The following is an 85,554-nucleotide window of genomic DNA, read 5'->3' as shown; positions in this document are numbered from 1 at the left end:
GCCGCGCCCGCCCTGGCCGCCGGCCGAGACCGCCACCACGCCGCCGGCGTCGTCGCCCGAGGTCTGGATCGCGCCGTCGGCCTGGAGCCGGACGGCACCGCCATCGCCGCCGTTTCCGCCGCGTCCGCCGGCGGCGTTGACCGAGCCGGCCGAGCCGCCGCGCCCCCCCTGACCGCCGCGCGACAGGGCGGCCAGGCCGGAGGCGAAGGTTCCGTCGGTCTGGATCGAACCGTCGAAGTCGATGTCCAGCAGGCCGCCGCGCCCGCCCTGCCCGCCGGCGCGACCGAAGCCGTCGCTGTCATCGGTGGAGCCGACCCCGTCGCTGTCGCCGGCGCCGCCGCCGGCGCCGCCGTCCGCCGTGGCGAAGATCCCGACCGAGCCGAGCCCGCGCGTGACCAGATCGCCGGCCAGGTTGAATACCCCCGAACCGCCATTGCCGCCCGCGCCGCCGACGCCGCCGCGCGCCGCGATGGCCTCCGCCTCGCCGCCGGATCCGCCGTCGCCGCCGTTCAGATCGACGCGAATGGCCGGTCCATAGGCGCCGTCGACGGTGACATCGCCCGAGAACCCGCCGTTGATCGAGCCGCCCGTGCCGCCCGCGCCGCCGCGTCCGCCCACCGCCGACAGCACCGCGTCGTCATAGCCGCCCTCGCCCGCCGCGCCGCCGCGGGCGGTCAGCAGCACGCCGGCCGCGTCCCGGGCGGCGATCGACGAACCCTGCAGATCGATCGCGACCTCGAAGCTGGCGCCGCCGCCGCCATTGCCGCCGGCGCCGCCGTCGTCGGTGTTGGTGAGGGAGGAGTTCGAACCGTCGCCGCCCGTCCCGCCGTCGCCGGCCATGCGAAGGCCGGAGGAGCCGGCGCCGGGGGTGATCGGCCCGTCGACGTCGCGGACCACGATCCGCTCGCCGGTCGCCGCGCCCGTCGACACTCCGCCCGGCAGCGGGCCTGTGTAAACCCGCTCCTGGGCGGCGACAGCCATGGGCGCCGACAGGGCGGCCCCGGCGGCCAGAACGGCGACGACCCGGCCGAGCGTGGCGCGGAACCGACGACCGGCCGCGCGCGCGGCGACATCCGGGCCGGGCACGGCGGTCTGTTCACCGCGGGCGCCGAGGGCGGCGTGCAGGTTGCGCAGCGCGCTCGCCAACGCGGGGGCGTCGGCGCCGTGGCGAATTTCGAGCAGATCGATCAGGCGTTCGACTTCGCAAAGGGCCGCGCGCGCCTCGTCGGGACTCAGGCTCCGGCCGGCGCGAACCGCCGTCGCCAGCGCCTGAACCACCTGTGCGACTCGCTCCATGCGACCCGCCGAAACACCACCGCTGCGCATGACGCCCCCACTCGACTTCGGACCTGTCCGGCCGGAGCCCCTGGTCCGACCGGCAAGCCATAACCTTCGATCTCCGTTGCGCTACTCGGTTCGCGCGACGGGAGCGGACAACCCGTCCCAATTCAACGAGATGTTCCCCAACAGGGCGACTTGACGAACGTTGGCGTCCGGGGAGGATGTCCTCATGATCGGTCTGCGCTTCGACACCGCTGTCTTCCGGCCCGAGGACCGGTACGAGGCCTGGCGCTGCCGGGGCTGGCCCAGTCTCGCGCCGATCATGGACAGTCGCGAACCGGGTCGGTTCTGGGCGGACATCACCACCTACGCCCTGGGTCCGGCGCCGCTGATCCACGCCCGCGACATGACTGGCCTGGCCTATGAGCGGGACGGGCGGCGGGCGCGGCGGGACTATATCGATCACTACGGCATCATGGCCTGCGTCGGCTGTTCGGCCGCCGGCGAGGCCGCCGGGCGGGCGTTCCGGGGCGGCCCGGGCGACCTGATCATCGGCGACTTCGGCCTGCCGCACCGGCAGATATCCAGCAATGGCGAGGCCATAAGCGTCAGTATTCCGCGCGCCGTGGCCGAGAGCGTCATTCCTGATCTGTGGCGCTGGCACGGGATGGTCATCCCGGCGCATCAGGCGCGCGCGGCGTTCGACTGTCTGTGCGCCCCGGCCCTGCGGGCGGGGAGCATCGCCGACGAGGCGGCGCCGCAGCAGTTGCTGCTGTTCCTGCAAGTTCTGAAGCAGACGCTCGACGCCCTGTCGGGGGCGGTAAAGGCCGCACCTCCGCTGGACCTGGCGGCCGACTGGCGGGCCGGTCGTCTGATCGAAAGCCGGTTCACGGATCCCGATTTTTCCCCGGCAGTGGTGGCCCGCGCGGTCGGCGTCTCCCGCTCCAAGCTCTACCGGTTGTTCGAGGGCGGCGACGGCCTGATGGAGCGGATTCGCAACCGCCGGCTGAAGGCCGCCGCCGAGATGCTGGTGCGCGCGCCCGGGCGTTCGATCGAGGCGGTCGCCTTGGCCTGTGGTTTCCGCGAGCCGCGAACCCTGCGCCGGCTGTTCGCCGCCCGCTACGGCGTCTCGCCCGCCGACTACCGGGCGCTTGCGCTCCGGTGCGAGACTGGCCGCCCGACGGGACAGGCCTCGCGCGACTGAAGCCGTGCGGAATTCGGACCCGGCGAAGGTTCGGGGATTGGCGCGGTCAACCGGACTCTTCCGAGCGATGATGCGCCGGCACGATCCCGTGGCGGTTCATCTTGTCATACAGCGTCTTGCGAGGAATCCGCAGGGCGGCGGTGACGCGGCGGATGTCGCCCCGGTGGCGGCTCAGGGCCTCACGGATCAGCTGGGCTTCGTAGTTCTGGACCTGACCGGCCAACCCGATGTCCGGCGACGGCTCCGGTTCCGCCGACGCCAGACCAACCGCGACCTCGCTGGCGTAATTGGCCAGTTCCCGCAGATTGCCGGGCCAGTCGTGCTCCAGCAACCGGCGACGGATGGCGTCGTCGATCAGCGGAATGTCGCGGCCGAGACGGTCGGCGGCCCGGCCAAGGAAGCGGGCGAACAGCATCGGGATGTCCTCGCGCCGCTCGCGCAAGGGCGGGGTTCGCAGACGGACGACGTTGAGGCGGTAGTAGAGGTCCTCGCGCAGGTCGCCGCGGGCCACCGCCTCGACCGGGTCGTCCTTGGTCGCGGCGAGGATGCGCAGGTCGAGGGCATGCGGCTCCATCGCCCCGAGGGGCAGGACCTCGCGCTCCTCCAGCACACGCAGCAACAACAGCTGGGCGGCGCGGGGTGCGAGGTCGATCTCATCGAGGAACAGGGTGCCCTGATGCGACTGTTCGATCTGGCCCTCGCGCCGGTGAAGGGCGCCGGGGAAGGCGCCGGCGGCGTGCCCCATCAGCAGGGGTTCAAGGCCGGTCTCGGGCAGGGCGGCGCAGGAGACGGCGACGAACGGGCGCGGTCGACGGGGGCCGGCGTTGTGGATGGCGCGCGCCACCGCCTCCTTGCCGGCGCCGGTCTCGCCCTCGATCAGCACATCGACGCGGGCGTCGGCCAGTCGCCGGATCGCAGCGCGCAGGGCCTCGACCGAACGGCTGTCGCCGCTGAGCGGGATCGACCACTCGCCCTCCGTCGACAGGGCGGCGAGGCGGCGGTTGTCGAGAACCAGGGCGCGCTTGTCGAGGGCGCGACGCAGGCTCTCGATCAGCCGCTCAGGCGCGAACGGCTTGGCGAGGAAGTCGTAGGCGCCGCGCTTCATGGCGTCGACCGCCTCGGCGATGTCGCCGTGGCCGGTCATCATCACCACCGGCAGGTCGGGGTCGAGGGCGGTCAGCCGTTCGACCAGGGCGCGGCCGTCCATGCCCGGCATGCGCAGGTCGGTCACCACCACCCCCTCGAAGGCGGGGCCCAGCATCTTCAGCGCCGCCTCCGCCGAGGCGAAGGCCGAGACCTCGAGGCCGCCCAGGCCGAGCCGTTCGGTCAGCGCCTCGCGGAAGGCGTCGTCGTCCTCGACCAGCACGATCCGGTTCAGCGTCCTGAAGCTCATTTCGCCCTCATCAGTCGCACGACGAAGGCGGCGCCGCGGGGCGTCGGTTCGAGGGTCAGCTCGCCGCCGAAGCCGGCGACGATGTCGCGGCTGATGACGAGGCCCAGGCCGACGCCGTCGCGCTTGTCGGTGGTGAAGGGGGTGAACAGCCGTTCGCGCACCTCGGGCGCGACCCCGGGGCCGTTGTCGGCGACGCGGATGACGACCCGGCGCCCTTTCGTCCCGACCTCCAGCGAGATCGTCGGGTCGGGCGTGTCGCGCAGGGCCTCGATGGCGTTCTGCAGCAGGTTGAGCACGACCTGCTCCAGCCGGTTTCGCTCGGCCATGACGGCGAGGTCGGGCGGCGCGGGCTGGTGGACGAGCCTGACGCCGGTCTCGCGCATCCGGGCGCCGACCAGCAGCAGCGCGCCCTCGAGGGCGGCCTCGACGCCGACGGCGACGGTCTCCGAGCGGGTCTTGCGCGAGAAGGCCCTGAGCTCGTCGGTGATGGCGCCGACCCGTTCGGTCAGGCCGGCGATGCTGGCCAGCGAGCGTCGGGCGGCGGGGTTGTCTTCGGTCTCCAGATAGAGGGCGGCGGTGTCGGCATGGGTGCGGATGGCGGCGATCGGCTGGTTGATCTCATGCGCCACCCCGGCGGCGATCTGGCCGAGAGTGGCCAGCTTGTTGGCCTGGATCAGGTCGTCCTGCAGGGACTGGCGGCTCTTCTCCGCGCGCTGGCGTTCCTCGATTTCGTGGTTCAGCCGGGCGTTGGCGGCGCGCAGTTCGGTCGTGCGGGCGTCGATGCGCTGCTCCAGCTCGATGCGGGCCGACTTGGCCTCGACGGCGCGGATCGCCGCCCGCTGGCGTCGGCGTAGCAGGACGCCGGTCAGCCCGGCGAGCAGGGCCACGCTGAGCAGGGCCAGCATGCGCGCCGTGGCCACCGCCCGGTCGATGGCCTCGCCGGCCGGGGCGAGCAGATGCACGGTCCAGCCGATGTCCGGCAGGGTGTCCGTGGCGCTGGCGTAGAGGCCGGACGGGATATTGGCCGCGACGCGGACCAGGCCCGATGGGCGCGGCTGCAGCGGCAGGTCGGCGAGCAGGGCCGCGCCGGAGGTCTGCTCGGCCGCGAGCCGCCGGCGTTCGTCGGGAGTGAGCGGCTTGGTGGTGTGAAAACGCCATTCGGGGACGGTGGTGATCAACACCACCCCGTTGTCGTCGGCGACCCAGGTGGGCTCGCCGGACTTGCGCCAATCGGCCTCGAGGGCGTCGAACTCGACCTTGGCGACAATGACGCCGAGCGGTTGACCGGCGGCGTCGTCGACCCGGCGCGACAGATACAGGCCCGGGCGGCCGCTGACCGTGCCGAGGGCGAAGAAAGCGGCCTGACCGGCCCGCATGGCGTCCTCGTGATAGGGGCGGAAGCGATAGTCGGTGCCGACGAAACTGGTCGGCTCGCGCCAGTTGCTGGCCGCGAGGGCGATGCCGTCGGCGTTCAGCACATAGATGGCGGCGGCGCGGACCTCGTCGGCGAGACGCTCGAACTTGGCGTTCAGCCGGTCGACATCGCTCCGCTCGGGACTTTCGAGCAGGGCCAGCAGGTCCGGATCCTGGGCGAGGACGAGGGGCAGGGACCGGTGCCGCTCCAGCTCGCTGCGCAGGACGGCGGCGTGCAGGGCGCCGGCGGTCGAGGCCTGACGCAGGGCCGCGGCCTCGGCGTCGCGGCGGGCCGCCTCGCCGGCCAGAAACACGGCCAGGATCGCCAGCCCCAGCCAGACCGCCGTGAACACCCGCCACTGGCCCGCGTCGCCCACCAGAATCCTGCCCATGCCCGACCATGCGAGTTTTCGCACAGATGTCCATGGCACGTGTGTGGATATCCGCACGGTCCCGTGCTGCGCGGCACGGCACGGAGAAAAATAATCAGATATTTCAGTAGTATTGTCTGTCTGGCGCGCGCCCTTGTGAGCGGCGTCGCGGCATTCTGATACTGGGGCCAGTCGCTGCATCAGACAGCGAAGCGAAGATCGGAGCCAGAGGCTCCTGGGAGGTCGTGTGCTTCAACCCGTCGCCGCCGAAGGTGCGCCCGTCGCGCGTCGGCCGTTTTACCGCAGCCTGTATTTCATGGTCCTGCTCGCCATTCTGGCGGGCGGCGCCGTCGGCCATTTCTGGCCCGAGTTCGGCGCCAGCCTGAAGCCGCTGGGCGACGCCTTCATCAAGCTGGTGAAGATGATCATCGCCCCGGTGATCTTCCTGACCATCGCCACCGGCATCGCCGGCATGCGCGACCTCGGCAAGGTCGGCCGGGTCGCGGCCAAGGCCTTCGGCTATTTCTTCTTCTTCTCGACCCTGGCCCTGATCATCGGCCTGGTGATCGCCAATGTGGTCCAGCCCGGCCGCGGGCTGAACATCGACCCGGCGACGTTGAACGCGGGGGCCGTGGCGCAATACGCCTCGGCCGCGCATGAGACGACCATCGTCGGCTTCTTGACCAGCATCATTCCGACGACGCTCGTCAGCGCCTTCGCCGAGGGCAACATCCTGCAGGTCCTGTTCGTGGCCATCCTGTTCGGGATCGCCATGGCCATCGTCGGCGACGCCGCCGCGCCGGTTCACCGGGCGCTGGATTCGCTGAGCCAGATCATGTTCAAACTGGTCGCCATCCTGATGAAGGCGGCGCCGGTCGGGGCCTTCGGGGCCTTCGCCTTCACGATCGGGGCCTATGGCATCGGCGCCATCGCCAACCTCGCCCTGCTGATCGCCACCTTCTACCTGACCTCGCTGATCTTCGTGCTGGGCATCCTCGGCGCCGTCTGCTGGGCCAACGGCTTCTCCATCTTCCGCCTGATCAGCTATCTGAAGGAAGAGCTGCTGCTGGTGCTCGGCACCTCTTCGTCGGAGGCGGCCCTGCCCAGCCTGATGCAGAAGCTGGAGCGCGCCGGCGCGCCCCGCTCGGTCGTCGGCCTGGTCGTGCCGACCGGGTATTCGTTCAATCTGGACGGCACCAACATCTACATGACCATGGCGGCCCTGTTCATCGCCCAGGCGATGAACATCGACCTCAGCCTGCAGGACCAGATCCTGCTGCTGCTGGTCGCCATGCTCAGCTCCAAGGGCGCCGCCGGCATCACCGGAGCCGGCTTCATCACCCTGGCCGCGACGCTGGCGGTGGTGCCGACCGTGCCGATCGCCGGCATGGCGCTGATCCTCGGCATCGACCGCTTCATGAGCGAGTGCCGGGCGCTGACCAATTTCGTCGGCAACGCCGTGGCCACCCTGGTGGTCGCCCGCTGGGAGGGCGAGCTGGACCGCGAGGCGCTGCACGCAGCCCTCGGTTCGCCGGCCGGCAAGCTGGCCGCGCCGCCGGACCCCGCCGCGGGCCCGGGGGACAAGGACGTCATAACGGCCGACTGAACGGCCGAAAACAAAGAGGGAGGAAAGAGATCATGAGGACCGTTCACCGCATCGCGCTTCTGGGGGGCGCCGGCGCCCTGGCCCTGCTGGCGTCCGCCGGCCTGGCTTCAGCCCAGTCGACGACGCCGCAGACGCCGCCCGCCGACCCGGCGCAGGAGGCCGCCGCGGTCGAGGACATCGTCGTCGTCGGCTCGCAGATCCGCGGCGCCAGCACCACCGCCGCCCTGCCCGTGGTGGTGTTTGACCAGGAACAGATCGACGCCATCGGCGCCGCCTCTGGCGACGACCTGATGCGCTCGATCCCGCAGATGGGCGATGTGCTGTTCGAGGCGTCCAACGGCCCGCAGACCAGCAACTCGGCCCGCGGCGACGTCAATTCGGTCAATCTGCGCTCGCTCGGCGTGGGCAACACCCTGGTGCTGCTGAACGGCCGGCGGCTGGTCCAGCACCCGACCAGCCAAGGCACGTCGGACACCGGCACGGTGCCGGTGCTGAGCTACAATTCCAACGCCATCCCGGTCTCGGGTCTGGAACGGCTGGAGGTGCTGCTGGACGGCGCGGCCGCCATCTACGGCGCCGACGCGGTGGCCGGGGTGGTCAACACCGTGCTGCGGGACGATTTCGACGGCCTGACCATGGAGGCCGAATACGGCGGCGCCGAGGGCACGAGCCTGCGCGAGTTCGAGGCCAATATCTTCGCCGGCAAGGATTTCGATCGCGGCAACCTGTCCCTGTTCGCCAACTACAGCGACCGCACGGCGCTGATGACCGAGGACCAGGACTTCACCTTCAGCGACGACCTGCGGCCCTTCTTCGCCAACCAGCTGGGCTATGAGACCTCGACCGTTCCGGATGGCCGGTCCTCGCACACCCCCTGGGCGCGGCTGAGCACGCCGGGCAGCACGACGGCGCTGCGGCCGCGCTCAAACGGCGTGATCGTCGCGACGGCCGCGGGCGCCTTCCACTACCAGCCGGAAAGCATCGGCTGCGCCGGCGTCGACTTCAACAACGGCGTCTGCCTCGTGCAGGGCAACGGCTCGTACAATGGCGACATCCGCGAGCTGAGGTACGACACCCGACACGGCACCACGGTGCGCTCGGCGCTCGAACGGACCAACGTCTTCCTGACCGGCCACTATGACCTGACCTCGACGATCACGGCCTTCGGCGAGATCGGCTTCTATGGAGCCGAGAGCCGGGCGATCCAGCCGCCGGTGGTCAATCTGAACGACATCTGGATTCCGGCGAGCAACTACTTCAACCCGTTCGGCCCGGTGACCTTCGCGGACGGCTCGGCCAATCCCAACCGCCTGCCGAACCTGACCAATGTGCCGGCCGCCGGCCTGCCGATCCTGCTGGAGAACTATCGCTACGTCGACACCGGCTTCCAGGAGGTGACGGTCAAGAATTTCCAGTCGCGCTTCCTCGGCGGACTGCGCGGCGAGTGGCGCGGCTATGACTGGGAGTCGGCGCTGCTCTATTCGGTCGCCGAGGCCGAGGATATTTCGCCCAACATCAATATGACGGCGCTGCAGCAGCAACTCGGCCTGTCGACGCCGGACGCCTACAATCCGTTCGGCGGTGGCTGCGTCGACACGACCAGCTATGGCGACTGCTCGCCCTCGTCCCAGGCGGCCATCGACGCCATCGTCTTCGAGATGCGCCGCTTCTCGCGCACCACCCTGACCCAGGCCGACTTCAAGATGTCGCGCAACGACCTGTTCCAGCTTCCGGGCGGGCCGGTGGGCGTGGCCTTCGGGGCCGAGTTCCGACGCGAGACCCAGCTCGACGACCGCGACGAGAATGTCGACGGCACTTACACCTTCACCGACGCGGTCAGCGGCCAGACCAATCTGTCCAACGTCTCGGCGGTCAGCCCCAATCCCGACACCCGCGGTCACCGCACCGTCGCCGGGGCCTTCGTCGAGTTCGCGGTTCCGCTGGTCTCGCCGGAAATGAACATCCCGCTGGTCTACAGCCTCGACATGCAGCTGGCCGGGCGGTTCGAGGAGTATTCCGACTTCGGCTCGGTGGCCAAGCCGAAGGTTGCGGTGGCGTGGGACGTGATCGACGGCCTGCGGCTGCGCGGCTCCTATTCGGAAGGCTTCCGCGCCCCCAATCTGGAGCAGGTCAACGCCACCCAGTACGCCCGCCTCGCCGGCGGCACCGACTACTATCGCTGCGAGCCCGCCCTGCGGGCCGGCACGATCGCCTCGATGGCCCAGTGCGGGCAGAGCGCCAGCGCCTCCCTGCTGGTGGCGGGCAACCCCGATCTGGAGCCCGAGGAGAGCACCAACCAGTCCTACGGGGTGGTGTTCCAACCGCGGTTCACGCCCGAGGGCTGGGGCGATTTCACCCTCACCATCGACCGCTGGAAGATCGAGCAGGAGCAGATCGTCGGCCTGCTGGGGGCCCAGGCGGCCTTGGCCCTCGACTATCTGAACCGCATCGAGGGCGGGTCCAATCCGAATGTGGTGCGCGACGCGCCGGACGCCGACGACGTGCTGCTGTTCGACGGCTCCGGCCTGGCGCCGGTCGGCGAGGTGGTCTCGGTCAACGACCGGTTCATCAACCTGCTGCCGCAGACCGCAGAGGGGATGGACTACGGCTTCTCGTGGGCCAAACGCGGCACTGAATGGGGCACCTTCATCTTCCGCGCCAACGCCTCGCAGCTGCTGGAGTTCTCGCGTGAGCCGGGCGACATCATCGACACCCTTTACGCCGCGCGCGAGGCCGGGGTGATCGATCCGCTGACGCCGCTGCCCGACTCCAGCCAGCTCATTGCGCAGAACGGCCGGCCGGAGTGGAAGGTGTCGACCACCTTCATCTGGCGCAGCGGTCCGTGGCGCGCGGGCCTGTCGACCCAGTATGTCAGCGAGGTCGAGCAGACCGGCCTGCTGAGCGACACCGGCCAGCCCTGGGTGGTGGGCAGCCAGATGGTCGCCAATCTGTACGGCCAGTACGAGTTCGAGAACCTCGGCCCGGCCTCCGGCGCGACCCTGCGGATCGGCGTCCGCGACCTGACCGACGAGGGACCGTCGCTGGCCGAGAACGGCTACCTCGGCTCGGTTCAACGGCCCTACGGCCGGTCGTGGTACGTCAATATCGCCAAGTCGTTCTGAGACCACGGCGGCGCGGGTCTTGCGTCCGCGCCGCCGCTTCGAAGGGAAGCCCCATGATCCGTCCGCTCGCCCTGATCGCCGCCCTGCTGCTGACGGGAGCCGATCCTGCGCGGGCGGATGATCCGGCGGCCGGCACCACGCCGGTCCACTGCCCCGAGACGGTGGGCGCGGGCGTCAGCTGCCTGTCCGGCCGCGACGCCAACGGGGCCTGGTACGTCATCGCCATGCCGGCCGACTGGAACCGCCGGCTGATCGTCCACGCCCATGGCGGCCCGCGCATGGGCACCCCGGAGGCGGCCGATCCGCTCGAGGACCTGGACCGGTTCTCTGTCATGGTGCGCCAGGGCTATGCCTGGATCGGCTCGACCTATCGGCGCGGCGGCTATGGCGTGCGCATGGCGGCCGAGGATGCCGACAACAGCCGCGAGATCTTCTGGCGCCGGTTCGGCCGGCCGGAGCGCACGATCCTGCATGGCCAGTCGTGGGGTGGCAATGTCGCGGCCAAGGCCTCCGAACTGTACGCCCTGGATATGGAAGGCGGGCGCAATTACGACGGGGTGCTGATCACCAATGGCGTCGTCTCCGGCGGCACGCGCGCCTATCAATTCCGCGCCGGCCTGAGGGCGGTCTACCAGTTCTACTGCCGCAACCATCCGGGTCCGGACGAGCCGGCCTATCCGGTCTGGCAGGGGCTGCCGGCGGGCGTGGAGATGACCCGGGCCGAGCTGCGCCAGCGGGTCGAGGCCTGCACCGGGATCGACAAGGCGGCCCGCGACCGGACCCCGGCCGAGGCGCGGCGGCTGCAGGACATCCTCGCCGTCACCGGCGTGAAGGAAGAGCAGCTGGTCAGCCACCTGTCGTGGGCGACCTTCCTGTTCCAGGATCTGGTCCAGGTCCGTCTCGGCGGCCGAAATCCGTTCGACAACAGCACCACTGTCTACCGCGGCTCGTCCGACGACGAGGCCCTGAACGCCGGGGTGGAGCGGTTCACGGCCGATCCCGACGCCGTGGCGCAGCTGGCGTATGATTCCGACCTGTCCGGCCTGATCGTGCTGCCGACCCTGACCGTGCACGCCCGGCACGACCCGACCGTCAGCTACCGCTCCGAGGCCATCTACGCCGCGATCGTGCGGGCCGCGGGACGGTCCCATCTGCTGGCGCAGGCGGCGACGGACGAGGACCAGCACAGCAAGCTGGCCGACGGAGGATACCTGACCGGCCTGGCGGCTCTGGAACAATGGATCGGCGATGGACGGCGTCCGGACAGCGCCGGCTTCCAGACGGCATGCCTCGCCCTGGCCCCTCGGGCCGAATGCCGTTTTGAATAGACGGGCCCGACCTGGCGGCGGAGAACCGACGTTCATGGGCGCGAACGCTGACGACGCTGCCAAATGGGTGATGGTCCTGATCAAACTCCCCGGACGGCTTTCGCCGTCCGGGGAGCCGGCCAGGTTCAGGAACGGACCTGGCCGCCCGAAGGTCCGGTCGTCAGAAGACGACCTTGAAGCCTCCGGTGATGGCGTGATCCTCGCCGCCGGTCCCGAGGGTCCCGTCGTAGGCGAGGCCGATCGACATGGCGGGCGACAGGCGCCACCGGGCCTCGACGCGGGCGAATGCCGCGTCATCGGACCGGGCGGCGCCCAGCACCGTGAAGGGCGCGCCGCCGGCGAACGCATGTCGGCCCGCCGGATCGACGTCGCCCCATGCGTGCCGCCAGCCGGCCGAGCCGCCCAGAGACAGCGCTCCCGTCGGATTGGTCTGGAACCGCAGTCCCAGGGTGGAGACGAGGGCGTCGTCGCGGGCCTCTTCGCCCGCGAGCCCGGCCGCGCCCCCGCCCTGTTCGCCGAAGGCCTCGGTGCGGACCTGGATCGCGGTCAGGTTGGCGAACGGCTCGGCATGACCGCCGCTGGCGGCGAAGCGGTAACCCGCCTCGACGAACCCCTGCAGCAGGGAGCCGTCGTAATCCGCCGTGGCCGCGGCCGCGACGCCCGGGAAGGCGATCTCGCGTCGCGTCTCCATGGACGTCTCCGCATAGCCGACGCCGCCGGCCACACGCCAGTCGCCGAAGCGGGCGCCGACATAGGCCAGACCCTCGACCGTCTCCACCGTGCCCTCGCTGTTGCGACGGTCGATGTCGATGTCCGTCTTCGACGTGCTGGCGGCAAAGCCGATCGTGAGGGCGTCGCCCACGGCGTGATCGGCGCCGACCACGAAGCCCTGGAGATCACGATCCATGCGGGCGGCGTTATAGTCGCCGTCGCTCTGACCTGTGCTTCCGTAGACGCGGGCCCATGCCGAAGAGCCTCGGGTCTTTTCCCCAAGCCGGTCGAGCACGGCGTCCCGCGGCATGCGGCTCGCCTCAACGGCGGCGGTCCGCGCCGAGGGATGGATCTCGCCCGATAGCTGGTCGAAGGCGTCGATGGCTGTCGCGTCGTCCGGCAGCAGGATGAGTGCGTCCTTGAGCGCATTCCCGTCGGGCAGGCTGTCCGCGGCTGCGGCGGTCTCCGTCTGGTTGGGGGTGATCGCCGCATCGACAAGATCGCGGAGCTGCGCGAACTCGACGAAGGCGGTCGTCGCCGTATAGCCATCCCGCAGGCCGGCGAAGGCCGTCAGCATCTGGTCCTCGAAGACGAACTCGCCGGTCACGCCGCCGGCGGCCTCGACGACGACGTGCTGACCGTTGAGGACCGGCAACTGGGCCATGTTGACGGTCAGCGCGCTGCCTTCCACGATCTCGACGGCTCCCGTGGTGCGGAAGCGATCCACCATGCCGGCCGCGCCGATGTCGACGGTCAGTTCCGATGCGTCCCCGAAAACGACGTCGGCGGAGGTGTCCAGCGTATCGCCCGCGCCACCGTCCATCATCTGCAGGCGGCCGAAATTCATGAACAACTCCAGCCCCGACCAGTTGGTCGTCTCAGCCCCGCCGGCGGACATGCCCGCCAGAACGACGGCTCCGGCCTGGTTGAAGAAAGAGTCGTCCCCTCCGGCGAAGGTGCTGGTCCCGCCCGCCGTCTGCCAGGCGCCGGTGTTCAGCAGGAGACTGGCGTCCGCGAGCACGGCGACCTCCCCGACGAGCAGATTGTTGTTGTAAATGCCAACGGACTCTCCGACAGCGCTGATCGCCCGATCGGGGGCCAATCCCGAAGCGTTCCTGACGGTCCCTTCGTTGACGATGGTGACTTCCCGGTTTTCCGAGTAGGCCTCGATGCCCTGGACACCGCCTTCGACCACGCCACGCGTCGTGATCTCGACCGGGCCGAGGCCGAAGCTGACGGCCGAGATGCCGCTCAGGCCGCCCGAGGCGTTGTTCGCGTCGATGACGACATTGAAGGTGTCGACGCCGGCCGAAGCCCGGATGGCCGTCTCTTGGCTCCCGACGACTGTTCCCGTGGACGTGATGAAGGTGAAGCCGTCGCCCTCATTCTCGGCGATGATACCGTTGCCCGCGCTGAGCACATCGGCGGCGTTGACAAACACATTGGCGCCATTGGCGCCGATCCCGGCAAGGATGCCGAAATCCGTCCCCGTCACCGGTCCGGCGGCGTTGACATAGACGCCGCCGTCGCCCTGGCTGGTCGCCCATATGCCGCGGTCGCCGCCGGCGACGCCGGTCACGTCGATCTGGATCTCGGTCGTCCCCAGCCCGTTGATGACCATGATGCCGCTGCCGGCCGTGGCGGAAATGTCTCCCGTCGCCGCAATGACGCTGGCGCCGAACCCCTGATTGTCGATGACGATCCCGTCCTGTTCAGCGCGGACATCCACCACCTCGACGATGGCGCCGGTGGATGCAGTCCCGGTCCGGACATTGACGCCGTTCGCGGCCGCGCCGGTGACGAGGCCGTCAGACCGGACTTCGGTCAGGCCGGCGCCAAAGTTCACGGCGCCGACCCCGGTCCCGCCGGTCACGTCGCTCAGCTCAAGCGTCATACCGCCGCTGCCGGCCTGGTTGACCGCCGAGACGCCCACGATCGAACCCGTGACCGGGCCGGTGGCCCCCACGAAGGTTGAGCCCGTCCCGTCGTTGTCGGTGCGGATGCCGATCTCGCCGCCAAGGACGGTGGCCGCCTGGACCGCGATGTCCGTCGTCCCGTCGCCGCCCTCCACCTCGATGCCGGCGAGCTCGCCCGCGGCGACGACGCCCGTGGCGGTCACGGAGACCCCGGCCGACCCCTCATGCGCCACCTGAATGCCGGTGAAGGCGCCGAAGACGTCGACAGCCTCGACGACGACGCCCTGCGATCCGGTTCCGGTGGCGATGTCGATGCCGCGGCCCCCATCGCCGGTCACCGTTCCGGTCAACTGCACCACCGTGTGGCCCGAGCCGAAGTGACTGACCGCAACGCCGGTGATGTCCCCCGCGACGTCGGTGGCCTGGATCGTCAGGTCCGTGGTGGCGACGCCGTCGGTCACCTCGATCCCCGCGAGCGTGCCTGACGCGGGCCCACTGGCGCGAATAAAGGTTTGGCCCGAACCCTCGTTCCGCGCGAGGATTCCCCTCGACGTCGCGTGCGTGCCGCCCTGCACGCCGGCGACGTCGATCAGGATGCCGGTCGTCGAGACGTCGTTGAGCACATAGACGGCGCCGCTGAGGTCGGCGGTGATCTGACCCGTGGCCGTGAGCACGGTCGACCCGACGCCGTGGTTCTCCGCGAAGACGCCGGCGCCTCCAGCCTGAACTTCCGCCACATCGATCACGACCCCGGTCGAGTCCGTACCGGTCCTGACATTAACGCCGTGCATGGTCTGGGTCACGATGCGGCCGCTTGACCGGACGGTGGTGAACCCGTCGCCAAAATTGGAAGCGTCGACCCCGTGTTGCGCGCCGGTGACGTCCCCGACATCCACCAGCAGATCATGGGTGTTCGACTGGTTGCTGACGTAAACCCCGGAGCCGAGGAAACCGACCACCGGCCCCGTCGCAACGATCTGCGTTGAGCCTGTACCGTCATTGCTGGCGACGATGCCCTCGCCTGCGAACACATCGGCGGCGGTAATCGACAGGTCGGTCGCCGTGACCTGGTTGAAGCCCCGGATGCCGAACTGCGTCGCCGCGGCGACCGTCCCGGTGGCGACGATGCTGGTGGCCCCCGACCCAAGATTTTGGACAAGGATGCCGTGGGTCTGGCCGTTCACCTGATTGGCGGAAACGTCGATATCGGTCGTCGTCGGACCGGCCAGAACCGAGATACCGGCTTCCGTCAGGCCGGTGACCGTCCCCGAAAAGACGAAACGGGTGGAACTCGTGCCGTAGTTCTCGATGCGCGCGCCCCATTCCCCGCCGGTGACCTCGCCCACCTCGACGTCAAATGCGCCGGGGGCGGGCCCGCCGATGATGCGCAGGCCGGAGTTCGTGTCCCCTGTGATGGCGCCCTGAGCGACGAACGCCAGCGAGCCGCCGCCGAAATGCTCAATTATGACACCATCGCCCTGGCCGAACACGTCCGCGACCGTGAGACTGAGATTGCCCGAAGTTGTCTCGGCCTGCGCCCTGACGCCTGCACCGCCAGTGTTGATGATCGAGCCGGTCCATACGGCCGTGGCATTACCCCCGCCCTCGTTCTCGAGCAGCAAGCCCGAGCCGCCATTGGGCCCTCCGTGGGCTGTGATCGCACCATCAGAGAAGACGACGAGCGACCCGGCGTCGAGGGCGGAAGGGCCATTGATCTTGAACTGGACGGCCGCGCCCGTCAGCGGGGAGGCGTTCAGGTCGATGTAGGAGAGCTGGCCGGCTCCAACCATGGAAAACGAGACGCCGTTCCCGTTGGCGCTGGTGTCGACGGAGAAACCCGGGACCGTCGTGGCGGTCAGATCGTCGCCGTTGATTATCTGGCTGTTCTGCGTGGCGCCGGAACACTGGTAAACACCCGGACTGGCCAGGATGCAGTCGGCGGCCGCCGGACTCATCAGACCTTCAAGACCGATCAGGCCGGTCGCGAGCGCGAGAACCGACGCCGACCGGCGCAGATGGTGAAGGCGGGTGGCGGAAGCCGGGCCGCTGCTGGCGGGTATGGGGGCCTGAAGGCGCATGGGGTTGGTCCTGTTCCTGATTGGTGGTCACCGGCGGTCCTGCGGGACTCCACCGGTCGGCGGCCTGATAGTCGGCCGCTCGCGAACCCGTGAGATGCATGGGCCGTCGCCGGCCGCGCCCATGGATGCAACCGGGGTTGCATCCAACGCGCGCCTGCACCACGCTCGCCAGGCAGGAGAGTGGGAATGGCGCAAGGTTTTGGAGATCGGCTGAGCTTCGCGCTGAACGCCCTGTCGATGAGCCGGGGGCGACTGGCCGCGGAACTCGGCGTCGACAAGTCGCTGGTCGGGCGCTGGGCGTCTGGAAGCGTCCAGCCCTCGCCCCACAATCTCGAGCGTCTGACCCGCTTCCTCGCCACGAAGGCGCCCGGCCTGACCATGCTGGATTGGGAGCGGGATATGACGCAGTTCAGCGCGCTGTTCGGGATCAACCGCGACGACGGGCGCGCCAGGCAGGCCGGTATCGACCTTCCTGCGGAGACCCTGGAAGCCGTCCGCAACTCCTCGGAGCTTCGGGGCGAAGCGTACGAGGGCTTCTGGCGGGCCACTCACCCGGCGGTGATCGCGCCGGGCCGCTTTTTCCACGAACATGGCGTCATTCGACGCGGGCCTTCAGGCCTGCTCGACTTCGAGGTCGGCGGACCTGACGTTCGTTATCGCGGCACCCTGCTTCCCATCGAGGGACAGGTGTTTGTCATCGCGACCGACACCGTCCGGCACCTGCCGTGCTTCATGATCTTCAATATCGTCACCATGCCGAAGATCATCCTGATGGACGGCATTCTGCTCACGGCTGGAAACGCCATGCGCAATCCGTCCGCCTATCCGATCGTCCTTGAGCGGATCGGAGACCTGTCCGGCGACGTCGCCGTGGACGATGACTTCACCGCCGAGCTTCTGACGCGTCCCCAGTTCGTCCAGGATGAATCCTGTATCTCCGATGCAATGAGGGCTCATCTGATCCGGGACTTCGGTCCGCAGGCCGCCGCCGCCGGTGCGGAGCTGCTTTTGACCGCGACCGCGACGCCGCATCTGGCGCAGGTCATCGCGCAACTGAACTACGGCCTCTCCTGACGAAGTGTTCGTGACCCGACCTCCAGGAGAAGAAAGTCAGACTGCGGACCCCTTCGCGCCAGGATTGGACATCGGCTTCGTGCCGGGAAGGCGACATTGTCGTCAGGCTCTCGCGATCCACCCTCGGTAAGTCAGGGCGGCGTAGAACATCTGTGGATCAACGAAGCCGGCCACGCGCAGCAGATCGGCATCCGCCTCAGGCGACATCATCGGCAGCCGCTCCCCCAACACCCGCGCCCCGCCGTTCGTCGTGTCGAACGAGACACCGTTGGCGTTGCCGAAAGCCTCAAGCCGGTCCAACCAGAGGTTTCGCTCGGGCCCATCCGGCATGCTGTGATGCGCCATCACGAAAGCAGCCCCGGGTTTGAGCCGACGCCGTATGTCCGCAAGCATGGCGGCCCGCTCTTCGGCGCGCACGAAGTGCAGGACCAGCAGACATGAAGCGCCGTCGAAGGGTCCTTCCGGCGCCGAGCTGATATAGCCTTCGTGCCAGTCGACGCGCTCCGCCAAAGCGCCCAGCGTCCGCCGTGCGAGCTTCAGCATTTCGGCGGAGGGATCGACGCCCACGAAGCGCCAGTCGGGCTCGGCCTCTGCAAAGACCTTGAGCTCCAGCCCGCCTCCCGCTCCGACGACCAGGATCCGACCGTCGGCTGACGCCGTCTCGGCCAGCAAGAGCCGCGTCATCTTCTGCAGGTCGGCGAAGCCCGGCACGAGCCGGGGCGGATTGTCTGTGTAGCGGGCGACCGCCGCGGGATCATCGAAGCCGTTCATGCCGCGGCCGCCTCAAGAACCAGGGCCCGGTGGGCGGCGACACCCGCCATGACGCCGGCGGCAGAGGCGAAGGTGGCGTTGTACATCGGCGAGGCCGCGTCGCCGGCCGCGAAGACGCCGGCAAGGCTCGTCTGCTGCGTCTCGTCGACCTGTATGTAAGGCCCCGTCATCCCGTCTGCGAAGGCGCATTCGAGCTGTTCTGCAAGCGGGCTGGCCATGCGTGTCTTGGGCGCGGTGAAGACCGCTCCGGCCGGGACCTCCCGACCGTCAGCCAGCCTCAGGCTGCGCGTCTCTGCCCCCTCCCCGAGGAGTTCGACCACCGGCGTGCGTTCGATCTCCACGCCGCGTTGGGCCAGCTGCGCCGCCTCCTCCGGCGAGGGTTCGAACACCCCTTGGGTATAAAAGGTCGTCGGACCCCAGTCCGGTAAAAGCAACGCCTGGTGCGCGGCCTCCGGGACATTGGCGATCACGGCCAGGTTTCGGTCCCGCACTTCATAGCCATGGCAATAGGGACAGTGCAGGACGCTCACGCCCCAGCGCGGACGCATGGACTCCAGCGGCAGGTGATCGGCCACCCCGGTCGCCAGGATCAACTTGCGCGCCCGCACTACTGCGCCGTCAGACAGGGTCAGCCACGCGCCCTCCTCATCCAGCGCAGCCGTCAGCGCCTCGGCATGGACGAAGTCGACAGTGGGATAGCGAGAGAGCTGGGTCAGCCCCTCCCGCATGATCTCCGCCGGCGCCACGCCGTCCTGACCCAGGAAGCCATGTGAGGCCGCGGCGAAGCGGTTGCGCGGCCGACCGGCGTCGATCAGCAGGAGCCGACGCCGCGCGCGTGCCAGCATAATCGCCGCAGACAGTCCGGCGAAGCTACCGCCGACCACAATGGCGTCATATCGATCCATGCAACACTCTCGCAACTCGTTATGTTACGAGTCATAGACCTCTCGCACCTTTCACGCAACTCTCTTTGTTACGTCCGGTCTTGTGCGCTAGGGTGCGGTCATGCCCACAGACAACCGCCTGTCCCGCATGCTGCATGTCCTGATCCACATGGATCACATCGGCGGACCCGTGACCTCAGACACCATCAGCAGGATGTTGGACACCAATCCGGTCGTGGTCCGCCGGACCATGGCCGGCCTCCGGGCGGCCGGCTATCTGACTTCGGTGAAGGGCCATGGCGGCGGCTGGACCCTGGCCCGACGTCTGGATGAGGTGACCCTGCGCGACATTCATGAAGCCTTGGGCGTCCCGCGCGTGTTCGCCATCGGCCTGGCCGACGATGACCCGCGATGTCTGATCGAGCAGGCCGCAAACCACGCCCTCAAGGATGCGCTCGACGATGCCGAACAGCGCCTGCTGAAACGCTTTGGCGAGGTGACGATCGGAGAGCTTTCCCGACACGTGGCGTCGTCCCGCAAAGCTACTTGACCGGCGCCACCCCGTTGCTGCTCTTTCGCCATCTCGCTTAGGAAACCGGGCCCGGCATCAAAAACCGGCAGTGGTGGTCACACGGCTGCGATGCATGGTCGGGCGGAAGCCAGCGCCATACTTATGGCCGCCTGCGCCAGTCGCGGACCTTCAATTCCTTCCTGAAACAAGACACGCCGGATCCTGGCCGCCGGCGGGATGCTGAGACAGGACTCCTGACGGGGGACATCATCTGTCGGAGCTGGATCCGGCGACCGGGGCCCTCTTGACCGTCAATCCGTGAAGCAGACAGCCTCTGTGCGCCTCAGTCCCGCCACTGCTGCAGTCACCCGAGGGTTCGCCAATCGTTCCGCCATTACAAGCCGGGCGAAACCGCCATCTGCCCGGAACCTACCAGGACCCTGTCACTTCCGGGGCCGGCGCGACGAGAGGCTCGTGTTTCCTGACGATGTAGGTCGCCAGCTCGGCGCCGTTGACGTCTCCCGGGTTGCGCGCCCGGTGCGCCACGCTGGACGGCACGAACAGAACCTCACCGGCTCGAAGCGTGACAGGACTCCGCCCCTCAAGCTGATATTCCAGCGTGCCCTCGAGGACGTAGATGACCTCCTCGCCCGGGTGGCGGTGCCAGTTCGCCGTGGAACCGGGCGCGATGTCGATGCGGGCCTGCACTGTCTCATGACCCGCCACGGACAGATCATGCCGCTGGAGGTCGGTCCGGGTGACGCCGGGTTGCTGCTGGGCCGACGCCACAAGCGGCGCCGAACCGAGGAGGGCGGTTGCGAGGGCGATGCCGAGAATTTCGTACATGGTGGTTCTTTCCAGTCTGGAGCGCTTCGTGCGCCCGGTGGACCGCCGGGGTCTATATGGCGGCTGAACAGGTCGATTTATGGTTCAAAGTCGTGACGACTGGTGACCGCCGGGCGGGGCGCCAGTCGACCCCTGAAGACGTCAGGCTCTGAGGAAGTCCAGGATGTCAGCGGAGAGCTGACTCTTGTGGGTGTCGGTGATGCCGTGCGGCGCCCCGGCGTAGACCTTGAGTTCGGCGTGGGGGACCAGCTTCTTGGCGGCTCGCCCGGCGGCGTCGATCGGCACAATCTGATCGTCGTCGCCGTGCACGATGAGGGTCGGACGATCGAACTTCTTCAGGTCCTCGGTGAAATCGGTCTCAGAGAAGGCCTTGATGGAAGCATAGGTGTTCTTGTGGCCGCCCGTCATGCCCTGCAGCCAGAAGGAGTCGATCATGCCCTGGGACGCGGTCGCGCCGGGGCGGTTGAAGCCAAAGAAGGGGCCGGACGCGATGTCCTGATACAGCTTCGACCTGTCCGCCAGGCTGGCAGCCCGGAGCTCATCGAACGCCGCTATGGGCAGCCCGCCGGGATTTGCGGGGGTCTGCAGCATGATCGGAGTCACGGCGGAGATCAGGCCGAGGCGCGCCACGCGGGACGTGCCATGGCGGCCGACGTAGCGCGCGATCTCTCCGCCGCCGGTGGAGAAACCAAAAAGCGACACGTCGCGCAGATCAAGCGCCTCAATCAGCTGCGCCAGATCATCGGCATAGTGATCCATGTCGTTGCCGTCCCACGGCTGGCTGGAACGGCCGTGCCCACGCCGGTCATGGGTGATCACGCGGAAGCCCTCGGTGGCCAAGGCGAGAGCCTGGCTTTCCCAGCTGTCGGAGCTTAGAGGCCAGCCGTGGCTGAGGATGACGACCGGACCCGTCTTTGGCCCCCAGTCCTTGTAGTAGATCTCGACGTGATCGCGCGTGGTGATGGTTGTCATGGTCTTACTCCTGCGCCACCCCGTGGCGTAAAGTTGAGCCGGGACGTTCGTGTCCGGCGTGGAAGGAAAACGGGCTACTGCGCGACTTCCGGAGCGGTCGCGGCACCCTTCGCAGCCTGTTCGATCACGTCGGCAACGGCCTTGGGCTGCGTCAGGAAGACAACGTGGCTGCCCCGGACCTCGGTCGTGACGGCGCCGATACGGCGCGCCGTGCTTCGCAACAGTTCTGGTGCGATGGCCCCGTCCTCGGTCGCGACGACATACCAGCTGGGTTTCAAACGCCAGGCCGCAGTCGTGACCTTCGCTTCAAGAGCCCGCATCGCGATCGGAACCTGCGAGTCGCGAAGGAAGGCAGCGTCGTCGCCGGCGTCGGCGGCGAACCCGGCGATGAAGGTGTCCGTATTCAGATAGGCGAAGCCATCGGTTTGGACGTCAGGCTGGAAGTTCGGCGGGGGCGGGATTTCGGCGTATTGGTCGAGCGTCGACTGGCCAATTTCCGGAGCAAAGGCGGCGACGTAGACCAGACCGGCCACGCTGGCATCAGAACCCGCCTCCGTGATGACCGAGCCGCCATATGAGTGTCCGACCAAAATCGAGGGGCCGTTCTGGCGGGCCAGCACCCGGCGGGTCGCGGCGACGTCGTCTTCAAAGGAGGTGAGCGGGTTTTGAACAATGCTGACGCGATAGCCGCGCGAGGTCAGCTCGTCGTAGACGCCGCGCCAGCCGGAGCCGTCGGCGAAAGCGCCGTGGACGAGAACGATATTGCGCACCGCCTCGGCGGGCTCGGCGGGGGCCGGCGCGGTCCCGGTCGCCAAGGCGACGGCGGCGGTGACGGCGGAAATGGTCTTGATCATCGCAGAATATCCTGTGTGAGGCGTCGCCGCCGTTTCCATATCGCGATATTTGTTATCGCCATGCCTTTCTGCCGGAGGCCGTTTAGCTTGTCCAGCAAAATAATTATCGCGCGATCTTTTATCGACAGCGGTATGCGGCTACATGGGTTTCAGGAGGCCTGTCGTGACGAAATCCCCATCCCGCCCGTTGGAGAAACAGCTCTGCTTCTCCGTCTACTCGGCCGCCCTGGCGATCGGCCGCGCTTACAAGCCGCTGCTTGACGACCTGCAACTGACCTATCCGCAGTACCTCGTCCTCAGCGTGTTGTGGGAAAATGGCATCAAGCCGGTAGGAGCGATCGCCGATCAGTTGTCTTTGGAGACGAGCACCCTGACGCCTCTTCTGAAAAGGCTCGAGGCCGGGGGTCTGGTGACCCGCACGCGCAATCCGGAAGATGAGCGACAGGTCCTGATCGACCTGACGCCGGTTGGTCGCGACATGGAGGCAAGGTCGAGATGTCTCAACGAGAAGCTTCTCGAGAACTCGGCGATGACCGTTCGGGATATTGAGGCTCTTAACGACGCCGTGCGTGGGCTTACAGAGGCCCTGGGGCGTGACAAAGCGAAGTCCGCCGGGCGCTAACGCAGTCAAGCTCGGGTCTCAGGGCGCTCGCGTTCGAGCGGCTGGAGCTCGACCGATCAGCCCGGTATCGGAGACCGTCGACGTCCAGACCCCGTAGCAGCGGTAAAAAAATCGCTTCCCTCGCCGCCGCAGGCCTCGCCGCCGCTGAATCGGAGGAGATCACCTGCGTCGCCGGCAAGGAGCAAGCCCTGTTGGCGCGCGAAGACATTGTCCGCACCATCGCCCCCGCTCGCGATTCCCGACGCTGACGCTGAGCCGTTCACGACAGCCTTCACCTGGATTCAGGACAGCCTTAACTTGGCTTAACAAGGAGAGTGGCGACCCCGGAGGGACTCGAACCCCCGACCTCTGCTTTAGGAAAGCCTTGCTCTATCCGGCTGAGCTACGGGGCCTCGCAGCGCTGACCTAGCGGCTGACGCCCCGGCGGGGAAGCGGCGAGATGCGTTTTCCGGGGCGCCGCCCGGCCGGTCCCGCCTGGGCCCGCCGCGGCTACGGTTCGTACTTGTGCTTAAGAGCCGTTAAGATACAATATCTTGGGGTGAACAAATCCCGAATCAGGCCGTGTCGGCGATTCGGTCCTGATTCGTTTCGCCCCTGTTCCGCGAAAACAGCCGCCACCGTTCACACCTCGCTGAAAGCGCATGGCGACGCTTGAGGAACCGGGCCGGAAGCGCCACCTTTTCTCCATCATGAGCGACCGCGGCACAGGACAGGCCCCCTCGCGCGTCGTCGCGGTTCTGGGGCCGACCAACACCGGCAAGACCCATCTGGCGGTCGAGCGGATGCTGGGTCACGCCTCGGGCATGATCGGCCTGCCGCTGCGGCTGCTGGCGCGCGAAATCTACGACCGGATCGTCAAGCGGCGCGGGGCGGCGGCGGTGGCCCTGGTCACCGGCGAGGAGAAGATCGTCCCGCCGCGCGCCGTCTATTTCGTCTGCACCGTCGAGGCCATGCCGATGGAGCGGTCGGTCGAATTCCTCGCCGTCGACGAGATCCAGCTGGTCGCCGACCCGGCGCGCGGCCATGTCTTCACCCAGCGGCTGCTGCACGCGCGCGGCCGGTTCGAGACCATGTTCCTCGGCGCCGGGACCATGGCCCCGCTGATCCGGTCGCTGATCCCCGACGTCGAGATCGTCCAGCGCGAGCGGCTGTCGACCCTCAGCTACGCGGGATCGAAGAAGCTGACCCGCCTGCCCGCCCGCAGCGCCATCGTCGCCTTCAGCACCGACCAGGTCTACGCTATCGCCGAACTGATCCGGCGCCAGAGGGGCGGGGCGGCGGTGGTCATGGGCTCGCTCTCGCCCCGCACCCGCAACGCCCAGGTCGAGCTGTTCCAGTCGGGCGAGGTCGATTTTCTGGTCGCCACCGACGCCATCGGCATGGGGCTGAACATGGAGGTCGACCACGTCGCCTTCGCCGGCCTGAGGAAGTTCGACGGGCGGCGGACGCGCTGGCTGCACGCGCACGAGATCGGCCAGATCGCCGGTCGGGCCGGGCGGCACCTGAGGGACGGCACCTTCGGGGTGACCGGCGAGGCGACCGAGCTGGATCAGGATCTGGTCGAACAGGTGGTCGAGCACCGTTTCGACCCGGTCGAGGCGGCGGAGTGGCGCCATGCCCGGCTGGATTTCGACACCCTGCCCGACCTGCTGCGCTCGCTGACGGTGACGCCGGGCGTGCGCGGCCTGAACCTGACCCAACCGGCGCTGGACGAGACGCTGCTGCGCCGGCTGATCAAGGACGAAGGCGTGGCCCGCGTCGGCCGGTCGCGTGGGGCGATCATGCGGCTGTGGGAGGCCTGCCAGCTGCCCGACTTCCAGAAGACGACGCTGGACGAGCATGCGCGGCTGGCGAAGGAGATATTCGAGGCCCTGACCGGCAAACGCGGCCGGCTGACGGCCGACTGGATCGCGCCGCGCTTCGCCGATCTGGATCGCGACGACGGCCAGATCGACCAGCTGTCGGCGCGGCTGAGCGGGGTGCGGACGCTGAGCTATATCGCCAACCGCCCCGACTGGCTGGACCAGGCGCAGGGCTGGCGCGACCGGACGAAGACGCTGGAGGAGCGGCTCAGCGACGTGCTGCACGAGCGGCTGACCGCCCGCTTCGTCGACCGGCGCACCACCGCCCTGATGCGGGCCCTGAATGTGCGCGAGGACGCGGTCGCCGATGTCGACGCCGAAGGCGCGGTGGTGGTCGAGGGCCACGCCGTCGGCCGGCTGAGCGGCGTCGATTTCCAGATCGACAAGGGCGGCAGCGCGCTGGAGGACCGGGCGCTGCGCCACGCGGCGCGACAGGCGGTGACGCCGGAGATCGCCCGGCGGCTGGGCCGGCTGGCGGCGGACGGCGACGAGGCCTTCGCGGTGACGCCGGACGGGGCGGTGCTGTGGCGCGGGGCGCAGGCGGGTCAGGTCGTCGGCGGCGACTGGTTCACACCACGGGTGCGGCTGCTGGGCGAACTGGGCCCCACTGCGGCGCGGGAACGGGCGCAGCGGCGACTGGAAGCCTGGCTGGCGGCCGAGGCCGGGCGGGCGCTGAAGGCGCTGCGGCGGCTGAAAACGGGGATCGAGAGCGGTGCGCTGAAAGGCCTGCCGCGCGGCATCGCCTTCCGGCTGGTGGAGGCGGGCGGGGTGATCGACCGGCGCGAGGTCGAGCGTGATCTCGCCGCCCTGAGCCAGGTCGAGCGCCGCACCCTGAAGACCTTTGGCGTGCGGATGGGCGCGCATTCGGTTTGGTTGCCCGCGCTGCTGAAGGGGCGAGCCGCGGCGGCAGCCCAGGCCTTCGTGGCGGGAGAGCCGTTCCGGCCCGGCGCCGCGGCCCTGACGCCCCTGCCCCCGGTCGCGCCTTCGGCGCGGCTGCTGTCGGCCTTCGGCCTGCGCGCCGTGGGACGGTTCGCCGTCGGGGTGGAGTGGCTGGAATCGCTGGCCGAGCGGCGGGCCCGGAACCGGGGCGTGCTGGTCGAGACCGATCTTGCCGAACTGGGCCTCACCCTCGATCAGGCCAAGGCGCTGGCGGTCGCCCTCAAATCGACCCGGGCGCAGCAGCCGGACCGGGCGACGCAGGCGGTTCGGCCGGTGAAGGACTCGCCGTTCGCGGCCCTGTCGGCCCTGACCGCGCCGGCGCCCGGCCCGGCGCGCCGCAAACGGCCCCGGCGCAGGAAGCCCGCGTGAACGAGGCGGCCTGCCGAATCGATGTCTGGCTGTGGCGGGCGCGGTTCGCGAAGACGCGGACCTTGGCCGCGACCATGGTCGAGCGGGGCGCGGTGCGGCTGACCCACCAGGGCCGGCAGGCGCGGCTGGACAAGCCCAGCCGCTGCGTCCACGTCGGCGACGGTCTGGTCTTCGCCATGGGCGGCCGGGTCATCGATCTGACGGTCACAGCCATGGGCGAGCGGCGCGGACCCCCGGCGGAGGCCCGCGCCCTGTATCAGCTCGTCGATGGCGGCTGAGACTATTCCTGCAGGACGAACTCGCCCTCGATATGCAGTTCGACCTCATCGGAGACGGCCGGGATGGCGAAATTGACGCCGAACTCCGAGCGTTTGATGGTCGCCTCGCCGTCGAAGCCGACCTTGTAGCCGCCGCCCATCGCCGGGCCGGCCTGGTTGAATTCGACCTCCATGGTCACCGGTCGGGTGACGCCGCGCAGGGTCAGGTCGCCGACGACGGTGGCCTCGGTCGGATCCTCGGCGTCGACCGTCACCGAACGCGAGACGAAGGTCGCGGTCGGATGGTTGGCGGTGTCGAAGAAGTCCGGCGTCTGCAGGTGGGCCTTGAGGCCGTCGGAGTTGGGCGCCACGTCGGTCAGCGGGATGGTGGCGGTCAGGGTCGAGGCCGAAGGGTTGGCCGGGTCGAGGTTCAGCGTCGCCTCGACGTTCACGAACTGGCCGTAGTAGGTCGAGAAGCCGAGGTGATCGACCGACCAGGTGATCTTGCCGTGGCTGGAATCCAGCGCATAGGCGCCGGCGCGGACTTCGGACGGGGTCTGGGTCAGGGCGGCCTGGGCGACCACCGCGCCGCCGGCCATCAGGGTGAGGGCGGCCGCGGCGGCGATGACGGTTCTGGACATGAGACGCATGGAGAATTCCTCTGAAAGCGGGGCGATCTGCAATCGCACTTGATACAGATAAGGCGTGGGACGCGGGTAACAACCCCACCGCTTCGATGCGTCACGTCCGCCCACCGAGTTGACAGGCGCGGCCCTGGGGGTCATCTGCGCAGCCCGTCCCCGGAACCGTGATCGCTCCTTCGCTCCATGACCTACATCGTCACCGACGCCTGCGTGAAATGTAAGTTCATGGACTGCGTCGAGGTCTGTCCGGTCGACTGCTTCTATGAGGGCGAGAATTTCCTCGTCATCGCGCCCGACGAGTGCATCGACTGCGGCGTCTGCGAACCGGAATGCCCGGTCGACGCGATCAAGCCGGACACCGAGGACGAGCCCGACGGCAAATGGCTGATGGTCAACGCCGAATACGCCAAGACCTGGCCGAACATCACGGTCAAGGGGACGCCGCCCGCGGACGCCGAAGCGTTCGAGCGCGAGACCGGCAAGTTCGAGAAATACTTCTCGCCCAACCCCGGCAAGGGGTCCTGACCGCATATTGGCCCGCGGGACCGCGCGCCGAGAGCGATCTGGAGAGGATTTACAACCTTCCGTGCGCTGACGCTGTGGACGTTTTGAAATTCCGCAGATTTGTGATAGGTTACTGTCATTGGGTCGGGCGGTCTGCGATTTCTTCGCGCCGCCCGCGTTTGCGACAGAATCCCGCCCATGCAGGCGGGATCGGCCAGAGGTTTGGTGATCCGTTTCCGTTTTGACGACTGACACTGTTCGAACCGACGGCCTCTCCGCCGCCGGACGATGTGCTGTCGTCATTTCGTTTTCGTCCCACCCGATCTCCGCGCCGTGAAAGGAATGACATGACGAACAAGACCGGTCTGGAATTCAAGGTTGGCGACGCGGTCGTCTATCCGGCGCACGGCGTCGGCAAGGTCGCGGCGGTCGAGACCCAGGAAGTCGCGGGCATGTCCCTCGAGGTCTATGTCGTGACCTTCGACCATGAGAAGATGACCCTGCGCGTCCCGACCAAGAAGGCCAAGACCGCCGGCCTGCGTTCGCTGGCCGCCGACGACGTCGTCACCAAGGCCCTGACCACGCTGAAGGGTCGCGCCCGCATCAAGCGCACCATGTGGTCGCGTCGCGCGCAGGAATACGAAGCCAAGATCAACTCGGGCGACCTGATCTCGATCGCCGAGGTTGTTCGCGACCTGCACCGCGCCGACAGCCAGCCGGAACAGTCCTATTCGGAGCGTCAGCTCTATGAATCGGCGCTGGACCGGATGGCCCGCGAGGTCGCCGCCGCCAACCGCATCGACAAGGAGGCGGCCGTCGAGCTGCTCGGCAAGTCGCTGAGCGCCAAGAAGGCCGTCATCGCCGCCGCCGAAGCCGCCGAAGCCGAGGCCGAGGAAGCCGAAGCGGCCTGATTCGCGACGCATCGCTGAATGACGAGAAAGGCCCGGGATCGCTCCCGGGCCTTTTTCAGTTGGCGCCGCCGCCGCCCGTGCCGGAGACGGATTCGAGGTAAACGATGATGTTGGCGACCTCGTTCGCCTCCAGCTCGATCTGCGGCATGGCGGGATGCGCCGTCACCAGTCCCTCCGCCAGGGCCTCCTGCAGGTCGCGCACGGGGTAGGTCCGGCCCATCTCACGGAAGGGCGGGGCCGCCTTCATCGGACTTTCGCCGGTTGACTCGACCGCGTGACAGCCGGCGCACTTCTGCCGGACCAGGTTTCCGCCCAACGACGCCGAGCCGACGGGGGAGGCGTAGGCCGGACCGGGGGGCGGCGCGCCGTTGTCATCCGTCGCACACCCGGCCACCGCGAACGCCAGCAGTCCCGTGACGCATATGGCTGTGATTTTCATATCGGCCTCCTCCGGTAGTGAACGCCGGAGCCGGCCTGCCCGCCATGATCCTGATCAAACGCCTCAGAAATACTCGGCGTTGGCCGGGCATTGGGCCGCGAGGCGGCGGGCGGTGATGCTGGCCGGCAGATAGGGCGTGCCCCGCGCGAGCTGGGCTCCGCCGCGGAAGCTGAAGCTCTCGGACAGATAGGTCCCGTTCAGGCGGATATTGACGCGCCGGCCCTTGCGGTCCTCGCAGACCCCTTCGAACCGGGCGTTGCCATTGCCAACCTGGCGCACCGGATAGGTGCACTGCCAGCGCCGGGTCGAGAGGCCGCCGAAGAAGCGGTTGATCTCACTCGGGCGGACGCATTTGGTTTCGGTGTCGCGCACGCCGACGGCGCTGGTGGTGTATTCCCAATAGCCGGGCAGCACCGTGTCCGCGCTGGCCTGTGCCCTCATCGCGGCGTGAGGGGTGACGGGGGCGGCGAGCAACAGGGCGCCCGCGATGACGGGCGCGGCGGTGGCGACGACGCGGACGAGGGCGGAAGACTTCATGGCGGTCCCGGAGCTGAACATCGGTCTCATGGGTAGGTGAGATATATGGCGCCAATTGAACGGCGGCTGAACGGCGCGGTCGCGCGGCCGAGTCTTGACGGGACGACGACTCCTCCTCTATACGCCCCCCTCTCGCGCGGGATGACCTCCCGCGCGCACCTGTTTCATGCGTCCGCTTCGTATTGCGGACCGCTCCGAAGGATAGTCAGATGTCGCGTCGCTGCGAACTCACCGGTATCGGCCCCATGGTCGGCCACAGCGTGAGCCACTCGAACATCAAGACCAAGCGTCGGTTCCTGCCGTCGCTGAAGACGGTCAAGGTGGCCTCGGAGGCCCTCGGTCAGTCCTTCTCGCTGCGTATCTCGAACGCCGCCCTGCGCACCCTCGACTACAAGGGCGGTCTCGACCCGTTCATCGTCAAGGCCAAGGACGAGCAGCTGTCGATCGCGGCCCAGCGCATCAAGCGCCAGGTCAAGGCCAAGCTGGCCGAGCAAGCCGCCGCCTGATCGGCGACGACAACCAGATCTGAAAAGGCCGGTGGAAACGCCGGCCTTTTTCTTTGCCCGCGATCCCGTTCTCTGGTCACTCTGACCCGGGGACGCGGAAAGGGGCCCTCATCATGACCCGGGACGAGATGTTCGCCTACGCCCTGACCCAGCCCGGGGCCGAGGATTCGACCCTGCACGGGGGTCGCTGCATCCGGGTGCGCGGCCACTGGATCGTCAACGCCAATCAGGATCCCGACGCCCTCGCCCTGGCGCTGGACCACGGCACGGTGGCATTTCTGATGGAGACCGAGCCGGGGACCTATTTCCAGACGCCCCATTTCGAAGGCTGGCCGGCAGTCCTGGTGCGGTTCGCGGCCGCCGATGACGACCCGCTGAAGGAGCAGATCGACAGGGCTTGGGCGCGCCGGGCGACGAAGGCGCAGCGGCGGGCGCGCGGCCTGGAAGGCTAACATTACAGCAAGTTCATTTGTCGGCCCGGCCCCTTCCCCTACCGTTCGCCGACAACGGAAAAAGGGGTGAGGCCATGCGGAAAACCTTCGCGCGAACCATATTGATGACCAGCGTCGTGGCGCTGATGGCCACCGGCGCGGCCGCCCAGGACCGAAACGCGGAGGGGGGACCGGAATCCTCCGCCTTCACCCTCGAAACCGACCAGCAGCGCACCCCCGAGCAGGAAGCCGTGCGGTTCGACAAGGCCGATGTGTCGATCACCGTCCTGCCCGAAGACAAGGCCATCCGCGGCGTGGGCATACTGGACTTCACCGTCCTGGCCCCGATCAACGCCCTGGTGGTCGAGCTTGACGCCCTTTTCGACGTCTCCGACGTGCAGGTCGACGGCCAGGCCATCCCCCGCGATCGATGGAGCAATCCGGAAGGCCGCATGACCATCCAGCTTCCGCGCACCCTGGCCGCGGGCGAGCGGACCTCGCTGCGGATCGCCTACGGCGGCCAACCGCGCACGGCGCGCCGGGCCCCGTGGAACGGCGGCTTCGTCTGGTCCACCGCGCCCGGCGGCGAACCGTGGATCGCGACGGCGGTTCAGCTTGAGGGCTGCGACCTGATCTTCCCCTGCATCGACAACTCGAACGCCGAGCCCGGCCAGGTGGATCTGCATGTCACCGTGCCGTCTGACCTGTCGGCTCCGGGGCCCGGCGTCTCCCAGGGGAAGACCGACAACGGCGACGGCACCACGACCTGGAACTGGAGCATCAAGAACCCCAACATCTATGCGGTGAACATCAACGTCGGCCCCTTCGAGGAGGTCACCGCCGACTACCGCAGCCGGTTCGGCAACGTCATTCCGATGCATTTCTGGCACCTGAAGTCGGACAAGCCCGAGGACGTGCAACGCCTGTTCGCCGAATTCCCGCAGATGCTCGACTTTTTCGAAGCCACCGTCGGACCCTACCCGTTCGGCGACGAGAAGATGGGCGTCGTCGAGACCCCGCACCTGGGCATGGAGCACCAGACGCTGAACGCCTACGGCAACAACTACGAGATCGACGCCCGCGGCTATGACTGGTTGCTGCAGCACGAGTTCGCCCACGAATGGTTCGCCAATCAGCTGACCAACTGGAACGCGGACGACATGTGGCTGCACGAAGGGCTGGGCAGCTATATGCAGCCGCTCTACGCCCGTTGGCTGCGCGGCGAACGCTATATGCACCGTGAACTGGCCGACCAGCGCGACGGGCTGATGAACCGCGCGCCGGTGGTGTCGCGGACGCCGATGACGGTCGACGACGTCTACAACCGGCCGACCGGTCCGGGCGGCGACATCTACGCCAAGGGGTCGGTGATCGCGCACACCCTGCGGATGACCCTCGGCGACAAGGACTTCTTCGAGGCCCTGCGCATCCTCGTCTACGGCCGCCCCGATCCGGCCCCGGGCAATTTCCGCCCCATGATCCGCTCCACCCCCGAGTACAACCGGATCGTCAACGAGGTGACCGGGCGGAACTACGACTGGTTCTTTAACGCCTACCTGTACGAGGCCGCGCTGCCGGTTCTGAAGCAGACCCGCGACGGCGATCGGCTGAACCTCGAGTGGTCGACGCCGGCCGGGGCCTTCCCGATGCCGCTGGAGGTCGAGGTCGACGGACAGGTGCAGGTGGTGGAGATGCGCGACGGCCGCGGCTTCATTGACGCCCGCCCCGGCGCGGTCGTCATCGTCGACCCCGAGAACAAGGTCCTGCGCCAATTGGACGAGGTCGACCGTCTGCATGCTTATCGGCAGGCGCAGAGGGAACAGCGGCAGGCGGCGCAATGAGAGCCCGGCTGAAACGGGCTGGCGCGCCCGCGGTCCTGATGGCCGCGACGGTCGCCCTGGCCGCGGCCGGCGCCCAGGCCCAGGAGGGCGCCGCGCCGGCGCGCGAATCCACGCCCTTCACCCTGGCCTCTGACCAGCCGCGTACGCCGGAACAGCTGGCGGTGACCTTCGACAAGGCCGATCTGTCGATCAAGGTGATCCCCGACGAGAAGGCGATCGACGCCGTGGCCGTGCTCGACTTCACCGCCACCGCCCCGATCCGCCGGCTGGCGGTCGAGCTGGACACCCTGCTGACCATCTCCGAGATCGCCGTGGACGGCGTCGGGGTTCCCACCGACCGCTGGTCCAACCCCGAGGGGCGGCTGACGGTCGAACTGGCCGCGCCCCTCGCCGCCGGCGAGACGGCGCAGTTGCGGATCGCCTACGCCGGCCAGCCGCGGGTGGCCCCGAACTCGCCGTGGGACGGCGGATTCCAGTGGGCCACGGCGCCGTCCGGGGAACCGTGGATCGCCACCGCCGTCCAGGGCGAGGGCTGCGACCTCTTCTGGCCCTGTATCGACCACCCACTGGCCGAGCCGACCCGGGTCGACCTGCATATCACCGTGCCGTCCAACCTGTCCGCGCCGTCGAACGGCCGTTTCCTCGGCAAACAGGATCACGGCGACGGCTGGACCACCTGGAATTGGTCGGCGAGCCAGCCCAACACCTACGCCATCGCTCTCAGCATCGGCCCCTATGCCGAGCGCACGGCGCAGTACCGCAGCCGCTTCGGCAACACCTTCCCGATGACCTTCTGGCATCTGGCGACCGACGATCCGGCCAAGGTCGACGCCCTGTTCGCCCAGTTCGCGCCGATGCTCGACTTCTTCGAGGCGACCGTCGGCCCCTATCCGTTCGCCGACGAGAAGATGGGCGTGGTCGAGACCCCGCACCTGGGCATGGAGCACCAGACGATCAACGCCTATGGCAACGGCTACAAGCTGGACGGCCGCGGCTTCGATTGGCTGCTGCACCACGAGCTTTCGCATGAGTGGTTCGGCAACCAGCTGACCAACCGCAACGCCGACGACATGTGGCTGCATGAGGGTCTGGGCAGCTATATGCAGCCGCTTTACGACCGCTGGCTCAATGGCGAGGCGTGGATGCAGGCCTCGCTGGTCGGTCAGCGGAAGGGTCTGCGCAACCGGTTCCCGGTGGTCTCGGGCACGGAGAAGACCGAGGACGAGGTCTATAACGGCGACATCGGGCCCGGAAACGACATCTATTCCAAGGGCTCCCTGATCGCCCACAGCCTGCGCATGCTGATCGGCGACGAGGCCTTCTTCCGATCGGTCACCCGGCTGGTCTACGGCACGGCGACGCCGCGTCCGGGCGGCTTCCAGCCGCGCTACGGTGCGACCGAGGAATTCCGCGCCATCGCCAGCGAGGAGGCCGGGCGGGACCTGACCTGGTTCTTCCGCGGCTATCTGTACCAAGCCGAATTGCCCGATCTGCGTCAGACCCGTGCGAACGGGGAACTGGTCCTCGAGTGGGTCACCAGCGACGGCGGGGCCTTCCCGATGCCGGTCGAGGTCAAGATCGACGGCCGCCGGGAGACCGTGCCCATGACCGGGAGCCAGGGCCGGCTCGCCGTGCCGGACGGCGCGCATGTTCTGGTCGACCCGGAGAACAAGGTGCTGCGCCGCCTCGATTTCATCGAAACCTGGCGGGCGGCGGCCAGACCCCCTCAGGCTGCCTCGGCCGTCACGGACTGACGCACAAGTTCGCAGCGCCCCTGGGTCGTCAGGAAGGCGATGTCGGCGGCGTCGCGGCCGCAGGCAATGCGCACCAGACCCTCGACCGGGGCGAGGCCAGTCGGATCGACCAGCCACCAGCCGTCCGAGAGCCAGACCTCGAAGATGGCGTGGAAGTCCGGCGGGTTCAGCTGGTGCGCGTAGGCGCTGACGGCGCGGGCCGGAATGCCTGACGCGCGGCACAGTGTGATGCCCATGTGGGTGAAGTCGCGGCACACACCCGCGCGGTCGATGAAGGTGCGGGCAGCCGTGGTCTCGCTGTCCGAGACGCCCGGCTCATAGTCGATCTCGGCCTTGATCCAGTCGAGGATCTTCAGCACCCGATCACCACCAACCGTGCCGCCGAAGGTGCGTTCGGCGAAGCGGCCGAACTGGTCCGACGGGCAGTAGCGGCTGGCGTTGAGGTAGGGCAGGACTTCGGCCGGGAGTTCGTTCCAGTCGTGTTGGATCGTGACCGGCGGCAGCCCCTTGAGCGTACCGTTGTCGACCAGCGCCTCATAGGTCAGCGTGACCTCGCCGGACAGGTGGGCGCGGAGAGTGCGGGCCCCGAACTCCTCGTCCTGGCTCTCGATGAAATCGACCGTGGGCGTCGTTGAGAGACGCTCCTCCAGGATGGCCTGGCCCGGCCAGTGCGCCACCTGAATCTTGTAGATCGCATCGGTAGGGGGATCGAAGCGGTAGACCAGTTCTGCGCGGACACGAATCTTCATGGAGCCGGACTGAACCGACCCCATGAGTTCGTCAACGCTTCAGGCGGAAGGTGAATCAATCGCTTTCGGAGTCGTCGTCCGACACGACGACCACGGCGGCGGCGATGACGCCGGCGATGGCGAGAAGGCCGATCACCGGGATTCCGGCGAACTCGGCTGAACTTTCCGCTTGAGCGCCGACGCGGTCACCCACGCGGGCCGAGGCCGAGCTGGAGGGCGCAGTGGCCGCGGCCTGACCGGCGATCAGCAGCAAACCAGCGGTCACCGCAGTGATTGTTTTCTTCATGGTATCTCTCCTGATTACCTGGGAAATACATCGCGTCAGCCGGTACTTGGTTCCGTATCGCGGCGCTTCAGGGCGTGGGCACAACCGTGCCCGATCGCGGCGGTCAGCCCGACATCAATCAGGGCTCCAGTTCGATGTCCCAATACAGGTAGTCGAGCCAGCTCTGGTGCAGATAGTGCGGCGGGAACCGGCGGCCGAATTCCTGGAGCTGCCAGGCGCTCGGCCGATGCGGCGCGCGGCGCATCGGCATGCCCGCCTGATGCGGCGTGCGCCCGCCCTTCCTGAGGTTGCAGGGGCTACAGGCGGCGACGATATTCTCCCAGGTGGTCCGTCCGCCGTGGCTGCGCGGGATCACGTGATCGAAGGTCAGCTCGGTCGTGGCGCTGCAATACTGGCAGGCGAAACCGTCGCGCAGGAAGACGTTGAAGCGGGTGAAGGCGGGCTGCCGGTCCTGATCGACATAGTTCTTCAGCGCGATGACGCTGGGCAGGACGATCTCCATCGACGGGCTGCGCACGACCTTGTCATAGGTCGAGACCACGTCGACGCGGTCCTGGTACACGGCCTTGACCACTTCCTCCCACGGCCAGATCGACAGCGGATAGTAGGACAGCGGGCGAAAGTCGGCGTTCAGCACCAGCGCGGGCCAGCCGGACGGAGGACGGCTCAGGACCTGCATCAGGCCCTCGCCGTGCAGACGGAGAGGATGGACGCAACCGGACTGAAGACACGTCTCCTTTCCTGACTATGGACGGAATCCTACGCCTGATTCGACGCCTTGGCGATGACGGCGCCGCGACGGTTTGGCGACGTCAGGCGCGCGCCGCTCCACCCGGAAAGGACGGCAGGCTCCAGCCCCAGATGAGGGCGCCGGCCCTTAGCGCGAAGCCGCATGGAGCGGCGATCAGGGCAGCCTCGAGATTGGAGAGGCCGACCGCCTTGAGGGCCACATAGGCCGTGGCGGCCAGGATCGCGGCGGTGATCGTGATCTCCCGCCGCAACAGGATCGACGGCTGGCCCGCCAGCAGATCACGCACCACGCCGCCGAAACAGGCGGTGACGGCGCCCATGACGATGCAGATCAGCGGCGCGGCGCCGAGGGCCTCGGCCTTCGCCGCGCCCAGCACGCCGTAGGCGGCGAGGCCGAGCGCATCGAGCCACAGCAGGGCCCGGAACCGCCAGTCGCGCTGGCCCACGAACCAGACGACGACGGCGGCGGCGAGACAGATCGCGATGTAGCGCCAGTCCTGGACCCAAAACACGGGAGCGTCGAGCAACAGGTCGCGCAGCGTCCCCCCGCCGACCCCGGTGATGGCGGCGAAGAAGCCGAGGGTGACGAGATCATGCTTCTGGCGCGCGGCTGCGAGGGCTCCCGTCGCCCCAAACACGGCCACGCCCGCATAGTCCAGCGCGAACAAGGTCGGCAGGATCGGTTCGGACAGGGCTTCCAGGGTCGGCGCGTCGATCACGGATGCGGTTCCTCCAGCGCGACCTCGCCGCGCCTGACCGCTCCATACCATCCCCACAGCAGATGCGCCGCAATGCTGCGATGGGGCCGCCAGGCCTCGGCCCGGACATAGGCCGCCTTTTCACGCGGACGCAGTTCGGCGCCGTCGGCCCAGCGCATCGCCTCCTGCAGGGCGATGTCACCGGCGGGGAAAATGTCCCGGCGGCCTTCGCAGAACATCAGAAAGGTCTCGGCCGTCCATCTGCCGACGCCCTTGATCGCGGTCAGCCGCGCCCCTGCCTCCTCGTCCGAAAGACTCTCCAGATGGTCGAAGTCGATGCGGCCCTCGACATGGGCGCGGGCGATCTCGTGGCCGTAGGTCGCCTTCTGGATCGACAGGCCGAAGCTCCGCAGCGTCTCAATGTCTGTGGCCAGGGTCCGTTCGGGCGTGACCTCCCCGCCCAACCCGGCCTCGACCCGGGTCCAGATGGCGGCGGCCGAGGCGATCGAGACCTGCTGGTCGACGATCATGTGGAACAGGCCCTCGAACCCGCCCACGCGACGGCGCCACTCAAAGGCCGGCGTCTGGGCATGGGCCCGCGCCAGCCGGGGATCGAGCTCCACCACCGTCCGGCGCGCCGCCTCGATGTCGTCCAGCCAGTAGGGGGTCTGCATCACGCGACCGTAGCGCTCGGCCCGCGCACGACAAGCGGCGGTATGGGATCGCGTCCGCTTGCCGCTATTCTGCGGCGATGTTCGTCACCCGCTTCGCCCCCTCGCCGACCGGCCGCCTGCATCGGGGCCACGCCTTCTCGGCCCTGACGGCGTGGCGGGCGGCCCGGGAGACGGGCGGCCGCTTCCTCCTGCGTATCGAGGACATCGACCCGACCCGCTGCCGCCCGGCGTTCGACGCCGGCATCCTCGAGGACCTCGACTGGCTCGGCGTCGACTGGGAAGAGCCCGTGCGGCGCCAGTCCCTCCATCTCGACGACTACGCCGCCGTCGTCGGCGATCTGCGGGGCCGGGACCTGCTGTACCGCTGTTTTCGCACCCGCAAGGAGATCCTCGACGCCATCGGCGATGCGCCGCACGGGACGGCGGAGGCCGTCCGGCCGGGCCCTCATCCGGCGGAGGAGGAGGCGCGCCTGCTGGCGGAGGGCAGACCCTTCGCCTGGCGATTGTCGCTCGACCGCGCGCGCGATACGCTGGGCGGCGAGGTCTGGGACCGGCTGGGCTTCGTCGAGGCGGGCGCCGGACCGGCGGGCGAGACCGGCCTGATCCGCGCGCGTCCCGAAACCGCCGGAGACGTGGTGCTCGCGCGCAAGGACGCGGGCACCGCCTATCATCTGGCCGTGACCCACGATGACGCCCTGCAAGGCGTGACCGATGTCATTCGCGGCGAGGACCTGTTCGAGGCGACGCACATCCAGGTGCTGATCCAGGCCCTGATGGGCTGGCCGACGCCGGTGTATCGGCACCACCGCCTGCTGACGGGACCGGACGGGCGGCGGTACGCCAAGCGGGACGGCTCGGTGACGCTGGCGCAGCTGAGGGCGGAGGGCGTCACGCCGGAGAGTCTGCGGGCCGGGCTGGGTTTCTGATCAGACGGCGAGCCGGCCCTCCGATTTCGCGGCGGGGAAGACGACGTCGGGATCGGGCTTGTCGGCCGCCGCGCCGGGGCCGCCGATGGTGCGCAGGATGTGGCGGATGATGTTCAGCCGCGCCGTCTTCTTGTGGTCGGTGGCGACGACCGTCCACGGGGCCGTGCGATGGTCGGTCTGGTCCAGCATGCGGTCGCGGGCGGCGCTGTAGTCGTCCCAACGGTCCTGGGCCTCGGCGTCGAGCGACGACACCTTGAACCGCTTCAACGGGTCCGACATGCGCGCCTCCAGCCGTTCGGCCTGTTCGGCCTTGGAGATGTCCAGCCACAGCTTGATGATGTTGATCCCGCCGTCGGCCAGCATCCGCTCGAAATGCGGCGCGTCCTTGAGGAACTGGGCGTAGTGGCCGGACTCGCAGAAGCCCATGACCCGCTCGACCCCGGCGCGGTTGTACCAGGAGCGGTTGAACAGCACGGTCTCGCCCTCGGCCGGCAGGTGGGGGACGTAGCGCTGGAAATACCACTGGCCGGTCTCGCGCTCGGTCGGCTTGGGCAGGGCGATGACGCGCGTCTGACGCAGGGCCATGTGTTCGGTGATGCGCTTGATGGCACCGTCCTTGCCCGCCGAGTCGCGGCCCTCGAAGACGATGACCGTCTTGATTCCCTTGTCGATGGTCCACGCCTGGGTCTCGACCAGCAGGATCTGCAGTCGCACCAGTTCGGCTTCGTACTCTTCGGTTGTCTTGCCCATGGCGCCACCGTGCGCCCGCCGGGCGGGTACGGCAATGTCGAAGGCCCGGATCGACATCGCCGCCTCCACCGGCCCGCGGCGCATTGCGTTCGCCGCCCGGCGCCGTAAGGCTGGGTCGGGCATGAAACGCGACTTCGCCGACTTCTGGAATCTGCTGTGGGAGGCGACGCTCGGCGTCTGCGCCGCCTTCGCCCTGCTCAACGCCTTCGCCCCGTCGCAGGACCTGCCGTGGAAGCCGCTGGACCTGAGCCAGCCGATCGGCACGGCCACGGCGGCCAAGGTGGCCGATTTCGAACTGGCTCGCAGCGCCGCTCCGGAAGAGACCACCGCCGTCACCGACGCCTGCATGCAGACGCTGCGCGAGGCCGGCGTCACCGTCGAACGGGCCGAGGACCGGGACGACGGCGGCTTCTGCATCGTGCGCGGAGCCGTCCGCATCACCGGCGGGGCCGTCACCCCCCTGCCCGGCAACCCCATCATGCAGTGCCCGCTGGCGGTGCGATACGTCATCTGGGACCGCCAGGTGCTGCAGCCGGCGGCCGAGGCGGCGTTCGGCAGCCGGGTGGCGCGGATGGACAGCGTCGGCACCTATGCCTGCCGCCGGATCTATGGCCAGACCGACCCGAACGCCAATCCCAGCGAACATGCGCGGGCCAATGCGCTGGACCTCGGCGGCATGACGCTGGAGGACGGGCGCAAGGTGTCGGTGCTGGCCGACTGGGACGGGACCGGGCCGCGCGGGGCCGAGGGCCAGGGCTTCCTGAAGCGGGTCCGCGACGGGGCCTGCCGGGTGTTCTCGACCGTTCTGACCCCGGACTATAACGAGGCGCACCGCGACCACCTGCATCTGGACGGGGCCTCGCGCGGCCTGTGCGCCTGACGGTTCGGATAATGGCCGTTGACGACGTTCCCCCGCCGGGCGAATCGGTTTGCGGTTGACCGCTTCGGCTTTTTTGGGAGAGAAATAGCCCCGCAGTCCGGATTTCGCGCGGCCTCCACACCCGTGCCCGCTCCTTCGCTGAATGAGCTCGTCCAGATGGGCTGTCGGGCGTCCCCGCGGGGGCGTCTGCCTGGAAAAGCGCGTTCAGGAGACGCATTATGGCGACCGGCACGGTCAAGTGGTTCAACCCGACGAAGGGTTTCGGCTTCATCCAGCCCGATGGCGGCGGTCAGGACGTGTTCGTTCACGTCACCGCCGTGCAGAAGGCGGGCCTGCAAGGCCTCGATGAAAACGCCAAGGTCGAATACGAGCTGGAATCCCAGCGCGGCAAGACCTCGGCCATCGATCTGAAGCTGCTCTGAATCGACTGACATAATCACGGGACGGGCGCGGCGGCTTCGGCTTCCGCGCCTTTCTTTTTGAGTGAAGCCCACTGGGCCAATACGACCCCGGCCAGCAGAGCCGCCGCGCCGGCCAGCTGCACCGCCGTCATGGTCTCGGCGAACAGCAGCCAGCCGAGGCCGGCGGCGACCACCGGCTGGATCAGCACCGTCACCGCCGTCAGGGCCGCCGGCAGCCGGCCCAGCGACCAGGCCACCCCGCCCTGGCCGACCACATGCACGACCCCGAGCCCGGCGCAGGCCAGCCAGCCGCCCGTCGACGCCGGGGCCAGAGGCTCGCCCAGGGCCAGCGACACGGCCAGCAGCAGCGGCGCCCCCAGCGCCGTCGCCCACAGCATGATCCGCCCCGCCGAAACTCGCCCGCGCAACGCCTTCACGGTCAGGAAATAGCCGGCGTACCAGAGCGCCGTCACCGCCGCGAAGAGGTCGCCCAGCCGCGGGTTCGAGCCCTGTCGCCCGTCCGCCCCGGCCGACATGGTCCACGCCCCGGCCAAAGCCAGAACCAGGGCCGCGAGGAACAGGGCGCGCGGCCGCTCGCGGAACATCAGCCAGGCGGCGGCCGTCACCACGATCGGCGTCAGATTGGTCAGGACGGTGGCGTTGGCGACCGAGGTGAAGACGATCGAATAGTGCCAGAAGCTGAGGTCCAGGACGAAGAACAGCGCCGCCAGCGCCATCAGCGGCGAGGGCTTTCCGGGCCCGCCCTCGCCCGCCGCCTGACCGGGTCGCGCAACCAGCAGTCCCAGCAGCGGCAGGGCGAAGGCGAAGCGCCAGAACCCCGCCGCCGCCGGCCCCGTATCGGCCAGCCGCACGAGGATCGGCGCGAGGCCCAGCACGGCGGCCGAGGCGAGGAGGATCAGCAGGGCGGCGGTGCGGGAGGGGGGCATGGAAGCCGTATAGCCGGGCCCGGGCGCGCGGGGGAGCGGCGGCGTTCTCCCTCCCCGTCCCGGGGAGGGATGTCGGCGCAAAGCGACGACAGGGTGGGGGCGGCCCGGCGAGCGGGAACACCGGCGCCCGGGTCGCGCGGCAGCCCCCACCCGGCGTCGCCTTCGGCTCCGCCACCCTCCCCGGGACGGGGAGGGAGAGCCAAGCCCTAGGGCCAATCCTCCGCCACCCCGGCCGGCAGTCCCGCATCCTCGCGCCACGCCCCGCGATTGGCGTGCAGCGTCACCCCGTCCAGCCACATCAGCGGCTCCAGCCGCCCGTCCTCGTTCCACATCTTCCCGGTCCAGCCGTACCGCCGCGCCCAGTCCCGGTCCCGCGCCGCCGTCTCCGGCGTCAGATGCGCCTCGCGCCACGCCAGCACGAACCCCAGATGCCACAGCGGAACCGCCTCCAGCGCCCCGCCCGCCATCGCCTCGGCCAGTTTGGTCGCCACCGCCCGCGTCTCGCCCAGCCGGAATTCGAACGCGTCGCGCTGCTTCTCCGCGAACCGCTCCCACCCCTCGACCGGCTCCGGCGTCGGGTCCGGTTTGGGAACCCGCTCCCAGCTCTCCTCGGCCCGCCGCCGCCACAGATTGGCCAGCCCGACGTCGTAGCGCTTGGCCAGCGACGCCCCGGTCGCGCCCTGCTCCCAGGCGCGCCGGATCTCGGCCCAGTATTCGTCGGATCGGAGGCGGGGCGGGTCGCGTTCGTACATGGGCGCAGAATAAACCTGCGTTACGTCAAAGTCGGACGTGGCCGCGAACGCGAACCCTCTCCCATTGGGAGAGGGCTTGAGCGCACGGCGGCGCAGCCGTCGTTCTGGCGCTCAAGGGTGAGGGTCGACCGCCGGGGGGCGGCTTCGCCGCTTCGCCCAGCCGACCCTCATCCGACGGGGCTCCGCCCCGCCACCTTCTCCCAATGGGAGAAGGGACCGCCGATACTACCCGAACCGCCCCGCCAGCAGGCCGATGGCCAGCACCGGCAGCAGGCCGACCGTGCCCGCGAACCACAGGGCGATCGACAGGGCCACGGCCTTGCCGAACCCCGCCGCCGGCGCCCGCCACCAGCGCCCGGCCCCCATGCGCAGGAAGGTGACGATGCCGACCAGGATCAGCGCGAGGCCGAGGGCCTGGCCGACCGGGTCAGTGCTGAACGACCACCAGGCGAACGGCAGGATCGGCACGGTCCAGGCGCAGAGGTAGGCGAAGGCGGCGCGGAAACCGCGCCGCCAGCCGAGCGTCTCCGGATCCCACCAGCGCAGCAGCGGCGCCGCGACACAGGCGTAGGCGACGGACACAAGCGGCACGAGGACGAGGGTCATCCAGCCGTCGGCGTCGGCGAGGAAGCCGTCGCGGCTCTTGCCCGAGGCCTCGATCAGCGGCTGCAGATACAGGTCCGGCACGCCGGCGAGCATCAGGGTGGTCCCGCCGCGCAGGAACAGGATCAGCATCAGTATGGCGTTGAGGCCGAGGTACAGCCGCAGCGGCCGGGCGTAATGGCCGCCGCCGCTCGGCCCGGCGGTCATCCACGCCTCGAGCACGTGGCGCGGCCGCAGCAGCAGGTCGCGCATGGTGACCAGCTCGCGCGCGCCGAAGCCGAGGGCGTCCTCGGACAGGTCGTTGAGCGCCGCTGGCCGGGCGGCGGAGGCCGGGGGCGCGGGCGCCGGGTCGTGCGGTTCGGTCATGTGCGTGGGGTCCCCTTGTGGGGGAGGATGGCATGGGGGGAGGCGGGGTGGCCAGAGCGTAGAGGGCCGGGTGCTGCGAGGTGGCGATCCCTTCTCCCCTTGAGGGAGAAGGTGGCCCGGAGGGCCGGATGAGGGGTCTGCTTCCACGCCCCGGCTGCCCGGTGATCAGCGGCTTCCCGGACGCATGGGCAGCTCACCCCTCATCCGAGCGGCTTCGCCGCCCACCTTCTCCCTCAAGGGGAGAAGGAAGCGCGCGCCTGCCCCCGCTTTCGTCATCCTCCGGCGAGCGCAGCGAAACCGGGGGACCCAGCGGCGCCGAAGGCGAACTGTTCAGGCAGGCTGTCGTCAGCAGCGGCGCTTCCGACAGTTTCGCGCTATCGCGCGCCGCTGGGTCCCCCGGTCTGCGCCGCGAAGGCGCGGCTTGCCGGAGGATGACGAAAGCATCTCGGGGGCATCTTTTATGGTACGCTCTCGGCATGCCCTTCCGCGACCCGTCCGACCTCGACACCCTGGACGACTTCCTCGACGAGGAAGGCATCCGCGAAGAGGTCACCCTGCGCGCCATCAAGAGCGTGATCGCGCTCCAACTGCGTCAGGCCATGACCGAGCGGAAGATGACCCTGTCCGCCATGGCCGCCGAAATGGACACCAGCCGGGCGCAGCTGAACCGGGTGCTGGACCTGGAGGAATTCAATGTGACGCTGGAGACGTTGAGCCGCGCCGCGAAGGTGGTGGGACGGGAGCTGAAGGTGGAGTTGGTTTAGACCGCCTGCTCAGCGCTAACCACCTCCACCCTGCACGACGCTCGCGGCACCATGCCCACACGGCGCGATGTCACTAGCTAGGTGAGCTGGTAGCTGCATCGCCGGCCGCAGCGCTACGATCGGCTTCCCATCCGTTGACTAACCGCAATCTCCGATAGAATGTCCTCGGTGGGAGGCACAAATGAAATATACAAAATTTAGGATACAGAAATTCAAAGGAATTTCTGATGCAACGGTGCACCTGAGTCCTCAGGGCAATAACGTATTCACGCTCATTGGTTTAAATGAAAGCGGCAAAACTTCGATACTTGAGGCCATAAGCGCGTTCAAGCCAGACCGCGATTACGACAATCTTGTAGGAAAGATCCCTTCTTCAGAGGCTCACACTACTTTTATACCTAAGCCTTTCCAATCAAATTTCACCGACAAAACGACTATTACCGCCACTATCGAGCTAAGCGAAGCCGATCTAGATAAACTTATCAGGAACGTAGAGCAAAAACATAAGGTTATACTAGAGAAAAAGTCTATACCAAATCCGATTCAAATATCTCGAGTATATAAATTTGAGGATTCCGAGTTTAAGGGCTCGAACTATTTGATTTCGATGACCCCGAGAGCTAAGGCTGGCGGAGAGCGAAAATATCGCGACATGGAGTTTCCTCACGCGATCTGGCATGCAGTCGCGGATGGATTCACGTCTGAACTCCCCAATATTCTTTATTTTCCAACGTTTTTGTTTTCCCTTCCTTCTCGGATAATACTTAATCCTTCAGAACCGGAAACAAACACAAATAGGATCTATAGGAAAATACTTGACGATGTAGCCGCCTCTCTTCCGAACAGCCTCAACATTCAAAAGCACGTCGTTGAGCGAATTATCGGCAAGGTGTCAAAGACAGAAAAATCATCAGGCGTTCCGACGGTCGTCTTGGGCAACAATCGTCAGCTTCAGGCCGCCGCCGCTCTAAACGACATATCGGTCCACATCTCTGAGACCGTTTTCGACGAATGGCAGAAAGTGCTGGGAAGCAATGTCTCAGGACGAGAGCTTTCACTTCAGCCAGGCATAGAAATAGCCACCGACAGCTCTCCACAAGTTTTTGTTCAGTTTATGATGAAAGACGGCGCTCACAGCTACGACATTTCTGAACGATCTCTCGGGTTTAGATGGTTTTTCTCATTTCTTCTATTTACTCTATATCGGTCCATCGGCGCTACTCAGGGTCAGACGCTATTCCTGCTTGATGAACCGGCCTCAAATCTTCATGCGAGAGCACAAGCGCAGCTCTTAGAGAGCTTCCCTAAAATCGCGAGTGGCGGAAATGCGCTTATCTACTCCACTCATAGTCACTACATGGTAGAACCTTCTTGGCTGGAGCAGACTTCGATCATATCGAACAGTGCAATAGAGCGGGCGGAAGCGGCCAATTCCGGTCCGCTTAAGAAATCTAATCCGACAGAGATTTCCGCCACTAGATATCGCCGCTTTGTTGGAGAAAATCCCGACAAAATCACCTACTTTTTGCCCGTTCTGGACCAACTCGATTATGCTCCCAGCCGGTTGGAACTGACCCATCCGTCAATGCTTGTTGAAGGTAAGGGCGACTATGCAATACTTGAGTACGTTAAGAAGGTCGTGCTCGAAATTGGAGACGAGGTTCGAATTGTTCCCACACGGGGCGCTACGGGGATGGACGATCTGATCGGTCTCTTCCTCGGTTGGGGCGTGCGTTTCTGTATCTGCCTAGATGCGGACAAGGAGGGAAAGGCCGCCAAGGCGCGGTACATAAAAGAATGGGGTCTAGATCCTCAGAAGGTATTCACATTCTATGACATTGACAATTGTCTAGATGGCCAGAGTATCGAGGGACTACTCGATGATGGCGACATCGCAAGAATGACGTCTTTCTATGGTAACCCAGAAAAGCTTACAAAAGAAATGAAGCGAATGTACTTCTCAGAGCTTTTAGCTCGGAAGGAAAAGATTGAAATATCGCACGATTTGAGCGATCGTGTTCGGCTGATAGTTGATCGGGCATCTGCCGAGCTAGGCGCCAACCCAAAAGACTTGGCTATGGACTAACGATCGTCATCACCGCCCCTTCCGGAACGCCTCCGCCTTCTCCGCCGCCGCATCGGCCCGCCACCGCTTCGGCGCGCTCTTGTCCACCGCCTCCCCCTCGGCCGTCAGCACTTCATTGGCGAACTCGAGGTCCATCAGCTTCATGCGTTTGATCTCGTCGCGCAGGCGGGCGGCCTCCTCGAACTCGAGGTTGGCGGCGGCGTTGCGCATGCGGCCTTCGAGGTCCTTGAGGGCGGCCTGGAAGTTGGAGCCGGTGAAGGGGCGGGACTCCTCCTTGACCCCGGGCGCCGTCAGCTTGTCGAGGGCGCGGGACTCATAGGGGCTGGCCATGATCTCGTGGATGTCGCGCTTGACCGACTCCGGGGTGATGCCGTGTTCGGCGTTGTAGGCCTCCTGCTTCTCGCGGCGGCGGTTGGTCTCGGCGATGGCGCGCTCCATCGAGCCGGTCATGCGGTCGGCGTAGAGGATGACGCGGCCGTCGACGTTGCGGGCGGCGCGGCCGATGGTCTGGATCAGCGACGTCTCGGAGCGCAGGAAGCCCTCCTTGTCGGCGTCGAGGATGGCGACCAGGCCGCACTCGGGGATGTCGAGGCCCTCGCGCAGCAGGTTGATGCCGATCAGCACGTCGAACGAACCGAGGCGCAGGTCGCGCAGGATCTCGATCCGCTCCAGGGTGTCGACGTCGGAGTGCATGTAGCGGACGCGGACGCCCTGTTCGTGCATGTACTCCGTCAGGTCCTCGGCCATCTTCTTGGTCAGGACGGTGACGAGCGAGCGGTAGCCGTCGCGGGCGACCTGTTTGACCTCGTCGATGACGTCGTCGACCTGGTTGCGGGTGTCGCCGCTGACCGGGCGGATCTCGACCGGGGGGTCGATCAGGCCGGTCGGGCGGATGACCTGTTCGGTGAAGACGCCGCCAGTCTTGTCCATCTCCCACGGGCCGGGGGTGGCGCTGACGAACATCGTCTGCGGCCGCATGGCGTCCCATTCGTCGAATTTGAGCGGGCGGTTGTCGATGGCGCTGGGCAGGCGGAAGCCGTACTCCGCCAGGGTCGATTTTCGGCGGTAGTCGCCCCGGTACATGGCGCTGATCTGGCCGACGGTGACGTGGCTCTCGTCGACGAACAGCAGGGCGTTGTCGGGGATGTATTCGAAGAAGGTCGGCGGCGGCTCGCCGGGGGCGCGGCCGGTCAGCCAGCGGCTGTAGTTCTCGATGCCGGCGCAGGAGCCGGTGGCCTCCATCATCTCCAGATCGAAGCGCACGCGTTGCTCGAGGCGCTGGGCCTCCAGCAGCTTGCCGTTCTCGACCATCCAGTCGAGCGTCTCCTTCAGCTCGGCCTTGATGCCGGTGATGGCCTGGTTCAGCGACGGTCGCGGGGTGACGTAGTGGCTGGCGGCGTAGACGGTGACCTCCTCGAGGTCGGCGGTCTTCCTGCCGGTGAGCGGATCGAATTCTTGTATTGATTCCAGCTCGTCGCCGAACAGCTGGATGCGCCAGGCGCGGTCTTCCATGTGGACGGGGAAGATCTCGATCACGTCGCCGCGCTTGCGGAACATGCCGCGCTCGAAGGCGGCGTCGTTGCGCTTGTATTGCAGCGCGATCAGGTCGGCGCGCAGCTTGGCCTCGTCGATCTGGTCGCCGACCTTCAGGGTGAAGGTCATGGCGGTATAGGTCTCGACCGAGCCGATGCCGTAGATGCAGCTGACGCTGGCCACCACGATCACATCGTCCCGCTCGAGAATCGCCCGCGTCGCCGAGTGGCGCATGCGGTCGATCTGCTCGTTCACCGACGAGTCTTTCTCAATATAGGTGTCAGACTTGGGAACGTATGCTTCCGGTTGATAATAGTCGTAATACGATACGAAGTATTCGACTGCATTATCAGGGAAGAATGACTTGAACTCCGAGTATAGTTGAGCCGCCAAGGTCTTGTTGTGGGCGAGGATCAGGGCGGGGCGCTGGGTGGCCTCGATGACCTTGGCCATGGTGAACGTCTTGCCCGAGCCGGTGACGCCAAGCAGGACCTGGTCGCGCTCGCCGGACTCGGCCGTGGCGACGAGCTCGGCGATGGCCGAGGGCTGGTCGCCGGCGGGGGTGTATTTGGTCTGCAGCCGGAACGGGATGCGCTTGCGGCCGGCGGGCCGGTCGGGGCGGTGCGGGACCCAGTCGGAGGGGGAGCCCGGCGCCTCCTCCGGGGTCAGGCGCGGCCCGCTGACCGGGGCGAACATCGGCATGTGCGGCGTCTTCGCCGGCGCCTTGGGCGCGCGGCCCTCGTCGTCGCGCAGGAAGGCGGCGGGAGCCTCGGCCATGGCCTGACCGGGGACGTGCACCGGCTTGGTGATACGGGGCGCGGAGCCCTTGGGCGAACTGGAACGGTTCATGAACGCAATCTAGGGCGAGGAGGGACGGTTCGCCAGTGAACGCGCGTCAGCGACGGAGGCTGCTGACAGCCGGCGTCAGCAGTCGGGTGCCGATGTCCGGAAACCGCGAGCGCGCAGCGGCGGCGGGCCCCATGATGGGCTTAAACTCGGAGACCGCCATGACCGCCTTTCACGACCTGCACCGCGACGGCCTGCTGATCCTGCCCAACGCTTGGGACGGGGGGTCGGCGGCGCTGATGCGGGCCAGGGGCGCGAAGGCGGTGGCGACGACCAGCGCCGGCGTGGCCTGGTCGCTGGGCTGGCCGGACGGCGACGCCCTGCCGGTCGAGCGGGTGGTTCAGGCGGCGCGCGACGTGGTGCGGGGCGCGGGCGGCCTGCCGGTCTCGATCGACATCGAGCGCGGCTATTCGGACGATCCGGCGGCGGTCGCGGCGCTGGCGGCCCGGCTGGTCGAGGCGGGGGCGCAGGGGATCAATATCGAGGACGGCGGCGGTTCGCCCGAGGCGCTGGCGGCCAAGATCGCGGCGGTCAGGGCGGCGGTGGGCGGGGCGCTGTTCGTCAACGCCCGCTGCGACGTGTGGCTGGGCGGGATCGGGGCGCCGGAGACGCGGGTGGCCGAGGCGACGCGACGCGGCGGCCTCTATCAGGCGGCCGGGGCCGACGGGCTGTTCACCCCGGGGCTGACGGACCCGGCGGACATCGCGGCGATGGTCGGCGCGACGCCCCTGCCGCTGAACCTGCTGGCCTTCCCGGGCCTGGCCGACGCGCGGACGCTGGAGGGGCTGGGCGTGCGGCGGCTGAGCGCGGGATCGGGCATCGTCGGCGCGGTCTGGGGCCGGGCGGCGAGGCTGACGGAGGGCTTCCTCGCCGACGGACGGTCCGAGCCGCTGAAGGACGGGGCGATGGCCTGGGGCGAGATCAACGCCCTGATGCCGCCCGCCTAGGTCGGGCGCGATGCGTGTGGTCCGTCCCGGTCGCCATCGAGCGGATCGGGCGGCGTCATCAGGTCCTCGGCGGCGTCGTTGACCGGGGGGGCCGAGGGCGCCGGGTCGGCAGGCGGGGTGCGGGGCGCGGGCGGCGCGCCGCGCCGCAGGCCGAGGGTTTCGAGCGCGTCCTCGCCCTCGTGGCCGAAGACGCTGCGGATGCGCAGGTCGGTCTGCGGGAAGGGAATTTCGATCCCGGCCTTGTCGAGGGCGTCGGCGATGGCCCAAGTGTAGGCGGCGTGCATCGCCCCGGGCCGCTTGACCGCCTCGCGCGTCGGCCAGACCAGCAGCTCGAAATCCAGCCCGCTTTCGCCGAAGCCGACCAGCCAGACCTGGCTCTTGCGCGTCTCGGTCTCCGGCAGGGTAAAGGGACTGGCGCGCGCCGCCTCCAGCACCGCCTCGCGCACCTCGGAGCGCTTGGCGCCATAGGCGACGGAGAAGGGAATGTGGATGCGGCGGGTGTCGCCCTTGAGCGTCCAGTTGATCACCCGCCCCTCGATGAAGCGCGAATTGGGGACGAGGATGTTGATGTTGTCGTTGTTGCGCAGACGGGTGGCGCGCGGGCCGATCTCGGCGATAACGCCGCGCACGTCGTCCTCCAGCTCGACATAGTCGCCGACCGAGACCATGCGGTCGAAGATCAGGAACAGGCCGGAGACGAACTCCTTGACCACCCCCTGCAGGCCGAGGCCGACGCCGATGCCGATGGCGCCGGCGAACACGGCCAGCGACGACAGGTTGAGCCCCGCCGACGACAGCGCGGCGATGGCGCCGAAGACGATGAGGCCGTAGCTGGCCATCTTCTCCAGCACATACAGGGCGCCGGCGCTGCGGCCCGAGCGCTCGCGCAGCCGGGCGAGGCTACGGCCGACCACCCGCGACAGGACCCAGGCGATGACGAAGACGACGATGCCGGTCGCCACGCCGCCGAGGGTGACGGGCGCGCCGCCGAAGCGAAACAGGGTGTCGGCGCCGAGTGAGGTGAAGTCAATCATGGCAGGGGAGCGCGTGCGGTATGGTGACGGTTCCGCGCCAGCGCGACGGGAGCCGAAAACCGCGAGCCATGACGCCCCGCCCGGTGCAGGATGGGAGCCATGACCCCTTCGCCGCCCCCTGCCCTGACGTTGTCGTCGGTGGACAGTCCGATCGGTCCGCTGGCCCTGGCCTGCGACGATGACGGCGTCCTGCGCGGCCTGTCGTTCGGCGACGGTCTGATCAAGGCGATGCGGCGCGAGTATCCGGCGGCGGCGCTGGCCGACGGGGACGCCCCGGCGGGGGTGGCGCGCGCGATGGCCGCCTATTTCGACGGGGATCGCGAAGCCCTGACACGGGCGCCGTGGTCACTGGAGGGCGCCGTCGCCGGGTACGGCTTCCACGCCCGGGTGTGGCGGGCTCTGGCCGGGGTGCCGGCGGGTCTGACCATCAGCTATGGCGAAATGGCGCGCCGGGCCGGCGAGCCCGGAGCGGCCCAGGCGGCCGGCGTGGCGCTGAACCGCAATCCGCTGCCGCTGGTGCTGGCCTGCCACCGGGTGGTGGGGGCTGACGGGGCGCTGATGGGATTCGGCGGCGGGCTGGAGCGCAAGGGCTGGCTGCTGCGCCACGAGGGCGCGCTGCTGCTCTAGCCGAACAGGCCGATCAGTTCGCGGCCGGCGAGGACGCAGAACAGCAGGCCGCCCGCCGCCAGCATGCCGTTGGACAGCCAGTGGCTGCGCCACTCGGGCGGAGTGCGCGACGAGTTGAGCAGCCAGATCAGGGTCAGGGCGAGGAAGGGCATGAACAGGGCCCCGAGCGCGCCATAGGCGACGATCAGGCCGAACGGGCGGTCCATGAACAGCAGGGCCATGGGCGGGAAGGTCAGCCACAGCAGGTAGCCGTGGAAGGCCGGGCTGCCCTCGCCCTTGGCCGTGGCGTCACCGGCGCGGCTGCGGACGTGGGCCCAGAAGTCGGCGAACATCAGGCTGACGCCATGCCAGACCCCGATCAGGGACGAGAAGCTGGCGGCGAAGAAGCCGACCAGGAACATGACGCCGACCACGTCGCCGAACCGTTCGCGCAGCACGCCGTCAAGGTCGAGCAGGCCACGGTCGCCTTGGGTCAGGGCGATGTTGGAGGCGTACAGCAGCTCGGCGCCGACGATCAGCATGGCCACGACAAAGACGCCGGTGACGGCGTAGCCGACGCGGTTGTCCAGCCTCATCACCCGCATCCATGCCGGGCCGCGCCAGCCCTTCTCTCCGATCCAGTAGCCGTAGGCGGCCAGGGTGATGGTGCCGCCAACGCCGCCGATCAGGCCAAGAGTATAGAAGGCCGAACCGGCCGGCAGGGTCGGGATCAGACCGCGCGCGAGGGCCGGCAGGTCGGGCGCGACGATGACGGCCAGGCCGACGACCGTGACGAACATCACCGCCACGAGGCCGGTCATCAGCTTTTCGAAGACCGGATAGCGGTTGAACCAGACCAGCACGAGGCCGACCACGCCGCAGATCATGGCCCAGGTCTTGAGGTCCAGCGCCATGGCCGTGCCGTCCAGCAGCGCCGCCAGCGGCAGGGCCGAGGCGGTCATGGCCGTGGCCCCGTAGACGAAACCCCAGAGCACGACATAGACGCCGAAATAGACGCTGGCCCAGTTGAGCCGCCCGTTGAACCAACCCGGCCCGAGGCTGGACCAGCCCTCGAAAATGGTCCGCCCCGAGGCGAGGGCCCAGCGGCCGACGGCCTCGGCGAGGGATATCTTCAGCAAGGTCCCCGCCACCGCGGCCCACAGCAGGGCGTAGCCGAACATCGAGCCGGCGATCAGGGTCGCGACCAGATCCCCGGCGCCGACTCCGGTGGCGGCGGCGACGATGCCCGGACCGATCAGACGCCAGCGGCTGCCGTGCGCAGGGGTGGTGTCGGTCGCGGCGTCAGTCATGCGGGCGTCGGCTCCGGTGCGTGCCGGCGGAGCTTAGCCGCGGGCCGGGCCGTTTGTCGCGGTCAACGTCGCGCGAGGCGAGTCGGAAGGGGGGCGATAAGCGCCCCCCTTCCATCGGCTCAGCGTCGGACGACGACGCGGGCTTCGAGGTCGGCCCAGCGGCGGGTCAGGTCGCGCAGTTCCTCGCGCAGGCGGGCGGCTTCGGTGCGGCTGATCTGGCCGCTGCGCTCGCCGGCGGTGATGCGGGCCTCGATCTCGGCGGCGCGGGGATCGGCGCCGTAACCGCCGTCATAGCCGCCGCTGGCGCCGACGCGGCGGTCGAGGTCAGCGAGGCGGGCGGTCAGGTCCTGCTGTTCGCGGGCGCTGAGGCCGTCGCGCATATAGTCGGACTCCAGACGGATCAGGGCCTGGAAGTCCGACCGCAGACGCGCACCCTCGCTGCTCGACAGGGCGCGGCTGCGCACGCCGGCGTCGACCCGGGCGTCGAAGGCGGAGCGCTGGTCGATCAGCGGACGCCAGCCATAGCTCATGTCGTCGTCGCGGACCTGTTCGCCGACGCGTTGCGACAGGGCGCGGTAGCGGTCGCGCAGGTCCTGACGCTCGGTGGTGGTCATGCGGCCGTCGGCGGCGTAGCGGGTTTCGAGCTGGACCAGGGCGTCATAGTCGGCGCGCAGGCGGCCGGCCTCGGTGCGGCTGAGCGAGCCGTCGCGGACGCCGGCCTCGATGCGGGCGTCGAGATCGGCGCGCTGCTGATAGAGCGGGCGGCGACCGCGGCTCCAGTCTTCGTCGAGGACGGTGTCCTGCTGGGCGGTCTGGCCGCCGAACAGGGCGCCGAGGATGGCGCCGAAGACGCCGCCGGGCTGCTCCTGCACCGGGGTCTGGCCATAGCCCTGGTCGGAACCGTAGCTGTTGTCGGGATACAGCGGGCCGACCGTGGCGCGGGCGCCGGTGCAGCTGAGAACGCCGTCGCGGTTGGTGATGCCGCCGCGGCAGTCGACGCTGCGGATCGAGCTCCAGCGGAAGCCGCCAGCGGTCTGGCACTCGGCCGAGATATAGCCGTTGGCCAGCTGTTCGACGTTGCGGCACGACGACGGGACGCCGGTCTGGCCGGACGGGTAGCTGGTGTAGGGGGTCTGGGCCTGGACGGCGCCGGCGGTGGCGAGGGCCAGCGCGCCGGCCGCGAGGGCCGAGAGAGTCTGAATGGCGGTCATGGGGGGTGTCTTTCCGTGGGGGTTGCCCTGTGCGGAGAGAACGGGGTTCCCGGAGGAAGGTTGCTATGGGGCGAGCGCGCCCTTCCCTCCCCTCCACCGCGCTGCGCGCGGTCCCCCTCCCCCGGCGGGGGAGGAATGCTAGACCGGGCGGATGACCGACCTGCCTGTGAACGAGATCCTGATGCTGCTGGCCGCCCTCGTCGCGGCGGGGCTGGCGGGCGGCGTGGTCGCCGGGCTGTTCGGCGTCGGCGGCGGCACAGTGATCGTGCCGGCGGTGTTCTACGCCTTCGAGGTGCTGGGCGTCGGCGGCGAGAGCAATCTGCACACGGCGATCGGCACCTCCCTGCTGACCATCGTCGCCACCTCATGGCGGTCGCTGGGGGCGCATCGGGCGCACGGGGCGGTGGACGAGGTGGTGCTGAAGACGTGGACGCCGTGGGTGGCCTTCGGCGGGCTGGTCGGGGCGGGCGTCGCCGGCGTGACCTCGATGGAGGGGCTGGCCATCGTCTATGGCGTCTGTCTGGCGGTGGTGGCGGCGCAACTGGGGCTGCTGCCCGAGCGGTTCGTGCTCCGCCCGGACCTGCCGACGGGCTGGGGCCGGCGTGGCTTCGGGACGCTGATCGGCGGGTTGTCGGCGATGATGGGGATCGGCGGCGGCAGTTTCGGCGGCATGCTGATGACCCTGTGCGGACGGCCGATCCACCAGGCGGTGGCGACAGCGTCGGGCTTCGGCGTGGCTATCGGCGCGGCGGCGACCCTTGGCTTTGTGGTGTTCGGTTGGGACGCGGGCGGGCGACCGCCGCTGTCGCTGGGCTATGTCAACGTCCCGGGCGCGGTGGTGATGGCGGTGCTGACCACGGCGGTGGCGCCATGGGGCGCGAAGCTGGCGCATTCGCTGGACCGCCGCGTGCTGCGCAAGGCGTTCGCCCTGTATCTGCTGGCGACGGCGGTGGTGGTGATGGTGAAGGCTGTTTGAGGCAGCAGGCAGCAGGCAGCAGGCAGGGGGCAGGGGGCAGGGGGCAGGAAGCTTCGCCTTGGGCGGTTGTCGAGCCTGAGAGCCGTTTTGTTTCTGTTGCCTGTTGCCTGTTGCCTGCTGCCTGCTGCCTGACCCCGCTCAGGGCCGGAGCGTCAGGGCGGTCGGCGTGGCGCTGAACGAGGACAGTCGTCCGAGGTAGCTCATGCCGAGCAGGGAGTGCGGCAGGCCGGCCTCGACGACGAGGGCCTCGACCCGCTCGACGCGGGCGCCGGCGACGGCGACGACCTGCAGCTCGACCGGGGCGGCGCCAACGGGCCCCGAGGCGGTGATCACCGTGCCGGAGAAGTCGGCGGGCGCGAGGCTGAGACCGAGACGGGCGGCGTCGGCGCGGGTCAGGGCCACGACGCTGGCGCCGGTGTCGACCATGACCCGGACCGCCCGGCCCTCGATCAGGGCGTCGGCCCAGTAGTGGCCGTCGGCGGCCTTGAGCACCTGGGCCGGCGCGCCGGCGGCGGGGGCGGAGACAACGGGGGTGGCGGCCTGGGCCTGGCTGCGCAGGCCGGCCTGATCCATCCACCAGGCGGTGGTCAGGGCCGAGGCGACGGCGAGGGCCATGACGGCCGCGGAGGATGGGTCGAACCGCATGACCATGCTCTCGCACGGGAGCGGTTGGGATGCGGTGAAGAGGGATGGTTGGCGGGGGGTAAACGGGGGACAGGGAGCGAGGGATTAGGGATGAGGGATTAGGGATTAGGAGGAGGAGGAAGCGATCGTGAGGATCGCCTCGCAAATCCCCCCTATGCCTTGGTCGTCGGCCCTAATCCCTCATCCCTAATCCCTAATCCCTATCCCTGACTTGCCGCCCGCCCCGGCAGCGCCGCCATGATCGCCGCCCGTTCGGCATCGCTGAAACGGCTCCAGCCGCCGATCTCGGACAGGGTGCGCCAGCATCCGAGGCAGAGGGCCGAGGCGCCGTCGACGACGCAGACCTGCACGCACGGAGTGGCGATCGCGCGCGGCGGACGGGGGGCTTCCGGGGCGTTAGATGACATAGATACGAAATATGGTCCGATACCGGAGTAAAAATGCTTGCGTTTCCCGACCGTCGCGCCTACCTTGACCCTGACGCGAAACGACTAGGAGGGTGAGAGTCCCTGTAAGCACGACGTGTCTCTTTTCATCGTTCAGCGAAAGGAGACATCAAAGATGAACGACGAGGATCGCAAACTCCAGCACACCATGATGTCCTTCGCCCTGTGGGGCGGGATGCTGGTGAACAATCGGGCGGCCAACCGGGGCGGCGACCGGGTGGTCAGCCACCCCTCCAACTTCGTCCCGTTCAAGATCGACCGGGCCGGCCGCTAGACCCCGAATCGCATGACAGAGCCCCGGCCGGCAGGCCGGGGTTTTGCGTTTCGGACCTCCGCATTTCACCGGATTTGTGCGGTGCGATCGAATGCGGCACGGTCAGCGCATGACCCTTCTCCACATAGAACGCCGCGGCCCCATCGAGATCTGGACCCTGGACCGGGCCGAGCGGCTGAACGCCCTGCCCGATCTGGAGGACGGCGAGACCTTCGCCCGCGCCTGCGCCGCGGTGAACGCCGATCACGCGGAGCGCTGCGTGGTCATCACCGGCGCGGGCCGGGCCTTCTCGGCCGGCGGCGACCTCAAGGCCATGCGCGATCGGCGCGACCTGTTCGAGGGGTCGGGGGCGGAGATCCGCGACCGCTATCGCCGGGTGGTGCACCGGATCGTGCGCTCGCTGTACGGGCTGGAGGCGCCGCTGATCGCGGCCGTCAACGGCGCGGCCATGGGGCTGGGCTGCGACATCGCCGGGCTGGCCGACATCCGTATCGCCTCGGGCACGGCCACGTTCGGCGTGCCGTTCCTCAAGTTGGGCATATTGCCGGGCGACGGCGGGGCCTGGCTGCTGCCGCGCAACGTCGGCTACGCCCGGGCGGCGGAGATGCTGTTCACCGGCGACTCGATCGACGCGGCGACGGCGGAGCGCTGGGGACTGGTCAACCATGTCGTCGCGCATGAGGCGCTGATGAGCGAGGCCCTGGCCATGGCCGACCGGGTCGCGGCCCACGCGCCGCAGGCGCTGCGCATGGCCAAGACCCTGCTGCGCCAGGGCCGCGACATGAATTTCGACCAGATGCTGGAGATGACCGCCGCCATGCAGGCGCTGGCGCATCTGACCGGGGACCACGCCGAGGGCGTGGCGGCGGTGCTGGAGAAGCGGCCGGCGGACTTCACCGGCCGCTGATCGTCAGCTCGCGGCCGGAGACTGCATGGCCCGGTCCGCCGTCACGCCCGCCGCGGCGGCGCGCGGGGCGCCGGCGCGCTCGCCCGGCTTCATGAACTTGACCAGCACCCGCTGACCGATCAGCAGCGGCGCGTTGTCGGCCGAGACGACGACCTCGACGACGCGTTCGTCGGTGCGCTGCGACGGGTCCTCGGAGGCCAGCTTGCGGGCCCCGAACAGGGGAGCGCGGCGCAGGACGCGGCCGACATAGACCTTGGACTGGTCGACCTCGGAGATCAGCTCGACCTCCTGACCGTCGGTCACGTTCGGGATGTCGGCCTCGACGATTTCGGCGCGGACGATGCGCTGGGTGTTGGGCTCGAGATCGAACATGTTGGACACGTTCAGGGTCGAGGCGCCGGCGCCCGGATTGGCGTAGCGGCGCACGATGCGGCCGTCCATCGGGGCGCGGATCACGGTCAGTTCGAGGTTGTAGGCGGCCTCGTTGAGGCGGGCGCGGGCCGTCTGGATCGACGCTTGCTGCGATCCGAGGCGGGCCTCGGCGGCGGCGATCTGGTCGCGGGCCTCATCCATGCGCGCGGCGGCGACGAAATTCGTATCAACGAGGCGGGCGAGACGATCATGCTCGCGCCGGGCGGTGCTGATGTCGACCTGGATCGCGCGCAGCTGGCTTTCGGCCTGGGCGACCTCGGCCTGGGCGCGGGCGAGGGCGAGGCGCGGCTCGTCGTCTTCCTGACGGGCGAGGATCTGGCCGGTCGTGACGCGCTCGCCCTCCTGCACATAGACCGCCTTGACCACGCCGCCGCGGCGGGCGGCGACCTGGATGATGCCGCCCTCGACATCGGCCTTGCCGTTGGCGATGGCCGCATAGGGGCTGTCGATCTTCTCGGCGGCGGCCTTCTCGGTCTCGGCCTTTTTCGCGGCCGCGCCCTGTTGCATGGCCATGAAGCCGACGACGACGAGCACGACCAGCACGAGGCCGATCCAGAGCCACTTGTTCTTGAGGAAGCGGGGCATTTTTCGGGAGTCCTTGAGGAACGGGCTAGTGCGAGCCGAGGGTGGCGTTGGGATCGGGGGTGCGGCGCTGATCGTCGAGAATACGGCCGTCCTCGATGTGGATGACCCGGTCGGCCCAGGCCTCGAGGCGCGGGTCGTGGGTCACGCAGATGACGGCGGCGCCGTGTTCGGTGGCGGCCCGCCGCAGCAGGCGGATGACTACCTGGCCGTTCTCGCCGTCGAGGGCCGAGGTCGGTTCGTCGGCGAACAGCAGGGCCGGGTTCTTGGCCAGGGCGCGGGCGATGGCGATGCGCTGCTTCTCGCCGCCCGACAGGGAATCCGGCTTCTGGTTCAGGCGGGCGCCGAGACCGACCTCCTCAAGGGCGGCGACGGCGCGACGGCGCGCCTCGTCCTTGGGCACGCCCTGGTACTTCAGCACGGTCATGACCTGCTGGGTCGCGGTCAGGGCGGGGAACAGGTTGAAGCCTTGGAAGATGAAGCCGCAATTATCGAGGCGGAATTTGTCGATGCGGCCGGACGAATGGTCCCACAGGTCGTCGACATCGAGGACGTCGACGCGCCCCTCTTCAGGCTTGAGCAGGCCCGACAGGGCGGCGACGAGGGTCGACTTGCCCGAACCGGACGGGCCCATGACCATGGTCATTTCGCCGTGCCGCGCGTCGAAGTCGACGCCCTTGAGGACCTCGATGAAGGTGCGGCCGGTCTTGAAGCGCTTGACCAGGCCCTTGGCCTCGATGGCCGACTCGCCGGCGCGGCCGTGGGTGACGGTGTTGGAGTTCATCGCAGCAGATCCGCCGGCTGGCTCTTCTTCAGGACGCCCAGCGACAGGAAGCCGGAGGCGAGGGCGATCACCAGGAGCATGATGCAGACGCCCGCGACCATCGGGATGGGGAAGGCCATGGTCAGGCCGCCGCTGGTGGCCAGCAGGGACACCGCCCAGGTCAGCAGGCCGGCAGCGAATATGCCGGCGATGCCGACCCAGAAGCTGAGCTCCATGACGATGCCGCGCAGCGAGCCCATCGACACGCCGAGGGCGCGCAGCGAGGCGAACTCCTTGATATTGGCCATGATGGCCCCGCGCAGGGTCTGCCAGGTGATGGCGACGCCGATCAGGATGCCGAGGAACAGGGAGAAGCCCAGCATGATGACGATGAAGCTCTCCTTGAACATCGCCGCCTGGTTGGCCTCGCCGAGGTCGGCCCGGGTCCAGGCCTTGAACTGGCCGCGCGACTGGGCGTTGAGCTGAGCGACGACCCGTTCCGAATCCGCTCCCGGCCGGATGCCGACCATCAGCGGTCCGACGCGGTCGCCGGTGCTGGCCTCGCCGAGCATGCGCAGGGTGTCCCGCGACATGACGACGCCCGCCTGCATCATGTTGGGATAGCCGCGGGTGACGGCGACCACGTAAACCGTCTTGCCGTTGTAGATGGCCTTGTCCCCAAGTTTGACGCCGAGGCGGCCGAGCGCGGTCTCGTCGATGGCGACGCCGAACGGCTGGCGCAGCGCCTCGACCAGCTCAGGGGAATAGTCGGTGGGGACCGTCACGGCGCCGGGGACGGCGTCGATGATCGAGACCTGGACGAACTCGGTCTTGCGCGGCGCGTCGCCCTCGACGACGTTCTGCCAGCGGCCGCCGGACCCGTCGAGATCGGCCACGGCGACGATGTCGGGATGGCTCTGCACCACCGGCATGATGCGCCGGGGCACGCCGGACGGACCGCCGTTGAACAGGCCCGTGGCGCCGGGCGCCATGACCATGATGTCGGCGCTGGCGCGGTCGATGGTCGCGGTGAAGGCCTTGCCGATGCCCATGAACATGCCGACCTGGGCCAGCACGAGGAGGCCCGAGAAGGCGAGCGCCACGATCGCCGCCATATAGCGACGCCACTCGTAGAGCAGGGTGGAGAGTGCAAGCGACATGAAAGAGATCGGCCCCCGGTGTTCGCCGTCATGTGACCGCGCCTGAGGGCGCGGCCAAGTTAAATCGGGGTAAGGCCGAGTGGACGCGCTTCGTTGATCGGGGCTAGGTAGACCCAGGCGCCTGCACAGACAGGCGCGACCAGAGAGAAACACCCATGATCCGTCGCACGCTCCGATCCGCCGTCTCGGTGACCGCCTCCATCGCCGCGGTGGCCGGCTTCCTGGCCGTGGCGGCCGCCCCCTCCACCGCCCTCGCCGACGAAGGCATGTGGACGTTCGACAATTTCCCGATGCAGACGGTGAACCAGAAATACGGCACGCGGATTGACCAGGCGTGGCTGGACCGGGTGCGCAACGCCTCGGTGCGGATTCAGGGCTGTTCGGCCTCCTTCGTCTCGCCCGAGGGGCTGATCCTGACCAACTGGCACTGCGTCGTCGGCTGCGCCCAGGAGCTGTCCAACGCCCAGCGGGACTATGTGAAGAACGGCTTCACCGCCGGAACCCGCGAGGAGGAGGTGCAGTGCCCCGGCCAGACCGCCGAGGTGCTGACCGAGATCACCGACGTCACCGACCGGGTGCTCGCAGCCGGCGAAGGTCTTGAGGGCGCCGCATTCAACGCCGCCCGCCAGGCCGAGGTCGGCCGCATCCAGACCGAGGCCTGCGCCGGGGACGAAAAGTTCAGCTGCCAGGTCATCAGCCTGTATCGGGGCGGCCAGTACAGCCTGCACAAATTCCGCAAATACGACGATGTGCGGCTGGTCTTCACGCCGGAAAACCAGGCGGCCTTCTTCGGCGGCGACCCCGACAATTTCAACTTCCCGCGCTACGCCCTCGATGCGGGCTTCCTGCGCGCCTATGAGAACGGCCAGCCGGCCGCGACGCCGACGTTCCTGAAATGGAACGCCGAGGCTCCGAAGGAAGGCGACGTGACCTTCGTCTCGGGCAATCCGGGCTCGACCTCGCGCCTGCTGACCATGAGCCAGCTTGAGCGGCTGCGCGACCAGCAACTGCCGATCACCCTGATCCAGACCTCTGAACTGCGCGGCCGGCTGCTGGAATATTCGCTGACCGGCGACGAGGCCAAGCGGGTGTCGTTCGACCCGATCTTCGGCCTGGAGAACAGCTTCAAGGTCTACTACGGCCAGCAGGGCGCCCTGACCGATCCCGCCTTCATGCAGACCAAGCGGGAGGCTGAGGCCGAGTTGCGCGCCCGGGTCGCCGCCGACCCCGCTCTGGTCCAGCAGATCGGCGATCCGTGGGCCGAACTGGACGCCGTGCAGGGCGTCGCCCGCGACCTCTACCTGCCGTTCCGCCAGCTGGAGCAGTCGGCGGGCGGCGGTTCGCAACTGTATCAGATGGCCAAGACGCTGGTCCGCGCCGCCCGGTCGGAAATGCCGGCCGAGCGCCGCGCGCAACTGGCGGAGATGCTCGGCGCGGAGACGCCGATCGCGACCGACATGGAAGAGATCCGGCTGCGCTACTGGCTGTCGAAGACGCGGGAGTATCTGACGGTCGACAATCGCGAGGTGAAGGCGATGCTGGGCCGCGAGAGCCCGGAAGCCCTGGCCGAACGGCTGATCGACGGCACCCGGATGGCCGACGCGAGCTTCCGTCGCGAGGCCGCCGGCATGACGTTGGACCAGCTGACGGCGGCCGACCCGCTGCTGGCCTTCGTGGCCGCCAATGACGAAGCGGCCCGGGCAATCGCCGGCCGCTGGGCCGCCGAGGTCAACGCCCCCACCGCCCGCGCGGCGGAGAAAGTCGCCCAGGCGCGCTTCGCAGTCTACGGCACCAACCAGTATCCGGACGCCACCTTCAGCCTGCGCCTGTCGTACGGCGAGGTTCGCGGCTGGACCTATCGCGGCGTGACGGTGCCGCCGTTCACCTACATCGGCGGCCTGTACGACCGGGCCACCGGGTCGGAGCCGTTCAACCTGGCCCAGGCCTTCGCCGACAATGAGTCGCGGGTGAACAAGGCGATCGTCTACGACTTCGCCTCGACCAACGACATCATCGGCGGCAACTCCGGCTCGCCGGTGATCAACGCCGAGGGCGAGGTGATCGGCGCCGCCTTCGACGGCAACATCCACTCGCTTGGCGGCTCGTTCGGCTACGACGGGGATCTGAACCGGACGGTGACGGTGTCGACCGCCGCGATCACCGAAGTGCTGCGGACCGTCTATCCGAACCCGCGCATCCTCGAGGAACTGGGCGTCGAATAGACCCTTCCGCGCCAGACAGCATGACGCCCGGCGGATCGCTCCGCCGGGCGTTTTGCTGCGACCTTGCTGACCTCAGGTCCTGGCCTGGGTTGTCGTCCCGGCCCCGGGGCCCACGCCGAGGTCCGCCCCGGTGATCGGGTCGGACTCCGGGTCGGAGGCGAGCCGCTCGGCCATGGCCTGGACCGTCGAGGCGGCCTTGCCCGTCAGGTTGACGCTGGCGCCGCCGTCGCCGCCGTCGACCGCGGCCTGGGCGTCGCGGTCATCGACCGTCTCCCACTGCTCGCCCTGGTTCCACGGCCCCTGGGCGTCGCCCTCGCCTTGGGACATATTGTAGTATTTGTCGGCGAAGTCCGGGTGGCCGGGGAGTTTGCCGGGCGGGAAGTTAGGCTGCATCGAATACAGCGCCTTTTCGAACGACTTCTGGTGCGCCACCTCGCGCGTCATCAGGAAGGTCAGCGCATCCTTGATGCCGGGGTCGTCGGTGACGTTGATCAGCCGCTCGTAGACGATCTTGGCGCGCGCCTCCGCGGCGATGTTGGAACGCAGGTCGCAGGCCGGATCGCCGATCGAGTCGACATAGGCGGCGGTCCACGGAACGCCGGCGGAGTTCACCAGCGCCGGGGCGCCGCCGTACAGAATCGAGGTCGTGTGGCTCTCGCCGCCGTCGTTCAGCGACATATAGAGGTCGGCCTCCTCCTCGACCGCCTCGGACAGGCGGCCCTTGATGCCGCGGTTGAGCATGGAGACGATCGAGCCGATCACTTCCAGGTGGCTGAGCTCCTCGGTGGCGATGTCGAGCAGCATGTCCTTGCGGCCCGCGTCCTCCTCGCCCAAGGCTTGGGTGAAGTAGCGCATGGCGGCGGCGAGTTCGCCCTGCGGCCCGCCGAACTGTTCCAGCATGAGGGTCGCGAGGGCGGGGTTCGGCTCGGACACCCTGACGGTGTACATGAGCCGCTTGTTGTGCATGAACATGGATGGAATTCCTCGCGGGCGGCATGCCCTGCCCTGCCAATCGGCCCCGCGCCCCATCGTTCCAGCTTGACCACGGAGTGAAACGCCATGTCCCGATCACAAAGACTTGTGCCTTCCCTGATCGCGCTCTGCCTCGCGGCGGGCGTTTCCGGCGCGGCGAGCGCCGAAGAGGGGATGTGGACCTTCGACAACTTCCCGATCACGCGCGCCAACCAGACGCTGGGGACCAATATCGACCAGGCGTGGCTGGACAAGGTTCGGCTGTCGTCGGTCAAGTTCGGCGGCTGTTCAGCGGGCATCGTCTCGGCCGAGGGGCTGGTGATGACCAACAACCACTGCGTCGCCAGCTGCGTCGCCAATCTGTCGACCCAGGCGGTCAACTACGCCGAGACCGGTTTCGCCCCGCGCACCCGTGAAGACGAACTGAAATGCCCGGGCGGCTCGGCCGAAGTCCTGACCGACATCTCCGACGTCACGAGCCGGATGCACGCGGCCGGCGAGGGGCTGGACGGCCAGGCCTTCACCCGGGCGCGCGACGCCGAGGCCGGCCGGATCGAACAGGAGGCCTGCGCCGGCGACGCCACCGTGCGCTGTCAGGTCGTCAGCCTGTACCGCGGCGGCCAGTTCAAGCTGTACAAGTATCGCCGCTACACCGACGTGCGCCTGGCCTGGGCGCCCGAGGACCGGGCGGCGACCTTCGGCGGCGACCTGGACAATTTCAGCTTCCCGCGCTTCGCCATCGATGCGGCCTTCATCCGCCTGTACGAGAACGGCCAGCCGGTCGCGACGCCGACCCACTTCAAGTGGAACGCCGACCAGCCGGTCGAGGGCACGCCGGTGTTCGTCTCGGGCAGCCCCGGATCGACCCAGCGGCTGCTGACCCAGGACCAGCTGATGACGGTGCGCGACGTGGTCCTGCCGATGGACCAACTGCTCGCCTCGGAGCTGCGCGGGCGGCTGATCCGGTTCGCGGCGGAGAGCGAGGAGCACGCTTTCATCGCCATGGACCCGATCGTCGGGCTGGAGAACACCTACAAGCGCGGGCGCGGCCGGATGGCGGCGCTGATCGACGTCGACTTCATGCGCGCCAAGGCGGAACAGGAAGCCGACTTCCGGCGCCGCGCCGAGGCCCCCGACGGCGGGCCGTGGGCGGCGCTGGCGGCGGTGCAGCCGATCCAGCGCGAACTGTACCCGGCCTATGCCCTGCTGGAGGGCCGGGCCGGCGGCGGCTCGCAATTGTTCCGCTGGGCCCAGACCCTGGTGCGCGGCGCGCAGGAACGCGGGAAACCCTCGGCCGAACGCCTGCCGGAATTCTCCGACAGCCGCCTCGCCTCGGTGCAGTCCGGCCTGTTCGCCGAGCGGCCGACCTATCCGGCGCTGGAGCAGGTCTATCTGGAATGGTGGCTGTCCAAGACGCGGGAGTGGTTGACGGTCGACGATCCGCGCGTGCGCAACCTGCTGGGCCGGGAGTCGCCGGAGGCCCTGTCAGCGCGACTGGTCGAAGGCTCGACCCTGGCCGACCCGGCGGTGCGGCGGGCGTTGTGGGAGGGCGGACTGGCGGCGATCGAGGCCTCGGACGATCCGATGATCCGCTATGTGCTGTCCATCCAGGACGACGCCCGCGCGGTGCGGTCGGACTGGGAAGCCCGGGTTGAGGCGCCCACGGCGCGGGCGTCCGAGCAGCTCGCCGCCCTGCGCTTCCAGACCTATGGCGACGCCGTCTATCCGGATGCGACCGGCACCCTGCGGCTGACCTATGGCCGGATAGAGGGCACGGACGTGCCGGGGCAGCGGTTCGGCGCCTTCACCACCTTCGACGGGCTGTGGGACCGGGCCACCGGCGCGCCGCCGTTCGACGTGGGTCCGAAACTGCTCGCGGCGAAGGACCGGATCGACGGCGATACGGTGCTGAACATGGCGGTGTCGTCCGACACCATCGGCGGGTCATCGGGCTCGCCCGTGGTCAATGAAGCGGGCGAGATCGTCGGGGCCAATTTCGACTCCACCGTCCTGACCCAGCGCAACGCCTATGGCTATGACGTCAAGGTCAACCGCTCGGTGATCGTGACGACCACGGCCGTGACCACGGCGCTTCGCGACGTATATGGCATGGGCCGGCTGGTCGAGGAGCTGGGGGTTCGCTGAGTGGCGAGTGGTTAGTGGTTAGTGGTTAGTGGTTAGTGGTTAGTGGTTAGTGGTTAGTGGTTAGTGGCTGGCCGCCGCTGGTGCGAAAGCGCGGCCCGCGCCGCCCTTCCGCCGCCAGCGGAGCAGCAATCACTAACCACTAGTCACGCCGCGCAGCGGCTAGAGCTGGCTCATCTTCTGCTGGGCCTTGGCGAAATACTGCCAGCCGGTCCAGAGGGTGACGATGGCGGCGAGCCAGATCAGCACATAGGCGAAGGTCTGGAAATGCGGCTGCCATTCCAGCGGCAGGCCGAAGCCATCCCACAGCAACACCAATTGCAAGGCCGCGAGGGCGACCATCTGCAGGGTCGTCTTCCACTTCGCCAGCAGGGTGACCGGCAGCTTGACCTTGCCGGCCATGGTCTCTCGCAGGGCCGAGACGGCGAACTCGCGGAACAGGATCAGGCCGCAGGGAATGGCGATCTGCGGCACGGAGCCCCAGGCGAGAACGCCGAGGATGGCGCCGGTGACGAGGATCTTGTCGGCGATCGGATCGAGGATCGCGCCCCAGCGGGTCGTGGCGTGCCAGCGTCGGGCCAGGTAGCCGTCGACCCAATCGGTCGAGGCGGCGACAATGAAGATGACGAAGGCGGTCCGGCCGAAGCGGAATTGGTCATCCGGGCTCAGATAGTTGGAGAGCATGGGAATGCCCTGCGGCGCCGCGCCGGCCAGGATCAGGAACATCACCACCCCCGCGATCAGGCGCAGGCCGGTGAGAATGTTCGGGATGGGATTGGCGTGGTGGGTGGGGGTCATTGAGGACATCCTGCTTCAACGCCGATGTGCCACGCTTCGATGCGTGAGGCGAGGCTACAAGGCTTCGAAGCGATCTGGACCGGTCAGCGCGCGCAGAATGCCGTCGGCGATGCCGAAATGCAGGCCGGTGAGGGTCAGATCGCCGGCGGCCTCGCGCTCGGCGATCCACGGGAAGGTGCGCAGGTTTTCAATCGACAGCCGCACCACCGCCTCTTCGGCGGCCCGCTCGACCTGGTCAGGTTCGACCGTTTCGGCGACGCGGCGCACCATCGGCGCGCCTTGCCGGACCCATGGGGCGACGAAGTCCTGGCAGTTGTCGGGCGCGCCGTTGAGCATGGCGTTGACCCCGCCGCAGTGGGCGTGGCCCATGACGACGATGCGGGAGACGCCGAGCCCCTTGACCCCGAACTCGAGCGCCGCCGAGACGCCGTGCAGCAGGCCGTCGGGCTCATAGGGCGGCACCAGGTTGGCGACGTTGCGCACCACGAACAGCTGGCCGGGGGCGGTGTCGAAGATCAGCGCCGGGTCGGCGCGGCTGTCGGAACAGGCGACGACGAGCGTGTGCGGCTTCTGACCCTTGGCGGCGAGGGCTTCGTACTCGGCCCGGGCCTCGGCCCAGTGACCTTCACGGAAACGGCGATAGCCAGAGAGGAGGGGGTCAGCGGAATCGATGGACATGGCGCTCGTATAACCGCTCATACCCCTTCGGGGGAGGGGGACCGCAAAGCGGTGGAGGGGGTCGGGGTTCAGGTTGCTGCGTGAGCCATGCCCCCTCCACCATCCTTCGAATGGTCCCCCTCCCCCGGCGCTTCGCTAGGGGGAGGGATGGAAGAAGGCGTGGATGCGTTCGGCGAGCGGCTGGTTGATCCCCTCGACCTTGACCAGATCGGCGACGCCGGCGCGGGAGACGCCCTTTGCCGAGCCGAAGGCGTGCAGCAGGGCCTTCTTGCGGCCGGGACCCACGCCCTCGATCTCGTCGAGGGGATTCTTCTTGATGTCCATCGACCGGCGGGTGCGGTGGGCGCCGATGGCGAAGCGGTGGGCCTCGTCGCGCAATCGCTGCAGATAGTAGAGCGCCGGCGACTTGAGCGGCAGCATGAAGGGCGGCTTGCCGGGGATGAAGAACCGCTCCAGCCCGGCGTCGCGATCGGGCCCCTTGGCGACGCCGACCACGGCGATGTCGTCGACGCCGAGATCGGCCATGACCGCGACCGCCTCGGCCAGCTGGCCGGCGCCGCCGTCGATCAGCAGCAGGTCGGGGCGCAGGACCTCGTCGCCAGCCTCCTCGTCCTTGACCAGACGGGCGAAGCGGCGGCGCAGCACCTCGCGCATCATGCCGTAGTCGTCGCCGGGGGTCAGATCCTCGCCGCGGATGTTGAACTTGCGGTACTGCGACTTCTGGAACCCGTCCGGCCCGGCCACGATCATGCCGCCGACGGCGTTGGTCCCCTGGATATGGGAGTTGTCATAGACCTCGATCCGCTCGGGGCGGCCCTCGAGACCGAAGGCCTCGCACACCTCGTCGAGGATCTTGCCTTGGGCCGAGCCCTCGGCCATGCGGCGGCCCAGCGCCTCGCGGGCGTTGGTCAGGGCGTGGTCGACCAGCGCCTTGCGGTCGCCGCGCCGGGGCAGTTCGATGGTCACCACGCGCCGGCCGTCGACGGTCTTGGCCTTGAGCGAAAAGGCCTCCTCCAGCAGCTCCATCTCGTGCGGCCGGACATTGGTGAGGATCTGCCGCGGCACCGGCCGGTCCTCGTAGAACTGGCCGAGGAAGGCCGACAGGATTTCCGGATCGGTGTCGGCCCGGTCGACGCGGGGGAAATACGCCCGGCCGCCCCAGTTCTGGCCGGCGCGGTAGAAGAAGACCTGGACGCAGGCCTGGCCGCCGTCGGAATGCAGGGCGAAGACGTCGGCCTCGGCGACGCCCTCGGCGCTGACGGAATTCTCCATCGAGATGGCCGACAGGGCGCGGATGCGGTCGCGGACGCGGGCGGCCTGTTCGAAATCCATGGCGTCGGAGGCGGCCTGCATCTCGCCCGACAGGCGGGCGATGACGGCGCGCGACTTGCCGCGCAGGAAGGCCTCGGCCTCGTCAACCAGTTCGCCGTAGTTCTCGAGCGAGATCAGGCCGGTGCAGGGAGCCGAGCAGCGTTTGATCTGGTGCAGCATGCAGGGGCGGGTGCGGGTCTCGTAGACGCTGTCCGAACAGGAGCGCAGCAGGAAGGCCTTCTGCAGGGTGGTCAGGGTGCGGTTGACCGCCCAGGTCGAGGCGAAGGGGCCGAAATAGTCGCCCTTCATGGTGTGGGCGCCGCGGTGCTTGCGCACTTGGGGGGCGCGGTGGTCGCGGCGGATCATCAGCTCGGCGAACGACTTGTCGTCGCGCAGCACCACGTTGAAGCGCGGTTTGAGCTTCTTGATGAAGCTGGATTCCAGCAGCAGGGCCTCGGTTTCCGAGGCGGTGATGACCAGCTCCATCGACCGGGTCAGGGAGACCATCAGGCCGATGCGCTGGGTGTGGAACCGGCCCTGGGCGTACTGCAGCACGCGCTTCTTCAGCGAGCGGGCCTTGCCGACATAGAGGCAGGTCCCGTCCTCGCCATACATGCGGTAGACGCCGGGCTTGTCCGGGGCGCGCCGGGCCTCGTCGCGAATCAGGTCGGCGGCGACCAGCGGGACGGGCGGCGTCTCGGGCGGCGTCTCGGCGGGGGCGGGAATCGTCTCCTCGGTCATCGGGACCGATATAGGCCTAGAAGCGGCGGACCATAAGGACGCCGCCGACCACCATGGCCACGCCGGCGACGCGGCCCCAGCTGATGGTGTGTTTCGGCACGCCCATCGCCCCGAAATGATCGAGGCCGATGCTGAGCAGCAGCTGACCCGCCACCATCAGGGTGATGGTCGTGGCCACGCCGAGCCGCGGCACGCCCCAGGCCGCCGCGACGACGAAGATGGCCCCGTACAGGCCGCCGACCCAGGCGTACCAGGGCAGGGCGCGCGAGGCGGCGATATCGGGCCGGGTCTGCAGGAGGACGGCGAGAATGCCGAGCGCCGCCGTACCGACGGCGAAGGAGACGAAGGCGGCGTTCACCGGCGAGCCGACGGCGCCCATCATCTTTGCATTGGTCGGCGCCTGCAGGGCGGTGGCGGCGCCGCCGAAGACGACGGCCAGCATGGCGAGGAGCGAGGGGTTCATTCGGGCTCGCTACCAGCTTGTCGCGCGTTCCGCACCGTCGAAAACCTCGGCCAGCCGATCGCGGGTCGCCCGGTGCGTGTCGGACGGCAGGTCATGGGGGTTGAACCAGCCGATCTCGGCGATCTCGCCCCCGCTGGTGCGCCCCGTCAGGGTGAAGCGGTCGATGCGGTAGACGAGGACATGGTCGCCGCGGAAGAAGCGCTCATTGGAGTGAACGCCGAGCAGGATCGGGCGGCCCTCTATGATGACGCCAGCCTCCTCGTGCATCTCGCGGGCGAGAGCGTTCTCGCAGGTCTGGCCGCGCTCGACGCCGCCGCCGGGCAGCCACCAGCCGTGCAGATAGGTGTGTTTGACCAGCAGGACGCGCCCTTCGCCGTCGACCGCCATGCCGCGCACGCCCAGGGTCATGCCGCGGTTGATCCGCGACCAGGCGAAGAACAGCGGCCGGGTGAGGGGCTCGATACGGGTGCGCCACGTCGTCATGGGCGGACGATAGGGCCTGACGGCTGCTTGAACAGCGGGGCCGGGCGCTTTATTGCGGGCGCCGACACAGGAGCATCCCATGCTGGCCCTCTACATCATCCTCGGCTTCGTCGCCGTCCTCGCCGCGATCAACTTCATCGAGTTCGGCCGGGTTGACTGAGCCGTCGGCCCGGAACGGCGCCGCCCTCGTCACCGGCGGGGCGCGGCGCATCGGCCGGGCGATCTGCCTCGAGCTGGCGAGCGCCGGCTTCGACATCGCGGTTCATCACCACACCTCGGACGATGAGGCGGCCGGACTGGTCCGCGAGATCGAGGGCCTGGGCCGTCGGGCGGTGGCCCTGTCCGCCGACCTGAGAGACATGGGCGCGACCCGCGACCTGATCGATCAGGCGGCCGGGGCCCTCGGGCCGGTGACGGTGCTGGTCAACAACGCCTCGGTGTTCGCCGACGACCGGCTGGACACCCTGACCGGCGAGAGCTGGGGCGAGCATATCGACACCAATCTGCGCGCGCCGGTGCTGCTGGCCCAGGCCTTCGCCCGGCAGGCGCCCGACGGCTCGGTGATCATCAATATTCTGGACCAGCGGGTGCTCAAGCCGGATCCGCGGTTCTTCTCCTACGGCCTGTCGAAGGCCGCCCTGTGGCACGCCACCCGCACCATGGCCCAGGCGCTGGCGCCGCGCGTGCGCGTCAATGGCGTCGGGCCGGGCCCGACCCTGCCGTCGATCCACCAGACGGAGGCGGATTTCGCCGCCGAGGCCGCCGCCGTGCCGCTGGCCCGGGCCGGCAATCCGCAAGCCGTGGCCGCCGCCGTGCGATGGCTGGTGGACGCCGAACTGGTGACGGGTCAGATGATCGCCGTCGACGGGGGCCAGCATCTGGCGTGGCAGACCCCGGACATCGTGGAGTAGCCCGTGGCCGCCTCATCCCCCCTGCCCTTCCCGGGCGCCGACGCAGCCCCGGGCATCCGCCGCGAGAGCCTGACCGTGTTCGTGCGCGGGCTGGAGGTCGCGGCCGGCATCGGCGTGCACGACCACGAGTTGGGCCGGCTGCAGCGGCTGGTCATCGACGTCAGCCTCGAACTCACGCCGGCGGCGATCGAGCGGCTGGCCGACACCATCAACTATGAGACCGTGGCCGAGGCCGCGCGGGCCATCGTCGCCGAAGGTCACATCGGCCTGGTCGAGACCTTCGCCGAACGGCTGGCCCTGGCCATGCTGGCGGACCCGCGGGTGCGGCGCTGCACGGTCAGGATCGAGAAGCCGGGCGCCCTGGACGGCGCGGTCGCTCCCGGCTGCGAAGTGACGCTGGCCCGCTGAGCCGCGTTCGACGGTTGCGCCCCGGGCGGCGGGCCGTCATTCTGACCCAAGGACTCGAAGGACCCCCATGGCCGAACCCGGCGATCCGCACACTCCGGACGATCACGACGACCTGATCGGCTTCGCCTCGCCGGCGTCGTTGCAGGGGCGCGCACGGTCGCCGGTCGAGCCGGAGGCCGAGCCGCCGGCGCAGCCGGGGATGGCGTATGGGCGCGAAACCGAGCCTGCGCCCGAACCTGACCTGTTTTCCCCCGCCTTGGCCACGGCAGGCCCGGTCGAGCCGGAGCCCGAGCCCGAGCCCCTGCCGCGCATCGAACCCTTTTCGGACCCCATCCCGCCCTTGGCGACGCAAGCCGCGGAGCCCGGACGGCCGGTCGCAGCGGCCTCGGTCTTCGAACCCTCGCCCGGGTTCCCGACCCGCCAGCGGCGGCGGGAACCGGCCGCCGTCCCCGGCGGCGGCATGGGACTGTACGCCGTCTATGCGCTGATCCTGTTCGCCGTGCCGACCCTCGGCGTGTCGGCGATCATCGGACTCTTCGCGGTCACCGGGCGGGCCGGGCCGGAAGATCCGCTGTCGCTGTCGCATTTCCTGTACCAGCAGCGGACACTGTGGGCCGCCGCCGTGGCCGTGACGGTCGGACTGATCTTCTTCCTCGTGCCGTTCGGTCTGGGACCGGCGATCATGTTCCTCGCCGCCCTGTGGCTGGTCGTGCGCGGCGCGTCCGGCGTCTGGGCGCTGAAGGCGGGCCGGCCAATCGCCGACCCGCGCGGCTGGTGGATCTAAGGAACCTTTTGATGACCTCGACGCCCCCCGAAGACGAGCCCCGGTTCCGTTCCAGCCATCCGGAAGAAGGCAAGGTCGCCGCTCTCATCACGTGGGCGCTCTACATCCTGTCGATCCCGAGCGCGGCGCTGCTCGTACCGGTCGGCCTGATCGTCGCCTATGTCGCCCGCGGAAATGCGTCCGGGGTGGCCCTGCAGCATATCGAGGCGCAGATCCGGCTCTTCTGGTCGACTTTCATGTGGACGATCATCTTCTCGGTGCTGTGGTTGATCAGCCTACTGTTGTCGATGATCGCGATCGGGATTCCGTTCCTGTTCGTCTTCTGGGGCGCGCTGTTCCTTCTTATGGTCTGGTTCACGATCAAAAGCATCTTCGGTCTGATCAGTCTCCTCGGAGACAGGGCCCCCTGACGCGGGAAAGTCGGCGAGACCGGCGGTCGGCGGGGAACAGGGCGTAACACACCGGGTTGGCGCTGTCTGAACGCCGACACCGGGATGGAGCCTGACGATGACCGATTTCCGAGACGTACTTGACCGCCAGAGGTTCGAGCAGGGTTTCACCGACCCTGACGGCGAGACGCGCTGCGTGCACGCGGACTATGCGGTTCAGGGAAAGACCAGGATCATTCTGCATGTCGAGGCCGATCCGGCGCTGAGAGGCACGGGCGCGGCGGGGACCTTCATGCAGGCGCTGGCCGAGCACGCCCGGGCCGAGGGGCTGAAACTGACGCCCCAGTGCGGCTACGCCGTCGCCTGGCTGAAGCGTCACAGCCAGTACGACGACGTCGTCGCCCGTTAAGGGGCCTCAGCCTCCTGAGTACCCGCCGATGATCGGGAGGATTTCGCCGGTGATGAAGCTGGAGCACTGCGGCGAGGCGAGGAAGACATAGGCGGGCGCGATCTCTTCCGGCTGGGCCGGACGCTTCATCACCGTCTCCGCGCCGAATTTCGCGACCTTGTCGGCGGGCTGGTCGGCGGGGTTCAGCGGCGTCCAGACCGGCCCCGGGGCGACCACATTGACGCGGATGCCGCGCGGCGCGAGGTGGGTGCCCAGCGATCGGGCGAAGGCGTGGATGCCGCCCTTGGTCATCGAATAGTCGAGCAGGCTGTCATTGCCGAGGATGCCGGTCACCGAGCCGGTCATGACGATCGAGCCGCCGGCCTTCATGTGAGGAACCGCCGCCTTCACGAGGCTGAAATAGCCGTAGAGGTTGGTCTTCAGGGTGCGGTCGAAATGCTCGAGCGTCAGGTCCTCCAGCGCCTCGACATGCTCCTGGAAGGCGGCGTTGGGCACGACCACGTCCAGCCGGCCGAAGGCCTCCAGCGTCGCCTTGACGGCGGCTTCCGAGAAGGCGGGGTCGGCGACGTCGCCCTGGAGCACGATCGCCCGCCGGCCCTCGGCCTCGACCGCCGCCTTGGCGACATTGGCGTCGGCTTCCTCGTCTAGATGGCAGATGGCGACGTCACAGCCTTCGCGCGCGAACAGCACCGCTACGGCGCGGCCGATGCCGGAATCGCCGCCGGTGATGATGGCGGCCATGCCCTCCAGCTTGCCGGACCCCTTCCAGAACGGCGCGTCGTACATGGGAGCCGGATCGAGCGCCGCCTCGTCGCCAGGCTTGCGCTGGTGCTGCTCCGGGAAGGGCGGTTCGGGGTATTTGCGCGCGCCGGCCTGGACCGCGCCTTCGTCCTTCGAACCCCCGCTCTCGCCCGTCTTGGCGTCGATGCCGGCCTGGATATCGCGCTGCTGGTCGGCGATCTTTTCGGCGCGAGGTTCAAAGCGGTCGGTCATGGTCGGCTCCTGTTTCGGGGGTGACCGGAAAGGCGCTGGAGCCGCCGGGTGTTCCCGCGCATGATGCCGCGGCAGGTTCAGGAGGCGACGATGCCCGGGTTTGATCTCGAAGCGCTGGACGCCGTGGCCGGTCCGCTGCAGGTGTGGATCCTGCCGGCTCTGCTGGGGCTCGGGCTGGCGTCGGCGACCGGCCTGCGCACCTTTCTGCCGCTGCTGATGCTGGCGCTGGCGGCGCGGTTCGAGGTGTTCGGGGTCCGGCTGATCGATCAGATGGACTGGCTGGTGTCCTGGCCCGCCATCGCGGCGCTGGGGGTGGCGACGATGGCGGAGTTTCTCGGCGACAAGGTTCCCGCGATTGACCACGGGCTCAATGCGGTGGGCTATGTCACACGGCCGGTCGCCGGCGCGATCGCGGCCGGCAGCGTGTTCTGGGCGGTCGATCCGGCCATGGCGGCGGTGGCCGGGCTGATCGTCGGGGCCCCGGCGGCCCTGGCCTTCAACGCCGCCCAGACCGGGGTGCGAGTCGGTTCTACCGCCACCACGGGCGGGCTGGGCAATCCGGTGGTGTCGCTGATTGAGGATGTGCTGGCCGTTCTGACCGTAATCGTCGCCTTTATCGCGCCGATCCTGATACCGGTGGTGCTGATCGTGCTGGCGGTGATCGTGTTCCGGCTGGCGCGGCGGATCCGCGAGCGGCGCGCGGCGCGAGCGGCCTAGAGCGAGCGGCTGACGATCGCCTTCAGGGTCTCGGCCTTCGCCGGGAGATCGGACGACAGCCGGCCCGCCAGTTCGCGAGCGCCCACCGGATAGGCGTCGCCGCCATCGGCGATTTCCTTCGCCATGCGCGAGGCCTCCATCAGCACCCGCTCCAGCGCCTCGACCTGTTCAACGGCCAGGGCGCGGGCTTCAAGCTGAAGCCGGCGCACCCGCTCGGACGTGGTCTCGGGCGAGCGCATCAGATCATAGATTTCCGCATCGCCGGGGATGACGCGCAGATCAGGCTTTGTGGTCGAACTCTTGGACATGGCTTACTCCTGCCAAGCCGAATGCGAAGCTAGGCCGGACCGTTCCCCGTTGCGCAGGGTAAACGGCCGACAACCGTCCACGGTGTGTTTCTGTTGCATCACAACACCGTCGGTGGCGAATCCGCCGTCAGGCGGCCCGGGTCGGGCGCTCCACCCGGCCTTCCGCCTCCCGAACAGCCTCGACGGCGCGGTCGACCACGTCCAGGCCCGCGCCCGGCCGGACCGACTCCACGGTGAGGATGCGGCGGAAGGCCCGTGCGCCGGCACGGCCGTACATCAAACCCAGCATATGGCGGGCCATTGCCGGCAGGTGAACGCCCTCCTCCAGCCGCGCCGCCATATAGGGCCGGTAGCGATCGATGGCGGCGAAGGCGTCGATATCGGGCGCCGAGCCCCCGAACAGCCGCCGGTCCGCCTGACCCAGTATGGCGGGCTCATGATAGGCCGCGCGGCCCAGCATGACGCCGTCCAGTTGCACGCCGTCGGCGTCGTCCAGATGGGCCTCGGCCTCGTCCATCGAGGCGACGCCGCCGTTGATGGTCACCGCCAGGTGCGGCCGTTCGCGCTTCAGCCGGCGCACGAGGGCGTAATCCAGCGGCGGGACGTCGCGATTTTCCTTCGGCGACAGGCCTTTAAGCCACGCCTTGCGGGCATGGACGATGAAGACCTCGACGCCGACGGCGGCGCAGGCGTCGACGGTCTCGAACAGGGATGTCGCGGGGTCCTGATCGTCCACGCCGATGCGGCATTTGACCGTGGCGGGCACAGCGACTGCGGCCTTGATCGCCGCCATGCAGTCGGCGACCAGCTGCGGCTCGCGCATCAGACAGGCGCCGAAGCGGCCGGACTGGACCCGGTCCGAGGGGCAGCCAACGTTCAGGTTGATCTCGTCATAGCCGAAGGACTCGCCGATCCGGGCGGCCTCCGCCAGCTGGTCCGGATCGGAGCCGCCGAGTTGCAGCGCCACGGGGTGTTCAACGGGGTCGAAGCCCAGCAGCCGCTCGCGGTCGCCGTGCAGCACGGCGGGGGCGGTGACCATCTCGGTATAGAGCAGGGCGCGGGACGTCAGGGTGCGATGGAACGCGCGGCAGTGCCGGTCGGTCCAGTCCATCATCGGGGCGATCGAGAGGCGGCGGTCCATCGGGCGCGGTCCATACACCGAACCGGGCGACGACGCGACCATCGGGAACCGTGGCGGTCCCAGACGGTTGTCGGGGTCTCAAGGAGGAATTCCCATGATCAGACCACTTCTCGCCGGCGTCGCCTGCGTCGCCCTTCTCGCCGCCTGTAACCAGGAACAATCGCCCGAGCCCGTCGACAAGGCCCAGGATATGGCGGCCGCGCCGGTTGGCCAGATGTCGGCCGCGACGCTCGGCGCCAACACCGTCGGCGGCTATGTGCCGAACGCGGCGGAAGGCGACATGTATGAAATCATGGCCGCCGACATCGCGCTGGAGCGGTCGCAGAACGCCCAGATCCGCGAGCTGGCGACCATGATCAAGACCGATCACACCGCCGCCTCCAACGCCATGAAGGCCGTGGTTCCGCAGGCCGCGCCGGACGTCGCCCTGCCGACAGAGCTGGACGAGCGCCGTCAGGGCATGCTCGACAACCTGCGCTCGGCCTCGGCTGAAACCTTCGAGCGGACCTGGATCGATCAGCAGATCGCCGCGCACAACGAGGCCCTGACCCTGCATCGCGGGTTCTCGGACAATACGGATGCGCCGCAACTGGCCGAACACGCCCGCTCGGTCGTGCCGAAGATCGAGGCGCACCTGCGTCAGGCGGAGCAGATCAAGGCGGCGATGTAACCATCGCCTCTGTGATGCAGCGAAGGGCGGCGCCGATCAGGCGCCGGCCTTTTCGCGTTCCTCGTCCTCTTCCAGCGCCTCGGCCGCCTCCTCGTTGAGGGCCGTGCCCTCGTGGCGGGGCTTGATGTAGGGCTCGGGCCGGGTGGTGGCGATATTGCCGCGCATCAGGGACCGGCCGCCGGTGATGCCCTCGACCAGCTGGATCGAGAGCCGCTGTTCGTCGCGGCGGCGGACGTCCTGGATCGTCTCGCGGGCCTCGTCGGCCGAGAAGCCAAGATCGATCAACACCTGCTCGCCAAAAACCAGGGCCGATTCAAAGGTTTCCCGGAGCTGGTACTCGACGCCGGCCTGGACGAGGCGGATGGCGTGGCCGCGGTCGTAGGCCCGGACGAACAGTTTGGTTAGTGGGAACTCGGATTTGACCAGTTCAACGATGCGGTCGGCGGTTTCCTGTTTGTCGACGCAGACGAGGATGGTTTCGGCCCGGCCGGCGCCGGAGGCGTGGAGGACGTCGAGGCGGGCCCCGTCGCCATAGTAGACCTTGAAGCCGAAATCGCCGGCGGCCTGGATCATCTCGACGTCCATGTCGATGATCGAGACGTCGACGTCGCGGGCCAGCAGCGGCTGGGACACCACCTGGGCGAAGCGGCCGAAGCCGATGATCAGCACCCGCTCGCGCAGGTCTGCGGCGCGGTCGACGCCGTCGGCGTCATCGGGCGACAGGTCCTCGTTCGGGCGCATCCGGTCGGCCAGCATGACCCTGAGCGGTGTCAGCGCCATCGACAGGATGACCACGGCCGAAAGGATGGCGGCGGTGCGCGCGTCGAAGAGGCCCGCGGCGAAGGCGGTCGAGTAGATGACGAAGGCGAACTCGCCACCCTCGCCCATCAGGGCGGCGCGCAGCAGGCTCTCGCCATGCATCCGCTTGAGCCGGGCCACGGCGTAGACGGCGATCATCTTGGCCGACATGAAGGCGGCGAGCCCGCCCAGCACCCAGGCCCAGTCGGCGAACACCACCCGCACGTCCAGCGACATGCCGACGCTGAGGAAGAACAGGCCGAGCAACAGGCCGCGGAACGGCTCGACATCCGCCTCGAGCTGGTGGCGGAAGGTCGATTCCGACAGCAGCACCCCGGCGAGGAAGGCGCCCATGGCCATGGACAGGCCGCCGAGGTTCATGGCGTAGGCGGCGCCGAGGACGACGAACAGCGCGCCCATGGTCATGACCTCGCGGCCGCCGTAGCGGGCCAGTAGGCGGAAGAAGGGATTCACCACCCAGCGCCCGGCGACATAGACCAGCGCCACCGCGCCGATCGCCAGCGCCACGGTCATCCAGATGGGGTTGCCGGTCTCGACCGCCGAGCCGTAAGTCCCCGCCAGCACCGCCACGAGGGCCAGCAGGGGGACGATGGCGAGGTCCTCGAACAGGAGGATGGAGATGACCCGCTGGCCGGCGGGCGCGGCGTTTTCGTTGCGCTCCTGCAGCAGCTGCATGACGATCGCCGTCGAGGACAGGGCGAAGCCGAAACCGGCGATCACGGCGGCGTACCAGGCCAGGCCGGCGGCGAGGGCGAGGCCGGTCAGCAACACGGCGCAGACCAGCACCTGGACCGCGCCGAGGCCGAAGATCTCGCGCCTGAGACTCCACAGGCGCGCCGGTCGCATCTCCAGACCGATGATGAACAGGAACATGACGACGCCCAGTTCGGCGACGTGCAGCACGGATTCCGGATCACGCACCACGCCAAGGGCCGAGGGGCCGATCAGCAGGCCGGCGGCGAGATAGCCGAGCACGGAGCCGAGGCCGAAGCGCCGGAACAGGGTGGCGGCGACGACCATGGCGGCGAGCAAGGCGACCGCGTGGCCCAGACCCATGCTGGTTGTCTCGTGCATCGCGGATCCCCTGTTTACGCCCGCTGTCATTGTGGGGATGCAAACGGCCGGACGCCAGCCCGAGGCGTCAGGCATCGTCAGGCGACCGCGACGCCGATTGGCGGGATGATCCAGAGCCGATGGCACGGAACAGGGAGCGACGCCGATGACGACCTATCCGCTGAGACGCAGTCTGGCCGCCGTGCTGGCGGTCTCTCTCGCCGCGCCTCTGGCGCCCGCGCCGGCGATGGCCGGGGTCGGGCCGGACCTCGCCCGTGACGGGGTCGTCTCGCCCGACAACTGCCGCGCGGTCGGGATCGACCTGGCCCCGGCCCGGCCGGAGGTCTACCGCGGCCGGGTCGCTGCGACGGGCGGCGCCCGGGCCATGACGGGGCCCATGCCGCCGCCGCCTCCGCCTCCGCCGCCTCCCCCGCCCGCTCCGATGGCGGCGCAGATGGACGAGGTCATCGTCTCGGCCTCCCGGGTGCGCGGCGAGGCCGCCTATGTCCCGCCGCCCGCGACCGTCGCACGCGACACCGAACGCTATCCCGACGCCACGCCGAACCCGGTGCGGCGCGTCGCCGACGAGCCGGTCTCGACCTTCTCGATCGACGTCGACACGGCCAGCTATTCGAACGTGCGCCGCTTCATCGAGGAAGGCCGGCTGCCGCCGGCGGACGCGGTGCGGGTCGAGGAGATGATCAACTTCTTCGACTACGGGTACGAGCGGCCGCGCTCGGCGTCCGAGCCGTTCGCCGTCACCACCGCGGTCACAGCCTCGCCGTGGTCGCAGGGGTGGCAGATCGTCCATGTGGCGCTACAGGGGTATGAACTGCCGGAGAGCCAGCGGCGGCCTTTGAATCTGACCTTCATGGTCGACGTCTCGGGTTCGATGCATTCGCCGGACAAGCTGGCGATGGCGCAGGCGTCGATGAACCTGATCATCGACCGGTTGCGGCCGCAGGACCGGGTGGCGGTGACCTATTACGCCTCGGACGTCGGCACGGCCGTGGGACCGACGCCAGGCGACCAGAAGCTGAAGCTGCGCTGCGCCGTGGCGGCCCTGAACGCCGGCGGTTCGACCGCCGGGGCGCAGGGCATGGTCAACGCCTACAGCCAGGCCGAGGCCGCCTTCGGGCGCGACAAGGTCAACCGCATCCTGATGTTCACCGACGGCGACTTCAACGTCGGGGTCACCAATGACCAGCGGCTGGAGGACTATGTCGCCGCCAAGCGGGGGACCGGCATCTATCTGTCGGTCTATGGCTATGGGCGCGGCAACTATCAGGACGCGCGGATGCAGGCCATCGCCCAGGCCGGCAACGGCACGGCGGCCTATGTGAACAATCTGGAGGAGGCGCGCCGGCTGTTCGGCCCGGCCTTCGACCGCGGGGCCTTCCCGATCGCCGACGACGTCAAGATCCAGGTCGAGTTCAACCCGGCGCGCGTCAGCGAATACCGGCTGATCGGCTATGAGACGCGGCTGTTGAACGAGGCGGATTTCGCCAACGACCGCGTCGATGCTGGCGAGGTCGGCTCGGGGGCGTCGGTGACGGCGCTGTATGAAATCACCCCGGTGGGCGGGCCGAGCCAGATCCCCGACCGGCGCTATGACGCCAACCGGATCGGCGTCGGCGGCGGCGATCCGTCCGGCGAGATCGGCTTCGTGCAGGTGCGTTACAAGCTGCCGGGCGAGCGTGACTCCCGGCTGATGCAGCGGCCGGTGTCGAACGCCGCCGCCGGCCGGGTCTCGGCCCAACCGCCGGAAAGCACCCGGTGGGCCCTGGCCGTCGCCGCCTTCGGGCAGAAACTGCGCAACGATCCGTGGATGGGCGAAGGCTACGGCTGGGACGAAATTCTGGAACAGGCGCAGGGGGCGCGGGGCGAGGACCCGTACGGCGAGCGGGCGGACTTCGTGCAGCTGGTCCGCGCGGCCGGGGCGATGGAGGGGCAGGCGCGACCATAGGTCCGGGAATCCCTTCTCCCATCGGGGGAAGGTGGCGGGGCGGAGCCCCGCCGGATGAGGGTCGGCTGGCGGATGCGGCGAAGCCGCCCGCCGGCGGTCGACCCACACCCTTTCGCGCAAGGACGACGGCTGCGCCGCCGTGCGCTCAAGCCCTCTCCCAATGGGAGAGGGTTCGTGCATGATTACGAGTGACCGAAACCCTCTCCCCTACAACCGCCCGCCGCATCGCGCTGTCCGCCCAAGGCTTCGGCCGCAAGCCACCCGCAGCGCCCGGCCGACCGCACGTCCGCGACGTCGTCCGCCGCCTCGGCGTCGTCCAGATCGACAGCGTCAATGTGGTGACGCGGACCCACTATCTGCCGGCCTTCTCGCGGTTGGGGGACTATCCGCGCGAGGCCCTGGAGGCCGAGGCCTGGGGGGCGCGGCGGGGGCTGTTCGAATACTGGGGGCATGAGGCGTCGCTGTTGCCGATGGATCTGCAGCCGCTGCTGCGCTGGCGCATGGCGCGGGCGGAAGGCGGCGAGATGTGGGGCGGGCTGGCGCGGTTCGGGCGCGAGCGGCGCGACTATGTCGACGGGGTGCTGAAGGAGATCGAGCGGCGCGGGCCGGTCACCGGCGCGGACTTCAACGATGCGCCGCGCGGGGCGCCCGGCTGGTGGTCGTGGTCGGACGGCAAGCGGGCGCTGGAGTGGCTGTTCTGGGCCGGGAGGATCACGACGAAGACGCGGCGCGGGTTCGAGCGGGTCTATGACCTGACCGAGCGCGCCCTGCCCGCCCGCATCGTCGACCAGCCGACGCCGACCGAGGCGGACGCGCAGCGAGACCTGGTGCGGATCGTGGCGCGGGCGCTGGGGGTGGCGACGCAGGCGGACCTGCGGGACTATTTCCGGCTGCCGCTGGCCGATGCGAAGGCGCGGACAGCGGAGTTGGTGGAGGCGGACGAGCTGACTCCGGTGGCGGTCAAGGGATGGCGGCATCCGGCGTATCTTGCGGTCGGGGCAAGGACGCCGCGCAAGGTGGCGGGGGCGGCGCTGTTGTCGCCGTTCGACAATCTCATCTGGACCCGCGACCGGACCGAGCGGCTGTTCGGGACGCGGGTGCGGCTGGAGATCTACACCCCGGCGCACAAGCGGACGCACGGGTATTACGTCCTGCCGTTCCTCGAGGATGAGGCGATCACGGCGCGGGTCGATCTGAAGTCGGACCGGCAGGCCGGGGTGCTGCGGGTGCAGGCGGCGTGGCGCGAGCCGGACGCCACGCCGGAGACGCGGGAACGGCTGGCCGCGGAGCTTCGGCGGATGGCGGGCTGGCTGGGACTGGAGGGGGTCGAGGTCGCCGGGAAAGGAGACCTCGCCGAGGCCCTGGCCGGGGCGGTCAGGGACTGACGATTTCGACCAGTGCGAAGGGGCGGATTCGGCCATTGGCCGGTCAGCCCGACCTGCCAGACCCGGGACATCGGGCCGGGACATGCGGGACAAGACCGGGACCAAAGCGGGACAAGACGAGGACACACCCGGGACATCGCGCGGGACAGGCGGGATATGCGGGACAGGGCCGCCAAGGGAGGCGGCCAGGCGGGCCGGGCGCAAAGAGAAAAGGCCGCCCCGTTTCCGGGACGGCCTTCGCAGGGGGTCGGCTACCAGCGGGTGCGGTAGACCGAGCGCTGGAGCTGATATTCGACCCGGTCCAGCCGACGGTCGAGATCGACATACTCGGCCCGGTTCAGCCCGTTGCGGGCATAGCGGCGTTCAAGGGCCTGGTACTGGTTCAGCTGTATCGCGAGGTTGCGCGCTTCGAGGCGATGGACCCCGCCGCTCCAGGCGAGACGGTCGACGTGCTGCGCCAGGACCTGGACGCGGTAGTGGAGGTCGCGCGGGGTCTGGCCGTAGCCGCGTGCGGGGCCGTAGCCGTAGGGCTGGCTGTAGCCCGGCGAGCCGACGCCGATGCTGATGCTGAAATTCTGGGCCAGCGCCGGGGTCGCGACCGTGACCGCGGACGCCGCCAGCAGGGGGAGCAGGGCTTTCCTGATCAGGGCGGTCTTCATGGCGTTTGTCCTTTCGGAGCCGGGACGATTCCCGGGGGATGCAGGCCATAAAGCAGGTGGCGGGTGACACGACCCTGAGCGGCTCGTTGTCCAGCTGTCAGGAACCGGGGCCGGGCCCGGGGGTTCTGTCGGAAACCCGACAATCAGGAGAAGACCCGATGAAAATCCGCGACGTGATGAGCAAGGACGTGCAGGTCGCCCGGCCGGGAGACACCCTGCAGGAGGTCGCCTCGCGCATGGCCAGCGGCGACTTCGGCTTCATGCCGGTGGCCGACGGCGATCGCCTGATCGGCACGATCACCGACCGCGACATCACCGTGCGGGCGGTGGCCGGCGGCGCCTCGTTCAGCTCGCCGGTGGTCGAATACATCAGCCGCGACGCGCAGACGGCCTATGCCGACGACGACCTGAAGACGGTGCTGGACGCCATGGGTTCGAAACAGATCCGCCGCCTGCCGGTGCTGGACAAGGACGAGCGCCTGGTCGGGGTGGTGTCGCTGGGCGATCTGTCAACGCGGGTGAAGGAGAAATACGCCGGGGAGGCGCTGGAAGACATTTCCCGCTCCTGAAGCGGCGACCAAGGCGGCCGTCAAGGTCCGCTTAACCCTTTCGCCAAACCACGTGTTCACCCCCGGAAGCGCACTCTCGCCATTCACCACGGGAGAGGCGGATGGCGCGAGCGCAGTTCCAGAAGGGCCAGAAGGTCTGGGTCGAGTGTGTCGGCGCCTGGGCCCAGATCGAAAAGGTCCAGCCGGTTTGGGCCAAGGGCTTCGAGGAGCCGGTGCGCGTCACCTATGACGTCGGTCTGGGCCGGGAGTTTCTCGGCCACGAACTGCTGCTGCCGAGCGAAGACCCGGCCGCCAACGCCGGCGAGAGCTGGCGGCTGATGCGGGCGCGCAACAAATGGCAGACGGCCGAGGACACGCCGCACCACCCCTTCCCCGGCACCTATCCGGTGGTGGTCACCGACAAGGCCGACTGGGGCGGATGGCGCGTGCCGGGCGCGGAGTATGATCGCGATCCGGAACAGATCGAATTCCAGGCCCGGCTGATCGCCGCCGCGCCGCAGCTGATGGCCCTGGCCGAGCGGATGGTGGCGGCGGTCGACGATGCGCCCGACGACGCGCCGCCGGAGATGCAGTCGCTGGCGCGCGACGCCCGCACCGTGCTGAAGACCGTGACGGACGTGCTGGGCGCGCCGGAGATGGCCGTCGCGCCGTCGCAGGCCGCCTGACGGAGACCGTCCCCGCAATTGAACGACCAGCAGGGCGAGTAAGCCTCGACAGGAATCCGCGACGCAGCCTAGATTCAGCCATCGTCGCCGAATCGTCCGGGAGAGCGCCTTGCGGGGCAGTGAGCGCCGCATAACCCCGCAAGGACGGCGCGCCCAGGACCGGCGCAAGGGCCCGCCCGCATGGGTGCGGATCGCCATCCTTGCCGCGACCCTGGCCGTCGCCGCCTATGTGCTTCTGTTCGCTCGCGAAATGGCGCGTCCGGGGCAGGAAGCCGACGCCCTGCGCATGGCCGCCGTCGACCGCGAGGCGCGGATGCTGGCGCTTGAGCTGGAGACCCGGGTGGCGCCGGTCGAGACGGCGGTGCGCGCGGCGGCGCAGTTCTCGGGCGCCCGCGCGCTGGAGCAGGCGCGTGCGGCCGAGCCGGACAGCGCCTTCGCCGTGATCACTGCGAACGGAAGCGTGACCGCGGTCGCCGGCGCCGCCCCCGCCGCCTTCGAGCCCACGCCCGGAAAGCCGGGACTGGCGGCCGACGGCGCCGCCCTGCTGGTTTCGGGGACCCTGGCCGACGGAAGCCGGCTGCTGGGCCGGGCCCCCCTGCCCTCGCTCCGGACCGCCGACGGCGTCGATCTGTGGCTGCTGTCCGGACCGCGCACCCTGCTTGTCGGCGGCTCCGGGGCGGAGACGCCGCCGGGCCTGCCCCAGACCCCGGCCGACGGACTGGGTCAGGGCGCGACCCTGCCGCGGGAGGGGGGCGCCGTGCGGCGCACCACGGTGGCGGTCGGCGATACCGGCCTGATCGCCATGGCCTCGACCCCGGTCAGCGCCGGCGCCGGGGGGCTGCTGGACGACGCCTGGGTGCTGGCCGCGCCCCTGATCATCGGCGTGCTGGTGCTGTTGCTGACCCTGCTGCAGCAACGCCGGCAACTGGGCATCAGCCGCGAGTGGGCGGCGTCGGAACGGCGCTTCCGCGGCGCGGTCGAGGCGGCGCGGTGCGGCGTCTGGGACTGGGATCTGGAGAGCGGCCAGCTGATGCTGTCGGACTATATGGCCGACCTGATGGGGCTGGGGCGGACCGGCCTGGTGTCGGCCGAGGCCTTCATGGAGCGGATCCACCCGCGCTACCGCGGGGCCGTGGAGCACGCGGTGCGCCAGGCCGAGACCTTCGGCGCCTTCGAGGTCAGCTTTCCGGTGCCGGACCCCCAGGGCCGCGCGCGGTGGATCGACGCCCGCGGCCAGGCGCGCGGCGAACGGGGCGAGGACGGGGCCACCTCCATCCTCGGCATCGCCCTGGACACGACCGAGGCGCGGCGCGCCAAGGCCCATGCCCAGGCCGCCGAGGGCCGGCTGCGCGACGGCATCGAGAGCGTCTCGGACGCCTTCGTCCTGTTCGACCGGAACGGCCGGTTGATCCTGTCCAACCAGGCGTTCGAGGACGCCTTCAGCTTCGAACCGGGGGTGGTGCGCAAGGGCGCGCTGAAGGCGGATCTGAACCAGATCGCCGGCCTGGCCATCAAGTCGGAACAGCCGGCGCCGGGCGGCCGGGCCGGGGCCCGCGAGGTCGAGTTGCACGACGGCCGCTGGCTGCAGCTGGTCGAGCGATTCACCTCGGACGGGGGCTCGGTCGTTTCCGCCGCCGACATCACCGCCATCAAGCAGAAGGAGGCGGAGCGCCAGCGCGCCACCGAGCGGCTGCACGTCACCATCACCGAGCTTGAGGACCGCGAGGAGAAGCTGTCGTCGCTGGCCCGCAAATACGAAGTCGCCATGACCCGGGCCGAGGCGGCGAACCAGGCCAAGTCCGAGTTCCTCGCCAATATGAGCCATGAACTGCGCACGCCGCTGAACGCCATCAACGGCTTCTCGGAGATCATGGCCGGGGAAATGTTCGGGCCGCTGGGCGACGCCCGATACAAGGGTTATGCGGCCGACATCCTGCGCTCGGGCCAGCATCTGCTGAGCTTGATCAACGACATCCTCGACATGGCCAAGATCGAGGCCGGCAAGCTGACGCTGCACTATGAGGCGGTGTCGATGAAGGAGATCGTGGACGACGCGGCGCGGCTGATGCGCGGGCGGGTCGAGGAGGCGGGGCTGAAACTGCTGGTCGATGCGCCCGACCTGCCTACCATCGAGGCCGATCATCGCGGGCTGAAACAGGTGGTGCTGAATCTGCTGTCGAACGCGGTCAAGTTCACGCCGGAAGGCGGCGACATCGTCGTGGCCTTGTCGCGCGAGGACGACGACCGCATCCGGGTGGCGGTCACCGACACCGGCATCGGCATCGCCGCGGACGATCTGGCGCGGCTGGCCCGCCCGTTCGAACAGGTCGAGGGGCAGCATTCCAAGACCACCCAGGGCACGGGTCTGGGCCTGGCCCTGACCAAGTCGCTGATCGAATTGCATGGCGGGACGTTGACGATGGAGAGCGAGCCGGGACGCGGGACCACGGTCAGTTTCGATGTGCCGATCCGCAAGCCGGTAGACCCGTCCGAGGCGGGCGCGGCGGTCAGCAGCCGACAGGCGGCCTAGGTTCTGAACCCATAAAGCTTGCGGTGACCCGGTCTCGCTGATTCAAGGATTCCGGAAGGAGCCTTGGCATGGCGCGATACGATCTGAGCGAGGTGGAGTGGCGGCTGATCGAG

Annotated in this window: 79 protein-coding genes, 1 tRNA gene and 1 pseudogene; 39 read left to right on the top strand and 42 right to left on the bottom strand. The window is 68.7% G+C overall.

Annotated elements, in window-relative coordinates; genetic code table 11:
• Window positions 1-1,296: pseudogene (locus ACK4JY_RS10220) on the bottom strand (hypothetical protein); the annotation flags it as partial.
• A gap of 214 nt (window positions 1,297-1,510) precedes the next feature.
• On the opposite strand from ACK4JY_RS10220, the gene ACK4JY_RS10215 reads away from it, so the two are divergent.
• Window positions 1,511-2,485: a helix-turn-helix domain-containing protein gene (locus tag ACK4JY_RS10215; RefSeq protein WP_409605301.1), complete on the top strand. Its 975-nt coding sequence runs from the start codon at window positions 1,511-1,513 to the stop codon at window positions 2,483-2,485.
• 46 nt (window positions 2,486-2,531) lie between these two features.
• Here the strand turns inward: ACK4JY_RS10215 and ACK4JY_RS10210 are convergent, their stop codons facing one another.
• A complete protein-coding gene (locus ACK4JY_RS10210; protein WP_409605299.1) occupies window positions 2,532-3,878 on the bottom strand; it encodes a sigma-54-dependent transcriptional regulator in 1,347 nt (448 codons plus the stop codon).
• Complete coding sequence (locus ACK4JY_RS10205; RefSeq protein WP_409605297.1) at window positions 3,875-5,683, bottom strand: ATP-binding protein; 1,809 nt, start codon at window positions 5,681-5,683, stop codon at window positions 3,875-3,877. Before ACK4JY_RS10205 ends, ACK4JY_RS10210 begins: the two co-directional genes overlap by 4 nt.
• 295 nt (window positions 5,684-5,978) lie before the next feature.
• Between ACK4JY_RS10205 and ACK4JY_RS10200 the strand changes: the two genes are divergently transcribed.
• Genes ACK4JY_RS10200 through ACK4JY_RS10190 form a run of 3 tightly spaced genes read left to right on the top strand, consistent with a single transcriptional unit; the run spans window position 5,979 to window position 11,718 of the window.
• Window positions 5,979-7,268, top strand: coding sequence for a dicarboxylate/amino acid:cation symporter (locus ACK4JY_RS10200; protein ID WP_409605308.1), 1,290 nt, complete (start codon window positions 5,979-5,981; stop codon window positions 7,266-7,268).
• A 32-nt stretch (window positions 7,269-7,300) separates the two neighbouring features.
• Window positions 7,301-10,390, top strand: a complete 3,090-nt coding sequence (locus ACK4JY_RS10195) for a TonB-dependent receptor domain-containing protein (protein ID WP_409605295.1) — start codon at window positions 7,301-7,303, stop codon at window positions 10,388-10,390.
• Window positions 10,391-10,443: 53 nt separating this feature from the next.
• The gene (locus ACK4JY_RS10190; RefSeq protein WP_409605293.1) at window positions 10,444-11,718 is read left to right on the top strand and encodes a hypothetical protein; all 1,275 of its coding nucleotides are present in this window, start codon (window positions 10,444-10,446) and stop codon (window positions 11,716-11,718) included.
• A gap of 160 nt (window positions 11,719-11,878) precedes the next feature.
• Here the strand turns inward: ACK4JY_RS10190 and ACK4JY_RS10185 are convergent, their stop codons facing one another.
• Window positions 11,879-16,423, bottom strand: a complete 4,545-nt coding sequence (locus ACK4JY_RS10185) for an autotransporter domain-containing protein (RefSeq protein ID WP_409605291.1) — start codon at window positions 16,421-16,423, stop codon at window positions 11,879-11,881.
• 237 nt (window positions 16,424-16,660) lie between these two features.
• On the opposite strand from ACK4JY_RS10185, the gene ACK4JY_RS10180 reads away from it, so the two are divergent.
• Complete coding sequence (locus ACK4JY_RS10180) at window positions 16,661-17,497, top strand: multiprotein-bridging factor 1 family protein (protein WP_409605289.1); 837 nt, start codon at window positions 16,661-16,663, stop codon at window positions 17,495-17,497.
• A 102-nt stretch (window positions 17,498-17,599) separates the two neighbouring features.
• On the opposite strand, the gene ACK4JY_RS10175 is transcribed toward ACK4JY_RS10180, so the two are convergent.
• Both ACK4JY_RS10175 and ACK4JY_RS10170 read right to left on the bottom strand, forming a co-directional pair.
• On the bottom strand, window positions 17,600-18,268 hold the full coding sequence (locus ACK4JY_RS10175; protein ID WP_409605287.1) for a class I SAM-dependent methyltransferase: 669 nt from the start codon (window positions 18,266-18,268) through the stop codon (window positions 17,600-17,602).
• A complete protein-coding gene (locus tag ACK4JY_RS10170; protein ID WP_409605285.1) occupies window positions 18,265-19,173 on the bottom strand; it encodes an NAD(P)/FAD-dependent oxidoreductase in 909 nt (302 codons plus the stop codon). Before ACK4JY_RS10170 ends, ACK4JY_RS10175 begins: the two co-directional genes overlap by 4 nt.
• Before the next feature lie 100 nt (window positions 19,174-19,273).
• Here ACK4JY_RS10170 and ACK4JY_RS10165 point away from each other — a divergent pair, with 100 nt between their 5' ends.
• Window positions 19,274-19,702, top strand: coding sequence for an Rrf2 family transcriptional regulator (locus ACK4JY_RS10165; protein ID WP_409605283.1), 429 nt, complete (start codon window positions 19,274-19,276; stop codon window positions 19,700-19,702).
• Between the two features lie 390 nt (window positions 19,703-20,092).
• Here the strand turns inward: ACK4JY_RS10165 and ACK4JY_RS10160 are convergent, their stop codons facing one another.
• From ACK4JY_RS10160 to ACK4JY_RS10150, 3 genes are all read right to left on the bottom strand, one after another.
• Entirely contained in the window at window positions 20,093-20,509 is a 417-nt protein-coding gene (locus tag ACK4JY_RS10160) for a cupin domain-containing protein (protein ID WP_409605281.1), read from the bottom strand.
• Window positions 20,510-20,650: 141 nt separating this feature from the next.
• Entirely contained in the window at window positions 20,651-21,481 is an 831-nt protein-coding gene (locus ACK4JY_RS10155; RefSeq protein WP_409605279.1) for an alpha/beta fold hydrolase, read from the bottom strand.
• A 74-nt stretch (window positions 21,482-21,555) separates the two neighbouring features.
• Window positions 21,556-22,335 (bottom strand): alpha/beta fold hydrolase, encoded by a 780-nt coding sequence (locus tag ACK4JY_RS10150; protein ID WP_409605277.1) that lies wholly within the window; start codon window positions 22,333-22,335, stop codon window positions 21,556-21,558.
• Window positions 22,336-22,498: 163 nt separating this feature from the next.
• On the opposite strand from ACK4JY_RS10150, the gene ACK4JY_RS10145 reads away from it, so the two are divergent.
• Window positions 22,499-22,957: a MarR family winged helix-turn-helix transcriptional regulator gene (locus tag ACK4JY_RS10145; protein WP_409605275.1), complete on the top strand. Its 459-nt coding sequence runs from the start codon at window positions 22,499-22,501 to the stop codon at window positions 22,955-22,957.
• A 315-nt stretch (window positions 22,958-23,272) separates the two neighbouring features.
• On the opposite strand, the gene ACK4JY_RS10140 is transcribed toward ACK4JY_RS10145, so the two are convergent.
• A tRNA-Arg gene (locus ACK4JY_RS10140) sits at window positions 23,273-23,349 on the bottom strand.
• 297 nt (window positions 23,350-23,646) lie between these two features.
• On the opposite strand from ACK4JY_RS10140, the gene ACK4JY_RS10135 reads away from it, so the two are divergent.
• Entirely contained in the window at window positions 23,647-26,127 is a 2,481-nt protein-coding gene (locus ACK4JY_RS10135; protein WP_409605273.1) for a helicase-related protein, read from the top strand.
• The gene (locus ACK4JY_RS10130; protein ID WP_409605271.1) at window positions 26,124-26,405 is read left to right on the top strand and encodes an RNA-binding S4 domain-containing protein; all 282 of its coding nucleotides are present in this window, start codon (window positions 26,124-26,126) and stop codon (window positions 26,403-26,405) included. Before ACK4JY_RS10135 ends, ACK4JY_RS10130 begins: the two co-directional genes overlap by 4 nt.
• A gap of 2 nt (window positions 26,406-26,407) precedes the next feature.
• On the opposite strand, the gene ACK4JY_RS10125 is transcribed toward ACK4JY_RS10130, so the two are convergent.
• The gene (locus ACK4JY_RS10125) at window positions 26,408-27,034 is read right to left on the bottom strand and encodes a YceI family protein (protein ID WP_409605269.1); all 627 of its coding nucleotides are present in this window, start codon (window positions 27,032-27,034) and stop codon (window positions 26,408-26,410) included.
• A gap of 177 nt (window positions 27,035-27,211) precedes the next feature.
• Between ACK4JY_RS10125 and fdxA the strand changes: the two genes are divergently transcribed.
• Both fdxA and ACK4JY_RS10115 read left to right on the top strand, forming a co-directional pair.
• Window positions 27,212-27,553 carry a ferredoxin FdxA gene (gene fdxA / locus ACK4JY_RS10120; protein ID WP_409605267.1) on the top strand — a complete coding sequence of 114 codons (342 nt, stop codon included), beginning with the start codon at window positions 27,212-27,214 and terminating at the stop codon, window positions 27,551-27,553.
• A gap of 326 nt (window positions 27,554-27,879) precedes the next feature.
• Window positions 27,880-28,443 carry a CarD family transcriptional regulator gene (locus ACK4JY_RS10115; RefSeq protein WP_409605265.1) on the top strand — a complete coding sequence of 188 codons (564 nt, stop codon included), beginning with the start codon at window positions 27,880-27,882 and terminating at the stop codon, window positions 28,441-28,443.
• Window positions 28,444-28,498: 55 nt separating this feature from the next.
• Here the strand turns inward: ACK4JY_RS10115 and ACK4JY_RS10110 are convergent, their stop codons facing one another.
• Both ACK4JY_RS10110 and ACK4JY_RS10105 read right to left on the bottom strand, forming a co-directional pair.
• Complete coding sequence (locus ACK4JY_RS10110; protein ID WP_409605263.1) at window positions 28,499-28,882, bottom strand: c-type cytochrome; 384 nt, start codon at window positions 28,880-28,882, stop codon at window positions 28,499-28,501.
• Window positions 28,883-28,945: 63 nt separating this feature from the next.
• Complete coding sequence (locus ACK4JY_RS10105) at window positions 28,946-29,419, bottom strand: DUF3617 domain-containing protein (RefSeq protein WP_409605261.1); 474 nt, start codon at window positions 29,417-29,419, stop codon at window positions 28,946-28,948.
• Between the two features lie 209 nt (window positions 29,420-29,628).
• Between ACK4JY_RS10105 and rpmB the strand changes: the two genes are divergently transcribed.
• The 4 genes from rpmB (at window position 29,629) to ACK4JY_RS10085 (ending at window position 33,951) form a co-directional block, all read left to right on the top strand.
• Window positions 29,629-29,925, top strand: coding sequence for a 50S ribosomal protein L28 (rpmB, locus tag ACK4JY_RS10100; protein ID WP_409605259.1), 297 nt, complete (start codon window positions 29,629-29,631; stop codon window positions 29,923-29,925).
• A gap of 113 nt (window positions 29,926-30,038) precedes the next feature.
• A complete protein-coding gene (locus tag ACK4JY_RS10095) occupies window positions 30,039-30,377 on the top strand; it encodes an MmcQ/YjbR family DNA-binding protein (protein ID WP_409605257.1) in 339 nt (112 codons plus the stop codon).
• Between the two features lie 74 nt (window positions 30,378-30,451).
• Window positions 30,452-32,197, top strand: a complete 1,746-nt coding sequence (locus tag ACK4JY_RS10090) for a M1 family metallopeptidase (protein ID WP_409605255.1) — start codon at window positions 30,452-30,454, stop codon at window positions 32,195-32,197.
• Entirely contained in the window at window positions 32,194-33,951 is a 1,758-nt protein-coding gene (locus ACK4JY_RS10085) for a M1 family metallopeptidase (protein ID WP_409605253.1), read from the top strand. Before ACK4JY_RS10090 ends, ACK4JY_RS10085 begins: the two co-directional genes overlap by 4 nt.
• Here ACK4JY_RS10085 and ACK4JY_RS10080 read toward each other — a convergent pair.
• The 5 genes from ACK4JY_RS10080 to ACK4JY_RS10060 form a co-directional block, all read right to left on the bottom strand.
• Window positions 33,924-34,700, bottom strand: a complete 777-nt coding sequence (locus ACK4JY_RS10080; protein ID WP_409605251.1) for a transglutaminase-like domain-containing protein — start codon at window positions 34,698-34,700, stop codon at window positions 33,924-33,926. The genes ACK4JY_RS10085 and ACK4JY_RS10080 overlap by 28 nt on opposite strands.
• A gap of 55 nt (window positions 34,701-34,755) precedes the next feature.
• A complete protein-coding gene (locus ACK4JY_RS10075; protein ID WP_409605249.1) occupies window positions 34,756-34,986 on the bottom strand; it encodes a hypothetical protein in 231 nt (76 codons plus the stop codon).
• A gap of 118 nt (window positions 34,987-35,104) precedes the next feature.
• Entirely contained in the window at window positions 35,105-35,665 is a 561-nt protein-coding gene (locus ACK4JY_RS10070) for an HNH endonuclease (RefSeq protein WP_409605247.1), read from the bottom strand.
• 133 nt (window positions 35,666-35,798) lie between these two features.
• On the bottom strand, window positions 35,799-36,455 hold the full coding sequence (locus ACK4JY_RS10065; RefSeq protein ID WP_409605245.1) for a trimeric intracellular cation channel family protein: 657 nt from the start codon (window positions 36,453-36,455) through the stop codon (window positions 35,799-35,801).
• The gene (locus ACK4JY_RS10060) at window positions 36,452-37,108 is read right to left on the bottom strand and encodes a DNA-3-methyladenine glycosylase family protein (protein WP_409605306.1); all 657 of its coding nucleotides are present in this window, start codon (window positions 37,106-37,108) and stop codon (window positions 36,452-36,454) included. The genes ACK4JY_RS10065 and ACK4JY_RS10060 overlap by 4 nt, the downstream gene beginning before the upstream one ends.
• A gap of 77 nt (window positions 37,109-37,185) precedes the next feature.
• On the opposite strand from ACK4JY_RS10060, the gene gluQRS reads away from it, so the two are divergent.
• Window positions 37,186-38,034, top strand: a complete 849-nt coding sequence (gluQRS, locus tag ACK4JY_RS10055; protein WP_409605243.1) for a tRNA glutamyl-Q(34) synthetase GluQRS — start codon at window positions 37,186-37,188, stop codon at window positions 38,032-38,034.
• Here gluQRS and ppk2 read toward each other — a convergent pair whose 3' ends face one another.
• Entirely contained in the window at window positions 38,035-38,784 is a 750-nt protein-coding gene (gene ppk2, locus ACK4JY_RS10050) for a polyphosphate kinase 2 (RefSeq protein WP_409605304.1), read from the bottom strand.
• A 34-nt stretch (window positions 38,785-38,818) separates the two neighbouring features.
• Here ppk2 and ACK4JY_RS10045 point away from each other — a divergent pair, with 34 nt between their 5' ends.
• Both ACK4JY_RS10045 and ACK4JY_RS10040 read left to right on the top strand, forming a co-directional pair.
• Window positions 38,819-39,664: an extensin family protein gene (locus ACK4JY_RS10045; protein WP_409605241.1), complete on the top strand. Its 846-nt coding sequence runs from the start codon at window positions 38,819-38,821 to the stop codon at window positions 39,662-39,664.
• 218 nt (window positions 39,665-39,882) lie between these two features.
• Complete coding sequence (locus ACK4JY_RS10040; RefSeq protein WP_409605239.1) at window positions 39,883-40,086, top strand: cold-shock protein; 204 nt, start codon at window positions 39,883-39,885, stop codon at window positions 40,084-40,086.
• A gap of 14 nt (window positions 40,087-40,100) precedes the next feature.
• On the opposite strand, the gene ACK4JY_RS10035 is transcribed toward ACK4JY_RS10040, so the two are convergent.
• The 3 genes from ACK4JY_RS10035 to ACK4JY_RS10025 form a co-directional block, all read right to left on the bottom strand.
• Window positions 40,101-41,012: a DMT family transporter gene (locus ACK4JY_RS10035; RefSeq protein ID WP_409605237.1), complete on the bottom strand. Its 912-nt coding sequence runs from the start codon at window positions 41,010-41,012 to the stop codon at window positions 40,101-40,103.
• A gap of 206 nt (window positions 41,013-41,218) precedes the next feature.
• Window positions 41,219-41,764 (bottom strand): hypothetical protein, encoded by a 546-nt coding sequence (locus tag ACK4JY_RS10030; protein WP_409605235.1) that lies wholly within the window; start codon window positions 41,762-41,764, stop codon window positions 41,219-41,221.
• A 225-nt stretch (window positions 41,765-41,989) separates the two neighbouring features.
• On the bottom strand, window positions 41,990-42,733 hold the full coding sequence (locus ACK4JY_RS10025) for a hypothetical protein (protein ID WP_409605233.1): 744 nt from the start codon (window positions 42,731-42,733) through the stop codon (window positions 41,990-41,992).
• A gap of 476 nt (window positions 42,734-43,209) precedes the next feature.
• Between ACK4JY_RS10025 and ACK4JY_RS10020 the strand changes: the two genes are divergently transcribed.
• Window positions 43,210-43,497, top strand: coding sequence for a helix-turn-helix domain-containing protein (locus tag ACK4JY_RS10020; RefSeq protein ID WP_409605231.1), 288 nt, complete (start codon window positions 43,210-43,212; stop codon window positions 43,495-43,497).
• A gap of 181 nt (window positions 43,498-43,678) precedes the next feature.
• Complete coding sequence (locus tag ACK4JY_RS10015) at window positions 43,679-45,583, top strand: AAA family ATPase (protein ID WP_409605229.1); 1,905 nt, start codon at window positions 43,679-43,681, stop codon at window positions 45,581-45,583.
• Window positions 45,584-45,592: 9 nt separating this feature from the next.
• Here ACK4JY_RS10015 and uvrB read toward each other — a convergent pair whose 3' ends face one another.
• Window positions 45,593-47,812 (bottom strand): excinuclease ABC subunit UvrB, encoded by a 2,220-nt coding sequence (uvrB, locus tag ACK4JY_RS10010; protein ID WP_409605302.1) that lies wholly within the window; start codon window positions 47,810-47,812, stop codon window positions 45,593-45,595.
• Window positions 47,813-48,123: 311 nt separating this feature from the next.
• Between uvrB and ACK4JY_RS10005 the strand changes: the two genes are divergently transcribed.
• Window positions 48,124-48,909, top strand: a complete 786-nt coding sequence (locus ACK4JY_RS10005; protein ID WP_409605227.1) for an isocitrate lyase/phosphoenolpyruvate mutase family protein — start codon at window positions 48,124-48,126, stop codon at window positions 48,907-48,909.
• Here the strand turns inward: ACK4JY_RS10005 and ACK4JY_RS10000 are convergent.
• On the bottom strand, window positions 48,906-49,943 hold the full coding sequence (locus ACK4JY_RS10000) for a mechanosensitive ion channel family protein (RefSeq protein ID WP_409605225.1): 1,038 nt from the start codon (window positions 49,941-49,943) through the stop codon (window positions 48,906-48,908). The genes ACK4JY_RS10005 and ACK4JY_RS10000 overlap by 4 nt on opposite strands.
• A gap of 99 nt (window positions 49,944-50,042) precedes the next feature.
• Between ACK4JY_RS10000 and ACK4JY_RS09995 the strand changes: the two genes are divergently transcribed.
• Complete coding sequence (locus ACK4JY_RS09995) at window positions 50,043-50,570, top strand: methylated-DNA--[protein]-cysteine S-methyltransferase (RefSeq protein WP_409605223.1); 528 nt, start codon at window positions 50,043-50,045, stop codon at window positions 50,568-50,570.
• Here the strand turns inward: ACK4JY_RS09995 and ACK4JY_RS09990 are convergent.
• Together ACK4JY_RS09990 and ACK4JY_RS09985 are read right to left on the bottom strand one after the other, a co-directional pair.
• Window positions 50,567-51,859 (bottom strand): Nramp family divalent metal transporter, encoded by a 1,293-nt coding sequence (locus tag ACK4JY_RS09990; RefSeq protein ID WP_409605221.1) that lies wholly within the window; start codon window positions 51,857-51,859, stop codon window positions 50,567-50,569. The genes ACK4JY_RS09995 and ACK4JY_RS09990 overlap by 4 nt on opposite strands.
• 119 nt (window positions 51,860-51,978) lie before the next feature.
• Window positions 51,979-53,070 (bottom strand): hypothetical protein, encoded by a 1,092-nt coding sequence (locus tag ACK4JY_RS09985; protein WP_409605219.1) that lies wholly within the window; start codon window positions 53,068-53,070, stop codon window positions 51,979-51,981.
• Window positions 53,071-53,221: 151 nt separating this feature from the next.
• Between ACK4JY_RS09985 and ACK4JY_RS09980 the strand changes: the two genes are divergently transcribed.
• Window positions 53,222-54,046: a sulfite exporter TauE/SafE family protein gene (locus tag ACK4JY_RS09980; protein ID WP_409605218.1), complete on the top strand. Its 825-nt coding sequence runs from the start codon at window positions 53,222-53,224 to the stop codon at window positions 54,044-54,046.
• Window positions 54,047-54,184: 138 nt separating this feature from the next.
• Here the strand turns inward: ACK4JY_RS09980 and ACK4JY_RS09975 are convergent, their stop codons facing one another.
• Together ACK4JY_RS09975 and ACK4JY_RS09970 are read right to left on the bottom strand one after the other, a co-directional pair.
• The gene (locus tag ACK4JY_RS09975) at window positions 54,185-54,691 is read right to left on the bottom strand and encodes a TIGR02281 family clan AA aspartic protease (RefSeq protein WP_409605216.1); all 507 of its coding nucleotides are present in this window, start codon (window positions 54,689-54,691) and stop codon (window positions 54,185-54,187) included.
• Window positions 54,692-54,891: 200 nt separating this feature from the next.
• On the bottom strand, window positions 54,892-55,098 hold the full coding sequence (locus ACK4JY_RS09970) for a DUF1289 domain-containing protein (protein ID WP_409605214.1): 207 nt from the start codon (window positions 55,096-55,098) through the stop codon (window positions 54,892-54,894).
• A 154-nt stretch (window positions 55,099-55,252) separates the two neighbouring features.
• Here ACK4JY_RS09970 and ACK4JY_RS09965 point away from each other — a divergent pair, with 154 nt between their 5' ends.
• Both ACK4JY_RS09965 and ACK4JY_RS09960 read left to right on the top strand, forming a co-directional pair.
• On the top strand, window positions 55,253-55,411 hold the full coding sequence (locus ACK4JY_RS09965) for a hypothetical protein (protein WP_409605213.1): 159 nt from the start codon (window positions 55,253-55,255) through the stop codon (window positions 55,409-55,411).
• Between the two features lie 109 nt (window positions 55,412-55,520).
• Window positions 55,521-56,318 (top strand): crotonase/enoyl-CoA hydratase family protein, encoded by a 798-nt coding sequence (locus tag ACK4JY_RS09960; protein WP_409605211.1) that lies wholly within the window; start codon window positions 55,521-55,523, stop codon window positions 56,316-56,318.
• Window positions 56,319-56,321: 3 nt separating this feature from the next.
• Here the strand turns inward: ACK4JY_RS09960 and ACK4JY_RS09955 are convergent, their stop codons facing one another.
• From ACK4JY_RS09955 to ACK4JY_RS09945, 3 genes are read right to left on the bottom strand one after another with little or no spacing between them, the layout of a single operon-like run.
• Window positions 56,322-57,335 carry an HlyD family secretion protein gene (locus tag ACK4JY_RS09955; RefSeq protein WP_409605209.1) on the bottom strand — a complete coding sequence of 338 codons (1,014 nt, stop codon included), beginning with the start codon at window positions 57,333-57,335 and terminating at the stop codon, window positions 56,322-56,324.
• A gap of 25 nt (window positions 57,336-57,360) precedes the next feature.
• Window positions 57,361-58,116, bottom strand: coding sequence for an ABC transporter ATP-binding protein (locus ACK4JY_RS09950; RefSeq protein WP_409605208.1), 756 nt, complete (start codon window positions 58,114-58,116; stop codon window positions 57,361-57,363).
• Window positions 58,113-59,255: an ABC transporter permease gene (locus ACK4JY_RS09945; protein ID WP_409605206.1), complete on the bottom strand. Its 1,143-nt coding sequence runs from the start codon at window positions 59,253-59,255 to the stop codon at window positions 58,113-58,115. The genes ACK4JY_RS09950 and ACK4JY_RS09945 overlap by 4 nt, the downstream gene beginning before the upstream one ends.
• 155 nt (window positions 59,256-59,410) lie before the next feature.
• On the opposite strand from ACK4JY_RS09945, the gene ACK4JY_RS09940 reads away from it, so the two are divergent.
• On the top strand, window positions 59,411-61,477 hold the full coding sequence (locus tag ACK4JY_RS09940; protein ID WP_409605204.1) for a S46 family peptidase: 2,067 nt from the start codon (window positions 59,411-59,413) through the stop codon (window positions 61,475-61,477).
• Between the two features lie 72 nt (window positions 61,478-61,549).
• Here ACK4JY_RS09940 and ACK4JY_RS09935 read toward each other — a convergent pair whose 3' ends face one another.
• A complete protein-coding gene (locus tag ACK4JY_RS09935; RefSeq protein WP_409605202.1) occupies window positions 61,550-62,449 on the bottom strand; it encodes a manganese catalase family protein in 900 nt (299 codons plus the stop codon).
• Between the two features lie 108 nt (window positions 62,450-62,557).
• Between ACK4JY_RS09935 and ACK4JY_RS09930 the strand changes: the two genes are divergently transcribed.
• A complete protein-coding gene (locus ACK4JY_RS09930; RefSeq protein ID WP_409605200.1) occupies window positions 62,558-64,594 on the top strand; it encodes a S46 family peptidase in 2,037 nt (678 codons plus the stop codon).
• Window positions 64,595-64,753: 159 nt separating this feature from the next.
• Here ACK4JY_RS09930 and pgsA read toward each other — a convergent pair whose 3' ends face one another.
• From pgsA to ACK4JY_RS09905, 5 genes are all read right to left on the bottom strand, one after another.
• Window positions 64,754-65,389, bottom strand: a complete 636-nt coding sequence (pgsA, locus tag ACK4JY_RS09925; protein WP_409605199.1) for a CDP-diacylglycerol--glycerol-3-phosphate 3-phosphatidyltransferase — start codon at window positions 65,387-65,389, stop codon at window positions 64,754-64,756.
• Window positions 65,390-65,443: 54 nt separating this feature from the next.
• Entirely contained in the window at window positions 65,444-66,067 is a 624-nt protein-coding gene (locus ACK4JY_RS09920; RefSeq protein ID WP_409605197.1) for a carbonic anhydrase, read from the bottom strand.
• A 135-nt stretch (window positions 66,068-66,202) separates the two neighbouring features.
• Window positions 66,203-68,119 (bottom strand): excinuclease ABC subunit UvrC, encoded by a 1,917-nt coding sequence (gene uvrC, locus ACK4JY_RS09915; RefSeq protein WP_409605195.1) that lies wholly within the window; start codon window positions 68,117-68,119, stop codon window positions 66,203-66,205.
• A 16-nt stretch (window positions 68,120-68,135) separates the two neighbouring features.
• The gene (locus ACK4JY_RS09910; RefSeq protein WP_409605193.1) at window positions 68,136-68,582 is read right to left on the bottom strand and encodes a DMT family transporter; all 447 of its coding nucleotides are present in this window, start codon (window positions 68,580-68,582) and stop codon (window positions 68,136-68,138) included.
• A gap of 9 nt (window positions 68,583-68,591) precedes the next feature.
• Window positions 68,592-69,065 (bottom strand): NUDIX domain-containing protein, encoded by a 474-nt coding sequence (locus ACK4JY_RS09905; protein ID WP_409605191.1) that lies wholly within the window; start codon window positions 69,063-69,065, stop codon window positions 68,592-68,594.
• 152 nt (window positions 69,066-69,217) lie between these two features.
• Here ACK4JY_RS09905 and ACK4JY_RS09900 point away from each other — a divergent pair, with 152 nt between their 5' ends.
• From ACK4JY_RS09900 to ACK4JY_RS09880, 5 genes are all read left to right on the top strand, one after another.
• Window positions 69,218-69,976 (top strand): SDR family oxidoreductase, encoded by a 759-nt coding sequence (locus ACK4JY_RS09900; protein WP_409605189.1) that lies wholly within the window; start codon window positions 69,218-69,220, stop codon window positions 69,974-69,976.
• 3 nt (window positions 69,977-69,979) lie between these two features.
• The gene (gene folB, locus ACK4JY_RS09895) at window positions 69,980-70,384 is read left to right on the top strand and encodes a dihydroneopterin aldolase (protein ID WP_409605187.1); all 405 of its coding nucleotides are present in this window, start codon (window positions 69,980-69,982) and stop codon (window positions 70,382-70,384) included.
• Between the two features lie 67 nt (window positions 70,385-70,451).
• Window positions 70,452-71,168: a hypothetical protein gene (locus tag ACK4JY_RS09890; RefSeq protein WP_409605185.1), complete on the top strand. Its 717-nt coding sequence runs from the start codon at window positions 70,452-70,454 to the stop codon at window positions 71,166-71,168.
• Window positions 71,169-71,179: 11 nt separating this feature from the next.
• Window positions 71,180-71,578 (top strand): hypothetical protein, encoded by a 399-nt coding sequence (locus ACK4JY_RS09885; RefSeq protein WP_409605183.1) that lies wholly within the window; start codon window positions 71,180-71,182, stop codon window positions 71,576-71,578.
• A 97-nt stretch (window positions 71,579-71,675) separates the two neighbouring features.
• Window positions 71,676-71,966, top strand: coding sequence for a GNAT family N-acetyltransferase (locus ACK4JY_RS09880; protein WP_409605181.1), 291 nt, complete (start codon window positions 71,676-71,678; stop codon window positions 71,964-71,966).
• Window positions 71,967-71,972: 6 nt separating this feature from the next.
• Here ACK4JY_RS09880 and ACK4JY_RS09875 read toward each other — a convergent pair whose 3' ends face one another.
• Complete coding sequence (locus ACK4JY_RS09875; protein WP_409605179.1) at window positions 71,973-72,959, bottom strand: SDR family oxidoreductase; 987 nt, start codon at window positions 72,957-72,959, stop codon at window positions 71,973-71,975.
• 90 nt (window positions 72,960-73,049) lie between these two features.
• Between ACK4JY_RS09875 and ACK4JY_RS09870 the strand changes: the two genes are divergently transcribed.
• Window positions 73,050-73,676, top strand: a complete 627-nt coding sequence (locus tag ACK4JY_RS09870; protein WP_409605177.1) for a DUF4126 domain-containing protein — start codon at window positions 73,050-73,052, stop codon at window positions 73,674-73,676.
• On the opposite strand, the gene ACK4JY_RS09865 is transcribed toward ACK4JY_RS09870, so the two are convergent.
• Window positions 73,673-73,984, bottom strand: coding sequence for a hypothetical protein (locus ACK4JY_RS09865; RefSeq protein WP_409605175.1), 312 nt, complete (start codon window positions 73,982-73,984; stop codon window positions 73,673-73,675). The genes ACK4JY_RS09870 and ACK4JY_RS09865 overlap by 4 nt on opposite strands.
• A 127-nt stretch (window positions 73,985-74,111) precedes the next feature.
• Window positions 74,112-75,125 carry a tRNA dihydrouridine(20/20a) synthase DusA gene (gene dusA, locus ACK4JY_RS09860; RefSeq protein ID WP_409605173.1) on the bottom strand — a complete coding sequence of 338 codons (1,014 nt, stop codon included), beginning with the start codon at window positions 75,123-75,125 and terminating at the stop codon, window positions 74,112-74,114.
• Between the two features lie 94 nt (window positions 75,126-75,219).
• On the opposite strand from dusA, the gene ACK4JY_RS09855 reads away from it, so the two are divergent.
• Entirely contained in the window at window positions 75,220-75,795 is a 576-nt protein-coding gene (locus ACK4JY_RS09855; protein WP_409605171.1) for a DUF4142 domain-containing protein, read from the top strand.
• Window positions 75,796-75,831: 36 nt separating this feature from the next.
• On the opposite strand, the gene ACK4JY_RS09850 is transcribed toward ACK4JY_RS09855, so the two are convergent.
• Entirely contained in the window at window positions 75,832-77,688 is a 1,857-nt protein-coding gene (locus ACK4JY_RS09850; protein ID WP_409605169.1) for a monovalent cation:proton antiporter-2 (CPA2) family protein, read from the bottom strand.
• A 145-nt stretch (window positions 77,689-77,833) separates the two neighbouring features.
• On the opposite strand from ACK4JY_RS09850, the gene ACK4JY_RS09845 reads away from it, so the two are divergent.
• Together ACK4JY_RS09845 and ACK4JY_RS09840 are read left to right on the top strand one after the other, a co-directional pair.
• Window positions 77,834-79,633 (top strand): vWA domain-containing protein, encoded by a 1,800-nt coding sequence (locus ACK4JY_RS09845; RefSeq protein ID WP_409605167.1) that lies wholly within the window; start codon window positions 77,834-77,836, stop codon window positions 79,631-79,633.
• Window positions 79,634-79,821: 188 nt separating this feature from the next.
• The gene (locus tag ACK4JY_RS09840) at window positions 79,822-81,018 is read left to right on the top strand and encodes a winged helix-turn-helix domain-containing protein (protein WP_409605166.1); all 1,197 of its coding nucleotides are present in this window, start codon (window positions 79,822-79,824) and stop codon (window positions 81,016-81,018) included.
• 251 nt (window positions 81,019-81,269) lie between these two features.
• On the opposite strand, the gene ACK4JY_RS09835 is transcribed toward ACK4JY_RS09840, so the two are convergent.
• Window positions 81,270-81,677 (bottom strand): hypothetical protein, encoded by a 408-nt coding sequence (locus tag ACK4JY_RS09835; protein ID WP_409605164.1) that lies wholly within the window; start codon window positions 81,675-81,677, stop codon window positions 81,270-81,272.
• 158 nt (window positions 81,678-81,835) lie between these two features.
• On the opposite strand from ACK4JY_RS09835, the gene ACK4JY_RS09830 reads away from it, so the two are divergent.
• From ACK4JY_RS09830 to ACK4JY_RS09820, 3 genes are all read left to right on the top strand, one after another.
• A complete protein-coding gene (locus ACK4JY_RS09830; RefSeq protein ID WP_409605162.1) occupies window positions 81,836-82,246 on the top strand; it encodes a CBS domain-containing protein in 411 nt (136 codons plus the stop codon).
• 101 nt (window positions 82,247-82,347) lie between these two features.
• Complete coding sequence (locus ACK4JY_RS09825) at window positions 82,348-82,911, top strand: hypothetical protein (RefSeq protein ID WP_409605160.1); 564 nt, start codon at window positions 82,348-82,350, stop codon at window positions 82,909-82,911.
• 109 nt (window positions 82,912-83,020) lie between these two features.
• Window positions 83,021-85,441 carry an ATP-binding protein gene (locus tag ACK4JY_RS09820; protein WP_409605158.1) on the top strand — a complete coding sequence of 807 codons (2,421 nt, stop codon included), beginning with the start codon at window positions 83,021-83,023 and terminating at the stop codon, window positions 85,439-85,441.
• The last annotated feature ends 113 nt before the right edge of the window (window positions 85,442-85,554 follow it).

The organism is Brevundimonas sp., from assembly GCF_046295595.1.
Taxonomy (GTDB): domain Bacteria; phylum Pseudomonadota; class Alphaproteobacteria; order Caulobacterales; family Caulobacteraceae; genus Brevundimonas.
The sequence above is the reverse complement of the archived record's forward strand: the minus strand, read 5'-3'. Positions and strand labels throughout refer to the sequence as shown.

Excerpts from the sequence above, each read along its gene's own strand:
- ACK4JY_RS10215 (WP_409605301.1), top strand. The coding sequence starts at position 1,511 with ATGATCGGTCTGCGCTTCGACACCGCTGTCTTCCGGCCCGAGGACCGG.
- ACK4JY_RS10210 (WP_409605299.1), bottom strand. The coding sequence starts at position 3,878 with ATGAGCTTCAGGACGCTGAACCGGATCGTGCTGGTCGAGGACGACGAC.
- ACK4JY_RS10205 (WP_409605297.1), bottom strand. The coding sequence starts at position 5,683 with ATGGGCAGGATTCTGGTGGGCGACGCGGGCCAGTGGCGGGTGTTCACG.
- ACK4JY_RS10200 (WP_409605308.1), top strand. The coding sequence starts at position 5,979 with ATGGTCCTGCTCGCCATTCTGGCGGGCGGCGCCGTCGGCCATTTCTGG.
- ACK4JY_RS10195 (WP_409605295.1), top strand. The coding sequence starts at position 7,301 with ATGAGGACCGTTCACCGCATCGCGCTTCTGGGGGGCGCCGGCGCCCTG.
- ACK4JY_RS10190 (WP_409605293.1), top strand. The coding sequence starts at position 10,444 with ATGATCCGTCCGCTCGCCCTGATCGCCGCCCTGCTGCTGACGGGAGCC.
- ACK4JY_RS10185 (WP_409605291.1), bottom strand. The coding sequence starts at position 16,423 with ATGCGCCTTCAGGCCCCCATACCCGCCAGCAGCGGCCCGGCTTCCGCC.
- ACK4JY_RS10180 (WP_409605289.1), top strand. The coding sequence starts at position 16,661 with ATGAGCCGGGGGCGACTGGCCGCGGAACTCGGCGTCGACAAGTCGCTG.
- ACK4JY_RS10175 (WP_409605287.1), bottom strand. The coding sequence starts at position 18,268 with ATGAACGGCTTCGATGATCCCGCGGCGGTCGCCCGCTACACAGACAAT.
- ACK4JY_RS10170 (WP_409605285.1), bottom strand. The coding sequence starts at position 19,173 with ATGGATCGATATGACGCCATTGTGGTCGGCGGTAGCTTCGCCGGACTG.
- ACK4JY_RS10165 (WP_409605283.1), top strand. The coding sequence starts at position 19,274 with ATGCCCACAGACAACCGCCTGTCCCGCATGCTGCATGTCCTGATCCAC.
- ACK4JY_RS10160 (WP_409605281.1), bottom strand. The coding sequence starts at position 20,509 with ATGTACGAAATTCTCGGCATCGCCCTCGCAACCGCCCTCCTCGGTTCG.
- ACK4JY_RS10155 (WP_409605279.1), bottom strand. The coding sequence starts at position 21,481 with ATGACAACCATCACCACGCGCGATCACGTCGAGATCTACTACAAGGAC.
- ACK4JY_RS10150 (WP_409605277.1), bottom strand. The coding sequence starts at position 22,335 with ATGATCAAGACCATTTCCGCCGTCACCGCCGCCGTCGCCTTGGCGACC.
- ACK4JY_RS10135 (WP_409605273.1), top strand. The coding sequence starts at position 23,647 with ATGAGCGACCGCGGCACAGGACAGGCCCCCTCGCGCGTCGTCGCGGTT.
- ACK4JY_RS10125 (WP_409605269.1), bottom strand. The coding sequence starts at position 27,034 with ATGCGTCTCATGTCCAGAACCGTCATCGCCGCCGCGGCCGCCCTCACC.
- fdxA (WP_409605267.1), top strand. The coding sequence starts at position 27,212 with ATGACCTACATCGTCACCGACGCCTGCGTGAAATGTAAGTTCATGGAC.
- ACK4JY_RS10115 (WP_409605265.1), top strand. The coding sequence starts at position 27,880 with ATGACGAACAAGACCGGTCTGGAATTCAAGGTTGGCGACGCGGTCGTC.
- ACK4JY_RS10110 (WP_409605263.1), bottom strand. The coding sequence starts at position 28,882 with ATGAAAATCACAGCCATATGCGTCACGGGACTGCTGGCGTTCGCGGTG.
- ACK4JY_RS10105 (WP_409605261.1), bottom strand. The coding sequence starts at position 29,419 with ATGAAGTCTTCCGCCCTCGTCCGCGTCGTCGCCACCGCCGCGCCCGTC.
- rpmB (WP_409605259.1), top strand. The coding sequence starts at position 29,629 with ATGTCGCGTCGCTGCGAACTCACCGGTATCGGCCCCATGGTCGGCCAC.
- ACK4JY_RS10095 (WP_409605257.1), top strand. The coding sequence starts at position 30,039 with ATGACCCGGGACGAGATGTTCGCCTACGCCCTGACCCAGCCCGGGGCC.
- ACK4JY_RS10090 (WP_409605255.1), top strand. The coding sequence starts at position 30,452 with ATGCGGAAAACCTTCGCGCGAACCATATTGATGACCAGCGTCGTGGCG.
- ACK4JY_RS10085 (WP_409605253.1), top strand. The coding sequence starts at position 32,194 with ATGAGAGCCCGGCTGAAACGGGCTGGCGCGCCCGCGGTCCTGATGGCC.
- ACK4JY_RS10080 (WP_409605251.1), bottom strand. The coding sequence starts at position 34,700 with ATGAAGATTCGTGTCCGCGCAGAACTGGTCTACCGCTTCGATCCCCCT.
- ACK4JY_RS10075 (WP_409605249.1), bottom strand. The coding sequence starts at position 34,986 with ATGAAGAAAACAATCACTGCGGTGACCGCTGGTTTGCTGCTGATCGCC.
- ACK4JY_RS10070 (WP_409605247.1), bottom strand. The coding sequence starts at position 35,665 with ATGCAGGTCCTGAGCCGTCCTCCGTCCGGCTGGCCCGCGCTGGTGCTG.
- ACK4JY_RS10060 (WP_409605306.1), bottom strand. The coding sequence starts at position 37,108 with ATGCAGACCCCCTACTGGCTGGACGACATCGAGGCGGCGCGCCGGACG.
- gluQRS (WP_409605243.1), top strand. The coding sequence starts at position 37,186 with ATGTTCGTCACCCGCTTCGCCCCCTCGCCGACCGGCCGCCTGCATCGG.
- ppk2 (WP_409605304.1), bottom strand. The coding sequence starts at position 38,784 with ATGGGCAAGACAACCGAAGAGTACGAAGCCGAACTGGTGCGACTGCAG.
- ACK4JY_RS10045 (WP_409605241.1), top strand. The coding sequence starts at position 38,819 with ATGTCGAAGGCCCGGATCGACATCGCCGCCTCCACCGGCCCGCGGCGC.
- ACK4JY_RS10040 (WP_409605239.1), top strand. The coding sequence starts at position 39,883 with ATGGCGACCGGCACGGTCAAGTGGTTCAACCCGACGAAGGGTTTCGGC.
- ACK4JY_RS10035 (WP_409605237.1), bottom strand. The coding sequence starts at position 41,012 with ATGCCCCCCTCCCGCACCGCCGCCCTGCTGATCCTCCTCGCCTCGGCC.
- ACK4JY_RS10030 (WP_409605235.1), bottom strand. The coding sequence starts at position 41,764 with ATGTACGAACGCGACCCGCCCCGCCTCCGATCCGACGAATACTGGGCC.
- ACK4JY_RS10025 (WP_409605233.1), bottom strand. The coding sequence starts at position 42,733 with ATGACCGAACCGCACGACCCGGCGCCCGCGCCCCCGGCCTCCGCCGCC.
- ACK4JY_RS10020 (WP_409605231.1), top strand. The coding sequence starts at position 43,210 with ATGCCCTTCCGCGACCCGTCCGACCTCGACACCCTGGACGACTTCCTC.
- ACK4JY_RS10015 (WP_409605229.1), top strand. The coding sequence starts at position 43,679 with ATGAAATATACAAAATTTAGGATACAGAAATTCAAAGGAATTTCTGAT.
- uvrB (WP_409605302.1), bottom strand. The coding sequence starts at position 47,812 with ATGTTCGCCCCGGTCAGCGGGCCGCGCCTGACCCCGGAGGAGGCGCCG.
- ACK4JY_RS10005 (WP_409605227.1), top strand. The coding sequence starts at position 48,124 with ATGACCGCCTTTCACGACCTGCACCGCGACGGCCTGCTGATCCTGCCC.
- ACK4JY_RS10000 (WP_409605225.1), bottom strand. The coding sequence starts at position 49,943 with ATGATTGACTTCACCTCACTCGGCGCCGACACCCTGTTTCGCTTCGGC.
- ACK4JY_RS09995 (WP_409605223.1), top strand. The coding sequence starts at position 50,043 with ATGACCCCTTCGCCGCCCCCTGCCCTGACGTTGTCGTCGGTGGACAGT.
- ACK4JY_RS09990 (WP_409605221.1), bottom strand. The coding sequence starts at position 51,859 with ATGACTGACGCCGCGACCGACACCACCCCTGCGCACGGCAGCCGCTGG.
- ACK4JY_RS09985 (WP_409605219.1), bottom strand. The coding sequence starts at position 53,070 with ATGACCGCCATTCAGACTCTCTCGGCCCTCGCGGCCGGCGCGCTGGCC.
- ACK4JY_RS09980 (WP_409605218.1), top strand. The coding sequence starts at position 53,222 with ATGACCGACCTGCCTGTGAACGAGATCCTGATGCTGCTGGCCGCCCTC.
- ACK4JY_RS09975 (WP_409605216.1), bottom strand. The coding sequence starts at position 54,691 with ATGCGGTTCGACCCATCCTCCGCGGCCGTCATGGCCCTCGCCGTCGCC.
- ACK4JY_RS09970 (WP_409605214.1), bottom strand. The coding sequence starts at position 55,098 with ATGTCATCTAACGCCCCGGAAGCCCCCCGTCCGCCGCGCGCGATCGCC.
- ACK4JY_RS09965 (WP_409605213.1), top strand. The coding sequence starts at position 55,253 with ATGAACGACGAGGATCGCAAACTCCAGCACACCATGATGTCCTTCGCC.
- ACK4JY_RS09960 (WP_409605211.1), top strand. The coding sequence starts at position 55,521 with ATGACCCTTCTCCACATAGAACGCCGCGGCCCCATCGAGATCTGGACC.
- ACK4JY_RS09955 (WP_409605209.1), bottom strand. The coding sequence starts at position 57,335 with ATGCCCCGCTTCCTCAAGAACAAGTGGCTCTGGATCGGCCTCGTGCTG.
- ACK4JY_RS09950 (WP_409605208.1), bottom strand. The coding sequence starts at position 58,116 with ATGAACTCCAACACCGTCACCCACGGCCGCGCCGGCGAGTCGGCCATC.
- ACK4JY_RS09945 (WP_409605206.1), bottom strand. The coding sequence starts at position 59,255 with ATGTCGCTTGCACTCTCCACCCTGCTCTACGAGTGGCGTCGCTATATG.
- ACK4JY_RS09940 (WP_409605204.1), top strand. The coding sequence starts at position 59,411 with ATGATCCGTCGCACGCTCCGATCCGCCGTCTCGGTGACCGCCTCCATC.
- ACK4JY_RS09935 (WP_409605202.1), bottom strand. The coding sequence starts at position 62,449 with ATGTTCATGCACAACAAGCGGCTCATGTACACCGTCAGGGTGTCCGAG.
- pgsA (WP_409605199.1), bottom strand. The coding sequence starts at position 65,389 with ATGACCCCCACCCACCACGCCAATCCCATCCCGAACATTCTCACCGGC.
- ACK4JY_RS09920 (WP_409605197.1), bottom strand. The coding sequence starts at position 66,067 with ATGTCCATCGATTCCGCTGACCCCCTCCTCTCTGGCTATCGCCGTTTC.
- uvrC (WP_409605195.1), bottom strand. The coding sequence starts at position 68,119 with ATGACCGAGGAGACGATTCCCGCCCCCGCCGAGACGCCGCCCGAGACG.
- ACK4JY_RS09910 (WP_409605193.1), bottom strand. The coding sequence starts at position 68,582 with ATGAACCCCTCGCTCCTCGCCATGCTGGCCGTCGTCTTCGGCGGCGCC.
- ACK4JY_RS09905 (WP_409605191.1), bottom strand. The coding sequence starts at position 69,065 with ATGACGACGTGGCGCACCCGTATCGAGCCCCTCACCCGGCCGCTGTTC.
- ACK4JY_RS09890 (WP_409605185.1), top strand. The coding sequence starts at position 70,452 with ATGGCCGAACCCGGCGATCCGCACACTCCGGACGATCACGACGACCTG.
- ACK4JY_RS09885 (WP_409605183.1), top strand. The coding sequence starts at position 71,180 with ATGACCTCGACGCCCCCCGAAGACGAGCCCCGGTTCCGTTCCAGCCAT.
- ACK4JY_RS09880 (WP_409605181.1), top strand. The coding sequence starts at position 71,676 with ATGACCGATTTCCGAGACGTACTTGACCGCCAGAGGTTCGAGCAGGGT.
- ACK4JY_RS09875 (WP_409605179.1), bottom strand. The coding sequence starts at position 72,959 with ATGACCGACCGCTTTGAACCTCGCGCCGAAAAGATCGCCGACCAGCAG.
- ACK4JY_RS09870 (WP_409605177.1), top strand. The coding sequence starts at position 73,050 with ATGCCCGGGTTTGATCTCGAAGCGCTGGACGCCGTGGCCGGTCCGCTG.
- ACK4JY_RS09865 (WP_409605175.1), bottom strand. The coding sequence starts at position 73,984 with ATGTCCAAGAGTTCGACCACAAAGCCTGATCTGCGCGTCATCCCCGGC.
- dusA (WP_409605173.1), bottom strand. The coding sequence starts at position 75,125 with ATGGACCGCCGCCTCTCGATCGCCCCGATGATGGACTGGACCGACCGG.
- ACK4JY_RS09855 (WP_409605171.1), top strand. The coding sequence starts at position 75,220 with ATGATCAGACCACTTCTCGCCGGCGTCGCCTGCGTCGCCCTTCTCGCC.
- ACK4JY_RS09850 (WP_409605169.1), bottom strand. The coding sequence starts at position 77,688 with ATGCACGAGACAACCAGCATGGGTCTGGGCCACGCGGTCGCCTTGCTC.
- ACK4JY_RS09845 (WP_409605167.1), top strand. The coding sequence starts at position 77,834 with ATGACGACCTATCCGCTGAGACGCAGTCTGGCCGCCGTGCTGGCGGTC.
- ACK4JY_RS09835 (WP_409605164.1), bottom strand. The coding sequence starts at position 81,677 with ATGAAGACCGCCCTGATCAGGAAAGCCCTGCTCCCCCTGCTGGCGGCG.
- ACK4JY_RS09830 (WP_409605162.1), top strand. The coding sequence starts at position 81,836 with ATGAAAATCCGCGACGTGATGAGCAAGGACGTGCAGGTCGCCCGGCCG.
- ACK4JY_RS09825 (WP_409605160.1), top strand. The coding sequence starts at position 82,348 with ATGGCGCGAGCGCAGTTCCAGAAGGGCCAGAAGGTCTGGGTCGAGTGT.